The sequence below is a fragment of the Paenirhodobacter sp. CAU 1674 genome (assembly GCF_029222945.1).
In the GTDB taxonomy this organism is placed as follows: domain Bacteria; phylum Pseudomonadota; class Alphaproteobacteria; order Rhodobacterales; family Rhodobacteraceae; genus Rhodobacter.
Window position 1 is genome coordinate 1 of record NZ_JARHUH010000010.1, and the last position, 112,210, is coordinate 112,210.

Consider the following 112,210-nt stretch of genomic DNA (forward strand, 5'->3'; position numbering starts at 1 on the left):
TGCAAGCCCGCACCCTCTGGGTGATCCATGAAACGCGCCCCTCGCAGCCTTCAACACCATGTTTTATATAGGAAATATAATGGTCAGGACAGCGAAATCAGCGCCTTACTTGGGAAATGTGGGATTACACCCGCCGAACGTCCGAAGGCGGGCTTGTGATGTTCCGCGTGGACATCACCGATCTGCGGCATCATCAACAGCGGCTGGAAGCCTCGAACGCGGAACTGCGTGCGGCCCTGACCGAGCGCGATGCAGCCGAAAGCCGGTTCCGCAATGTCGCCGATATCAGTTCGGAATGGTTCTGGGAGCAGGACGAAAACATGCACCTGACCTATTTTTCCGAAGGGTTCGCGCGCATCATGGGGCGCGATCCTGCCGATTTCATCGGGCGGCTGTCCCCCGATCTGATGCTCCCCGACAGTTCCGATCCGCATTCCAGAAAAGGAACCAGCCTGCATGCGAAGATGCAGGCCCACGAGCCGTTCTCGAATGTCATCTACAACTACAAGTTCCACGACGACAAGGAGAGCTGGATCCGCACCAACGGCAAGCCGGTCTTCGACAAGGACGGCACCTTCCGCGGCTATATCGGCACGGCCGAGGATGTCACGCTGTTCTACGCGGCCCTGCGCGAGGCCGAACAGGCCGACGAGGCCAAGACCCAGTTCCTGAACGTCATCAGTCACGAGTTGCGCACGCCGCTGACGTCGGTCCTTGGGTTCAACAGCTTTGTCGCCAATGCCGTGAAGTTGCCCTCCTACGCGGCGCTGCGTCAGGCGCTGGTCGCCGGGGAAACCACCGAAATCACCCGGTGTTTCGAGGCTTTCCTGGCCGACATCACCGGCTTTGCGAACCGGATTCGCAGTGCCGGGGTTCAGTTGCAGTCGCTGATCGACGACATGCTCGATCTGGCGCGGATCGAGGCCAATACGATGCGACTCGACCTGACCCGTGTCGACAGCCAACGCGTCGTCACCTCGGTGGTCGAGCAGATGCAGGCGCTTGCCGCCGAGAAAGCGCTGGAACTGCGGATGAATGTGAGCGACCTGCCGGTGCTGGCCGATGAAATCAGGTTCCGGCAAATCCTGACCAACCTTCTGGGCAATGCGGTCAAATTCACCGATCAGGGCAGCATCACGATTGAAAACGAACGCCAGGGCGATCTGGTGGTGTTTCGCGTTCAGGACACCGGATCGGGCATCGCGCCCGACAGATTGCCGATCATCTTCGATCGTTTCGCGCAGGCCGAGACGGGCACCGGGACCACGCGCAAAAACCCGGGCGTCGGTCTGGGTCTGGCGATCTGCAAGGATCTGGTGCGGCTGCAGAACGGCTGGATCAAGGCGGAAAGCACGCTGGGCGAGGGGGCCACGCTGACTTTCGCACTGCCCGTCGCGCCTGACGCATGAGTGCGCTGCCTGCAAAGTGGACGTACAGACAGAGGCCCGGGGCAACCCCGGGCCTTTTTCATATTTTTGGCCAAGTTTGACCTTATTCAGGAACGAATTTTTAACCATACAATGCAATATGAAGTAACGGTATGATGCCAAGACCGCGCCGGACAACAAGTTCCGGGATGCGATTCTGGCTGATGCTTTTTGTTGGTGAGGTCTTGATCGCGATGGATCCGTTATCGTTTCTGACACTCGGTTTGGCTTTTGGGAGCGGATCTGTCATCGCAATGGCGTCGTTCTATGGGGTGAAACACCGGGGCTATGTGCGCTCTTGCCAAACCTCGGATACGCGGGTGTTTCCGGCGGATATGATAGGCCCGATTGGCGTGCCTCCGGTTCTGTCGGCCGGAAGCATGACGGGCCATGACGCCCGCAGTCAGATCGTGACCGCCGTTTTCGACCAGATTTCCGATGTGGTTTTCATGATCGAGGCCGATACCGGCAAGCTGTGCTACATGAATGAATACGCGTTGCGCATGCAGGGCTGGTCGCGGGCGGCGGTCGGGCACAAGACGCTGATGGACACCAGCTACAACCCCGAAAAATGTATGGTCGATGTGCTGCTGGACACCGTTCTGGCCGAGGGCAAGGCGTCTTTCACCCTGCATTCGGATGCCAGCGGCAAGACCTGCAATGCGCAGTGCTATGCGATCGCGTCGCCTGACGGGAAGCAGCGCGTGCTGCTGATCGTGCGCGATATCTCGCAGCAGACGGATGGCGAGCGTGCGCGCAAGGAGCTGCTGTCGGTAATCACGCACGAGCTGCGCACGCCGCTCACCAGCATCAAGGGCGCGCTGGAATTGCTGAAAGGCGGGGCGACGGGCGCCTTGTCGGATCAGGCCAGCTCTCTGGTGACGATTGCAACCGCGAACAGCGAACGGATGCTGGGTCTGATCCGGGACATCCTGGAAATGGAAGAGATCAATCAGGCCGGGTTCGAGATCACCCCCGAACACCTGAATCTGAGCGCGCTGGTGCAGTCGACGCTGGAGGCGCACAGCGGCTATGGCGCACATCTGGCTGTCAGTTTCGCGGATGCGGGCACCGAGCCCGACCTGTTCACGATGACCGACCCGCGGCGTGTGTCGCAAGTGCTGTCGAACCTGCTGTCGAATGCGGCAAAGGTCACCGAGCGCGGCGGCACGGTCGAGCTTTGGGCGCGCCGCGAAGGGGCCGAGGCCGCAATCTATGTGCGCGATTATGGCCCGGGTATTCCCGAAGCTCTGCGCGACAAGCTGTTCGAACGGTTCGCGAAATCGTCAGAACCCAACCGCTCTCAGGTGAGCGGGTCAGGCCTTGGCCTGAGCATCGTGAAAACCCTTGTGGCCAAGCTTGGCGGCACGATCAGTTTCACGACCGAAAGCGGCGTGGGCACGACGTTCCGCATCACCTTGCCGTTGTCCGCAGCCTGAGCACGGGCTTCCGGCGGCGCCCGGCCGGGATGGCTCACCCCGGCCTGTCTTCGGCCTTTCGTCCCCTCAAGAAAAGAGATCCGTGATGAGGCCGCCACCGGCAAGGCGACCGACCGGCAAGGCCACCGACGGGGCTTGTGCAGGAAATTTTCGTGACGGGAACGGTGCGGGCCGACAAGGCCGCCGCGCCTTCGGCGCCGCGGCTCCGGCCGGCAGGGTGCGAAAACACGGTGGGAATATTTTGATCTGTGGTGAAGCGTATCCCGGCCCGCGTCAGGCGAGGACGGCGTCTTCCATCTGATCCATCAGATCTTCCAGCGCTTCGGCCAGCCCGACCTGCAGGGCGCTGTTTTCAAGCTCCGACAGGATCGCGCGCAGTCGCAGGTCAAGGTCCGCAGCACATCTGCCAAGCTCGGCAAAGCCAACCGTCATGGCCAGCCCATGGAGTTTGTGGACAATGAACGACAGGCGCTCAAGCGCAGCAGGGGCCTTGAGCGGATCGCGGAGTTCGGATTGCAGGGCCTCGATTTCCAGGATCGAAGGGACAAGCCGCGACATGAACTGTTTCTTCACGTCGGCCAGGGCCTGCACCAAGGCCTCGGGCATCACCATGCGGGTGTCAATCTCGCCCATCACGCACTCCCTTTACCGTCACGCCACTTGTCTCAGCCGAAGGAGGAATGCAGCAGATCGACACCGTAACGCGACGTTTGCGTCGCGTTGGCCCGGTCGATCGCACGCGCGACCAGTTTCTTCGGATCGGTCTCGAACATCGAGCTTTGCACCAGCTCGCCGACCGACAGGCCCAGATTCATCGGCAGACCGCCTTCGACCGTCAAGCCGAAATCGGCCAGTGTCGCGCTCAGCGCGATTTCCAGGTCTTCCTGCGAAATGCGGCTGACCCGCGGCACGATCGCCACGAAGCTGCCGTTGCCGTAATAGGAAATCATCGCGTCATGCGACCGAAGGTTCTCGAAGATCGCTTCGGCGACATCGGTCAGGATGCTCTGGAATTCGGCGGGGGTGGAGCGCGCATAGAGGCTTTCGACCTTGCGGATCTGAAAGCCGATGGCGCCCAGCATGAAGCGCCGCCCGCGGCTCAGCCGGTGCAGGTAGTTCTCCATCGCCAGCGCATTGATGACGCGCGGCACGTCGTAGATCGTGATCGGGTCGCCCAGATCAAAGGCCGGAACCCGGCTCGCGGCGCTTGCATCCAGTTCGGTGCGCAGCACTTCGGCCAGATTGCGCGTCTCGTCCGCCAGTTTCTGCTCGTTGTAGAGCATTTGCGAAACGCGCAGCCGCGCGCCCAGTTCGATGACGTCGATCGGTTTGTTGATGTAATCGGTGGCGCCCGCAATGAAAGAGGCGTCGATCGAGGCCTTTTCCGTCACCGAGGTCAGCATCGTGATCGGCACGCGGCGGTATTGCGGAATCTCGCGGATATGGCGGCACAGTTCGATCCCGTCCATGCCGGGCATCAGGATGTCGAGATAGATGGTCGAGAAAGACAGATCCTTGCGTTCGATCAGCTGCATCGCCTCGTCGGCGTTCAGCGCGAAATGCACGTCGCTATAGCCCAGAGACGCAAGAACGCCTTCCATCAGGCGCAGGATGATCGGGTCATCGTCAACCACAAGAAGAGTCATCATCCATCTCCGGAATTCGCTAAACTCAAACGCTCGGGCGCCATCTCAATTCGGATGAGAGTGCCGTCCTACAACTCAACCTTAGGGTCACAATCGTTTGAGAATAGGGCGAATTTAAGGCGTGATTAGGGAAAGGTTAACCCTTGGGACGCATGTCGAGAGCATAGCCTGCCCGCCGCGTTGCCCGGCGGGCACAATCGCGATTATACGCCAAAATCGCAGAAAACAAATTGCGTTTTTGCGGTTTTTGTCGCCACATGCGTGCATGAAAGAACTCCATAGTATCGTGCATGTCGAAGACGACCCGGACATCCGGCAAATTGCCCGGATGTCGCTGGAACTTGTGGGTGGCTTCGAGGTCATGCAATTCGAAAGCGGTCCCAAGGTCATCGAGCAGGCGCCTACGCTAAAGCCCGACATGGTGTTGCTGGATGTGATGATGCCGGGGATGGATGGCGAGGAAACCTATGCCCGCCTGCGTCAGATCGACAGTTTCGCGACCGTCCCGATCATCTTCCTGACCGCAAAGGCCTCGCGCGCCGATTTCGACCGGTTGCGGGAACTGGGTGCGGCCGAGGTCATCTTGAAACCCTTCGACCCGATGGCGCTGCCCGAGCAGGTCAAAGAGATCTGGGCGCGCGTCGCGGTGTGATCCGCGCGCATGACTGCGCCCGGTTGACCTTTGCGCGCGGCCCCGCTAGCGGAAGGCATGGCACGCGCACCCCTTCTTCAGCTTTCCGACATCTCCCTCACCTTCGGGGGCACGCCCCTGTTCGACGGGCTCGACCTGAACGTTCAGCCGGGCGACCGGGTGGCGCTGGTCGGGCGCAATGGTTCGGGCAAATCCACCCTGATGAAGGTGATGGCCGGGCTGATCGAGCCCGACCGCGGCACCCGCATCGTGCCGAGCGGCACGCGCGTGGGCTATATGGAGCAGGAACCCGATCTGTCGGCCTTTGAAACGCTGGGCGATTTTGCCGCCTCGGCCCTGGCCGAGGATGAGAAATACCGCGTCGAGATGGTGGCCGAGGGCCTCAAGTTCCGCCCCGATGCGCCGGTGGCCACCGCCTCGGGCGGCGAGCGGCGGCGCGCGGCGCTGGCGAAACTGCTGGCAGAGGCGCCCGAACTGATGCTGCTGGACGAGCCGACCAACCATCTGGACATTCAGGCCATCGGCTGGCTAGAACAGGAACTGCGGGACACCCGCACCGCCTATGTGCTGATCTCGCATGACCGCGCGTTTTTGCGGCATCTGACCCGCGCGACGCTCTGGATCGACCGCGGCCAGGTGCGGCGGCTGGAGCGCGGGTTCGAGGGATTCGAGGACTGGCGCGAACAGGTCTGGGCCGAGGAAGACGAGGCTCGCCACAAGCTCGACCGCAAGATCAAGGCCGAGGCGAAATGGGCGGTCGAGGGGATCTCGGCGCGGCGCAAGCGTAACCAGGGCCGGGTGCGCGCGCTGCAGGCGCTGCGCGCCGAACGTGCCGGCCAGATCCGCCGGCAGGGCACCGCCGCGATGGAACTGGACAGCGGCACCACCTCGGGCAAGCGGGTGATCGAGGCCACCGGGCTGGAAAAACGCTTTGGCGACAAGGTGATCGTGTCGAATTTCGATCTGCGCGTGCTGCGCGGCGACCGGGTGGCCTTTGTCGGCCCCAATGGCGTGGGCAAGACCACGCTGCTGAAAATGCTGACCGGCGAGATCGCCCCCGATGCGGGCACGGTCAAGCTCGGCACCAATCTGGAAATGGCGGTCTTCGATCAGGCCCGCGCCACGCTCGATTTCAACATGACGCTGTGGGACGGGCTGGTGAACGATCCCGACATGCGGGTCTCGGGGCGCTCCGATCAGGTGATGGTGCGCGGCACGCCCAAGCACGTTGTGGCCTATCTCAAGGATTTCCTGTTCGACGAGACGCAGGCCCGTGCGCCGATCGGCTCGCTCTCGGGCGGCGAGCGCGCGCGGCTCTTGCTGGCACGGATCATGGCCAAGCCCTCGAACCTGCTGATTCTGGACGAGCCGACCAACGATCTGGATGTCGAAACGCTGGATCTGCTGCAGGATATTCTGGGCGAGTATGACGGCACCGTTCTGCTGGTCAGCCACGATCGCGATTTCATCGACCGTGTGGCCACGACCACCATCGCGATGGAAGGCGACGGGCGCGCGACTGTCTATGCCGGCGGCTGGAGCGATTATCAGGCGCAGCGCGCGCTGAGTGCGGCCGAGGTTGCAAAACCCGCCGACAAACCCGCCCCGAAAAAGCCGGAGCCCGCGCCCGAACCCCCGAAAGAATCCCCGAAGAAATCGGGTCTCAGCTTCACCGAGAAGCACCGGCTCGACGCGCTGCCGGGGATCATCGAGAAGCTGGAATTCGAGATCGGTAAACTGACCGAACTTCTGGCCGACCCGGACCTGTTCACCCGCGAGCCAGTGAAATTCCAGAAAGCCACCGCCATGCTTGTCGAACGGCAGGACAGCCTCGCACGGGCCGAAGAGGAATGGCTGACGCTCGAAGAAAAGGCGGCGGGCTGAGCGCCTGCACCGGCCTGCGCCTCCGGCGGGAGTACTTTTGCCAAAAAGAAAGTGACGCTGCGTAACTGCCGCGTTGGCTTTACCCTTTCACCTGGGTCCAAATATCCTGCGGGGGTCCGGGGGCGCAAAGCCCCCGGCTATGGGAGGAATTCATGCATCAGCCGCAGGGCGGCCCGCTGAGCGGGCTGCGTATCGTCGAGATTTCGGGCCTTGGTCCCACACCGTTTACCGCGCAGCTGTTTGCCGACATGGGCGCGCAGGTGATCCGTATTGCACGGCCGGGGTCGGGTGGCGCGGAAAACCATGTGCTGGGGATGGCCAACGATCCGCTGGACCGGGGCCGCGACGTGCTGGAACTGGATCTGAAGGCGCCCGGCGATGTGGCGGTGCTGCGCGCGCTGGTGGCCCGCGCCGATGCGCTGATCGAGGGCATGCGCCCGGGCGTGATGGAACGGCTGGGCCTCGGTCCCGCCGATTTCCCGGAAAACCCCGCACTGGTCTATGGCCGGATGACTGGTTGGGGGCAGAGCGGCCCTTGGGCGCATACTGCGGGCCACGACATCAACTATATCGCGCTCTCAGGCGCGCTCGGCAGTATCGGGACGCCCGAGACACCGGTGATCCCGCTCAATCTGGTCGGCGATTTCGGTGGCGGGGCGATGTATCTGGCCTTCGGGATGATGGCGGCGCTGTTTCATGCGCGCGCGACCGGGCAGGGGCAGGTGGTGGACGCGGCGATTGCCGACGGCGTGGCGCATCTGATGGGGATGATCCAGGGCATGGCCGAGCAGGGGCTGTGGTCCGCCCCGCGCGGCGGCAATCTGATCGACGGCGGCGTGCCGTGGTATGGCACCTATGCCTGCGCTTGTGGCGGTCATATGGCGATCGGTCCTCTCGAGCCGAAATTCTGGGCCGAGTTTCAGCGCCTGATGGGGTTTGCCCCCGGCACCTTGCCCGACCGCGCGGACCGCGCCAACTGGCCCGCGCTGCGCGCCACCCTGGCCGCGCGGTTCGCCGAAAAGACCCGTGACGACTGGGCCGCCATCTTCGACGGCACCGACGCCTGCGCGACCCCGGTGCTGAGCATGGCCGAGGCCGCAGCGCATCCGCATAACGTCGCGCGTGGCACCCATCTGCGCCACGAAGGCATGATGCAGCCTGCGCCCGCGCCGAAACTCTCGGCCACGCCGGGGGCGATCGGGGCAGGATCGACCCTGACCCGGATCACCCCGGCCGAGGCGCTGGCACGGTGGGGCGCCTGAACGGCGCCCCTGTGCATGCGGGATTTCAGCGGTTGTCGGGTTGCGCCCGCACCGCCATCCGCCCCCGATATGAGATCGTGTAGGGCGCGCCCGCGCGGCTTTCGATGAAGCCGCGGGTTCGCAATCGGCGGAACAGGCGCAGGGTGCAATCGCTCAGGATCATGCCGTCACGGGTGACGCAGATCACGTCGGTGATCTTGCCATCCTGCCGGAAATGGCGAATCCGCCCACCTTGCGCCAGCGCGTGCAGCACGCGCTGTTCGTGTTTCGAGATATTCATGGGGTAGCTCTTGATATGGAATCGACACATGGCCCCACGCCGCGTTTGCGGTGGGGCGAAGGTGTCCGGGGTCATCCCGGCTCACCGCGTGCAGACAAGCTCCAGCATCAAGGCTCCGTTTCAGGCCGGGCAGGGGCCCGGGCTTGTGTGCAATCTAGGCAGGCAAGCTCATATGTGCAAGATCTGGCGCAGATGTGCTGCCGTGCCGCTGCAAGATGCTTGACACGCAGGCGCCAATCCCCGATAAGCCGCGAACTTGGCGGGGAGTCTCACTTCCGGCCAAGGTATTTTTGCAATCTCGCCCCGCACGGGGCGCGCTGTCCGAGGCGGGGAAACCCGGCAACCCAGATGGGGCCACAGGGCGCGGCTGACACGAAGGAAAGACGCATGTTCGCGGTCCTCAAAACGGGCGGCAAGCAATACAAGGTTCAGGCGGGCGATGTGCTGCGCGTCGAACTGATTGCTGCTGTTGCTGGCGACAAAGTCCAGTTCAATGAAATTCTGATGGTTGGCGGCGACAAGCTCACCGTCGGCGCGCCGCTGGTTGAAGGCGCCGCCGTGGTGGCCGAGGTCATCGACAACATCAAGGCCGACAAGGTCATCACCTATCACAAACGTCGCCGGAAACATTCGTCGCAGCGGACCCGTGGCCACCGTCAAAAACTGACGCTGGTGCGCGTGACCGAGGTTCTCGCCTCGGGCGCGGCCGCTTCGGGCGTCAAGGAAGCCGTTGGCACCGCCTCGGCGCGTCGCGTGGCTCACAACGCCACCGCAGCTCAGGAGTAATCCCTCATGGCACACAAAAAAGCAGGCGGTTCTTCGCGTAACGGCCGCGACTCGGCTGGTCGTCGTCTTGGCGTGAAACTCTATGGCGGTCAGGCTGCGGCCCCCGGCAATATCATCGTGCGTCAGCGCGGGACCACCTGGTACCCGGGCGAAGGCGTGATGATGGGCCGTGACCACACCATCTTCGCCGTCGTCGATGGCAAGGTTACCTTCAAGAAGGGCCTCAAGGGGCGCACCTTCATTTCGGTCCTCCCGGTTGCGGAGGCGGCCGAATAAGCCGGACCAGACCCGAATGACATATGGGGGGATCGGCGACACCGCCGGTCCCCCTTCTCTTTTCGGGCCCGCGGGGAGGCGGACCGTCACAGAGACAACGATTTTTCAAGGGGTCAGGGTTAAAGCAGTCATCAGCCTGCCCTAATTTACAGGTATGGCCGGAAGGCCAGCGTTTCGAGGAGGAGCGCCATGCTTCAGGAATTCATCGCCACCCAACCCGTCATCGCAGCGGACCGTTTCATTCTGCGCCCGCTGCGCAAATCCGATGCCGGGCTGATCGCCATGTATACCGGCGACAAGCGGGTGGCGACCGGCACCCGTGCGATCCCGCATCCGCTGCCCCCGGGCGCGGCCGAGGCATATGTCGCCCGTGCGATGGCCGAAAACCGCAGTGAAGATGTCTGGGCGCTCGATGGGTCGGATCATGGCCTGGCAGAAGTTCTGGGCGTGGTCTCGCTGACCCGGATCGAACCCGATCAGTCCGAGGTTGGCTTCTGGGTCGGCCCGGGTTTCTGGAACACCGGCTTCGCCTCCGAGGCGGTCGCGGCCCTTGTCGCGGCCAATCCGCATAAATCGCGCACCCTCTTTGCCGAGGTCTTCCAGGACAGCCAGGGCTCGGCCCGGGTGCTGACCAATGCGGGTTTCGAATATCTGGGCGATGCCGAAAGCTGGTCGGTCGCGCGCGGGGCGCGGGTGCCGACCTGGACCTATCTGAAGAAGATGGTGTAACCCGATGACCGGCCGCGCCTTTCTTGAAACGGCGCGGCTGGTGCTGCGGCCGCTGGCGGAAGCGGATCGTGCGGCCTGTGTTGCCGCGATGAACGATCTGGCGATCACGCGCTGGCTGCCTGCCGTCCCCTATCCCTACAGCCCGGCCGATTTCGACGGCTTCCTGCCGTTGCACGCCCCCGGGCGCCGCTGGGCGATCACGCGGGACGGCACCTTTGTCGGGATGATCGCGCTCGATCCGCATTTCGGTTATTGGCTGGTGCCTGACGCACAGGGGCAGGGCGTGGCGACCGAGGCTGCGCGTGCGGTTCTGGCCGCGCATTTTGCAGACCCGCAGGCGGGGGATGTGATCTCGGGCTATCTGACGGGGAATGCAGCCTCGGCCAATGTGCTGGGCAAGCTGGGCTTCGTGCCGGTCGGGCAGGGGCGGGTGGTGTCCCGCGCGCTGGGGGCCGAGGTGGAGCATGTCGACATGGCGCTGACCCGCGCCGCCTGGGCCATGGCCAATCCGCTCGTGATCGACACCCCGCGCCTGCGCCTTGATCCGCTGACGCCCGCCGATGCCGAACCCTTCCGCGCGCTTGTCACCACGCCGGACATCGGCCGGATGCTGTTCATCTTTCCGCCCGATTACAGCCTGAGCGACGCGCAGGCGATGATGGCGCAGAACCGCTGGGCGGGCACCCGCCCGCTGCGGCTGGCGATCCGGCAGGGCGGGCGGATGATCGGCACCATCGGGCTGGGTGCAGGCGATCTGCCCGATATCTATTATTTCCTTGCGCCCGACTGCGCGGGGCAGGGCCTGATGCGCGAGGCGATCACCGCCTTTTGTCCCGCAGTGCGCCGTCACTTCGGTCTGTCCGGGCTCGGCGCCAAGGTCTTTACCGACAACCCCGCTTCGGCGCATCTGCTGGAAAGCTGCGGCTTCGTGCGCAGCGGCGTGGACCGCGTGCACTCGGCCCAACGCGCCTCGCCGCACCCGGTCTGGCTCTACCGGCAGGGCTGATCTGTCGTTTCCTTCTTTCTGGTCCAAATATCCCGGGGGTGTGGGGGCGGCGCCCCCACGCAAGCCTTGAACAAACCCCCGCCGCAGCGTATGTCGGCGCCTTGTGAATAAGGACGCTTCCGATGAAATTTCTCGATCTCGCCAAAGTCTATATCCGCTCGGGTTCGGGCGGGGGCGGCTGCGTGTCGTTCCGGCGCGAGAAATTCATCGAATTCGGCGGCCCGGATGGCGGCGACGGCGGCAAGGGCGGCTCGGTCTGGGCCGAGGCGGTCGAGGGGCTGAACACCCTGATCGACTTCCGCTATCAGCAGCACTTCTTTGCCAAGAACGGCCAGCACGGCATGGGCAGCCAGTGCACCGGCAAGGATGGCGACGACATCGTGCTGAAAGTGCCGGTCGGCACCGAGATCATCGACGAGGATGAGGAAACCATCATCGCCGACCTGACCGAGGTCGGCCAGCGCGTGCTGCTGGCCAAGGGCGGCAATGGCGGATGGGGCAACCTGCGCTTCAAGACCGCGACGAACCGCGCCCCCTCGCGCGCGAATTCCGGGCAGGACGGGGTCGAGCGCACGCTTTGGCTGCGGCTGAAACTGATCGCGGATGCCGGGCTTCTGGGCCTGCCCAACGCGGGCAAATCGACCTTCCTGGCCGCGGTGTCGAACGCGCGCCCGAAGATCGCCGATTATCCCTTCACCACGCTGGTGCCGAACCTCGGTGTCGTGGGCGTGGACGGCAAGGAATTCGTGATGGCGGACATTCCCGGCCTGATCGAGGGCGCCTCCGAAGGGCGCGGCCTGGGCGATCAGTTCCTGGGCCATGTCGAACGCTGCTCGGTCCTGCTGCATCTGGTCGATGGTACCTCGTCCACCATCACCAAGGATTACCGCACCATCATCGCCGAGCTAGAGGCCTATTCCGAGGCGCTGTATGAAAAGCCGCGGATCACCGTTCTGAACAAGATCGACGCGCTCGATCCCAAGACCCTGTCCACGCGCAAGCGCGCGCTGGAAAAGGCCACGGGCGGGCCGGTGTTCCTGATGTCCGGTGTCTCGAAACAGGGTGTGACCGAGGTCTTGCGCGCGATCTGGGCCGAGATCGAGGAGGGCCGCCGCGAAACCGAAGAGGTGGCGCCTTGGCAGCCCTGACCTCTGCGCCCGTATCTGTCGCGAAACCCGATGTGCACAGCGCGCAGCGGCTGGTCGTCAAGATCGGCTCGGCGCTGCTGGTCGGGGCCGAGGGGCTCAAGACCGGCTGGCTGAAGGCGCTGGCCGAAGATGTCGCCGCCGCGCGCGCGCGCGGGGCCGATGTGGTGCTGGTGTCCTCGGGCTCGATTGCGCTCGGGCGCCGGGTGCTGGGCCTGCCTGGCGGTCCGCTGCCGCTGGAACAATCGCAGGCCGCCGCTGCCGTGGGCCAGATCCGGCTCGCGCGCGCCTATGAAGAGGTGCTGGCACCGCATGGCGTAACCACCGCGCAGGTGCTGGTGACGCTGGAAGATACTGACGACCGCCGCCGCTATCTGAATTCGCGCGCGACGATGGAAACCCTGCTGGGCCTGGGCGTGGTGCCGATCGTGAACGAAAACGACACCGTCGCCACCGACGAAATCCGCTTTGGCGACAACGACCGTCTGGCCGCGCAGATCGCGGTGACGGTGGGCGCCGATCAGCTGGTGCTGCTGTCCGATGTCGACGGCTTCTATTCGGCCAATCCGAAGGAAGATCCCGATGCGATCCGCTTCGAGATCGTCGATCACATCACCCCCGAGATCGAGGCGATGGCCGGCGATCCGATTTCCGGCCTGTCGAAAGGCGGCATGAAGACCAAGCTTTTGGCCGCGAAAACCGCCGTGGCGGGCGGCTGCGCGATGGCGATCATGGAAGGCTCGGTCGACCGGCCGCTTGCGGCGCTGGCCACGGGGGCAAACTGCACCTGGTTCCTGCCCGAAGGCGACCCGCAGACGGCGCGCAAACGCTGGATCGCGGCGATGAAGCCGCGCGGCGAGGTGGTGGTCGATGCCGGGGCCGTGGGGGCGCTGGCACGCGGCAAATCGCTGCTGCCCGCGGGCGTCGTCAAGGTCACCGGCCGCTTCGGTCGTGGCGATCCGGTGACGATCGCGGGCCCGGACGGTGCGGCATTGGGCAAGGGCCTGATGCGCTACACCGCCGACGAGGCGCGCCAGATCGCCGGTCACCGCTCGGGCGAGATCGAAGAGATCCTGGGCTACCCCGGACGCGCCGCACTGATCCACCGCGACGACATGGTGGTCAGCTGAGGCAGGGGCACCGCCCGCGCTTGGCTGCGCCAAGTCACCCCAGGCTCGTTCGGGCAGGAAGAAGACGCGCTGTTCACTTTGGCATAAATATCCCGCGGGGGTCCGGGGGCGCGAAGCCCCCGGCGCGGCTCACTTCGCGATGCGGTCCAGAATCCGCGCCCAGCTGCGAATACCCTTGTGGAAGCTTTCCACGTCGTATTTCTCGTTCGGCGAATGGATCTGGTCGTCATCGCGGCCAAAGCCCACAAGCATCGCGTCCATTCCCAGGATATCCTTGAAATAGCCCGCGATCGGGATCGACCCGCCACAGCCGACAAAGGCTGCGGGACGGGCCCATTCCGCGCTCAGCGCGCCGCGGGCGGCTTCGAAGGCGGGGTCGGTGATTTCCATCACCGAGGCCGGGCTGCCCTCGGGTTCGTGCCATTCCAGCGTGCAGTCGGGCGGCAGCTGCGCCTCGATCCAGGCGCGGAACGCGGGCAGGATTTTGGCCGGGTCCTGCCGCGACACCAGCCGGAAGCTGACCTTGGCATGGGCTTCGGCGGGCAGCACGGTCTTGAACCCGGCCCCGGTATAGCCGCCCCAGATGCCGTTGATCTCGGCCGTCGGGCGCGACCAGATCATTTCAAGCGGCGTGCGGCCGGCCTCGCCCGCCGGGGTGGTCAGGCCGACGGCGCCCAGAAAGGCCGCGTGGTCGAAGGCGAGGCTTTGCCATTGCGCGCGCACGGCTTCGGGCAATTCGTCGACATCGTCGTAGAAGCCGGGCACCGCGACCCGGCCCTGATCGTCGTGCAGCCCACCCAGGATCCGGGTCAGCACCCGGATCGGGTTGATCGCGGCGCCACCGAACATGCCCGAATGCAGATCCTTGTTGGCCGCATGAATGGTGAATTCGACCTTCGCCAGCCCGCGCAGCATGGTCACGATCGCAGGCACGGTATCGGCAAATAGCCCGGTGTCGCAGATCAGGGCCAGATCGGCGCTGAGTTCGCCGGCATTCTGTTTCATGAAGGGGATCAGCGAGGGAGAGCCCGATTCCTCTTCCCCCTCGAAGAAAATCGTCAGGTTGCCTGGCAGGGTGCCGGTCACATCCTTGTAGGCACGGCAGGCTTCGACAAAGGTCATCAACTGGCCCTTGTCATCGCTGGCGCCGCGCGCGCGGATCACGCGGCCTTTCGGCGTGTCCTGGATTTCGGGATCGAAGGGATCGCGTTCCCACAGCGACAGGGGATCGACCGGCTGCACGTCGTAATGGCCGTAAAACAGGATGTGGCGGCCGGGGCCTTCGTGACGCGCCACCACCATCGGGTGCCCGGGCGTGGGGCGGACCTCGGCCTTGAAACCAAGGGAATTCAGTTCCTTGACCAGCCAGTCGGCGGCGTCAGCGCAGGCCGGCTTGAATGCCGGATCGGTCGAGATCGAGGGGATGCGCAGCAGATCGCTCAGCCGGTCCAGAGCCTCGGGCAGGGTGTCGTCGATACGGGTGAGAACGGCGTCTAGGGTCATTGGGGTCTCCTGTTTCGGGGGGAGCCTAGCACCCCGCGCGGTGCTGTCCAGCATCTGCCGGACAGGGCCGGTTTGCACCGACATATTCGGATTTCTGCAATTGATTCATCTGTGCGACAAATTTACGCTCCCCAAACCCGACTTTGACCTTTATCAATGCCGGGCGCAAACAGGGCCGCTAAGGCTCACCCCAGCGAACCAAGGCGAGGGAAACGACATGGACTACAATCACGCTCTTGATCAGGCGATTCAACGGCTGCACGACGAGGGCCGCTATCGCGTCTTTATCGACATCGAGCGTGAAAAGGGCGCGTTCCCGAAAGCGGTGTGGACCCGCCCGGATGGCCGCAAGCAGGACATCACCATCTGGTGCGGCAACGACTATCTGGGCATGGGCCAGCATCCGGCCGTTCTGGCGGCGATGCACGAGGCGCTGGACGCCACCGGCGCAGGGTCGGGCGGCACGCGCAACATCTCGGGCACCACAGTCTATCACAAGCGGCTGGAGGCCGAGCTGGCCGACCTGCACGGCAAGGAAAGCGCGCTGGTCTTCTCGTCGGCCTATATCGCCAATGACGCGACGCTGAGCACGCTGCACAAGCTGTTCCCCGGGCTGATCATCTATTCGGACGAGCTGAACCACGCCTCGATGATCGAAGGCATCAAGCGCAACGGCGGCGCCAAGCGGATCTTCCGGCACAACGATGTCGCGCATCTGCGCGAGCTGCTGGCTGCTGACGACCCGGCTGCGCCCAAGCTGATCGCCTTCGAATCGGTCTATTCGATGGACGGCGATTTCGGCCCGATCACGGCGATCTGCGATCTGGCCCAGGAATTCAATGCGCTGACCTACCTGGACGAAGTCCATGCCGTCGGCATGTATGGTCCGCGCGGCGCCGGTATTGCCGAACAATTGGGCGAAATGGGTCGGATCGACATTTTCAACGGCACGCTGGGCAAGGCCTTCGGCGTGTTCGGCGGCTATATCGCGGCGTCTGAAAAGATGGTCGATGCGATCCGCTCTTATGCGCCGGGCTTCATTTTCACCACCTCGCTGCCGCCGGTGGTCGCGGCGGGGGCTGCGGCCTCGATCGCCTTCCTGAAGTCGGCCGGGGGGCAGAAGCTGCGCGATGCCCAGCAACTGCACGCCAAGGTCTTGAAAATGCGCCTGAAAGCGCTGGGTATGCCGATCATCGACCATGGCAGCCACATCGTGCCGGTCGTCATCGGCGATCCCAAGCACACCAAGGCGCTGTCGGATATGCTGCTGGACGAATTCGGCGTCTATGTGCAGCCGATCAACTTCCCGACGGTGCCGCGTGGCACGGAACGGCTGCGCTTCACGCCTTCGCCGGTGCATGATCTGGGGCAGATCGACCATTTGGTGCGCGCGATGGATGCGCTGTGGTCGCGCTGTGCGCTGAATCGCGCCGAGGCTTCGGCCTGACCGCGTTCTGCGGATGCACTGCTCTCTGACCTGTGATAATAATTGCCTAAGGATTCGGACGACAGGTGGACCGAATCCACAATCTTTAGCGGTTGAGGCAGGGACAGGCACATGATCGGGCGGAGGGGCAAACCTTCGACGCAGACCGAGGACAAGCCGAAAGGCTTTGACGCCTTCGAGTTGCGGCTGGGCGATGTGATGCGCGGTGAGCGCGCAACGCTGGCGAAATCATTGCTTGATGTGCAGCGCGAGTTGCGCATCAAGGCGGCCTATATCGCCGCCATCGAAAGCTGCGATGTCGCGGCCTTCGAAACGCCGTCTTTCATCGCAGGCTATGTGCGTTCTTACGCGCGCTATCTCGGGCTTGACCCGGACTGGGCATTCCAGCGGTTCTGCGCCGAAGCCGATTTCATGCCCACGCATGGCATGGCCGCCGCCGCCTCGGGCCCGAAACCGCAGCGTCGCCCGACCGAAGTGGCCGAGGCGCTGGCCAACCCGAACGCGACTTTCGTGCCCCGCACCCAGGCTTTCTGGACCAAGATCGAACCCCGGGCCGTGGGCTCTGTCCTGGCGCTGGCCTTGCTGGTCGGCGGTCTGGGCTATGGCGGCTGGTCTGTCCTGCAAGAGGTGCAGCGCGTGCAGCTCTCGCCGGTGGATCAGGCGCCGGATGTGGTGGCCGAACTCGACCCTCTGCAATCGACGCAACCGCTGCAGATCGCCAGTGACGATGCGCTGCCGCAATTGCCCACCCCCGAGGCACTGGACCGCATCTATCGTCCCGCCACGCTCGACGTGCCGGTGCTGATCGCCCGCGACGGGCCGATCGCGGCGATCGACCCGAAACAGACCGGCGTTCTGGCCGGGATGCCCGGCGAGATGACCGCACCGCAGCAGATCGCCGCGGCAGAGCCCGAACCGGCCCAGCCCGGCGTAGTGCGCACCAGCGCCGCCGATGCGCCTGCGGTTGAAATTCTGGCCGTGCGTCCCTCGTGGGTGCGGGTGCAGGCCAAGGATGGTTCGGTCATCTTCGAAAAGGTGATGGATGCGGGCGAACGCTTCGCGCTGCCCAAGCTCGAGGAGCCGCCGCTGATGCGCACGGGGGAATCCGGGGCGATCTATTTTGCGGTGAACGGCGTGGCCCATGGCCCGGCGGGCGCGCGCGGCGAGGTCACCAAGAACATCGAACTGTCGCCCGAGTCGCTGGCCGCGAAATATGCCACGGCCAATATCGACGCCGACGGCGATCTGGCCAAGATGGTCGCGGTCGCCGACGCGGCGGGCCTTGCGCCGGTCGAACCTGTCGCGGGCGAGTAAGCGCCGCAAACCTTGCCGGTTTCGGAACAGCCGTTGCCCTCGGGCGGCGGCTGTCCTATCTCTGGGGCCAGCAACCGGAGGCCGCTCATGTCGCACAATCCCATCCGTCCGTGGCGTGATATTTCCCGCCGCAAATCGCGTCAGATCATGGTGGGGCGTGTGCCCGTGGGCGGCGATGCGCCGATTTCGGTGCAGACGATGACCAATACCGATACCTCGGATGTGAAGGCGACGCTGGCGCAGGTGATCCGGGCGGCCGAGGTGGGCGCCGACATCGTCCGCGTCTCGACTCCGGACGAGGCCAGCACCCGCGCCCTGCGCGAGATTTGCCGCGAAAGCCCGGTGCCGATCGTGGCCGACATCCATTTCCACTACAAGCGCGCGATCGAGGCCGCCGAGGCGGGCGCGGCCTGCCTGCGCATCAACCCCGGCAACATCGGCGATGCCGCCCGGGTGCGCGAGGTGGTGAAAGCCGCCAAGGACCACGGCTGTTCGATCCGCATCGGCGTGAACGCGGGCAGTCTGGAAAAACACCTGCTGGACAAATACGGCGAACCTTGCCCGGATGCCATGGTCGAAAGCGGTCTCGACCACATCAAGCTGTTGCAGGACAACGACTTTCACGAATTCAAGATCTCGGTCAAGGCGTCCGATGTGTTCCTTGCGGCCGCCGCCTATCAGCAACTGGCCGATGCCACCGACGCGCCGATCCACCTGGGCATCACCGAAGCGGGCGGCCTGATGGCGGGCACCGTCAAATCGGCGGTGGGCTTGGGTAACCTGCTGTGGTCGGGGATCGGCGACACGATCCGCGTCAGCCTGTCCGCCGATCCGGTCGAAGAGGTCAAGGTCGGGTTCGAGATCCTGAAAAGCCTCGGCCTGCGCACCCGCGGCGTGCAGATCATTAGCTGCCCCAGCTGCGCGCGGCAGGGGTTCGACGTGATCAAGACCGTCGAGGCGCTGGAAAAACGGCTTGAACATATCAAGACGCCGATGAGCCTGAGCATCATCGGCTGCGTGGTCAACGGCCCCGGTGAGGCGCTGATGACCGATATCGGCTTCACCGGCGGCGGTGCCGGTTCGGGGATGGTCTATCTGGCGGGCAAGCAAAGCCACAAGCTGAGCAACGATCAGATGATCGACCATATCGTCGAGCTGGTGGAGAAACGCGCCGCCGATCTGGAGGCCGCAGAGGCCGCCGCCGAATAAGGCGGTCGCGCGGGATCGGGCCGGGCAGGGGGCGCCGCCCCCTCCTGGCTGCGCCAATTCACCCCCGCGGTATTTGAGGCAAGGTGAAAAGGCGTTTCTGTCTCTCTCTGGCAAAATATCCCGGGGGGAGCCCGGCAGGGCGGGGGGCAGCGCCCCCCTGCGCAGTTATCAGCTGCGCTGGCCCTTGATGATTTCCGCCATCACATTCGCGGGGGCATAGCCGCGCAGCAGCTCGCCACCGATCACGAAGGCGGGGGTGCCCGAAATCCGCATCCGTTCGGCCAGCTGGTGATTGGCGCGCAGCACCGCGCTCACCTCTTCCTCGTTCATCCGTTTCAGGATCGGGGCCGGGTCCTGACCCAGATCAGTTGCCAGGCGGCTCAGACTGTCGAGCGTGATGGCCCCACGGAACGCGATCAACTGATCGTGGGCTTTCTCGTAGACCTCGGCGCCGGCCAGCTGCAACAGTGCCACGGCAAAGCGCGCGGACAGTTCCGATTCCTGTCCGAGGATCGGGAATTCCTTGACCACGAAGCGGATGTTGCCGTCCTTTTCCAGCAGCTTGTCGACCTCGTCATAGGCCTTGCGGCAGTAGGTGCAGCGATAGTCCATGAATTCGACGACGGTCACATCGCCCTCGGGATTGCCGCCGACCCAGGAATAGCCGTCCTCGAAAATATCCTTGGCATTGGTCTGCACCAGGACCTTGTCGTTCTCGGCCTCGGCGGCTTGCTGACGCTCTTCCAGAACGCCGATCGCCTCGACCAGAACCTGCGGGTTTTCCATCAGATAGGCTTTCACCGCCTCGCCGAAGGCGGCCTTTTCGGCATCGCTCATCGCCGCAAGATCAAGCGCCTGTGCGGGCGCGGTGGCGAGGGTGGTCGAAAGTGCCAAAGCGGCAAGAAGCGTGCGGGTCATCGGGTCATCCTGTCTGGGCCCAGCGGGCGTTTGCGCCAAACTGGCCATGTTATGGCTCCGGCGCAAGGGGGCATGGCTGCGACCCGGTGACAGGGCCGCCCGCCTTGACCCCGCCGCCGCAGCGGCCTATCGCGCAGGTCAGGCACAGGATGGAGGCAGAACATGCGTTTCTCAACCCGCGGTCAGGTCGATCCCTTCATTGTGATGGATGTGATGGAGGCCGCGCGCGCGATGGAAGCCGCCGGTCGGCCGGTCATCCATATGGAGGTGGGCCAGCCCTCGACGCCGGCGCCGGCGCGCGCCCGCGCCGCACTGGCCGCCGCGCTGGAGGGCGAGCCCTTGGGCTATACCGTGGCGCTCGGGCTGCCCGCGCTGCGCCGGGGCATCGCGGATCTTTACGCGCGCTGGTATGGTGTCGATCTGGACCCGGCGCGCGTGGTGGTCACGCCGGGGTCGTCGGGGGCGTTCGCGCTGGCGTTTTCGGCCCTGTTCGATGCGGGCGACCGGGTGGCCCTGGGCGAGCCCGGCTATCCCAGCTATCGCCAGATCCTGCGTGCGATGTCGGTCGAGCCGGTGGGCATTCCCACGCGCGCCGAGAACCGCTATCAGCCGGTGCCCGGGGAAATTCCCGCCGATGTGCAGGGGCTGATCGTGGCCTCGCCGGGCAACCCCTCGGGCACGATGCTGGGCAAGCCGGAACTGGCGGCGCTGATGGGCGAGGCTGCGGCCCGCGACATCGCCTTCATCTCGGACGAGATCTATCACGGGCTGCATTACGAGGCCCGCGCGGTCACCGCGCTGGAAGTGTCGGACGAGGCCTTCGTGATCAACTCCTTCTCGAAATATTTCTCGATGACGGGCTGGCGCGTCGGCTGGATGGTGGTGCCGCAAACCCATATCCGCACGGTCGAGCGGCTGGCGCAAAACATGTTCATCTGCCCGCCGCACGCCAGCCAGATCGCGGCGCTGGCCGCGCTTGAGTGTATCGACGAGCTGGAGGCGAACCGCGCGGTCTATGCGCAAAATCGCCAGCTGATGCTGGAGGGGCTGCCGAAAGCCGGGTTCACCAAAATCGCGCCGCCCGACGGGGCCTTCTATATCTACGCCGATGTGTCCGACCTGACGACCGACAGCCGCGCGCTGGCCGCCGAGATCCTGGAACAGGCCGGGGTGGCGGTGACGCCGGGGCTCGATTTCGACCCGGTGCGGGGCGGGCAGACCTTGCGCTTCTCCTACGCCCGCCAAACGGCGGATATTGCCGAGGGGCTGGCGCGGTTGCAGGCCTTCATGGCAGCACGGGGTTGACGGTTTCGCGCCCGCCGGTCGCGCGCTATACTGCGCGAAAACGGAGCAGGCATGACACGGTTCTTCCTTACGATGGTGCTGGCGCTTTGGGCGCTGGCGGGGTTTGCGCAGGCGCCTGAAATGTCCGCGCTGGCGCGGCTCGATCCGTCCCGCTCGGTGGTTCAGGCCAGGCAGGACGGGTTGGTTCTGGAACTGGGACTGAGCCAGCCGGTGCCCTATCGCGCCTATCTGCTGGATGCGCCACCGCGGCTGGTTATGGATTTCCGTGAACTGGATTTCGGCGCGATCGCCCCGGCGGATTTGCGCGGGGCCGATCTGCTGGGCGATCTGCGTTGGGGCCGGTTTCGGCCGGGCTGGACCCGGCTGGTCGCCGAACTGCCCGGGCCGATGGCGCTGAGCGAGGCGGTCGAGGACACCGCAGGGGATGCGCAGATCCGGGTGCGGCTCGATCCGGTCCCGGCCAGCCAGTTCCCCGCCCGCAGCGGCGCGCCGGAATCGGCGCTTTGGGATCTGCCGCAGCCTGCGGTGACCGACCCGCCGCACCGCCGCCAGGATGGCGCCACGCCGCTGCGCGTCATTCTGGACCCGGGCCATGGCGGCATCGACCCCGGCGCCGAGGCCGATGGCCATTCCGAAGCGGTGCTGGTGCTGACCTTCGCACGCGATCTGAAAGAGGCGATGACGCGGGCGGGGATGGAGGTGCTGCTGACCCGGGAAGAGGATGTCTTCGTGCCGCTCGAAACCCGGATCACGGTGGCGCGCGCCGCGGGCGCCGATCTGTTCCTGTCGCTGCACGCCGATGCACTGGCCGAGGGCGAGGCGACGGGCGCCACGGTCTATCTGCTTGACGCCGCGGCACAGGACGAAGCCTCGCAGAAGCTGGCCGAACGGCATGATCGCGCGGATCTGCTGGCCGGGGTCGATCTTGAAGGGCATGACGATGCGGTGGCGGGGGTGCTGATGGATCTGGCGCGCGCCGAGACCCAGCCGCGCAGCCTGCGGCTGGCACAGGTGCTGGCGGGCGCGATCAAATCCGAGGGGCTGAAAATGCACCGCCATCCGGTGCAGGGCGCGGATTTTTCCGTGCTGAAATCGCCCGACATCCCCTCGATCCTGCTGGAGCTGGGGTTCATGTCTTCGGAGGCCGATCGCGCGCGCCTGCTGAGCGCCGAGTGGCGCGGGCGGATGGCGGCGGCGCTGGTCGCGGGCATCCAGCGGTGGGCACAGGCTGATGCGGCCGAAGCCCGGCTGTTGCGCCAGTAGGCGGGCGGGCAGGGGAGGCGCTGCCCCCGTCCGTGCCGGACTCCCCCGGGATATTTATGCCAAAGTGAAAGAGCGCTTTCTTTCTGGTCGAAATATCCCGGGGGTGAATGGCCGCAGGCCAGAGGGGGCAGCGCCCCCTGCGCCGCCGCGGCCGCGCGGCTTCCCGCCCGGCTGACACCAAGTTGTTTTGACCCGCCCCCGCTGCCGCGTTATATGGGCGCCATCGGGGGCGGTTGGCCCCATGGGGGTGGCTTTTGATCCGTTTTATCCTGTCTTCGCTCGGCGGTCTGTTTTCGTGGATCGTGACCGCGCTGTTTTTCGGCGCGCTGACTGTCGGTGCGATTTTCTGGATGTATTCCCGCAACCTGCCCAGCCACGAACAGTTGGCGCAATACACCCCCAAGACGATCTCGCGGATCTATTCGGGCGAGGGCCGCCTGATCGACGAGTTCGCCGAAGAGCGCCGTATCTTCGTGCCGATTCAGGACATTCCCGATCTGGTGAAGAACGCCTTCATCTCGGCCGAGGACAAGAATTTCTACATCCACAAGGGCTATGACGCGCGCGGCATGCTGGCGGCGCTGGTGCAGGCGGTGAAATCGGGCGGCAAGGATGTGCGCGGCGCCTCGACGATCACCCAGCAGGTGATGAAGAACTTCCTGCTGTCTTCCGACCGTTCGATGGAGCGCAAGATCAAGGAGTTGATCCTGGCCAGCCGCGTCGAGGAGGCGCTGTCGAAGGATCGGATTCTCGAACTCTACATGAACGAGATTTTCCTCGGGCAGAACTCTTACGGTGTGGCTGCGGCGGCGCAGACCTATTTCAACAAGACGCTGAGCGAGCTTGCCCCGCATGAGGCGGCGATGCTGGCCGCGATGCCGGCGGCGCCGTCGAGTTTCCATCCGGTGCGCAACATGGAAAAGCTGCAGGGGCGGCGTAACTATGTGCTGCGCGAGATGGCGCAGAACGGTTACATCAGCGAGGAAACCTATCAGTCCGAGCGGCTGATGCCGGTGAAATCGGTGCAGAACGGTGATTTTCCGCCCTTCCGTGACCAGTTGCCGCCGCGCGACTATTTCACCGATGAAATTCGCCGCCAGCTGTCCAAGACCTTCGGGCAGGATGAATTCTTCGGCGGCGGCCTGACCATCCGGGCGACGGTCAATCCCGACATGCAGGCGGTGGCGGCGCGCGCGCTGCAGAACGCGCTGGAAAAATACGACCGCGGTCTGGGCATCTGGCGGGGCACCGGTGTGAAGATCGAGGCCGACAAGCTCGGTTCCGAGGCCGACTGGCGCGCGGCGCTGGCCGCTGTTCCGACCGACAAGGCCCCGCGCGACGTTGCGGGCTGGCATGCGGCCGTGGTTCTGGAACTGGGCGAGCAGGATGCGCGCATCGGCATCGAAGGCATCGAGGAAGACGCCGACGGGCACTGGATTCCGGCCGAGGATGTGACCTGGGCGCGCAAGCGGCTGGAGGGCGGCAAGCTGGCCGCGCGGGCCAAGCGGGCCTCGGATCTGCTGGAGGTGGGCGACGTCGTGCTGGTGCGCGCGATGACCAAGGATGCCGATGGCAGTTTCATCCGCTGGACGCTGCGGCAGGTGCCGCTGGTCGAGGGCGGCTTCATGGCGATGGACGTGAACACCGGCCGCGTCATCGCGATGCAGGGCGGGTTCAGCTACCAGTCCTCGGTGTTCAACCGCGCGACGCAGGCGATGCGTCAGCCCGGGTCCAACTTCAAGCCCTTTGTCTATGCCGCGGCGCTTGATAGCGGCTTCACGCCTGAAACCATCGTCGTCGACGCCCCGATCGAGGTGAACACGCCGCAGGGTCTGTGGCGGCCCAAGAACGCATCGAACAAGTTCTATGGCCCCACGCCGATGCGCACCGGGCTGGAGCAGTCGCGAAACCTGATGACCGTGCGGATCGCGCAGGAAATCGGGATGGAGACGGTGGCGCAATACGCCGAGAAATTCGGCGTCTACAACCCGATGCAACCGTTTCTGGCCAATGCGCTCGGGGCGCAGGAAACCACGATGTATCAGCTGATCTCGGCCTATGCGATGTTCGCCAATGGCGGCGAGCGGGTCGAGCCGACGCTGGTCGACCGGGTGCAGGACCGCTGGGGCCGCACCATCTATCGCCACGATCAGCGGATCTGCGAGGACTGCCAGAAGGAAATCCTGACCGCGGGGCAGGGGCCGCGTGTCACCTCGTCGCGCGAACGGGTGATCGACCCGGTTACCGCCTATCAGATGATCTCGATGATGGAAGGTGTGGTCGCGCGTGGATCGGGTTCGGGGGTCAATCTGCCGGTGCCCGTGGCGGGCAAGACCGGGACCACGAACGATGCCAAGGATGTGTGGTTCACCGGCTTCACCTCGAATATCGTGGCCAGTTGCTACATGGGTTATGACCAGCCGCGCGGGCTTGGGCGGGGCGCCTATGGCGGCACGCTTTGCGTTCCGGTGTTCAACGAATTCATGCGCGAGGCGGTCAAGGTCTATGGCGGCACCCGGTTCAAGGTTCCGCCGGGGGGCTATTGGGCCAAGTTCAACCGCTTTACCGGCGAACGTCTGCCCGACGACGCCACCGGCGATTTCGTGCAGGCCGAGTATCTGCGCGAGGGCCAGGAGGGTATGCTGGGTCTGGGGCTGATCGTCGACGGCGGCTTTGCGATGGGGGCCAACCTGCCGCTGTTCGCGCAGGGCGAAACCGACGAGGGCGGCACGGCGGTCACCACCTCGACCGGGCAGACCAAGGTCATCCCGAAAAAGGCCGATTTCGGCACGCTGACGTCGGGCGGGCTCTATTGAGGGACGGTTAACCGTCTCGGGGCCGATGCACGCAGACCTGCTATCGGCCCCCTCTGCGGGTAAGGAAGGTGTCGCGGTCTTTGGCGGATCTGGCGCCGGCGGCGAGTCTCCCGCCAAGCCCGCCCACCCCTTGCCCCAACCGACACGGGGTTGTAGAACCGCCCCGAATGACTGGAAGGACCCAAGACCCATGCGCGCCGAGATGCAGAACATTGTGGAATCGATCCGCAAATCGCTGAAGCTGTTGGCGCAGCGGATGGATTGGGAAACCGCCCCGCATCGCCTGGAGGAATTCAACGCGATGATCGAGGACGGCGATCTGTGGTCGGATCCCGCGCGCGCGCAAAAGCTGATGCGCGAACGGCAGATGCTGATGGACAAGGTCGAGACCTATCAGAAGATCGACCGTGAGTTGACCGACAACGTCGAGCTGATCGAACTGGGCGAGATGGAAGACGATCCCGAGATCGTTGCCGAGGCCGAGAAATCGCTGCGCGAGCTGAAAGTCCTGGCCGATGCCAAGGAACTGGAGGCCCTGCTGGATGGCGAGGCCGACGGCAATGACACCTTCCTGGAAATCAACGCGGGCGCAGGCGGCACCGAAAGCTGCGACTGGGCCAGCATTCTGGCGCGCATGTATGTCCGCTGGGCCGAGAAGAAGGGCTACAAGGTCGAATTGCAGTCGGAATCGGCGGGCGACGAGGCGGGGATCAAATCCGCCGCCTACAAGATTTCCGGCCCGAATGCCTATGGCTGGCTGAAATCGGAATCGGGCGTGCACCGGCTGGTGCGGATTTCGCCTTACGATTCGGCGGCGCGGCGGCACACGTCGTTCTGTTCGGTCTGGGTCTATCCAGTGGTCGACGACAATATCGAGATCGACATTCCCGACCGCGACATCCGCATCGACACCTATCGGTCTTCGGGTGCGGGCGGTCAGCACGTCAACACCACCGACTCGGCCGTGCGGATCACCCACTTGCCCACGAATATCGTGGTGACCAGTTCGATGAAATCGCAGCACCAGAACCGCGAGATCGCGATGAACGCGCTGCGCTCGCGGCTGTATCAGCTGGAACTGGACAAGCGGAATGCGGCGATCAACGCGGCGCATGAAAGCAAGGGCGACGCGGGCTGGGGCAACCAGATCCGTTCTTATGTGCTGCAGCCCTATCAGATGGTGAAGGATCTGCGCACCGGATACGAAACTTCGGACACGCAGGGTGTTCTGGACGGTGATCTGGACGGGCTGATGGCGGCGACTTTGGCGATGGGTGTCGAGGGGAAATCCCGGGCCGACGCCCAGGCAGAGGACTGAGCGATGGCGGCGCGGGTTTATATCACCGGCGCCGCAGGATCGGGAACCTCGTCCCTCGGACGGGCATTGGCCCTGCGTGCGGGCGTGCCGCATCTGGATACCGATGATTTCTATTGGGCGCCGACCGATCCGCCCTTCACCAGCAAGCGCCCGGTCGAGGAACGTCTGGCACTGATCGCCGCCGCGCAGCTTGCACAGGGGCCGCAGGGCGGCTGGGTGCTGTCCGGTTCGGCCGACGGCTGGGGCGAGGTGGCAATCGAGGGCGCCGGGCTGATCCTGTTTCTGCAGACGCCGACGCCGGTGCGGCTGATGCGGATACGCAAGCGCGAGGCCGCGAAATTCGGCGACCGGGTCAAGCCGGGCGGCGACATGTATCACAATCACGCGGAATTCCTGAAATGGGCCGCCGGGTATGACGAGCCCTATTTCGGCGGCCGTTCGCTGCAGCGCCATCGCGACTGGCTGGCCGGTCGGCCCGAACCGGTGCTTGAACTTTCGGGTGCCAAGCCGGTCGAGGATCTGCTGGCCGCTACCTGGTGGCGGATGCAAGAGCTGGGCCTGGTCTGAGCCCGCACGGGCCTATCCCGCCATCACGATGGGTTTCTGGTTCTTGGCGTGGCGCGCGCTCAGCTTGCGCCCGATGCGCCCGGTGGTCAGCGGGCGGGCCGCCTGCGGCGGGGTGGCGTTGTCGCGCAATTCGGGGAACAGGGTGAAGATCTCGGCCCGGGCCTCGCGCGTCAGGGCCCGCAGCGCCTGCGTCCCGGTATAGAGCGATTCCGCCTCGGCGCCATTGGCGAAGACCACCTCGTGACGATCGAACAGCAGGTGCAGGTAACTGACCGGGGCAGGGATGGTCATTTCGGAAATCCCGGGCAAGCCGACCAGATGTTTGGCCGCGATCAGCACCTCGCGCGCGCCGCTCACCCGTTCGGCGATACTTGATCGCATCAGGATGCGGTGCTGGGGCGAGACCAGCAGATCGTGCTGCGGCAGACCGCGCCCGAGCGCATCGGCGGAAATGCGGATCGGCCGTAGATTGGGTGCCACCTGCAAGGCCAGTGCGTTCAGATCGCGCTGCCCGATCCAGCGCAGCGGCTGAAACCCGTGATCGAGGGTGCGCACCATATCGCCCGCCGCCAGTGACTCGATCGGGCGGGGGCCCTGATCGGTGTCGATCATCGTGCCTGCACAAAAGCAGATCGCGCTGTAGGTATCGGTAAAATCCAGCTGGCCGTCGTTGTCGCCCGCATTCGGATCGCCGTTTTCGTCGGTGGCGTAATAGACCAGCGTCGTTGCCTGCGTCGGCAGCCCGCCGTTCAGATCCAGCAGCAGATAGCCCTTGTTGCCCTCGAAGACGATATAATCGTCGCCCGCCCCAAGGCCAGCCACCAGATCGTTCTTGGGTGTCAGCTTGTTGTAGCCATTGACCGTGGTCCAACCCGCGCCGCCCGTCGTCGGATCGCCATCGTTGTCCTTGCTGGGGTCATAGACATCGAGCTGCCAGAACTGGCCATTGCTGAATTCGGTCGCGGTGGAGTTCTTGTTGCCGGTCCATTGCAGCCGGTACAGCGTGTCAGACCCGCTGAGCGCTTTGACATTCGGCAGCACGATGCCGAAATTCGCGTCGCCCGGGTTGCCGCTGTTCGTCGGCTGCCCCGAAAGCGCGGCCACCATATCGCCGGACAGATAGATCGGATCGGTATAGGTGTTGTCGGCCATGATTTCGGGCCCGCGATTGGCAAGGATCGTCCGCCGTGGCGCATGCAACGCGGCGCACGACTGGAAATGTCCTCATGGTCCCGCGCGGGCGGGGTTTGTGGTGACGGTGCGTCTTGACTGCTCGGGCGGCCGCTGAGCGGCTCGTGGTTACTCTTGATTAACCAATTGTGCCCTAGGCTGCGGAAAAATCAAGAAAATTCGAATCACCTTGGATTTGCGGCCCCTGATTGCGCTGCAGCGTGACAATTTTCATTTGCCGCATCGCGGGGCGCGCGCTTAGCCTTTTTGCATCAGGGAGGACAAAATGACGCACACAGACCGGATCGGCGGCGATGACGCCCGCCCCCACGCCCGCCCCAGTGATGGTGGCCCTTCGCCCTTGCCCGAGATCCACGAGGTGCCCACCACCGCGATTGCCGAGGTGCTGCGCGCGGGCTGGCGGGATTTCCTGCGCGCCCCCGCCTTCGGGCTGTTCTTCTCGGCGGTCTATGTGGCGGGGGGGATCGTGCTGTATCTGGTCTTCGCCGCCAATGGCAAGGAATGGTGGCTGATGCCCTTCATCCTCGGCTTCCCGTTGCTGGCACCTTTCGCCGCGATCGGCCTTTACGAGGTCAGCCGCCGGATCGAGGCGGGCGAGCCGCTTCTGTGGCCCGAGGTGCTGGGCGTGGTCTTCGCGCAAAAGGACCGCCAGTTGCCCTCGATGGCAATGGTGATCCTGCTGATGTTCATGTTCTGGGTCTTTGTCGCGCACACGACATTCGCGATGTTCATGGGGATGTCCGCGCTGACCAATGTCACCAGCGATCCGTTCGGGGTGGTTTTTTCGGGCAATGGTCCGATGATGTTGCTGGTGGGGGGCACGATCGGCGCGATCTTTGCGCTGGTGCTGTTTTCCTTCACCGTGGTCGGCCTGCCGCTGCTGATGGAACGCGAGGTGGATTTCATCACCGCGATCATCACCTCGGTGCGGGCGGTGACGGGCAATCCGGTGGCGATGCTCAGCTGGGGGGCGGTGATTGCGGGCTGCCTGTTCGTCGGCATGCTGCCGGTGTTTCTGGGCCTGTTCATCGCGTTGCCGGTGTTGGGACACGCCAGCTGGCACATGTATCGCCGGATCACCGGCTGAGGGCAGCGGCCTTTTGTGCCGCGCCATGCAAAAGGGCAGCCGCAAGGCTGCCCTTTTCGATTGTGCAAATGCGCCCGGGCTTACTCGGTCGGCGGGGCCAGTTTCGGCGTGCCCTGACCGTTCGACAGCGGGTCGTCCTGACGCTGGACCGAGCCCTCGAAATGGGCGCCCGATTCGATGGCGATGGTCTTGTGAATGATGTCGCCTTCGACGCGTGCGGTCGAGGTCAGGCGCACCTTCAGGCCGCGCACACGGCCCACGACACGGCCGTTGACGACCACATCATCCGCGACGATCTCGCCCTTGATCGTGGCGCTTTCGCCGACGGTCAGCAGATGGGCGCGGATGTCACCTTCGACCACGCCTTCGACCTGGATGTCGCCGGTGGTCTTGATGTTGCCGACGACGGTCAGGTCGGAGGACAGCACAGAAGCGGCCGGTTTGGCACGCGGCGCAGTGGGAACAAAATCGCCCAGCGGTCGCGCAGGGGCCGTGGTGTCCGGCGCCTTGGATTTGTCGGTTTCCGGGGCCGCTTTGGGGCCCGGCTCGTGGATTTTGCTCTTAGAAAACATCTTTGGCAGCCTTGATGAATGTCATCGGGTTGATGGGTGAACCGCCCACCCGGATTTCATAGTGCAGATGCGGTCCTGTGGACCGTCCGGTATTGCCTGTATCACCGATCAGATCGCCGCGCGACACTTTTTGCCCGACGCTCACGCGGATTTTGGACAGATGGCCGTAAACCGTGGACACGCCGAAGTCGTGGCGGATCTTGATTACGTTGCCATAACCGTTTTCCCATTCGGCCGCGGTGACCACGCCATCGGCGGGCGCGCGCACCTTCATGCCGACGGGGCCGGCCAGGTCGATTCCGGCATGCAGCCGCCCCCAGCGATAGCCGTAGGGCGAGGTGAAGCGGTAGCCGCCGTTCAGCGGGATCGCGAAGGGCAGCTTGTCCACCGCGATGCGATACATGTTCATTTCGTCGAGCTTTTGCAGAATGCCGTCGGCACGCGCCGCATCGCCGCCCAGATCAATCGCCCCTTTCGAGGACAGCGAAATGGCCGACAGCGGCCCGCCGGTGCCCGAATAGCCGCGGCGGATCTGGTTCATGATCGTGTCGGGGTTCATGCCTGCCGCCTTGAACATCTGATCGAGCGGCTTCATCGACACCTGCACCGCACCTTCGAGCGTGGTGAAGATCTCGTCGTTGCGTTCTTCGAGCAGGCGTTTTTCCAGCGCGATCTCTTCGGCTTCGGCGCGGGCGGCTTCGGCATCGCGGGCGGCGGCATCGCGTTGGGCGGCGGTTTCGCCCAGCACCGAGGCCAGTATGTCGACCGTCTGTTCCATGTCCTGCGCGCGGGCGACCGGCGAGGCGCCGCTTTTCGGTGCGGCCTTGCTCAGCGCGACTTGCAGCGCATCGCGCGCGTCGTCGCGTTCGGTCATCGTGCGGCGCAGCGTCGACTGGATCACGTTGATCCCGGTCTCCAGCTCGCGGCGGCGCTCTTCCGAGGACAGCAGCGCCGATTGCATCTGTGACACCTGCGTCAGCGCGGTTTGGAAGCGGTTCTGCGCGGCCAGCGCCTCGGCCGCGCGGCTGTCGCGTTCGCGGGCCAGGCTGTCCAGGCGGCGTTCGAAGGCGGCCTGCGAAATCGCCGCCTGATCGGTGTCTGACCCCGAAGAGATGCCGTCGATGAACAGCAGGGACGTCGCGATCACCGACCAGCCGAACAGCAGTGCCACCGTGCCGAGCGCTGCGGCCTGGGTCAGCGGGCGCATCCGCACGAAACGGGTGGCGCTGTCGGATTTCAGAAACAGGCGCTGCTCGGGCAGCACATGTTCAAGGCTCGAATTCACGCGGTCGAGGATGCGTTTTGGCAAACCGTTTATCCTGTGGTCGTCTGAGGGATCGGATGCCTCCTGCATCCTTGCCCCCGCAGGCCCAAGAGCCAGCCGGAACTGCACCGGGCTTAGCAAGCCGGGACGGCGGCGCGCAACCGGTTTTGGCCCGGTTGCGACCTTTCGGCCCGTGCCGCGCCGCGGCTGGGCAGGAATCTGCCGATTTTCAAGGTGCTGGCGCGGCCGTGCGGGACGGTTTCGCCCCGGGGTTGTGGCAGGCCCGCTCAGGCCAGCCCGCGCACCGCCTCCAGAACCTCTGCGGCATGGCCGGCGACCTTGACCTTCGGCCAGACCTGGCGGACCACACCGGCCGCGTCGATCAGCACCGTGCTGCGGGCGATGCCCATCGAGGTCTTGCCATACATCGATTTTTCGACCCAGGTGCCATAGCGCTCGCAGGTGTCGCTGCCCTCGTCCGAAACCAGCACGACGCCAAGCCCGTGCTTGGCGCAGAACTTCTCGTGCTTGGCGGGGCTGTCCTTCGATATCCCCACGACCACGGCGCCCGCCGCGGCAAATTCCGCCCCGAGCCGGGTGAAATCCAGCGCTTCAGTCGTGCAGCCGGGCGTGTCGTCGCGCGGGTAGAAATACAAGACTACCGTCTGCCCGCGCAGCGCTGACAGGGTCAATTCCGCCTCGCCGCTGCCGTTGTCGGTGCGCGGTAGGGTGAAATCAGGCGCGTTTTCGCCGATCTGGATCATGGCATACTCCGCTTGTGATGGATCATCGGTTGAATTCCCTGCGCGGTTCCGGTCAGGAATGCTAAGGTCTAGTGCGGCGCGGAGATTTGTAAACCGCCCGACCGTGGCAAAGACTGCGGCATGCAACAATGGCCCATGGGCCACGAGGTAGGATGAAGGACGAGCCGACGCGCCCGCCCGAGCCGGGCAGCCCCGAGGGCACCCCCGCCGATGCGGGGTCTCTGGCCTTGGCGCGGAGCCGTGCGCGCTTCGGGATCTGGCTGCTGTTGAGCCTGCCGCTGCTTGTCGCGGCCGGGGTGTTTGCCTTTCTTGTGCTTACCCATCGTGCGGTGCCCGCGCCCGAATGGCTGGTCGCGCGGATCGAGGCGCGCGCCAATACCGCGCTCGCGGGGCGGTTGCAGGTGCAGATCGGCGGCATCGACGTGATCGTCGACGAGGGGTTTGTGCCACGGGTCCGGATGAAGGTGGTGCAGGTCGCGCGTGCCTCCGGCCTGCCGCTGGCCGTCTTGCCGGAACTGCGCACCACCTTGCGTGCCCAGCCGCTGTTGCGCGGCAAGGTCGAGTTGCGGGCCTTTCGCATCCGCGGCGCGAGCCTTGCCCTGCGGCGGCTGGAAGATGGGCGCATCGACCTGGATCTGGGCGGGGCGGGGGGCGATCTGGGCTTTCGCTTCGACAGCCCGCGCGCTGCGGTCGAGGCCTTCGAGGCCGCTTTCGAAACCCCTGTCCTGTCCCGGCTGGAGGAAATCGTGGCCGAAGGCGTGCAGTTGCGGCTGACCGACGAGCGGCTGGACCGGGTCTGGCAAGTGTCGTCGGGGCGGTTTCGCCTGTCGCAGACCGATGACCAGATCGCGGTGACGCTGAGCCTCGAAGTCGGGGCGCAGAATGCCGCGCCCGCGCAGATCGCGCTGACCGCCATCACCCGCAAGGACAGCCCGGCGGCCAGTTTCGGCGTGGCGGTGACCGATATGCCCGCCGCCGATCTGGCGGTGCAATCGCCCGCGCTGGCGATGCTGGGGCTGCTGGACGCGCCGATCTCAGGGGCGCTGCGCTCGGGTCTGGACGACAACGGCGAATTGCAGGCCATGGCCGGGGTTCTGGAGGTCGGCGCGGGCGCGATCAGCCCGGCGGAAGGCGCGCCGCCGGTGCCCTTCGAGGGCGCCAAGGTCCGTCTGGCCTATGATCGCGCAACGCAGCAGGTCAGTTTCAGCGACCTGAGCTTCAGCAGCCGTGCCCTGCGGTTTCAGGCTGACGGCCAGACCCTGCTGCGCGATTTCCGCCGTGGCCTGCCGGGCGCGGCGGTGACCCAGATCGCGATCCGCAATCTGCAACTGGACCCCGAGGGCGTGTTCGAGAAACCCGCGCAGATCTCGCAGGGGCTGGCGGATCTGCGGATTCAGTTCAAACCCTTCCGTATCGAGTTGGGGCAGCTGCAACTGATCGAGGGCGAGCGGCGGATTTCCGGGCGTGGCGCGGTTTCGGCCGATGCGGCCGGCTGGCATGTGGCCTTCGACGCCGCGATCAACCGGATCAGCCAGCCCGATCTGCTGGCGCTCTGGCCGCCCGCGCTTGTGCCGCCGACGCGCAAATGGGTCGCCGATAACGTCGTTACCGGCGAATTGCACAACATGCGCGTCGCGCTGCGGCTGGAGCCGGGCACCGAGCCGCGGCTGGCGCTGGGGTATGAATTCCGCGGTGCCGAAGTGACGGTGATCCGGTCGCTGCCGCCCGTGCGCGAGGGGCGCGGCTTTGCCACGATCCACGAGAACCGCCATGCGCTGATGGTCGAGGAAGGCCATGTGATCCCGCCCGAAGGCGGCCAGATCGAGGTCGCCGACACAACCCTGGTGGTGCCCGACATCCGGGTGAAATTCGCACCCATGGTGGTGCGTCTGCTGACCCGCTCGCCGATCCGGGCGGCGCTGTCGCTGCTGGATCAGCCGCCTTTTGAATTTCTGAAGAAGGCCGGCAAAACTGCGGATATCGCGACCGGCTGGGCCGAGGCGCAGACCGTGCTGAACATGCGCCTCAAGCCGAAACTGACGCCCGAGGATGTCGATTTTGACGTGGTTGCGCGGCTGACCGATGTGCGCTCGGATAAGGTCGTGCCCGGGCATGTGCTGGCGGCCGACCGGCTGATGCTGAATGCCGATCGCACGGGGCTGGTGCTGTCGGGCAAGGGCGATCTGTCGGGCGTGACCTTCGATGCGCGCTGGTCGCAGCGCTTCGGCCCCGAACACAAGGGGATTTCCGCGGTCAACGGCTATGTCGAGATCACGCCCGACGCGTTGGAGACCTTCAACATCGCCCTGCCGAAGGGGGCGGTCTCGGGCACGGGCTGGGGCCATCTGGTGCTGGACCTGCACGAGGGCACGCCGCCCGGCTATTTCCTTGAAACCGACCTCAGGGGGCTGGCGTTGAAGATCCCGGAAATCGGCTGGTCGAAGGCGGCGGCCAGCAAGGGCAACCTGCAGGTCGCCGGGGCCCTGGGCGCGCCGGTGCGGGTGGATCGCATTGCGTTGCGCGCGCCGGGGCTTGCGGCCGAGGGCAAGCTGAGCCTGCAGGCCGGTGGCGGGTTCGAACGCGCATCGCTCGGTTCGGTCCAGATCGGCGACTGGTTTTCCGGCGCTGTCGATCTGGTCGGGCGGGGGGCGAACCGGGCACCGGATATCGAGGTTTCGGGCGGCTGGCTCGATTTGCGCCGTGCGGATCTGGGCAAGGGCGCGGGGGGCGGCGGGGCCGGTGGCGGCAAGATCCACGCGGCACTGGATCGGGTGACCGTCAGCGACGGCATCGCACTGACCGGGATGCGTGGAAATTTCGGAACCCGCGGCGGTTTCAACGGCACCTTCACGGCACGGGTCAACGGCACCGCCCCGATCAGCGGCGCGGTCGGCCCGGCCGATAACGGGCGCACCGCCGTGCGGATCAATGCCGAGGATGCCGGCGCGGTGCTGGCCGCTACGGGCATCTTCAGCAAGGCGCGGGGCGGGGCGTTCGACCTGACGCTCTCGCCGGTGGGGGACCAAAGCTACGAGGGCCGCGCGCGCACCACGAACTTGCGGGTCAAGGATGCGCCGGTGCTGGCCTCGATGTTGTCGGCGGCGTCGATCATCGGATTGCTGGAGCAACTGAACGGCGAGGGCATCCTGTTCACCGAGGCCGAGGCCCAGTTTCGCCTGACCCCCGAAGGTGTCAGCCTGACCCGGGGACAGGCGATCGGCGCGTCGATGGGGGTGACGATGACGGGCAATTACCTGCCGGGCATGGGCACCCTGGACATGGAGGGGGTGATTTCACCCTTCTATCTGATAAACGGCATCGGACAGATCTTTGCACGCCGGGGCGAGGGCTTGTTCGGCTTCACCTACACGCTGCGGGGCGCGGTGGCCTCGCCAAAAGTGGTGATCAATCCGCTTTCGATCTTTACGCCGGGCATGTTCCGCGAGATTTTCCGCCGCAACCCGCCGAAACTGGTCACCGAATGAAACTTTCCGATTTTGACTTCCATTTGCCCGAGGGGCTGATTGCAACGCGCCCGGCGCGGCCACGCACCGCTGCGCGCCTGCTGCTGGCTGAAGGCGACACGATCACCGATCTGCATGTCGCAGATCTGGTCGATCTGTTCCGCCCGGGCGATCGTTTGGTGTTGAACAATACCAAGGTGATCCCGGCGCGCCTGGCTGGCACGCGCCATCGCGACAGCGCGCAGGGACCAGTGGCCGCGAAGATCGAGGTCACCTTGCTGGAGCCCGCGCCGCAGGGCGAATGGGTGGCGCTTGCCAAACCGCTGCGCAAGCTGCGCGCAGGCGAGGAGATCGTGTTCTCGCCGGATCTGTCGGCCCGCGTGGTGGCGATCGAGGCCGGGCAGATGCGCATCGCCTTCAACCTGACCGGGCCGGATTTCGACGCGGCGCTGGCGGCGGCGGGGGCGATGCCGCTGCCGCCCTATATCGCTGCGCTGCGCGCCCCGGACGAGGCCGACAAGACCGATTATCAGACTGTTTTTGCACGCCATTCCGGTGCGGTCGCGGCGCCCACCGCCAGCCTGCATTTCACCCGCGAGCTGCTGGAAGCGCTGGCCGCAAAGGGGGTCGATTTCACCGAGGTCACGCTGCATGTGGGCGCGGGCACCTTCCTGCCCGTCAAGGTCGAGGATGTGACGACGCACAAGATGCACGCCGAATGGGGCGAGGTCAGCGCCCAGGCCGCGGCCGAGATCGCCGCGACGCAGGCGGCGGGCGGGCGGATCATTCCGGTCGGCACCACCGCGCTGCGGCTGATCGAAAGCGCGGCCGAGGGCGGCGAGATTGCGCCTTTCCGCGGCACCACCGAGATCTTCATCTATCCGGGCTATCAGTTCCGCGTGACCGACGCGCTGATGACGAATTTCCATCTGCCAAAATCGACGCTGCTGATGCTGGTTTCGGCGCTGATGGGCAAGGATCGCATGGCGCGGATCTACAAGCATGCGGTGGACAAAGGCTATCGCTTCTTTTCTTATGGCGATGCGTCGCTTCTGATCCCTGAAAGTCGCAAACAGCCCTGACCGGGCGATCGCGCCGCATTAGATACGGCGTTCCGCATAGAAGAGGTGCGCCATGCTGTCCGTCCTGCGTCATTCCTGGGCCCTGCTGCTGGGTATCATGCTGCTGATGGTCGGCAACGGGATGCAGGGCACGCTTCTGGGCATTCGCGGCCAGATCGAGGGAATCTCGACCTTCCAGATGTCGGTGGTGATGGCGGCCTATTTCGCGGGTTTCCTGTTCGGCTCGCGCACCGTGCCCAATCTGATCCGCAGCGTCGGCCATGTCCGCGTGTTCGCAGCCCTTGGCAGCCTGATCTCGGCGGTTCTGATCCTTTATGCCACCGCGCCGCACTGGATCGCCTGGGCCTTCATGCGGGTTCTGATCGGGTTTTCCTTTTCCGGCGTCTATATCACCGCCGAAAGCTGGCTGAATGCGGCCTCGACCAACGAAAACCGCGGCCAAGCGCTGTCGGCCTACATGATCGTGCAGATGATCGGCATCATCGGCGCGCAGCTGCTGATGAACGTGGGCGACCCGGCGGGGTATTTCCTGTTCGTCATTCCCTCGGTGCTGGTGTCGCTGGCCTTCACGCCGATCCTGTTGTCGGCGGCCCCCGCGCCCGCCTTCGCGACGATCAAGCGGATGAGCTTTGCTCAGCTTTGGCAGGCATCGCCGCTGGGCTGTGTCGGGATTTTCCTGCTGGGCGGTGTGTTTTCGGCACTGTTCGGTATGGCCTCGGTCTGGGGGACCGGCGCCGGACTGTCGGTGAAACAGATCTCGGCCTTCGTGGCGGCGATCTATGTGGGCGGGCTGTTCGCGCAATATCCGATCGGCTGGATGTCGGACCGGATGGACCGGCGCGTGCTGATCGCGACGCTTGGCGCACTGGGGGCGGTGGCGATGCTGGGGGTCTTTGTGACCGACCCTCCCTATGTGGTGCTGTTGTTGGGGGCGGCGATCATCGGCGGGGTGGCCAATCCGCTTTATTCGCTGCTGCTGGCCTATACCAACGATTTTCTGGACAGTTCCGACATGGCCTCGGCCTCGGCGGGGCTGTTGTTCATCAACGGGGTGGGGGCGATCAGCGGTCCGATCATTACCGGCTGGCTGATGGGGCTGGTCGGCCCTGGTGGGTTTTTCCTGTATCTGGCGGTTCTCAACGCCGGGGTCGCGGCCTACGCGGTCTGGCGGATGACCCGTCGCCCGGCCCCGGCCATCGAGTCGACCGGTGCCTTTGCGGTGCTGTCGCCGACCGCGACGGCCTTCGCGGTAGATGTGGCGCTGGAAACTGCACAGGAAGACAGCAACGAATCGCCTTCCGAATCGGCGGATTGAATTTCTCTGCGCATAGTTTGTGCATTGTAAAGAGTTTTGTTGATTTTTCCGATTTTCCTGTCACCGTGACGCCACAGCACTAATATTGGAAGGCGGAGAGTCATGGAACGGATCACCGAGGTGATCGCGTTCTGGCGTGACGAAGTCGGGCCGGAACGCTGGTATCAATCGAATGAGGAACTGGATCGCACGATCCGAGAGCGGTTCGAGGCGTTGTGGCAGGCTGCGCATGACGGAGAGCTGGACGACTGGGCCGATACGCCGCGGGGTGCGCTGGCGCTGGTGATCCTGTGCGATCAGCTGCCGCGCAACATGTTCCGCGGACACCCCAAAAGCTTTGCCACCGACCGCCGTGCGCGCGAAACGGCCGACCGGGCGATTGCCGAAGGGTATGACATGGCCATCGACGATCCGCTGCGGCAGTTCTTCTATGTGCCCTTCCTGCATTCCGAAAGCCTGCTCGATCAGGAGCGTGGGGTGGAGCTGTATGAGGATCGCATGCCGGACGAGCACCTGCGCCATGCCCGCGCCCATCGCGCGGTGATCGCGCGCTTCGGGCGCTTCCCTTGGCGCAACCCCTGGATCGGGCGTGCCACCAGCGACGAAGAGGCGGCATTCCTTTGGGCGGGCGGCTATGACTGGGCGGTGCGCGCCGAGAGGAAGAATAAGGTCGCCTGACGGTCGGGAACAGGGCCATTGATGCCGTCTGGAAATTAGTTTAATATCAAACTAGTTTTCAGACGGAGGAAGATCCATGGCCGCTAAAGGCTTCGACATGATCGTGATCGGTGCGGGTCCGGGCGGCTATGTTGCTGCGATCCGGGGCGCACAGTTGGGGCTGAACGTCGCCATCGTCGAGCGCGAGCATCTGGGCGGGATCTGCCTGAACTGGGGCTGCATCCCGACCAAGGCGCTGCTGCGCTCGGCCGAGGTGTTCCACCTGATGCATCGTGCCAAGGAATTCGGCCTGTCCGCCGACAAGATCGGCTTCGATCTGGATGCTGTCGTCGCGCGCTCTCGCGGGGTTGCCAAGCAGCTGTCGGGCGGCATCGGCCATCTGATGAAGAAGAACAAGGTCACCGTCTTCATGGGCGAGGCGACGCTGCCCAAGCCGGGCGTCGTTTCGGTCAAGACGGACAAGGGCACCGAGGAGCTGACCGCGAAATCCATCGTTTTGGCCACCGGCGCGCGGGCGCGCACCTTGCCGGGGCTGGAGGCCGACGGCGATCTGGTCTGGAGCTACAAGCACGCGCTGGTGCCCAAGCGCATGCCGAAAAAGCTGCTGGTGATCGGCTCGGGCGCGATCGGCATCGAATTCGCCAGCTTCTTCAATACGCTGGGCGCCGATACCACGGTGGTCGAGGTGATGGACCGTGTGCTGCCGGTCGAGGATGCGGAAATCAGCGCCTTCGCGAAGAAGCAATTCGTCAAGCAGGGCATGACGATCCTTGAGAAGACGACGGTCAAGAAACTGGACCGTGGCACCGGCAAGGTCGTGGCGCATCTGGAAGATGCCAAGGGTACCACCACAGCGGAATTCGACACGGTGATTTCGGCCGTCGGCATCGTCGGCAATGTCGAGAATCTGGGGCTCGAGGCGTTGGGGGTCAAGATCGACCGCACCCATGTGGTGACCGATGAATACTGCCGCACGGGCGTGGCGGGGCTTTATGCCATCGGCGACATCGCGGGTGCGCCCTGGCTGGCGCACAAGGCCAGCCATGAAGGCGTGATGGTGGCCGAACTGATCGCGGGCCAGCACCCGCATCCGATCAAGCCGGGCTCGATTGCCGGCTGCACCTATTGCCACCCGCAGGTCGCCAGTGTCGGCATGACCGAGGCCAAGGCGAAAGAGGCGGGGCATGAGGTGCGCGTGGGCCGCTTCCCCTTCGTGGGCAACGGCAAGGCGATTGCCCTGGGCGAGCCCGAGGGGCTGGTGAAAACCGTGTTCGATGCCAAGACCGGCGAGCTTTTGGGCGCGCATATGGTCGGCGCCGAGGTGACCGAGATGATCCAGGGCTATGTGATCGGCCGGACGCTGGAAACCACCGAGGCCGAGCTGATGGAAACCGTCTTCCCGCATCCGACGCTGAGCGAGATGATGCACGAGGCGGTTCTGGATGCCTACGGGCGCGCCCTGCATTTCTGACTTTTCGGTCAGAAATTTCTTGACCTCGCGCCGCGCCGCGGCACATTCCGCAAAGGGCCCGGGTGTCGGGCCCTTTGCCATTTTCAAAGGATGATCCGATGCAGACGCGCTGGGGGGCGGTTTTCGCACTGTGGTTTGCCGGGCTTTGTGCGGCGGGGCAGTTTTCCAAGATCGGCGTGATCTTTCCCGAACTTGCCACGCTCTGGCCTGGGGCCGGGGCGCGGCTGGGCCTGGTGGTCTCGGTCGTGGGCGTGGTGGGGGTGATCTTCGGCACCACCGCCGGGCTCTTGGTGGTGCGGCTGGGCGCGCGGCGGCTGATTATCGGTGCGCTGATCGCCGGGGCGGTGATTTCGGCGCTGCAATGCCTGCAGCTGCCGCTGGGCGTGATGATTGCCAGTCGCGTGCTCGAAGGTTTTGCCCATCTGGCAATCGTGGTGGCGGGGCCGGTGCTGATCGCCGGGGCGGCCGCGCCGCGCGATCAGGCCGCTGCAATGACCCTGTGGTCGACCTTCTTCGGGCTGGCCTTCACCGTCACAGCGCTTTTCGGCCTGCCTTTGGCGCAAAGCCATGGTGCCGCTGCGCTCTGGGCCATTCACGCGGTGCTGATGGTTCTGGCCGCGGCGCTGCTGGTCCGGGTGCTGCCGCCTGAGGCGCGCCAGCCTGCGCAGGTGCCGCTGCGGCTGCCTGCGCTGCTGAGCGATACGCGGGCGATCTATGCCAGCCCGAGCGTCGCCGCGCCTGCCATGGGGTTTGTCTTCTACACGCTGATCTTCGTGGCTGCGCTGACGCTGGTGCCGGGGCTTGTCGCGCCGCAGTTCCGCGCGCTGACCGCCACCGTGATGCCGCTTGTCTCGATCGCCAGCTCGCTGGGCGTCGGGGTCGCGCTGACCCGGCGCCTGGGCGCGGTGCGGGTGGTGCAGATCGGTTTCGCCGGGGGCGCGCTGGCGGCATTGCTGTGGCTGCTGGCTTCGGGGCTGGGGCAGGTCGGCGCGGCGCTGCTGATTTCGGCCAGCCTTGGGCTGGTGCAGGGCGCCAGCTTCGCGGCCATCCCCGAACTGAACCCGACACCCGAAGCGCGCGCCCGGGCGGCGGGGGCCATTGCGCAGCTGGGAAATGTCGGCACCACGCTGGGCACGCCCGTGCTGCTGGCGCTGGCTGCGCAGCTGGGGCCCGCCGCGCTGACGCTGTTTACGCTGCCGCTCTGTCTGGGCGGGATTGCGGTGCATGTTTGGCTGCGCCGCCGCCGCACCCGCTTCTGACCGGCGGGCGAGGCCCTTTTTTCAGCTTGCGAAAATATCTCGCAAGGGTCTGGGGGCGGGCAGCCCCCGGCGTCCGCTGTTACCGCTCGATTGCGCCGCCGGCCGCGTGCCAGTCATAAAGCCCGCCGAGGTTGTAAACCGTCTTGTAGCCCATTTGCAGCAGCATCTGCCCCGCGCCCTGGCTGCGCGCCCCCGAAGCGCAATAGACCGCCACCGGCTTGTCCAGCGAAAGGTCTTTCAGGCATTCCGGGCTGGCCGGATCGCATTTCATCTTCAGCGCCATCAGCGGCACATGCAGCGCCCCTGCGGCCTTGCCGCTCGCGCGCAGTTCCATCCCGTCACGCACGTCGATCAGCGTGATCTCGCCCGCAGCCACCTTGGCCACCGCGTCTTTGGGATTGATCCGCTCCACACGCGCGCCGCCGGGGGCCGAGGGACGAAGGAAGTTGAACATCGCGTTACCTTTCGCTGAGGGGTCCAGGGCCCCGTTTGCCCTGATGTGGTCAGATGGGGGGCGCAAATCAAGAGGAAATGCTGCATCGCAGCTAAATTTGTATTCACAAAACGGAATGAGTGATGCCGGGGGCCGTCTGTTGGCCGGGGCGCTGAAATCGCGGGCGCAGGACGAAGCGGCGCGAAACGCAGCAAGCCCGTGTTTCCCGCCAAAAGTTCCCCCTTCGTTCGCATATTTGGGTTGGAGACTCGCCCGCGCTCGCCTATCTAGGGAGGGTGGAAACGGGGGCAGTCATGGCCGAGCAGAAGTTCATCGAGGTGCGCGGCGCGCGCGAGCACAACCTCAAGGGCGTTGATCTGGATATTCCGCGCGATCAGTTCGTGGTTATCACCGGCCTCTCGGGCTCCGGCAAGTCCAGCCTTGCCTTCGACACGATCTATGCCGAAGGCCAGCGCCGCTATGTCGAAAGTCTGTCGGCCTATGCCCGGCAGTTCCTCGACATGATGGGCAAGCCCGATGTCGACCATATCTCGGGGCTGAGCCCGGCGATTTCCATCGAGCAGAAGACCACCTCGAAGAACCCGCGCTCGACCGTCGGCACCGTGACCGAGATCTACGACTACATGCGCCTGCTGTTCGCGCGCGCCGGCACCCCCTACAGCCCCGCGACCGGCCTGCCGATCGAGGCACAGCAGGTGCAGGACATGGTCGACCGGATCATGGCGCTGCCCGAGGGTACGCGCGGCTATCTGCTTGCGCCCATCGTGCGCGACCGCAAGGGCGAATACCGCAAGGAATTCATAGAACTGCACAAGCAGGGCTTTCAGCGCGTCAAGGTCAACGGCGCGTTCTACGAGCTTGAGGAACCGCCCGTTCTGGACAAGAAGTTCCGCCACAATATCGACGTGGTGGTGGACCGGATCGTGGTACGCGAAGGCCTGGAAACGCGGCTGGCCGACAGTCTGCGCACCGCGCTGAATCTGGCTGACGGGATCACGCTGTTCGAAGAAGCGCTGAGCGCCGAGCAGTTGGAGGCGGGGCAGGAGCCGCTGAAACTGACCTTCAGCGAGAAATTCGCCTGTCCGGTGTCGGGCTTCACCATCCCGGAAATCGAGCCGCGGCTGTTTTCCTTCAACGCGCCCTTCGGGGCCTGCCCGGTCTGCGACGGGCTTGGGGTCGAGCTGTTCTTCGACGAACGCTTGGTGGTGCCCGATGTCACGCTGACCCTGGCGCAGGGGGCGCTGGCACCTTGGGCCAAGTCGAAAAGCCCCTATTTCACCCAGACCATCGACGCGCTGGCGAAACATTACGGTTTCGATAAACGCAAGCAGTGGAAGGACTTGCCCGCCGAAGTTCAGATGCTTTTCCTGTATGGTTCGGGCGAGGACGAGATCCGGTTCCGCTTCGATGAAGGCGGTCGTGTCTATGAGGTCAGCCGCACCTTCGAAGGCATCGTCCCGAACATGGAGCGCCGCTATCGCGAGACCGACAGCGCCTGGTCGCGCGAGGAGATGGAGCGCTATCAGAACAATCGTCCCTGCGGCGCCTGCCATGGTTACCGGCTGAAGCCGGAGGCGCTGGCGGTGAAGATCGGCGGTCTGCATATCGGTCAGGTGGTCGAGATGTCGATTAAGGAGGCCTTCGCCTGGATCGCGACCGTGCCCGCCTCGCTGAGCAAACAGAAGAATGAAATCGCCCATGCGATCCTCAAGGAAATCCGCGAACGCCTTGGATTTCTTGTGAATGTCGGGCTCGATTACCTGACGCTTTCGCGTGCGGCGGGCACCTTGTCGGGCGGCGAAAGTCAGCGGATCCGGCTGGCCAGCCAGATCGGATCGGGGTTGACCGGGGTGCTTTATGTTCTCGACGAACCCTCGATCGGGCTGCATCAGCGCGACAATGACCGGCTTCTGGGTACGCTCAAGAACCTGCGCGATCAGGGAAATTCGGTGCTGGTGGTCGAACATGACGAAGACGCGATCCGCCACGCCGATTACGTTTTCGACATCGGCCCGGGTGCCGGTGTGCATGGCGGGCGGGTGGTGGCGCAGGGCACGCCCGCTGAAATCGCCGCCGATCCGGCCAGTCTGACGGGGCAATATCTGTCGGGCACACGGCGCATCGAAGTACCCGCCGAGCGGCGCAAGGGAAACAAGAAAAAACTAACAGTTGTAAAGGCTTGCGGGAACAACTTGAAAGATGTGACGGTCGATTTTCCGCTTGGAAAATTCGTCTGCGTCACGGGGGTGTCGGGCGGCGGCAAGTCCACGCTGACCATCGAGACCCTGTTCAAGACCGCCAGCATGCGGCTCAACGGCGCGCGCCAGACGCCCGCGCCCTGCGACACGGTCAAGGGGCTTGAACATCTGGATAAGGTGATCGACATCGACCAGCGTCCGATCGGCCGCACGCCGCGCTCGAACCCGGCCACCTATACCGGCGCCTTCACCCCGATCCGCGACTGGTTCGCAGGCCTGCCCGAGGCCAAGGCGCGCGGCTACAAGCCGGGGCGGTTCAGCTTCAACGTCAAGGGTGGCCGTTGCGAGGCCTGCCAGGGCGACGGGGTGATCAAGATCGAGATGCACTTCCTGCCCGATGTCTATGTCGAATGCGAAACCTGCAAGGGCCATCGCTACAACCGCGAAACGCTGGAAGTTACCTTCAAGAACAAGAGCATCGCCGACGTTCTTGATATGACGGTCGAAGACGCGCAGGAGTTTTTCAAGGCCGTGCCCTCGATCCGCGAAAAGATGGATGCGCTGGTCGAGGTGGGGCTGGGCTATATCAAGGTCGGCCAGCAGGCGACCACTCTGTCGGGGGGCGAGGCACAGCGCGTCAAGCTGTCGAAAGAACTCAGCCGCCGCGCGACGGGGCGCACGCTTTATATCCTTGATGAACCGACGACGGGCCTGCATTTCGAGGATGTACGCAAACTGCTGGAGGTGCTGCACAGTCTGGTCGATCAGGGCAATACCGTGGTGGTGATCGAACATAACCTCGATGTCATCAAGACGGCCGACTGGATCATCGACATTGGCCCCGAGGGGGGCGACGGCGGCGGCGAGGTGGTGGCCGAGGGCACCCCTGAAGAGGTTGCCCTGAACCCGCGCAGTCATACGGGGCGCTATCTTGCCCCGATGCTGGGGATCAAGGCTGCGGCGGAATAGGGGGCGCTGCCGCCTCGGGCTAGGGTCGCTTACCCCCGAGGTATCTTGGGAAAGATGAAAGGGCCGTTTCTTCTGGCCTGAATATTCGCATGAGGCGAAGCCCGGGGGGCTACGCCTTCTTCCATCGCTCAGCGGCGGGCGCGGCCGACGACTTCCAGAACCGTCGCGGTGGCCGCGGATACCTTGTAGATCGTGCCGTTGACCAGATAATACCGCCATGGCCCGTCGACGGGGGGCAGACCATGGCGTTTCAGATCCATCAGCATGGAATGCTCGTAAACGGGGAAGGCATCGCCGGGGGCATAGTCCGGCGCTGTGGCATTGGACAACACCCAGCGTGTGCCCTGCTTGCAAAACCGGTCGCCGGTCGCGGACAGAACCCTGCATTCGGGGGCGGTCCCGGTCGTGGGCACTTCTTGCGCCCCGGCCGGCGCCGAGAGCGCAAGAAGTGCCGCTAGTCTGGGAATATGACGGGCCAGAGCCATCAATTGACCAGTGCAGAAATCGCTCCGATCAGCGCCAGAACCTTCCCGGTTTCGCGGTCCACCCGATAGATGTAGTCGCCGCTTTGCCAATAGGTCTGGCGCGGGTCGAGGCGATAGCGCGTGGGGTCGCGGATCACGATGTAATCCGACTCGATGCGTTCTCCCCGTTGCCAGATGCGTTTCGCATGGCCGGGGGGCAGGCAGCCGTTGTTCTTTTTGGCCAGCCCGGGCGGGCAGCCCTGCGCGACCTGCACGAAACCATGGTCGTGACCATGCTTGTTGGGTTTGTCGGCCAAGGCGGCCGCCGGGGCGAGGGCGAGCGACGCCCCGATCAGGATATGGGCAAGGTGGGTCATGATGTCGGTCTGCCTTGTTCTGCTGCGATTATCTGGCCCACAGATAAAGTTTCAATCCACGGGCGCCAATTCAACGCCTGGTGATTGCGCAAGGTTCCGCGCACCATGCCTTTTCGCCCCCGCCCGGCCCGTTGCGGTCGGGCGGGGGCAAGGGCTTATTTCTTCATCGGGCAGGTGTTCAGTCCGAAGATCGAATAAAGCGGGCAGGTGCCCAGCAGGCCGGTGGCCAGCGGCACGATGCCGATCAGATAGGCCCAGCGATAGGTCGCTTCGGCGTTGAGGAAAAAGCCCGCCAGCAGGGCGAGGCCGACAACGATGCGCAGGATGCGATCCATCCCGCCGACATTGCTTTTGAACATGTGTATCTCCAGTCTTGCGCGTTTCAGGCCGCTGGGGCACGCAGCCTTGTGTGCCCTCGGTCAGATGACCCTAGCACGGCTTGGGCATGGCGTCTGTGACATGATCACGCAGTCGGGCACGGTGCGGGCTGGCCAGTCGGGACCTCAGCCGCCTTCGCTCAGCGCCAATCGGCGCAAGGCGCCGGGGTCGGTCAGCACCACCGCGCCGCGTTCGGTCTGCACCCAGCCGCGGCGGGCAAAGGCATCGAGCCTGCGCGAGACGACCTCGCGGGCCGATCCGATCTGGGTGGCGATCTCGGCCTGGGTGGCCTGCACGCGGCCGCCCTCGGCCCGGGTGCAAAGCCAGTCGGCCAGACGGCATTCCACGGACTGGAAAGAGACCCGCTCCATCAGCTGGATCATCCCTCCCATCCGTTCCGCGAAAGCCGCAAAGACCAGTTGACGAAAGGCCGGGGCGCTGTCCATCAGCGCACGGAACAACGGGCGCGGGATCATCACCACTTCGGTTTCCTGTGCGGTGATCGCCTCGGTCGAATAGGGCGCCTCGCCCAAGAGCCCGAGCGTCGTCTGCACGCAGCTTTGGCCGGGCTCGACCGCATAAAGCAGCAATTCACGCCCGCCCGCGCCGGTCAGGAACACCTCGATCCGGCCCGACAGAACGATGGCGAAGCCCTCGACCGCATCGCCGGGGCGAAACAGCACGGTGCCGCGCGGCAAGGTCTGCTGCGGCAGCCCCGCAAGCCGGGCGCGCGAGGGCGCGTCAAGCGCATCGAGCGCGGGGGTGTGCGAAATCCAGTCGGTCATGCGCCGGTTGTAGCGCCTCGGCGGGCGGGCGCAAGCACCCGCACCGCCGCATCCGGTTCTCATTTCATCAAATCGCTCATCAGCCCCATCACCGCGATGACCTTCAGCGTATCACTGTCAACGCGCACGATGGTGCCGTCGAGCACCCGGTAATGCTGATGGGCGGGGGGCTTGGGCAGACGGCTGATCTTGGCCTGCTGAAAGATCGGCGCCCCCTTGGCCGAGGCGCCGATGCGCGGCATCACATGGGCCTGAACCTTGTTCTGCTGCCGGTTTTGTTGGCGCACCGTATTCTGGTCGCGGTTCTGAATTGCCGGGACCGCCTGTTTGCCGCTGGCGTTATTGCATTGCAACTTGCCATTGGGCAGCAGGACGCATCCGGGCGGGATTTGCTGGCCCTTCGGTTGTGCCTGTGCAAACGGGGCCGACAGCCCCAGTGCCAGAACCCCCGCCATGGAGGCCAGGGTCAGTTTCGTCATGATTCTCGTCATCTCTGCTCTCCTCGAAGACTGAGCTTCAAGATGAACGTCGGGGCGGGCGATTTCCGTCGCCCGCCCCGGTCATGTCCTGCGGTTCGCGCGGATCGTCGCTCAGCCTTGCCGGCCGCGCCCCTCGAACCGCGGCAGCATCGCCGAAAAATCCATGCCGCGGCCGTTCTCTGCCTCGACGAACTGGGTATAGAGTGCGGTGGCCAGTTGCCCCATCGGGGTGTCCGCATCGGCGCTGTCGGCGGCCTGCTGGCTCAGCCGCAGGTCTTTCAGCATCAGCTCGGCCGCGAAGCCGGGTTTGTAGCCGTTGTCTGCGGGCGTCGTCGGCCCCACGCCCGGGGCCGGGCAATAGGCGTTCATCGACCAGCTGTACCCCGACGAGGTCGAGACCACGTCGAACATCTTCTGCCGGTCAAGGCCCAGCTTGTCGGCCAGCGCGAAAGCCTCGCAGGTGGCGATCATCGTCACGCCCAGGATCATGTTGTTGCAGATCTTGGCGGATTGCCCGGCGCCCGCGGCCCCGCAGTGCACGGCCTTCTGACCCATGATGTCAAACAGCGGCTTGACCGTGGCGAAGGCCGCATCCGGGCCGCCGACCATGAAGGTCAGCGTGCCGTTGGTGGCGCCACCGACCCCGCCCGAAACGGGCGCGTCCAGCGCGCTCAGCCCCGCTGCGGCGGCCTCTTCGGCCACGGCGCGCGCGCTGTCCACATCGACGGTCGAGCAATCGCACAGCACCGCACCGGGCTTCATCGCCGGGATCACCTCGGCCGCCACGGCGCGCAGGATCGCGCCGTTGGGCAGCATGGTGATGACCACATCGGCGCCCTGTGCGGCCGCTGCGGCGCTTTCGGCGCGGGTCACGCCCTCGGGGCAGGGGGCGGTCAGGTCAAACCCCGTCACCGCATGGCCTGCCTTGACCAGATTGGCCGCCATCGGCCCACCCATGTTCCCAAGTCCGATAAATCCGACGTTCATACTATCCTCCCCAAAAGTCCGGCCGCCGCGTCAGGCGTCGGCAAAGTCGATCCGCCATTGCGCGGGCAGCGGCGCCAGAAGCGCCGCGACCACCGCGTCGGGCAGCGTGTCATGCGTGTATTTCCACTGCGGCTTGCGGTCTTTGTCGATGATCTGGGCGCGCACGCCTTCCAGAAATTCGGCATGTTCGACCGCGCGCAGGGTGAAGCGGAATTCATTCTCCAGCGCGGCGCGAATGGTGGGGTTCGCCCGCGTCATCCGCACCAGGGCCAGGGTCGCCGCCTCGGACAGGGCCGAGTTGCGCCGCAGGGTTTTCAACGCGGCCGCGGCGAATTCGGTGCCCGAAGCCTCCAACGCCGCAAGGATGGCATGCAGATCCGGCGCGCCGAAGGCCGCGTCGATTTCAACACGCTGTGCAGCGAGCTGGCCGGGCTGCGCGGGCTGCCCGCCCGGCGGCAGGATGCCCGGATCGCCGGTCGCGATCAGCTGCGCCTTCAGCGCCTCCCATTCCGCCTCGGGCACATAAAGATCGGCGAACCCCGCATAGATCGCATCGGCCGCGCCGATCCGCCCGCCGGTCAGGCCCAGATATTCGCCCACATGCCCCGGCGCCCGCGCCAGGATCAGCGTGCCGCCCACATCCGGGATCAGGCCGATGCCGGTCTCGGGCATGGCGATCTGGGTGCTGTCGCCGACGATGCGGTGGCTGGCGTGGCCGCCGACGCCCACGCCGCCGCCCATCACGAAGCCCTGCATGAAGGCCACGATCGGCTTGGGATATTCGGCGATCTTCGCGTTCATCCGGTATTCGTCGCGCCAGAAGCGCGGGCCGATCTCGAAATCGCCCTTGCGGCCCTCGTGATAGATCGCGGCGATATCGCCGCCCGCGCAAAACGCCCTGTCGCCTGCGGCGTCGATCAGGACGGCGGCGACCTCGGCATCGTCGCGCCAGCGGTCCAGCGCGTCTTCAATCACCACGGCCATCTCGTGATCCAGCGCATTGAGCGCCGCCGTGCGATTGAAGGTCAGCCGCCCGACGCGGCCTTCCTTGCGGGCGATCATCGTCGGAAGCTCTGTCATCAGCCGCGCTCCGCCAGCAATGCGCGGCCGACGATCAGCCGCATGATTTCATTGGTGCCTTCCAGAATCTGATGCACGCGCAAGTCGCGCACCAGCTTCTCGATCCCGTAATCGGCCAGATAGCCATAACCGCCATGCAGTTGCAGGCACTGGTTGGCCACGTCAAACGCCGCGTCCGTCACATAAAGCTTTGCCATCGCGCAGAACTTTGTGGCATCCGGGGCCTTGTTGTCCAGCTTCCACGCCGCTTGGCGCAGGAAGATCCGGGCCGATTGCAGCTTGACCTCCTGCTCGGCCAGACGGAATTGCAGCGCCTGGAACTGATCGAGCGATTTGCCGAAGGCCTTGCGCTCGCCCATGTAATTCAGCGTCGCGTTCAGCGCCGCCTGCGCGCCGCCAAGCGCCGAGGCCGCGATGTTGAGCCGCCCGCCATCCAGCCCGGCCATCGCGTAGACAAATCCCTTGCCCTCTTCGCCCAGCAGGTTTTCGGCAGGCACCGCACAATCGTCGAACTGCACCTGCGCGGTCGGCTGCGCACGCCAGCCCATCTTGTCTTCCAGCCCGCCAAAGCTCAGCCCGGGGGTGCCGTCCTCGACGATTACCGTCGAAATCCCCTTGGGGCCATCATCGCCGGTGCGCACCATGGTGACATAGACATCGGAATAGCCGCCGCCCGAGATGAAGGCTTTCGAGCCGTTCAGAACCCAGCCCGCATCGCCGCGCACGGCCCGGGTGCGCAGCGCCGCCGCGTCCGACCCCGAGCCCGGCTCGGTCAGGCAGTAGGAGAAGATCTTTTCCATCGAACACAGCTGCGGCAGCCAGCGCGCCTTGTCTTCGGGCGTGCCGAACTTGTCGATCATCCCGCCGCACATGTTGTGGATCGACAGGAAGCTGCCCACCGCCGGGCAGGCCATCGCCAGCGCTTCGAACACCAGCGTCGCATCAAGCCGCGTGAGCCCCGATCCGCCAAATTCTTCCGAGACATAGATCCCGCCAAGGCCCAGCTCGGCCACCTTGGACCACAGCTCTTTCGGGATCGTGCCGGCCGCTTCCCAGTCCCGCGCGAAGGGGGCGATATGCTCTTGCCCGAAGGCATAGGCCATATCGAAAATCGCCTGCTGTTCTTCGCTCAGCGCAAAATCCATGGTTTCCTCCCCGAAACTTTGGAAATGAACATCTGTTTAATTGGCAAACCTTGCACGAATTTTGCAAGGCGAAGGGCAGGGGCGCTGCCCCTCTTTTGCCTGCGGCAAAATTCACCCCGGGATATTTTGACCAAGATGAAAACGCAAAAGGGGCTGTTTCAGCTTGGTAAAAATATCCCCGCCGGAGGCAAGCCGCGCCCCGCAGGGCGCGGCCCGTCTGATCTTAGTCGAGCGCCTTGAAGTTCAGCGCCACGCCGTCCTTGATCCCCGAGAACCAGCGCGCGGTGACGGTCTTGGTTTTCGTGTAGAAGCGGAAGGCATCGGGGCCGTATTGGTTCAGGTCGCCGAAGGCCGATTTCTTCCAGCCGCCGAAGGTGTAGTAGCTCAGCGGCACCGGGATCGGGAAGTTGATGCCGACCATGCCGACATTGACGCGGCTGGCGTAATCGCGGGCAGTGTCGCCATCGGCGGTGAAGATCGAGGTGCCGTTGCCGAATTCGTTGTCCATCACCAGCTTGAGCGCGTCTTCATAGCTGTCCTGACGCACCATCGACAGCACCGGGCCAAAGATTTCCTGGGTATAGATGTCCATGTCGGGGGTGACGTTGTCGAACAGCGTCGGGCCGACGTAATAGCCGTTCTCATAGCCCTGGATGTTCAGGTTGCGGCCGTCGACGACCAGCGTCGCGCCGGCATCCACGCCCGAGCTGATCAGGCCTTCGATCCGGGCCTTGGCCTGGGCCGTGATGACGGGGCCGAAGTCCACATCGGCGCCGCCGGTATAGGGGCCGACTTTCAGCTTGTCGATCTTCGGCACCAGACGCTCGATCAGCGCTTCGGCGGTGCCTTCGCCCACCGGAACCGCGACCGAGATCGCCATGCAGCGTTCGCCCGCAGCGCCCATCGAGGCACCCACCAGCGCGTCGGCGGCCTTGTCCATGTCGGCGTCGGGCATGATGATCATGTGGTTCTTCGCGCCGCCGAAGCACTGCGCGCGCTTGCCGTTATTGGCCGCGCGGCCATAGATGTATTGCGCGATCGGGGTGGAGCCGACGAAGCCCACGGCCTGCACGGTTTCATTGTCGAGGATCGCGTCGACCACGTCCTTGTCGCCGTTCACCACCTGCAGCACGCCATCGGGCAGGCCCGCTTCCTGTGCCAGTTGCGCCAGACGGATCGAGGTCGAGGGGCAACGCTCGGACGGTTTCAGGATCATCGCGTTGCCCGCGCTCAGCGCCGGGCCCATTTTCCACAGCGGGATCATCGCCGGGAAGTTGAACGGCGTGATGCCGGCAACGACGCCCAGCGGCTGACGCATCGAATAGATGTCGATGCCCGGGCCGGCGCCATCGGTATATTCACCCTTCAGCAGCGCGGGCGCGCCCATACAGACCTCGATCACCTCGAGCCCGCGCTGCACGTCACCGCGCGCATCGGGCAGGGTCTTGCCGTGTTCGAGCGAGACCAGCTCGGCCAGCTCGTCCATGTGCTGATTGATCAGATCGGCGAATTTCATCATCACCCGCGCGCGGCGCTGCGGGTTGGTGGCGGCCCAGGCGACCTGCGCCTTTTCGGCATCCGCCACGGCGGCATCCAGTTCGGCGGGCGTGGCCAGCGCAACTTTTGCCTGCTGTTCCCCGGTGGCCGGGTTGAACACATCGGCGAAACGTCCCGAGGTGCCCGCAACCAGCTTGCCGTTAATCCAGTGACCGATCTCTTTCATGCTATCCTCCCAAGGATTGTCTGGCGGAAGTTTATTCTTGCGAAAATGCCAAATAAAGGGGAAGTCTGGCAAAGGTGTTTTGCATTATTGCAAAACTTTCAAAGGGGGGATGCCGCATGGATTGGGATGACCTGCGCATTTTTCTGGCTGTTGCACGGGCCGAGAGCCTGTCCGGCGCGGGGCGGGTGCTGAAATGCGACGCGGCCACGGTGGGGCGGCGGATCGCGCGGCTGGAAGACGGGATCGGCGCGAAACTGTTCCTGAAATCGCCGCAGGGCTATGCGCTGACCGAAGCCGGGTCGCGGCTGCTGCCGCATGCCGAACGCGCCGAGGCGGCGCTTGCCGGGGCGGCAGAGGAGCTGGGCGGCAATGCCGGGCGGCTGACCGGCCAGTTGCGGATCGGGGCGCCGGATGGTTGCGCGAACTACCTGCTGCCGCAGGTCTGCGCGGCGATCTGCGACGCCAACCCGGGGCTGGAGATCCAGATCGTGGCCTTGCCGCGGGTGTTCAACCTGTCCAAGCGCGAGGCCGACATGGCGATCGCGGTCTCGCCGCCCTCGGCCGGGCGGCTGACGGTGCAGCGGCTGACGGATTATCAACTGCATCTGGCCGCGCATCGCGATTATCTGGACCGTTCCCACCCCATCGCCGGCAAGGCCGATCTGCGCGGGCACCGGATGATCGGCTATATCCCCGACATGATCTTTGACAAGGAACTGGATTACTTTGCCGAAACCGGCTGCGAGACGGTCGGGCTGGCCTCCAATTCGGTCTCGGTGCAGATGCAGATGGTGCGCGCGGGCGCGGGGCTGGCGATCGTGCATGATTTCGCGATTCCCTTCACGCCGGGGGTGGTGCGGGTGCTGCCCGATCAGATTGCGCTGACCCGCGCGTTCTGGCTGATCCGCCATGCCGACGACCGCCGCTCGGAACGGTTGACGCGGCTGGCCGAGGCCTTGGGGCAGGGGCTGCGCGCCGAGGTCGCCCGGCTGGAAGCGCTTGCAGCCACAAGTTGCGTTAACGCTATCACTGCCGCTTGACAGATTGTCGCACTCCGGTGACGCTGGGATAGAAGCGAAGCAAAGGGGAGGTTGCGATGCAGGTTTTGCAGATTCTGAAATCCAAGGGCGACGATGGCGTGGTCACGGTCGTTCCGGGCACCAGCGTGGGCGCGGTGGCTGAAATCCTGTCGCAACGCAAGATCGGCGCGCTGATCATCTCGCGCGATGGCAAACATGTGGACGGGATCGTGTCGGAACGCGACGTGGTGCGCGAACTGGGGCGGCGCGGGGCTGCGGTGCTGACGATTCCGGTCGATGAGATTATGACAAAAAACGCGATCGGCTGCGCGCGCACCGATACCACCGCCCGTGTCACCGAGGTGATGAGCAGCGGCGGTTTCCGCCATATGCCGGTGATGGAAGGCGATGAAATGGTCGGCCTGATCTCGATTCGGGACGTCATCGCGGCCCGCCTGCAAGAGTTGCACATGGAAAAAGAGGCCCTCACGGGCATGATTATGGGCAACTGACGCCGCGCTGCGGCAAGAGGGTGCTTGCATTCGGGCGCGCAATATTGTTGCGTGCCCTCACCATGTCGTGATTGGCACCCAAGGAGCACCGCGATGCGCATTGGCCTCTACCCTGGCACTTTTGACCCGGTAACCCTGGGACATATCGACATTATCCAACGCGCGCTGGCGCTGGTGGATCGTCTGGTGATCGGGGTTGCGATCAACCGCGACAAGGGGCCGCTGTTCAACCTGGAAGAGCGCGTGTCGATGATCGAGGCGGAATGCGCCGAGATCACCGCGCGCTGTGGCGGGGAAATCGTCGTGCATCCGTTTGAAAACCTGCTGATCCATTGCGCCCGCGACGTCGGCGCCAATGTCATCATCCGTGGCCTGCGCGCGGTGGCCGATTTCGAATATGAATTCCAGATGGTCGGCATGAACCGCGCGCTGGATGCCAGCGTCGAGACGGTGTTCCTGATGGCCGACGCCCGGCGTCAGGCGATTGCCTCGAAACTGGTGAAGGAAATCGCCCGGCTGGATGGCGATGTGTCGCGCTTCGTCACGCCTGCGGTCAAGGACGCGCTGATGGCGCGTTTCGGCAAGGTCTGAGCCTACATCCCGAGTCCGGGCAGCGCGCCGATCGTCACGAAGGCGCGCAGCACCGCATCCACGGCTACGGCGGCCAGGATCATGCCCATCACGCGGCTGATGACGGCCGCGCCGGTGGTGCCGATCACCCGGTGCAGCGGTTCGGCCAGCAGCATGATCGCCAGCGTCACCAGCAGCACCAACCCCATCATCGCCGTCGTCAGCGCCTGATGCGCCACTGAGAAACGATCATTGTCAGTCAGGATCACCACCGCCAGCATCGCCCCGGGCGAGGCGATCGACGGAATGGCCACCGGAAACACCGAGGTCTGGCGCACCCGCTCGGCGGCGGCGATTTCATCCTCGGGCTTGGAGTGGCCGAAAATCATTGTCAGCGCGAAGAGGAACAGCACGATCCCGCCCGCGATCTGAAAGGCGGGCAGGGCCAACCCCAACGCGTCCAGAACGATCTGACCCAGAACGATGAAGGCGGTCAGCACCCCGAAGGAAACGACAATCGCCCGCAGCGCGACCGACCGGCGATGCGCGGCGCTCATTCCCTGGGTGACGGCCAGAAACACCGGCAATGTGCCGATCGGGTCGATCACGACCCAGAGGGTGATGAATTCCTGCAAAAGCTGGGCGGGGGAAAGCAACAGACGGTCCTTTCAGGGAGATGCCGTGTTGTACCGAGCGGGCGGTGAAAAACAAAGGGGCTGGCGCTCACATTCGCGCCAGCCCTTTGATGTATCTTGGAATTTCCGAGAGTCGGCCTCAGATCAGCTTGCCCATCGCCACGGCGGTGTCGCTCATCCGGTTGGAGAAGCCCCATTCGTTGTCATACCAGGTCAGGATGCGGCACATCCGGCCATCCATCACATGCGTCTGATCCAGCGCGAAGGTCGAGCTGTGCGGGTCGTGGTTGAAGTCGATCGAGACATTCGGCCGCGCGGTGTAGTTCAGGATGCCCTTCAGCGGCCCGGCCCCAGCGGCAGCGATGATCGCCTCGTTGATTTCCTCGACCGTGGTGTCGCGCGCGGCTTCGAAGGTCAGATCGACGACCGAGACGTTCGGCGTCGGCACGCGGATCGCCACACCGTCAAGCTTGCCCTTCAGCGCGGGCAGCACCAGCCCCACGGCCTTGGCGGCCCCTGTGGTGGTGGGGATCATGCTCATCGCGGCGGCGCGGGCGCGATAGAGGTCGGAATGCATCGTGTCCAGCGTCGGCTGATCGCCGGTGTAGCTGTGGATCGTGGTCATAAAACCTTTGACGATGCCGATCTTGTCGTGCAGCACCTTGGCCACCGGCGCCAGACAGTTCGTTGTGCAGCTGGCATTCGAGACGATCAGCTGATCGGCGGTCAGCGTGTCGTGGTTCACGCCGTAGACGATGGTGTTGTCGGCCCCTTTCGACGGCGCCGAAACCAGCACCCGGCTAGCGCCGTTTTCCAGATAGACCGCGGCCTTTTCCCGGTCGCGGAAGATGCCGGTGCATTCCATGACGATATCGACATGCGCCCAGGGCAGTTCGGCGGGGTTGCGGATCGCGGTGACCTCGATCGGGCCGCGGCCCACGTCGATCGTGCCGGCGGTGGATTTCACCTCGACCGGAAAGCGACCATGGACAGAATCGAACTGCAGCAGATGGGCGTTGGTCGCGACCGGCCCCAGATCGTTGATCGCCACCACCTCGATATCGGTGCGGCCCGATTCGATGATGGCACGCAGCACGTTACGCCCGATCCGCCCAAATCCGTTGATCGCTACCTTGACCGTCATCTCAGTCTCCTCTGGCTCTGCGCTGCAGCACAATCTGCGCTTAGCGCTAACATCGCCTTTCCGCGCAAAAGGTCAATTGAAAGCTAGGGCTCTCAGCGCCAGAAGGCGACATAATCCAGAAGATCGACGATTTTTCGGGCCAGAAAAACAGAAGCGCTCCAGTCGTTGGCAAAACCGTCGACCAGAGCGCAAATAATGACCAAGGCTGCGAGCCCGATGGCGATGGGAGTGTTCATTCCGTCCCTCTGTCACCGGGCCTATGCGCCCGGATTTATTGCAAAAGCCGCCCCATGGCGCCGGCCACATCGGCCATCCGGCACGAGAAGCCCCATTCGTTGTCATACCAGGCCAGAACCCGCACCAGCTTGCCGCCGGTGACCTTGGTCTGGTCGGGGGCGAAGATAGACGAATAGGGCGTGTGGTTGAAGTCGATCGAGACTTTCGGCTCGGGGTCATAGGCCAGGACCATGCCCATGTAGCCCTGCGCGGCCTCGCGCACGATTTCGTTGACCTCATCCTTGGTCACCGATTTGCCGGCGACAAAGGTCAGATCGACCGCCGAGACGTTGGGCGTGGGCACGCGCAGCGCGGTGCCGTCGAGCTTGCCGGCCAGTTCCGGCAGCACTTCGCCGATCGCCTTGGCGGCGCCGGTCGAGGTCGGGATCATCGCCATCGCCGCGGCGCGGGCGCGATACAGGTCCTTGTGGCGGCGGTCCAGCGTCGGCTGATCGCCGGTGTAGCTGTGCACCGTGGTCATGATGCCGGATTCGATGCCGATCGTGTCGTTCAGCACCTTGGCCAGCGGCGCCAGGCAGTTCGTGGTGCACGACCCGTTCGACACGACCAGATGATCGGCCTTCAGCGCGCGGTGGTTCACACCATACACCACGGTCAGGTCGGCATTGGTGGCCGGGGCCGAGACCAGCACGCGTTTCGCGCCGCGGGTCAGGTGAACGGCGGCCTTGTCACGGGCGTTGAATTTGCCGGTGCATTCCAGCACGACGTCGACGCCATCCCAGTTCAGCTCGTCGGGGTTGTAGGTCGACATCACCTCGATCGGGCCCTGACCCAGATCAAGCGTCTTGCCCGAGATCTTGACCGGGCCGCCGAACCGGCCATGCACCGAGTCGTATTTCAGCAGATGGGCGTTGGTTTCGATCGGGCCGGTGGCGTTGATCTTGACAACCTGCACGTCATTGCGCGCGGCTTCGGCGATATGGGCAAGCGTGCAGCGGCCGATGCGGCCGAAGCCGTTGATCCCGATGGTGACGGTCATATGCGCTCTCCTGACTGGGCGATGCGGGGTCGCTCGCGGGTCCATGCGAATTCTGGCATGGCGATACCACGCTCTGCCCTTTCGGAAAACCCGCCGTTTCAAGGTGATAGCGGAAACATCGGGTGTTGGCGGTAACGTTAGCGGCAAAGCGGCGCATCCTTGTGCACCGCCTGTGGCCCGGCGGGGGCGCCCACAGGCGCGAAGAAGACGACAGAATCGCCCTTGTCGCAAGGTGAGTCGAACCCGGCCGCAGGCTGTATGGCGGGCGCACACAGCGCAGCTATGGCAGGCCGGTCCTGGCCGTGCGTCACTCCTCGTCCTCGGCCACCAGAAAAATTTCCCCCGCAGCCTCCATCTCGCGGATCGCGTTCACCACCAGACCCATCGCCTCTTCGGCATCCTTGTCCTTGACCTTGCCAAGCGCCGCCATTTCGTCGCGCAGGCTTGCGGCCATCCGTTGCGACATGTTGGCCAGGATGAATTCGACCGCCTTCTCGTCCGCCCCTTTCGCCCCCGCCAGTGCCACGATCAGCTTGGCCTGATCCACCGCACGCAGGATTTTGGGAATATCGCGCGGCTCGATCCGGGCCGGAATGTTGGTGAAGGTGAAAATCGCCTTCTTGACCTGATCGGCAAAGACCTGATCCTCTTCCTCCAGCCCCTTGAGCACGCAATCGCGTGTCGCCGCCGCCGAATAGTTCAGGATCGCCCCGACCCGCTCCACCGGCCCCACGTCAAAGGCCTTGGGCGGTGCCGCATCCAGCTGTTGCGCCAGCGCCTGACCGATCCGATGCACGGTATCGGGGGCGACATTGCCGGTCAGCGACACCGCATAGGCCACCCGGCGCGCCTTGTCGCCCGGCAGCTTGCCCAGCAGCTCCGCCGCCTTGGCCACCGACAGTTTCGACAGCATCACCGCGCCCACCTCGGTGCTTTCCTCCTGCAGGACGGGCAGCAGCACATCGGCCGACAGACCTGCCAGCCGTTCCCAAGGGTCAGCCCGCGAACTGCCCGAGGCCAGCCGCCGCAGCCGGTTCGCCGCCGAGGCCGACAGCTGCCCGTCCAGCAGCGACAGCGCCCCGTCCAGCCCCCCGGGAAAGGCCAGGCCGACCGCCTCCAGCTCTTCGCAGAATTCCGCAACCACATCCTGCAATGTGCCCTTGTCGATCAGCTTCATCGCCGCGATCTGTTCGGTCAGCGCGGTTTGCTGATCTTCGCTCAGATCCGACAGCGGCAGCTTCGCCCCTTCCGAGGACAGCAGCCGCACGATGATCGCGGCCTTCTGCTTCTTGCTCAGCCCCGGGCGCGCGGAACCCATCCCGGCGATCTGGCCAAGCGGTGTCATCTGGGCAATCGCGTTCACCGGGTCCTCCTGGTCTGCCTGTTGACGCAGCCTTGCATAGGCCGCGTTAAGACCGGGTTACCCTGCATCGGGAAATTCGGGCGCGCAGCGAAAAGGGGGCGGAAATCCCGCCCCCTCTTTGCCGGTCATGTCAGCCGTCTCAGGCGCCGAAGACGCGCTTGAAAATCGTGTCGACGTGTTTGGTGTGATAACCGAGGTCGAATTTTTCCTCGATCTCGGCCGGGCTCAGCGCCGCCGTCACTTCCGGGTCGGCCAGCAGTTCGGTCTTGAAATCCGCGCCCTGTTCCCAGACTTTCATCGCGTTGCGCTGCACCAGACGATAGGCGTCCTCGCGCGACACACCCGCCTGCGTCAGCGCCAGCAGCACCCGCTGGCTCATCACCAGGCCGCGGAACTTGTTCATGTTTTTCAGCATGTTGTCGGGGTAGATCACGAGGTTCTCGATCACGCCCGCCAGACGGTTCAGCGCGAAATCAAGGGTGATCGTCGCATCCGGGCCGATCCCGCGCTCGACCGAGCTGTGGCTGATGTCACGCTCGTGCCACAGCGCCACATTCTCCAGCGCGGGGACCACGCACATGCGCACCAGACGCGACAGGCCGGTCAGGTTTTCGGTCAGCACCGGGTTGCGCTTGTGCGGCATCGCCGAGCTGCCCTTCTGGCCCTTGGAGAAGAACTCTTCGGCTTCCAGCACCTCGGTGCGCTGCATGTGGCGGATCTCGATCGCGACGTTCTCGATCGAGCTGGCGATCACGCCCAGCGTCGCAAAGAACATCGCGTGACGGTCGCGCGGGATGACCTGCGTGCTGATCGGTTCCGGGCGCAGGCCCAGTTTCGCACAGACATGTTCCTCGACCGCCGGGTCGATATTGGCAAAGGTGCCGACCGCGCCCGAGATCGCGCCGGTGGCGACTTCTTCACGGGCATTTTGCAGGCGGGCCTTGTTGCGGTCCATCTCGGCATAAAAGCGCGCAAAGGTCAGCCCCATCGTGGTGGGTTCGGCATGGATGCCGTGGCTGCGCCCTATGCGCACCGTGTCCTTGTGTTCATAGGCGCGTTTCTTCAGCGCGGCCAGAACCCGGTCCATGTCGGCCAGCAGGATGTCGGCGGCGCGCACCAGCTGCACGTTCAGCGTGGTATCCAGCACATCCGACGAGGTCATGCCCTGATGCACGAACCGCGCCTCGGTCGAGCCGATATGCTCGGCCAGATGGGTCAGGAAGGCGATCACGTCATGTTTGGTCACGGCCTCGATCTCGTCGATCCGCGCCACGTCGAATTCCACGTCCTTCGCGGTCCAGACCGCCTCGGCGCTGGCGCGCGGGATCACGCCCAGATCGGCCTGCGCGTCGCAGGCATGGGCCTCGATCTCATACCAGATCTTGAACTTCGTGGCGGGTTCCCAGATGTCGACCATCTCTTTGCGGGAATAACGCGGGATCATTGGCGGCCTCTTCATTGTAACGGGGTTGCCGGGCTTCTAGACTGCGCAGGGCTTTGGGGCAAGGCAGAGGCGGGACGATGGGGCCGAAACTGACGGATTTTCTGGGCGATTGGGACCTTCTGCGCCAGATCGTGCAGGGCGATGGCACCACGGCCCGGTTTGTCGGGCAGGCCCGTTTCCATCCTCAAGATGGCGCGCTGCACTATCGCGAGGCGGGCCATCTGCACCTGCCGGGATTGTCCGCCATGCAGGCCGAGCGGTGCTATCTGTGGCGCGAGGCAGCCGGGCGGATCTGCGTCGATCATGCCGATGGCCGCCCGTTCCACGATTTCGACCCCGCAAATCCGCAGGCTTCGCATTGGTGCGACCCGGACGATTACCGGGTCACCTATGATTTCGGCGATTGGCCCCGTTGGCAGGCGCGCTGGCGGGTGCGTGGCCCGCGCAAGGATTACACGATGGTTTCGCACTATCACCCGGCACAGGGGGCGCTGCCCCCCGCCCTGACGGGCGTCCCCCGGGATATTTGAACCAGAAAGAAAGACCGGGGTATCTGTGTTCTTTCTGGTCGAAATATCCCGGGGGTGAATGGGTGCTTGCACCCAGAGGGGGCAGAGCCCCTTGTCTTTGCCCGCGCCCGGATGCAGCCTGCCCGCATGAGTCTGATCCGCCAGAAAACACTGCCCTTCGCCCCCTGGGCCGACCCGCGCACCCGGCGCCTGCCCGGGATCGTGCCGATCGAGATGGCCGACTGGCTGGAGGTGGACGATGCCTATGCCGCGCAGATGGCCGAGCGTGACCGGCTGATCGCGGAAGTCCCCGACAAGGTGCTGGCGCTGATGCCCCGTGCGCAGGCAGCGGCGAACGAGTTGCTGACGCTGGTGCTGGGGCAATTGCCGGCGTTGGGGTTCGACTGCGCGCCGGACCGGGTGCGCCGCCCCGATGGCATCGAGGTCGCCCTTGACCCCGCGCAGCCGATGGCCACGCTCGGGCGGCTGGTGCAGGAGGATCTGTGCCTGATGCAGCCGGGCCCCGATGTCAGCGGCGCGCCGGGCCATGTGCTGACCGGCGCGGCGCTGTGTTTCCCGGCGGGCTGGACCCTGGCGGAAAAGCTGGGCCGGGCGATGATGGGCATTCATGTGCCGGTCGCGAAATATACCGAAGATCTGGGCGCGCGGGTGCAGCGCCTGCTGGACGGGGTGCAGCCCGGGCGCGTTCTGATGCGCGGCACGGCGCATCATTCGAACGCCGCCCTGCACAACCCGCGACTGGAGGCGCAGGGGCGTGCCCCCGAGGGCGACTTGCCCTATATTCGCGTGGAACGTCAGGGGCTTGTGCGGTTGCCCGAAAGCGGCGCCGTGGCGTTTTCGATCCACACCTATGTGGTCGATCCCGCCGATCTGAGCCCCGAACAGGCGGCCGCGCTGGTGGAGTTTCCGATCCGCGAGGCGGCGTGAACCCGGTTTTGCTGGCCCTGGGCTGAAGGCCCGGCGCCTGGCCTCAGCCCTGTTTCTTGGCCTCGGCGGCGGCTTTCATCCGGGCCAGAAGTTCGGCTTTCTTGGTTTGGGCGCCGAACGGATTCTTGGTGCTGCCCTTGGCGTTATGTTCGCTGTGGCGCGGGGCGTTCTTGCCGGGGCGCGCGCCGCCTGACTTGCTGTAATCCATGGTGTTGCCCTCGCGTTGCTATGGGTGGGGTTGCTCTTGCCCGAAACCGGGGGCCGGTGCAAGCGGGGTGCGCGGCACAGCCGGCGCGGGCTTTACCAGCCGCCTGAGAGCCGCCAGCGCAATTCGGCGCGGTCGGCGGCGATCATGCCGGGGATCAACAGCGCGTCGATCAGCCACCACAGCCCGACGAAGGCCAGCGGGATATAGCCGATCAGGATGAAGGCCAGCGCCGAACCGATGCCGAACAGCGCCAGCATCAGCAGCCCCGACATCCAGCGCCCCAGATAGAACCGGTGCGCGCCGAACATGCCGAGGAAGAACCACAGCAGATAGGCCACGAACGGCGAGGCCGTTTCATTGGCGATGCGTTGCTCGATATAGAGCGCGCGGGTGTCGGTCATGTGAACCTCCTTAACATGACCCGGATATGGGGTGGGCGCGCGGAGGCTGCAAGGGGGCGACGCTAAAACAGCCGCCCCGCCAGCCGCAGCCGGATCAAGGCCAGCGTCAGCAGCACAGATCCGGTGACAGCGATCAGATAGACCTCGGCGCGCGGCAGGGGGTAAAACCGCGTCAGCGCGATCACGAAGCCTATGTGCAGGAAATAGATCCCCGCCGACACTGTGCCCAGGGGCCATGCCGACAGCCAGGCGGGCAGGGGCGGCGCGCGCACGGCGGCCACCACCAGCGCCGGGCAGGCAATCAGCGCGGCGATCAGCGTCTCGGGCGCCAGCGGATGCGCCGGGTCGGCCACATGGCGCAGCGCCATGGTTTCGGCCACGCTCAGCCCCAGCCCGGCGATCCCCAGCGTGAGGGCGGGGGCAAAACCGATCCGCCGGTCAATCCCCGCGCGCCGCAGCAGATGCCCCAGCAGAAAGAACGGCAGGCCCAGCAGCACCCCGTTGCGCACCAGCAGCGGCCACCAGCTGCGCGGCACCCAATGCTCCATCCGTGCGATCTGCAACAGATAGCCCAGCGTGAACAACCCCAGTGCCAGCACGAGCAGCGCGCCGATCCGCCAGCGCCACACCAGCGCCGCGCCCGCAAGCGCCATCGCCAGCCCGGTCAGGAACCACAGCTGCCACCAGCCAAAGACCCAGAGTTTCAGATATTGCATCACCCCGCCCGAGGCGACCGAGGGCCACCAGAACGGCAGATAAAGCGTCAGCCACAACAGGTGCAGCCACAGGTAGCGCAGGACCAACCGGCGCGACCGGCCCGGCACCTCGGGGCGGAACATGTACCCCGCCACGCAGAAGAACCCCGGCACCGCAATGCGCGCCACCCCATTGCCCAAAAGCCAGGTGGCCTCGGCCGAGATCTCCTTGAGCGGGTTGGCATGGATCGTGACGACCAGCAGCGCCAAAAACAGTTTCAGCAGGTCAAGCCCGACAAGACGGGCAGAGGGTGGGGCGGTCACGGATCACCTGCACGGGGAATCGGGGATGGCCCCCATCGGGCCTTTCTACGCGATCGCGGCCTTTTCTGGAAATGGTGCTGTCCTTGCCCAACGAAAAAGGCCCCGCAACCGCGGGGCCTTTTGCAATCTTTCGGCCGTGTCTTACGACTTGGCCAGGTTGCGCAGCACATAGTGCAGCACGCCGCCGTTTTCGAGGTATTCGATCTCGACCGCGGTATCGATGCGCGACTTCAGCTGGATCGTCTTCACCGTGCCGTCCTTGTAGGTGATGGTGCAGGGCACCAGCGACAGCGGCTTGATCTCGCCTTCCAGCCCTTCGATGGTCACCACCTCGTCACCGGTCAGGCCCAGCGTCTTGCGGTTGTCGCCGCCGGTGAACTCGAACGGGATGACGCCCATGCCGATCAGGTTCGAACGGTGGATCCGCTCGAAGCTTTCGGCGATCACGCCCTTGACGCCCAGCAGGTTGGTGCCCTTGGCCGCCCAGTCACGCGACGAGCCCGCGCCGTATTCGATACCACCGAAGATCACCAGCGGGATGCCGGCCTCCTGGTATTCCATCGAGGCGTCGTAGATCGAGGTCTGTTCGCCGTTCGGGCCCTTGGTGTAGCCGCCCTCGACGCCGTCCAGCATCTCGTTCTTGATGCGGATGTTGGCGAAGGTGCCGCGCATCATGACTTCGTGGTTGCCGCGGCGCGAGCCATAGCTGTTGAAGTCCTTCGGCGCGACCTGGCGCTCGGTCAGGTATTTGCCGGCCGGGGTGGTCGGCTTGAACGAGCCCGCGGGGCTGATGTGGTCGGTGGTGATCATGTCGCCCAGCACCGCCAGCACCCGCGCGTTGCGGATGTTCGAAATCGCACCGGCTTCTTTCGACATGCCGCGGAAGTAGGGCGGGTTCTGGATGTAGGTCGAGCTGGCCGGCCAGTCGTAGGTTTCCCCTTCCGAGGTCTCCACCGCCTGCCATTTCGCGTCGCCTTTGAACACGTCGGCGTATTTCGACAGGAAGGCCTCGCGGGTCACGCATTTCTCGACCAGTTCGGCGATCTCGGCGTCGGTCGGCCAGATGTCCTTCAGGAACACGGGCTTGCCGTCTTTCGAGGTGCCGATCGGTTCGCTCGACAGGTCGATGTTCATGTCGCCCGCGATCGCATAGGCGACGACCAGCGGCGGCGAGGCCAGGAAGTTGGCGCGCACGTCCGGGCTGATCCGGCCTTCGAAGTTGCGGTTGCCCGACAGCACGGCGGCGGCGACCAGATCGTTGTCGTTGATCGCTTTCGAGATCGCCGGATCGCCCAGCGGCCCCGAGTTGCCGATGCAGGTGGTGCAGCCGAAGCCGACGATGTTGAAGCCAAGCGCGTCGAGGTCTTCCTGCAGGTTCGCGGCCTTCAGGTATTCTTCGACGACCTGCGAGCCAGGCGCCAGCGAGGTCTTGACCCAGGGCTTCGCGCTCAGGCCAAGGGCACGCGCTTTACGCGCCACCAGACCGGCCCCGATCAGAACATAGGGGTTCGAGGTGTTGGTGCAGGACGTGATCGAGGCGATCACGACCGAACCGTCGCCGACCTGATAGTCCTTGCCCTCGACCGGCACCGATTTGCACACGCTGATCGGCTTGGTCGCGACCGGGCCTTCATCGGCCATGTCCTTGGCGTCTTCGGAAATGTCGAGACCGCGATATTCGGCCACGACCTTGGCGAAGGTCGATTTCGCGTCGGTCAGCGGCAGGTAATCCTGCGGGCGTTTCGGGCCCGAGATCGCCGGCACGATGGTGCCCATGTCGAGTTCCAGATGCGACGAGTAGATCGGCGCATAGTCCGGGCCACGCCAGAAGCCGTTTTCCTTGGCATAGGCTTCGACCAGCGCGATGCGGTCTTCGTCACGGCCGGTCTGGCGCAGATAGCGCAGGGTTTCGGCGTCGATCGGGAAGAAGCCGCAGGTGGCGCCGTATTCGGGGGCCATGTTGGCGATGGTCGAGCGCTGCGCCAGCGGCAGCTTGTCGAGGCCTTCACCGTAGAATTCGACGAATTTGCCGACCACGCCGTGTTTGCGCAGCATCTGCACGACCTTCAGCACCAGGTCGGTGCCGGTGGTGCCTTCGACCATCTCGCCGGTCAGCTTGAAGCCCACGACTTCGGGGATCAGCATCGAGATCGGCTGGCCCAGCATCGCGGCCTCGGCCTCGATCCCGCCCACGCCCCAGCCCAGAACCGCCAGGCCGTTGACCATGGTGGTGTGGCTGTCGGTGCCGACGAGCGTGTCCGGGTAGGCGACGGTTTCACCGTTCTGGTCGGTGTCGGTCCAGACGGTTTGGGCCAGATATTCGACGTTCACCTGGTGGCAGATGCCGGTGCCCGGGGGAACGACGCGGAAGTTGTCGAACGCGCCCTGGCCCCATTTCAGGAACTGGTAACGCTCCATGTTGCGCTCGTATTCCAGATCGACGTTCTTCTGGAAGGCGCGCGGCGTGCCGAATTCGTCGATCATCACCGAGTGGTCGATGACCAGATCGACGGGCACCAGCGGGTTGATCTTTTTCGCGTCACCGCCAAGGGCCTTGATGCCGTCGCGCATCGCGGCCAGGTCGACCACGGCCGGAACGCCGGTGAAGTCCTGCATCAGCACGCGCGCCGGGCGATAGGCGATCTCGCGCGGGTTCTTGCCGCCCAGCGTGGCCCATTCGGCAAAGGCCTTGATGTCGTCGACCGAAACGGTGAAACCGCCGTCTTCGAAGCGCAGCATGTTTTCCAGCACGACTTTCAGCGAAGCCGGCAGCTTCGAGAAATCGCCCAGGCCAGCTTCTTGCGCGGCGGGAATGGAGAAATAGGAAACGGTCTTGCCGCCGGCCGTGAGCTTGCGGCGGGTCTTGGCGGTGTCCTGTCCGGTGACGATGGGCATCTGATGGCCTCCCTTGGCATGAATAGGGTGTCGCTGAAGGGTGTTTGCCCGATTGGACAGAGTCGATCAAGGGGGGGCAGTGTTTTTTGTATACCATTGCACACAGAATTTTCACCCCAACCGCCGGAACCGCCGCCAATCCCCAGAAGAGGCCGGTCATACTGGCGCAAACCACAGGGTTTCGTCACGGAAATCGCAAAACCTTGATTGGCAAAGGGGCAGGGTGCGGCTTAGGAAGGAGTGGAACGAAAAGAGGCACTATGACACGCGCGCACGGCAGCTTGGCAATCGGTTCCTGGCGGACTTTGGCTGCGGCCGGGGTTCTGGCTGGCATGATGACCGGGACGGCGCTGGCGCAAGGTGTTCCCTCCGGGCCTGCGCAGGGGGCTGCGCCCTCATCTGCGCAGCCGGGCAGCAGTGGCAGCAGTGGCAGCCTGGGGGCCGCGGTGCAAGGGGCCGGCGAGCTGGCGGGGGCTGTGGCCGAAACGATCGGCGCTGCCGTCAGCGAGGGCGGGGCTGCGCTCGCCGAAGGTGTGGCCGCCGGGATTGGTGCCGTTGATCCGACCGCTTCCGCCGCCGCCCCGGCGCTTGTGCGCAGCCCGGTTGTCGTCGAACTCTTTACATCTCAGGGGTGCTCTGCCTGTCCGCCCGCCGACGAACTGCTGGCCGCGATCGCGCCGCGCCCCGATGTGATCGCGCTGGCGCTGCATGTCGACTACTGGGATTATCTGGGCTGGGAAGACCCCTTCGCGCAGCCCGCCTTCACCGCCCGGCAAAAGGCCTATGCCCGGTCCAAGGGCGAGCGCACGATCTACACGCCGCAGATGATCGTCGACGGCGATCAGGCGCTGGTCGGCCCCTCGGCGCAGGCGCTGGATGCGCTGATTGCCGAGAATGCCGCGCCCGGGCCGGTGCAGATCACGATTTCCGGTGGCAAGGGGCAGTATCAGATCGAGCTTTCGGCCAATCCGCCGCTCGATCAGGGGACGGTGGTCCAGATCGTGCGCTATGCCCCGCAGGCGCGCGTGGAAATCCTGCGCGGTGAAAATGCCGGATTGCAGCTGGATTACGCCAATGTCGTGACCGCCTGGCACGCGGTGGCCGAATGGGACGGGCGCACCCCGACCCGGCTGAATGCCAAGATCGAGGGCGAAGAGCCCGCCGTGGTCATCGTGCAAGCCGCGCGCCCGGGCAAATCGGCACCGCTGCCGGGGCGGATTCTGGCGGCCGGGCGGCTGGAGTGAACCGCCCGCAGTTTTACCCCTGCCGCGCCGCCTGCCGTTCGCGCGCCCAGACATAAAGCCCCGCCGCCACGATCACCGCAGCCCCCAGCACCGTCCAGCCGTCGGGCAACTGGTTGAAGAAGACAAATCCCCAGACGCTTGAAAAGATCAGGCCGGTATAGCCGAAAGGCGCCAGCGTGCCTGCCTCGGCCTCGGAAAAGGCCAGGATCAGCAGGCCCTGACCGGCGGTGCCCAGAATGCCCAGGGCCAGAAAGATCCACAGATCGCCCATCGCGACCGGCTGCCAGAAGAACGGCACGGCCAGCGAGCTGAGGGTGGTGCCGACCAGCGCCGACCACAGCATCGACGTGGCAAGACCATCGCCGCGCACGACCCGCGTCAGCAGGGCGCCCGCCGTGTAGGAAAATGCCGCCGCAAGTGCCAGCAGGGCGGCGGGATGCATCACCCCCACGCCCGGGCGCAGAATGATCATCGCCCCCGCGAAGGCCACGCCAATGCCGATCAGGCGGCGAGGGCCCAGCTTCTCGCCCAGAAACAGTGCTGCGCCCAGTGTAATCAGCACCGGGTTCAGGTCGGTCAGGGCCGCGGCCTCGGCCAGCCCGATATAGCGGATCGCCCCGAAGAACAGCACCACCGTTGCCAGCTGCGCCAGCGCGCGGAGCACCTGCGTGCCCGGCTGTCGGCTGCGGATCAGGCGCGGAATGCGCGGCCCGAAGATCGCCAGCAGGATCAGGCTGTTCACCGCAAACCGCGCCCAGACCACCTGCGCCGGATGATAACGCGTGCCCAGATGCTTGGCCGCGGCATCCATCAGCGTGAACAACACCAGCGCCGCCAACAGCAGCGCGATGCCCCGCCCTGGACGGGGGGCCGCAACGACAGAGGGGGCCGCAACCGGCCCCCCCTCGATAATCTGGCTGGTCCTTGCGCTCACAGCAGTGCCTTGACCTTGGCCGCGACCGCCTCGGGGGTGATTCCGAATTCGGCATAAAGCCGGTCGGCCGGGGCCGAGGCACCGAAGCTCGACATGCCGACGAAATCGGCCTTCTTCTCGGTCCCGCGTTCGCCCAGCAGCCAGCGATCCCAGGGCTGGCGCACGGCGGCCTCGACGGCCACGCGCACCGCGCCGGGCGGCAGGATCTTGCGACGATAGGATTCGTCCTGTGCCGCGAACAGCTCCATGCAGGGCATCGACACGACCCGGGTGCCGATCGCCTCGGCCTGCAGCAGGTCGCGCGCCTTCAGCGCGATTTCCACTTCCGAGCCGCTGGCCATGATGATCGCCTGACGCTTGCCCGCCGCTTCCTCGATCACATAGGCGCCCTTGGCGACCATGTTCTGGTTGGTGTGGGCCTTGCGCAGCGTGGGCAGGTTCTGACGCGACAGCGCCAGCACCGAAGGCGTCGTCTCGGCCGAGATCGCCAGTTCCCAGGCTTCGGCCGTCTCGATCACATCGGCGGGACGGAAGGTCCAGGTGTTCGGCGTCGCGCGGCAGATCGCCAGATGCTCGACCGGCTGGTGGGTCGGGCCATCCTCGCCCAGACCGATGCTGTCATGGGTCATGACGTAAACCGCCGGAACCCCCATCAGCGCCGACAGACGCATCGCGCCGCGGGCGTAATCGGTGAAGCAGAAGAAGGTGCCGCCATAGGGCCGCACGCCGCCATGCAGATACAGACCGTTCATCGCCGCCGACATGCCGTGTTCGCGGATGCCGTAGCGCAGATACCGGCCCTTGCGGTTGTCGGGCATGAAGTCCGAGATGTCCGAGGTCTTGGTCAGGTTCGAGCCGGTCAGGTCGGCCGAACCGCCCATGGTTTCGGGCACCACCGGGTTGATCGCCGCCAGCACCATTTCGCTGGCCTTGCGGGTCGCGACCTTCGGCGCAGCTTCGGAATTGGCCTTCTTGAAGGCGCGGATCGCGCCGGCCAGCTTTTTCGGCACGCCATGGCTCATCTGCCGCTCGAACTCGGCCTTCTTCGCGCCGCTCAGCGCGTCCAGACGGGCCGCCCATTCGGCATGCGCCGCCGCACCCTTGGCGCCGATGGCTTCCCACTCGGCCTTGATCTCGGCCGGGATCTCGAACGGGCCGTAGCCCCAGCCATAGACTTCGCGGGTCAGCGCGATTTCGGCATCGCCCAGCGGCGCGCCGTGGACCGAATAGCTGTCGGCCTTGTTGGGGCTGCCGAAGCCGATGATCGTCTTGCAATCCACCAGAACCGGGCCCTTGGCCTTCTTCGCCTCGGTCAGCGCGCGGTCGATATCGGCCGGGTCATGGCCGTCGCAGGCCAGCACCGTCCAGCCCGAGGCGGCAAAGCGCGCATGCTGATCGGTGATGTCCGACACGGTCACGCGCCCGTCGATGGTGATGTTGTTGTTGTCCCACAGCACGATCAGGTTATCGAGTTCCTGCTTGCCGGCCAGACCGATCGCCTCCTGGCTGATGCCCTCCATCAGGCAGCCGTCGCCCGCGATGACCCAGATCTTGTGATCGACGATCTTGGCGCCGAAGCGCGCCTTCATCGACTTTTCGGCAATCGCCATGCCGACGGCGGTCGAGATCCCCTGACCCAGCGGGCCGGTCGTCGTTTCAACGCCTTCCAGATGGCCGTATTCCGGGTGCCCCGCCATCCGCGAGCCCCACTGGCGGAAGTTCTTGATCTCTTCCAGGGTCGATTGCTCGTAACCGGTCAGGTGCAGCAGCGCATAAAGCAGCATCGAGCCATGACCCGCCGACAGGATGAAGCGGTCGCGATCCGCCCAGTTCGGCGCCTTGGCGTCGAATTTCAGGTGGTTGCGATACAGCACCGTCGCCACATCGGCCATGCCCATCGGCATGCCGGGATGGCCGGAATTGGCGGCCTGCACGGCATCCATCGCCAGCGCACGGATCGCCGTCGCAAGTTTCCAGTGATCGGGGTGGGTGGCGCGGAGCGTGGCGATGTCCAAGGGGCTATCCTCTTTCGCAGCAGTGTTGGCGGTAACTTTGCCCCCTGATAGCAGGGATCGGGGCAAGATCAAGCGCGCCAATCGCCCCGTGCAGCCAAGTCATTGATGCAAAAGGGTGGGCTTGCCCCCGGCTTGTTGGTTAAACTGACACATAGCAGGGGCGTGCGCGATTCGCGCCGCCTGCAGGCTTGCGCAGGGCCGGTGACAGGGCCGCGCATGAAGGAAGGAAGCGGGCGGATGACAGAGATTGCCGAATTTGAGCGCCGGATCAGCTATGCGCTGGAGCGCGCGATGCGTGGGGTCGAGACGCTGAGCCTGCGCAAGGCCGAGGCCGAGGCCGCCCTGGCCGAAGCTTTGGAGGCCGCCGCCGCGCCCGCGCCCCAACCCGAGCCGGAAGCCCCCTCCGAACCGCCCGAAGCCGAAACCGCAGGGGACGACATTCCCGAAGCGCTGCGCAATGCGGCTGCGGCCCAGGCCAGCGCCGCACACGAGGCCGAACTGGCCCGGCTGCGCGAGGCGCTCGAAGCCGAGCGCATGGCCAATGCGCAGCTGTCCGAACGGGTGCGCGCGATCCGTGAAAAGCAGGAAACCACCCTGTCCACGCTGGAAAAGCGTCTGGCGCAAACGACCCGCAGCTTCGATGCCGCGCAGGCCGAACTGGCGCGGCTGAAACGCGCCAACACCGATCTGGCCGAAGCCAACCGCGCCTTGCTTGAGGCGGGCGCCGATCTGGCGCCGCATCTGCTCAACCGCGCGATGCAGGCCGAACTGGAGGCGCTGCGCGCCGCGCGCGCCGCCGAGGTCAAGGAACTGAACGATATTCTGGGCAGTATCGAACCGATCCTGGCCGCGCAGGACGCAATGGGGGGCAATTGACATGCCGGAACTGAGAATCATCGTCGGTGGACGCGAGTTCGATGTGGCCTGCCAGGATGGCGAAGAACATTTCCTGCGCACCGCCGCTGCGATGCTGGATGGCGAGGCCAGTGTCCTGCTCAGCCAGATCGGCCGGATGCCCGATGCGCGGATGCTGCTGATGTCGGGGCTGATGCTGGCCGACAAGACGGCGGGCATGGAAGACCAGCTGCGTGCGGCCCAGACCCGGATCGCCGAGATCGAGGCGGAACTGGAAGCCCTGCGCGCCGATCCGCCCAAGGTCGAGGTGCCGGTGATCCCGGCCACCGTCACCGATACGCTGGCCGAAATCGCCGCGCGCGCCGAGGCGCTGGCCAACAAGGTCGAGGAAGAGGCCTGAGCGGGCAGCGCACCTCATCCGGGCGGCGCCTGTGGGCGCGGCGTTTGAGTATTTTTGCCAAGAAGAAGCCGCAGCGGATCGTGAAGCCCTGCGGCTGATTTCTTCTTGGCCCAAATACTCAAAACCCGCTGCGTTCCAGATGAAGGCGGCGGGGCAGGGGGCGCGCCGAAGTAAGGCGCGCCAAGGGGCGGCCGGGACTTACTCCGCCGCTTTCATCTCGAAACCATGCGCGATCTTGTCCGAGGGCGCGATCGGGTATTCGCCCGAGAAACAGGCATCGCAATATTGCGGGCAGGCGGCGTTGCGGCCCTGCGCCTCGCCCGCGGCCCGATAAAGCCCGTCGAGCGAGATGAATTTCAGGCTGTTCACGCCGATCCAGTCGCGCATCTCGTCTTCGCTCATCCGCGCGGCCAGCAGTTTCTCGCGGTCGGGCGTATCGACACCGTAGAAGCAGGGCCAGGCGGTCGGCGGCGAGGCAATGCGGAAATGCACCTCGGCGGCGCCCGCATCCAGGATCATTTCCTTGATCTTGCGCGAGGTGGTGCCGCGCACGACCGAGTCGTCGACCAGAATGACGCGCTTGCCCTTGATCAGGCTCTTGTTGACGTTGAGCTTGAGGCGCACACCCATGTTGCGGATCTGCTCGGTCGGTTCGATGAAGGTGCGGCCCATATACTGGTTGCGGGTGATGCCGAGCGCGAAGGGAATGCCCGAGGCATGGCTGAAACCGATCGCCGCAGGCGTGCCCGAATCCGGCACCGGGCAGACCAGATCCGCCTCGACCGGGGCTTCGGCGGCCAGTTCCACGCCGATCTGGAAGCGCGTTTCATAGACGGACCGCCCGCCGATGATGCTGTCGGGGCGCGAGAAATAGACGTGTTCGAAGATGCAAAACCGGCCTTTCGAGGGGCCGAAGGGCCGCGAGCTTTCGATCTTGCCGTCCTGGATGACGACCATCTCGCCCGGCTCGATCTCGCGCACGAATTCCGCACCGATGATATCGAGCGCGCAGGTTTCCGAGCTGAGCACATAGCCGTTGTCGCCCAGACGGCCCAGCACCAGCGGGCGCACGCCCAGCGGATCGCGCACGCCGATCAGCTTGGTGCGTGTCATCGCCACCACCGAGAACGCGCCCTCGACCCGGCGCAGCGCATCGGCGATCCGGTCGGCGTGGTGCTTCTGGATCGAGCGGGCCATCAGGTGGATGATGCATTCCGAATCCGAACTGGACTGGAAGATCGCGCCGCGTTCGATCAGCTCGTGGCGCAGCGCCTCGGCATTGGTCAGGTTACCGTTGTGGGCAATCGCCGCGCCGCCCATCGAGAATTCGCCGAAGAAGGGCTGCACATCGCGGATCACCGCGGCTTTCGACCCGGCGGTGGAATAGCGCACATGCCCGATGGCCAGCGGCCCGGGCAGGGTTTCCATCAGGCTGGCCTTGGTGAAATTGTCGCGCACATAGCCGAAGCGATGCGCCGAGTTGAAGCCCTTGACCGCATCATGGGCAACGATGCCGCCCGCCTCTTGCCCGCGGTGTTGCAGCGCATGCAGCCCGAGTGCCACGAAATTCGCGGCATCTGCCACGCCGATCACGCCAAAGACGCCGCATTCTTCCTTGAGTTTGTCATCGTCGAAGGGATGCGACAGGAACGGGCTGGCCGAGCGGGTCACCGATTGGGTCATGGAAGGTGTCCTTGATGCAGGGGGCTTGCCCGGCCCGTTTAATGCGAAACGGGAGGGGTGTTAAGCCCTCCCGCAGAGAATTCCGTCATCGCACCGTCACTATTTCCGGCGCGTTGCCCATGCGTCAGTTCGAGGCCGGGGTGACCGGGGCCACCGGCGTTTCCGGGGCTGCGCATTTCTCGACCAGCTTTTCATAACGCCCGACGATCCAGCCGGGGGCATCTTCGGGCATGGTTTCGTCCATCTGGCCGCTCAATTGCGAAAACACCTTGGCCGAGCGCGAGCCGTCGACAACCGGGATCGCCTCGTTCACCACCAGACGGTCATAGACGACAAAGGCCACGGCGACCAGGATCACCCCGCGCAGCACGCCGAACAGGAAGCCCAGACCCTGATCGAGCCCGCCAAGCGCCGAGCGCTGCACCGCGCTGGCAAACAGCGGCGTCAGGATCGAGAAGACGACAAGCGCCAGCGCGAAGACCGCGGCAAAGCCGCCGATCGTCGCCAGCTCGCAGCTGTCGCCCAGGAATTTGTTCAGCCCCGGCAGTTGCGCGATCAGCGGGCGGGCCGCGTCGGCAAACACATAGGCCAGCACCGCAGCGGCAACCCAGCCGACGATCGCCAGCCCCTCGCGCACGAAGCCGCGGCTATAGGCCAGAATGGCCGACAGAATGATGATGACCGCCACGATGGCGTCAACGATGGTAAACCCGTCCATGCGTCCCCGCGTTTTTCGGTGGCGCTAACCTGCGCCGAACATATCCCCAACGAATGTCACGAGATCGGGCAACTTGCGCAGCCGCATCCCGGCGCCACTCTCGACCTTGGTCCCTTGTGGCGCAATCGCCTGTGAAAAACCAAGTTTTTCCGCCTCTTTCAACCTGTTTTCGGCCTGGCCCACCGGACGCAGGGCCGCCGACAGGCTGATTTCACCGAAAATCACCATATCAGGCGGCAAGGCAACATCCTCGCGCGCGCTCAGCAGTGCCGCCGCCAGCGCCAGATCGGCGGCCGGTTCCAGCACCTTCATCCCGCCCGCGACGTTCAGAAACACGTCGAGTCCGGCGAAGGGAATGCCGCAGCGGCTTTCGAGCACCGCCAGAATCGTCGACACGCGGCCCGAATCCAGCCCCACCACCGTGCGCCGCGGACTGGCCAGCGGCGAGGGCGCGATTAGCGCCTGAATTTCGGTCAGCACCGGGCGGGTGCCCTCGATGCCCGCAAACACCGCCGATCCCGGCACCGCGGTGCCACGCTCGGACAGGAACAGTGCCGAAGGGTTGGCCACCTCGGCCAGTCCGCCGCCCGTCATCTCGAAAACGCCGATCTCGGCGGCGGGGCCGAAGCGGTTCTTGACCGCGCGCAGGATGCGGAACTGATGGCCGCGCTCGCCCTCGAAATACAGCACGGTGTCGACCATGTGCTCGACCACGCGCGGGCCCGCGATCTGGCCTTCCTTGGTGACATGGCCCACCAGAATGACCGAGGTGCCGCGCTTCTTGGCGAAGGTCACCAGCTCGTGACAGGCCGCGCGCACCTGACTGACCGAGCCCGGCGCGCTGTCGACATGATCGGCCCACATCGTCTGGATCGAATCGATCACCACCAGATCGGGGCGCTCGGCCTCCAGCGTGGTCAGGATGTCGCGCAGATTGGTTTCCGCGCCCAGTTGCACCGGCGCCTCGGCCAGCCCAAGCCGCTGTGCGCGCATGCGCACCTGGGCCGAGGCTTCCTCGCCAGAGATATACAGACATTTCAGGCCCTTGAGGGCAAAACTTGCCACGGCCTGCAGCAGCAGCGTGGATTTGCCGATGCCCGGATCGCCGCCAACCAGAATCGCCGATGCCGGGACCAGCCCGCCGCCCAGCACCCGGTCGAACTCGGCCAGCCCCGAACAGGTGCGCGGCGGCGGCGCCTCTTCGGTGGCCAGCGAGGTCAGAGCGATCACGCGGCCCTTCGTGGCGCCAAGGGTTTTCGAGGCCGGGCCGCTGCTCAGGGGCGCTTCCTCGACGATCGTGTTCCACTGTCCGCAGGCATCGCATTTGCCGTTCCACTTCTTGTGGACGGCGCCGCAGGCGGTGCAGGTGAACTGGGCGGGTGCTTTGGCCATGGGCCTTTGTGTCAGAGGGGCGCGCGCAGGGCAAGGGCAGCGGGGGCCAGCGCCCCGGCCTGCGGCCTCCCCCCGGGATATTTCCTCCAGAAAGAAAACCGGACCCTGCCTTCTTTCTGGTTCAAATATCCCGGGGGTCAGGGGGCAGCGCCCCCTGCGCGCGGGATCTGCGCTGCGCCAGATGGGACAGCGCCAGCGAGGCCAGCACGCAAAAGCTGAACAGGTAAAGCCCCCAGCCGGTCTCGATCCGGCCCACGCCCACGCCCTTTGCCAGCACGATATACAGCGCGATCAGGAAGATGTCGGCCATCGCCAGCCGCCCCAGGGCCTGAACCGGCGGCAAGAGGCGGGGGGAAGCCAGGTCGAACTGCACCAGGGCCACGCCCGCGACCTTGGCCATTGGCGCGATCAGGGCGAAGACCGTGACCAGCAGCGCAAGGAAGATGTCCTTGGCCCAGAGCGCCTGCAGCCCGGTCACCACCGAGATCGCGTCGAGATCGAAGAACGGCAGCAGGCCCGCGCGCAAGAGCGGCGCAAACCATGCCACCGGGAACAGCACCAGCAGGCTCAGATTGGCATATTTCAGCATCGCGCCTCCGGGGGCTAGCGCAGGGCGGCAATCGGCCCTTCGGCCCGGCCGTGGATGAACTGTTGCACATAAGGGTCTGGCGTTTCGTCCATTTCCGCAATCGTGCCGGTCCATTGCACGCGCCCGTCATGCAGCATCGCGACCCGGTCGGCAATCGCGCGCACCGAGGTCATGTCATGGGTGATCGTCATCGCGGTCGCCCCCATCTCGACCACGATTTCGCGGATCAGGTCGTTGATCACGCCCGCCATGATCGGGTCGAGCCCGGTCGTCGGTTCGTCGAAGAAGATGATCTCGGGCTCGGCTGCGATGGCGCGCGCCAGGCCTACGCGCTTTTGCATGCCGCCCGACAGCTCGGCCGGGAACAGATCGGCCACATCGGGGCCAAGGCCGACACGGCGCAGTTTCGCGATGGCGATGGCCCGGGCTTCTTCCTGCGGGCGCTTGAGCGAGCCACGCAGCAGCCGGAACGCCACGTTTTGCCAGACCGGCAGGCTGTCGAACAGCGCGCCGCCCTGAAACAGCATCCCGAACCGCGCCAGAAACGCGTCGCGCGGGGCCTGCGCCACATCCTGGCCGTCAAGCGAGATCAGCCCGCCGTCGGGCTGGATCAGCCCAAGGATGCATTTCAACAGAACCGATTTTCCGGTGCCCGACCCGCCGATGATGACCATGCTTTCGCCGCGCGGAACGGTCAGATCCACGCTGCGCAGAACCACTTTGGGCCCAAAGGATTTCTGAACGCCCTGCATCTCGATCATGCCGCGAAAAACACCTCCGTCAGCAGGTAGTTGGCCGCCAGGATCGCGATCGAGGCCGCGACCACCGCCGATTTCGTGGCCCGCCCCACGCCCTGCGCGCCGCGCCCCGAGTTCATGCCGTAATAGCAGCCGGTCAGCGCCACGATGAAGCCGAAGGCCGCGCCCTTTACGAGGCCCGAGCCCACGTCCCAGAACTCCAGATATTCCCAGGTGTTCTTCATGTAGGTGGCCGAATTGAACCCCAGCCGCCCGGTGCCCACCATCCAGCCGCCCATGATGCCGATCACGTCGCCGATGCCGACCAGAACCGGCACGCACAGCGTTGCGGCCAGCATCCGCGGCACCGTCAGGTATTTCATCGGATGGGTGGACAGGGTGACCAGCGCGTCGATCTGTTCGGTCACCTTCATTGTGCCGATTTCCGCAGCGATCGAACTGGCCACGCGCGCGGCCACCATCAGCCCGCCCAGCACCGGGCCCAGTTCGCGCACCATGCCGATGGCGGTAATCGAGGGCACGACGGATTCCGCCGAAAACCGGGCAGAGCCTGCGTAGATTTGCAGCGCCAGCGCCGCGCCCGTGAACAGGGCCGTCAACCCCACCACCGGCAGCGAGAGCCAGCCGATCTGGATGCACGACAGCCAGAATTCGCGCGCGTAAAAGGGCGGACGCAGCAGGTGGCTCAGCGCCGATCCGGCGAAGATCCCGCCGCGGCCAAGCGCGGCCAGCGTGCCGAGCGCCGGGCGCCCAAGCGCCGCCAGCGCGCGCGCGATCACGCCGTTCCCTCGACATACTGGCGCTGATAGCGCGCGCCCAGAGATGTCAGGATTTCATAGCCGATGGTTCCGGCGACATCGGCCAGATCGTCGGGGCCCTGATGCGGCCCGAGGATGTCGAGTGTCTTGGGCGCCTCGGGCAGATGCGAGACATCGACGGTGATCAGATCCATCGAGATGCGGCCGACAACGGGGCAGGGGATATCACCCGCCCACAGCGTTGCGCGCCCGCCCAGCGTGCGGTGCAGCCCGTCGGCATAGCCCGCAGAAACGGTCGCGATACGGCAATCGGTTTCGGCCTCGAAAGCGTTGGAATAGCCCACGGTTTCGCCCGCCGGAACCTCGCGGATCTGCACGACCGGCAGCGACAGCTGCACCACCGGCCGCGCGCGTTCGAAGGGCAGGCCGCCATACAGGCCGATGCCCGGGCGGGTCACGTCGAAATGATACTCGGGGCCCAGCAGCAGCCCCCCCGTCGCCGAAAGCGAACGCGGCACATCGAGCCCGTCGGTCATATAGCGGAACTCGGCCAGCTGGCGCGCGTTCATCGGATGCTCGGGGTCGTCCGAGCAAGCCAGATGCGACATGATGAGCCTGGGCTCCGATCCCAGGACGATCGGTGCCACCGCCTGCCATTCCGCCGATTCCATGCCCAGCCGGTTCATGCCGGTATCAAGCTGCACACCGAAGGGACAGCCCGGCAGCGCCTCGAAATGGCGCGTGACCTGATCGAGCGAATTGAGCATCGGCGTCAGCCCCAGATCGCCGATCATTTCCGTGTCGCCCGCCATATGGCCGGAGAAGACGAAGATTTCCGGGCCTTCGCCCAAGGCCTGACGCAGTGCCGCGCCTTCCTCGGCCGAGGCCACGAAGAACTTGCGCGCGCCGGCCCGGGCCAGAGCCCGCCCGATCCGGGCAGCCCCCAGACCGTAGCTGTTGGCCTTGACCACGGCCCCGGTTTCAGTGGCCGTCCCGGAAAGCGCGTCCAGCGCCCGCCAGTTGGCGAGAATTGCGTCGATGTCGATGCGAAGAGATGCTTGTGCCATGCCACTTTCTTCTTGCGCGGCGCGCCCGAGGTCAAGCGGAAAGGCTGGCCACGGGGCGCGCGTTCACGCGAGTGTGGCGGGTGGGCAGGGGGCTGCGCGCGGAGATGGCGGGTTTGAAGGGGGCGGGGCTCAGAAGCCCTCGCCGCCGTCGCCCTGCCAGGGTTTCGCCAGATCCGAGAACCGGGTGAAGCGGCCCTCGAAGGCCAGCTCGACCGAGCCGATCGGCCCGTGACGCTGCTTGCCGATGATGACCTCGGCCTTGCCATGGACCTGTTCCATGATCTGCTGCCAGGCGGCCATCTTTTCCAGCTCGTGATCGCCGGGCTTCTCGCGTTCCTTATAATATTCGTCGCGATAGACGAACATCACCACGTCGGCATCCTGTTCGATCGAGCCCGATTCGCGCAAATCGCTCAGCTGCGGGCGCTTGTCGTCGCGGCTTTCCACCGTCCGGCTCAGCTGGGACAGCGCGACCACCGGCACCGACAGCTCCTTGGCGATCGCTTTCAGACCCATCGAGATTTCGCCGATTTCCTGCACCCGGTTGTCGCCCTTGCCGGTGCCGCGCAGCAGTTGCAGGTAGTCGACCATCACCACATCCAGCCCATGCGTCCGCTTCAGCCGCCGGCAGCGCGCGGCAACCTGGCTGATCGGCAGGGCGGGGGTGTCGTCGATGTAAAGCGGGCAGGTTTCCAGCGCCTTGGCGGCCTCGACGAAGCGGCGGAATTCGGCCTCGGACATATCGCCACGGCGGATCTGTTCCGAGGGCACTTCGGAGGCCTCGGACAGCACCCGCGCGGCCAGCTGTTCGGCCGACATCTCCAGGCTGAAGAAGCCCACGACCCCGCCCTGCACCGCGCCTTCGGAGCCGTCGGGACGGATGCCGCGCTTGTAGGCCTTGGCGATGTTGAAGGCGATGTTGGTCGCCAGCGAGGTTTTGCCCATCGACGGACGCCCGGCCAGGATCAGCAAGTCGGACGGGTGCAGCCCGCCCAGCTTCTTGTCCAGATCGCGCAGCCCGGTCGACACGCCCGACAGCCCGCCCTCGCGCTGATAGGCGGCGTTGGCGGATTGCACGGCCTCGGTCACCGCTTTGAGGAAACTCACGAAGCCCTTCTCGGATGCCCCGGTTTCCGCCAGCTTGTAAAGCGCGCCCTCGGTCTCCACGATCAGCTTCTCGGGCTCGACCCCGACCTCCAGCTTGCTGGCCGAGGCCGACAATTCCCGTCCGACCTTGATAAGCTCGCGCCGCAGCGCAAGGTCATGGATCATCTGCGCATAGTCGCGCGCCGCATAGGACGAGATCGCCGCCCCCGCCAGCCGCGCCAGATAGGCGGGCCCGCCGAGTTCCTTCAGCCCGGCGTCCTCTTCCAGATAGCCCTTGATCGTGACGGGCGAGGCCAGCGCGTTCTTCTGGATCTTGGCAACGGCGGTTTCAAAGATCGTGCGATGCACGGGCTCGTAGAAATGCTCGGCCTTCACGATCGCGGCGATCCGGTCGTAAATGTCATTGTTGGTCAGGATCGCGCCCAGCAACTGCTGTTCGGCCTCGATGTTGTGCGGCGCGACCGTGTCTTCGGCGGCCTCCGGGGCGGCGGCGGTGGTCTGGAGTGCGGCGGCGGTGTTCATCTCGGCCTCGATACCCTGCAAGCGGCTCTCTTAACGGAGCGCGGTTTCATTCCAAAATGGGGGCAACCTTGTGGATAACCAAGCTGCCAAAGACCGTCTTAGCCGGTCTTTGGGGGAAACGGTCTGGGCCCCCCGCCAGATATGGTAGGGGGACAGACCCATAACCGAGTCGCCGTGAATTATCCACAATTCATGCACAGGAGGTTCCACAAAACGGCCCCCTGAAAAATCAGATCCGGCGGGATCAGCCCTTCTTGCGGGCTTCCTGCCAGGGGCGCGGATTGGTCAGGAAGGCCTCGACCTCGTTCAGGGTCGCCTCGCTGAAGCTGCCCTGCGCGCGCGCCTCGGCCAGAACGTCCCACCAGGTGCACAGATAGTGCAGCTGCACGCCATGCGCTTCCAGCGTCGGCACGGTTTCGGGGAAGATGCCGTAGTAGAAGATCACCGCCGTATGCGCACAGCTCGCGCCGGTTTCGCGGATCGCATCGACGAAGCTCAGCTTGCTGCCGCCATCGGTGGTCAGATCCTCGACCAGCAGCACGCGCTGCCCTTCGCTCATCGCGCCTTCGATCCGGGCGTTGCGCCCGTAGCCCTTGGGCTTTTTGCGCACATAGGTCATCGGCAGCGCCAGCCGCTCGGCCACCATCGCGGCAAAGGGAATGCCTGCGGTCTCGCCGCCGGCGATATTGTCAAACGCCTCGAAGCCTGCGTCGCGCATCACCGTGACGGCCATGAAATCCATCAGGGTTGACCGGATCCGCGGATAGGAGATCAGCTTGCGGCAGTCGATATAGGTCGGCGAGGGCAGGCCCGAGGCCAGCGTGAAAGGCTCGTCCGCATTGAAATGCACGGCCTTGATTTCCAGAAGCATCCGCGCGGTCAGGCGCGCGATCTCTTCTTTCGCGGGGAAGGAGCTGGGGATCATCGTCACTATCCTTTCAGGGCGTTTTCTCTTTGGCTCAAATATCCCGGGGGTCCGGGGGCGGCGCCCCCGGGCGGGCCGCAGATGCCTCCGGCGGGAGTATTTGAGCCAGGAGAAATCAGTCTTTCACATGCCAATAAACCGGGAAGCCCGGGTTGAAAACCGTCACCGGACCCGCGCCGGTGATGATCTTTTCGGGCCATTCGGCGGGTTGATCGGTCTTTTCCAGAACCATCGTCGCGGTATTCACCGGCAGACGATAGAAGGCCGGGCCGTTTTGCGCGGCAAAGGCGGCCAGCCGGTCCAGCGCGCCCTCTTCCTCGAACACATGCGCCAGCAGTTGCATCGTGTTGGTCGCGGTAAAGCACCCGGCGCAGCCGCAGGCGTTTTCCTTCAGGTGGTCGGCATGGGGCGCCGAGTCGGTGCCCAGGAAGAACCGTGCCTCGCCCGAGGTCGCCGCGGCGCGCAGCGCCAGACGATGTTCCTCGCGCTTGGCCACCGGCAGGCAGTAGTAATGCGGCTTGATCCCGCCCACCAGGATGTGGTTGCGGTTGATGATCAGGTGATGGGTGGTGATCGTCGCGCCCAGATCGTCGCCCTGCGCGCGGACATAGTCCACGCCATCCTTGGTGGTGATGTGTTCCATCACCACGCGCAGGCCCGGGGTTGCGCGGCGGATCGGGTCCAGCACGGTGTCGATGAACACGGCCTCGCGGTCGAAGATGTCAACCTCGGGCGTCGTGACCTCGCCATGCACGCACAGCGGCAGGCCGATCTCGGCCATCTTTTCCAGAACGCCACGCACCTTGTCGAAATCGCGCACGCCGGAATTCGAATTGGTCGTGGCCCCCGCCGGATAGAGCTTGACCGCGCGTACCAGCCCCGAAGCCGCCGCAGCCGCCACATCGGCCGGATCGGTGGTTTCGGTCAGGTACAGCGTCATCAGCGGCTCGAACGCGGCCCCTTCGGGCAGGGCGGCCAGAATCCGGTCGCGATAGGCGGCGGCCTGTGCGGCAGTGACCACCGGCGGCACCAGATTGGGCATGATGATCGCGCGCGCGAAATGGCGCGTGGTTTCGGGCAGGATACCTTGCAGCATGGCGCCGTCGCGCAGATGCAGGTGCCAATCGTCGGGGCGGGGAAGCGTGATCTGGGTCATGGTTTTGCCCTACACCGGGACCGCGGCCAAATCCAGTGGGATCAGCGCCGCAGAGCCTCGGCGCAATCGCGCCGATGTGTTTGCATGCGGCTTGCCGCGGGGCGCGGGCGCGGGCAGCATGAAGTCTCCCGTCAAGAGGAGAGCAGCAATGAAATCCCCGATCCTGATTGCCACGGTGCTGGCGCTGGCCGGCTGTGACGACCCCGGCTTTCGCGGCGTGCCCGAGGTGCGCACCGCCACGGCCGCCGAAGTCGGTTCGTGCCGCCTGATCAGCCATATTTCGATGACGCCCGCGGTCTATGGCCCGGTGCTGGCCGAGCAGGGGGTGCGCTACGCCCGCAACAAGGTGATGGAGAGCGCCCGGGCAGATGGCGCCAACACGGTCGTCTTCGAACAGGTCGAGCCGGGCGCCGATGTCTATGTGGTGCGCGCGCAGGCCTATTCCTGCTGAACCATCCGGGGTCATGCCCGGCCGCACATGCATGGCCGGGTTGCGACAAACTGTCTGCCTGGGACAGGATTGCTGACGTATTCTGCGCTTGGGGAGGAAGCAACCTGACATCTTTCAGGAGGTTTCCAATGGTCATTTCCACGACATCCATGCCGCAGGGCCACGCCCTGTCCAGGGCTGCGCAGCGCATGCTGGCCCCCCTGTCCGCCGGTTTTGTGCGTTTCATGGAACAGCAGTCGCGCAGCGCTGAAATCGCGCGACTGCGTGCGCTTGACGATGCCGATCTGGCCGCGCAGGGGATCTCGCGCGATCGCATCGTCTATCATGTTTTCCGTGACCGGTTCTGGGTCTGACAGGGGCCGGGAAGGCGTCGCGGCCCGGGCCTGTGTGAGGGCGAACTCCGGCACAGGGCACGCAGGTGCGGGACGCCGGGGCGTTCCGTTCCGGCCGGTTTGGGCTTGCCCTGCACGGCGCGGCGCCCGATACTGCACCTGCAATGCGCCCGTCCGGGTTTCGTGTCCGGTTCGTGAGCGCGATCAGGAGGCCCCATGTCGAAAACCCAGAACCAGTCCCCGAACGCGGATGCCGCCACCGATATGGGCGCGCAGCTGATCGAGGTCAGCGGCGATCTGGTGCTGGCGGCACTGTGCATCGGACAATTCCGCGCGCCCTGTCAGCTCGAAAATGACCGTCTGGTGGTGCGCGCCGACGAGGTGCTGATGCAGGCGCTGTCCGCCTTGGGGCTGAGCCTGACGCCGGCGAGCATTGAGGTTTTCACCCCCGCGCCCATGTTCGCGCCCGAAACCGCAGGGCGCGCGCCGCGCCATGTGCATACTCATGTCTCGCATCTGGCAGAGGATGAAGAGGCCCCCGAAGATCAGGGCCATCCCCGCTCCAACGCCTAGATACCCCGGGGCTGGCTTCGGGCAGCCGGGGCTGCCGCGAGGGCCCCGATGCGGTTCAGGCCGGGATCGGCAGCGCCTCGGGCAGGATGATGCCTTGCGCGTGCAACTGGTCTTCCAGCGTGGTCAGTCGCGACCGGAAACGCGGCCCGTTCAACCGACGCGCCACATTGCGGCACAGCAACGCCTCCAGATAGGGGCGTTCGTGGCTTTCCAGCCGGTTTGCCACCGCGCGCAGATAGCGGGGCAAGTTGCGTCGCGCCCGATAAAGCCGCCAGAAGGCCGCAGCATCGAACCGCCCCGCGCAGGCCAACGCCAGCATCGGTTCCAGCGCGTCCATCTCGTTCAGCATCCGTTCGATGTTCAGGCCCAGATTGGGGCAAGGCAGCAATGTGACATGGGCGCGTGAGAACAGCGCCGCATGCATCGCATCAAGCGTCACCCGCGGGTCGAAGATCACATAGCCCGCATCTGCGCCCTCGACCATGTCCGGTGCAAAGCCGTAGCGATCCGAGAACGAGGTCCGGCGCATGTCGGTGAAACGGTCATCCCAGCCGCTGAGCCGCGGGTCCAGCGTGGCCTGGGGCTGAATGGCGATCACCGTGGCGCCCGGTGCGGTGACGGAAAACGTGGCCGCGGCATAGCCCGCAGGCCCGGTGCCGTAGAACACCACGCGGTCGAAATCCTCGAAGAACCCCTCGTCCACCAGCCGGTCGAAATAGGCATAGACGGCCGGATCGCGGAACCAGGTGTCATGGCTGCAGATCAGCGTCAGGCTGGTCCAGCCGCCTGCCTGCGCGACGGTATAGCCCAGCGGCATCTGTGCGTCCGAGCGCGCGCGAATCCCGCCGCGCGCCTCGAAACTGACAAGCAGCACCGGCCCATCCTCGGCCAGAAGCGCACTGTGCGATTTGCCCAAGCGTTCGAAATAGCCGACCTCGTCGCCCAAGGCTTCGAGCTTTTGTTGCCATTCGCTGTCGCTCAACTCGCGCATCTCTTTACCAACTTCCCCAAAGACAGTCATGCCAGCCTCCCGCGATCTGCTGCGGAGGCTGTGTGATAATGGTTAATCTACCATTTCCAAACTTGGGCATAAATGCGGAAGAAGTCAGAAAATATGCTGTATTGTCCGCAGTTTGGTGGCAATGCACGATACTGTGTCAGCTTGTTTCTCGCTGCTCCACAATCGCCTGTGCCTGTCGGGCCAAGGCCACCATTCTTTGCGCCGCGGCGGGGGCGAGCGGGCGCGAGGCGGGGGTCAGCATCAGCCGTCCGAACAGGGCGCGGTAGTCTTCGTGCAGCATCAGCTCGGCGATCCGGGTATGACGCCAGCGCACCGCCGCGTCATGCAGATCGGCCAGCACCGGATCGGCCATCAGCGCGGCGCGCAGATCCGCGCTGCGCGCCGCATAGCGCGTGATCGAGCGGTCCTCTTCGGTGTCGAAATTCCGCTCGACCCAATAGGACAGATCGAAAACGCCGGTGTCGCGGTTGGCCCGCCCGCGGTCGCATTTCAGAACATAACTTTGCATCGCGCCAAGCGCATAATGGTTCAACTGCACCAGCCCATAACTATCTTGTCCCAGCAGCGAAAAGATCCGCTGCCGGTGAAAGAGCGCGGGCAGCCGCCGCCCCGATCCGTCAAACCAGCGCTGCGCCGCCATACGGCCCGGGTCAGGCTGGCGCGGGCGATGCACGCCCAGCTTGCCATAGCTGCCATCGTTGCGAAACAGCGTCTTGAACAGATAGGCGCGCCAGGGCCACAGCATCGTTGCAGGCGCCGCGCGGGTGAATTGCGCGGTCACCGGCGCGTCGGTGTAATCGACCACGCCCGCATTGCCGAACATCCGCCAGGTCAGCGGGATCGCGGTGGCCTCGGGCAGCGCGGCGCGCAGCGCGTCCAGTGTGCCGTCGCCCACATGGATATTCACGAATTCGTCGATATCGGCAAACAGCACCCAATCCGCACCCGCTTTCAGCGGGTGCCGGTCGGCGGCTTTCAGCGCGGCCCATTGCGGCCCCTGCGGCCAGGGCCCCGGATTGCGCAGATGCGTCAGCCACCCCAACGCCTCCAGCCGGTCCAGCATAGCGTCGGTGCCGTCGTCGCAATCGTTGGAAAACACCAGAAAATCGGTGAACCCCACCGCGCGGTGATGGGCCAGCCATTCCAGCAGGAAGGCCGCTTCGTTCTTGACGGTCAGGATCAGCAGGCTGCGCATGGACCTAGCCTTGCCCGGTTTGCCGCACATTTGCAAATGCCGCACCGCCCGTGTCGCCCATCGGCGCCCGCATCGCATATGGCCCCGTGAAAGATGAGTATTTTTGCCAAGAAGAAGCGCAGGGATTTCTTCTTGGTCCAAATACTCCCGCCGGAGGCATCCGCCGCAGACAGGCCGCGCGCGGGCGGGCAGGGGCGCTCAATGCTCGGCCTCGCCCACATGCGCGACGGTAAAGAAATAATCGGGTGGCAAATCACGCCTGTGCAGATCCTCGGGGATCACGCCGGGGCCTGCGTTGAACACGTTCGAGCCGAAGACATGCAGCATGCGCGACAGCCGCTCGAACCGCTCTGAACACAGCTCGCCATAGAAATTCTCGTAATTCTCGGTCGCGCGCAGTTCGGCGATCTTGGCGCGGTGGCAGGCGACCGAGTGATCGTGCGCGGCGCGGATCTCGGGGTCGGCCATCAGCCGGTCGTATTCGGCCTGCAGCCGCGGGATCATCCGCTGGATTGACCGTTCCTCGACCGCGTTATGGTTCATGCGGAACCAATAGTTCAGCCCCTGGTCGCGGTCGACATGGTTCACCCTTCCGCGGTCGCGTTTCACCAGAAAGCTTTCGGCCGAGCGCACGGCGTAATGGTTCAGCTGCACCCAGTCATAGCCGAAGGTTTCGAGTGTGGAGCGCCAGCCGTTGCGGAACATCTCGCGCGGCATCGGGCGGCCCGAGCCGTTGAGCCAGTGCACCCGGTCCCACAGATCGGGCACCAGCCCCTTGGGTCGATGCACGCCGATCTTCTTGTAGATGTCGATATTGCGAAACAGCGTCTTGAAGCCCCAGGCCTGATGCGGCTTGCGCACGATTTCCGGGGCGCAGGTCACGAACTGGTCCAGCAGAAAGCGGTCCTCGTACTCATGCACATCGCAATTGCCAAACAGCCGCCAGGTCAGCGAGATCATGTTCGCCTCGCCCATCGCGGTATAAAGCGCATTGAGCGTGCCGTCGCCGATCTTGATGTCGATGAATTCATCCACATCCATGCAGATCGCCCAGCCACAATTCTGCACGATCGGTTCGGATTCACTGGCCTGCAGCGCGGCGTGCTGGGGTTTCAACTCGCCCCCCGGAACCCAGGGGTTCACCCGATGCTGCAAGATCCCCTTGCGCTGCAGCATCTCGAGCATGGTGTCGGTGCCGTCGGTGCAGTCGTTGGTGTAGACCAGAAAATCCTCGACCCCGATCGCGCGGTGATAGGCGATCCATTCCAAAATGAAGGGGCCTTCGTTCTTCATCGTGGTGACGATGCAGGTGCGCCCGGCCTCCGCGGCCCGTTTCGGTGCGGGTTTCGGTTTCGAGACCGGCGGGCGGATCGGTTTGTGCCCCCAGATTTCAGTGGCGATCTGCAAAAGCTGCGCATCTTCCACCAACGAGGTCTTGGGCGCCAGTTCCGCCGCCGCGCGCCCCGGCACCCGCAGCGCCATCGCGCGCCAGAACGGGAAGACCGTGCCCGGGTCGGGCTTGGCATAGGCCACGCGGATATGCCGCCAGGTCGCGTTCAGCCCGGCCTTTTGTGGCGCGACGCCCCAGCGTGCGATGCCGCGCCGCGCGTCGAACTGGCGGCAGATGTGATCGGCGAAACGCTCGGGCTGGCCGGGGCGCACCCGCCAGGGATAGATCCGCCGCCCGACCAGCAGAACGACGCCAGATCCAGACGCGATGCAGGCGTCGAACGCGCCGGGTGCGCCATCCGTGCGCGGGGCCAGATAGTCGGTCACATCCAGCGTCAGCACCGCGCGCGCCTGCCCCAGAAACCGCCATTTCGCGATTTCGAACACCAGCGACTGCCCGAGCGGCGCACGCCACGGGTCGGGCGCGGGCACCTCCATGCGGTCCTTGCCGGGCGCGTCGGGGGCCAGGAAAGGGTGGCTTTCGGGGCCCATCCCTGGCTTGCCCAGGGGCACCGGGCTTTCCAGGATCGCCACCGTCATCGGCAGCTCGCGCGCCTCCATCCCGGCGTGCAGGGCGGTCGCGAAATCGGCATCGCTGCCTGCGGCACTGTCGGGCGGGCAGCGGTTCAGGATCACCGCGGCCTCGGCGCCGTGCAGATCGTGGTGCCAGCTCAGCCAGTCGAGCACGGCATCGGCGCTTTGCTCCAGCCGTTCCCCAAAAAGACAGTTCTTGCCTGCAAACGCCGCCCAGTCGGGCGTCGCAGGGGAAAAGGCGCGCAGCTCCGGTTGGGCCCGGGGGATGCCGTCCTGCGGCGGTTCGGGCAGGACCGCCAGATGCCATGGGCCTGTGCCCTGCGCGCGCGCGATCACCATCACCCCGCCTGCCACATCGCGCCGCTCCAGCACCTCGATGGCGGCGGGCTGATCGGCGGGCACCTGATCGGGCTTGCAGGGATTGGCCAGAAACAGCCGCAATTCGGTGCGGCCTTCGGCGCCCCAGCCCACAGCGTCAAGCCAGCCCGCAGGCCCCGCCGTCGCCTGCAACTGCCGCCGGATCACCAAAGCCTCACCCATCTGCCCACACCCTTCCACGCTTTGGCCTGTCCTAACACGATTGCCTCGGCCCGCAAATCCGTGCGCGCCCGCGCGCCCCGCTTTGTCATTGGAAAATCAATGCATCTCGGGCAGGATGCGGCAAAACGAGTGAGGGCAGAGCATGGGACGAGTGCGCGAGGTTGGCACGCTGTGGATTGGCGGCGCGCTAAGCTGGATGGAGCAGCTTTGCCTGAAAAGCTTCGTCGATGCGGGGCAGAAAATCACGCTGTTTTCCTACGAGGACATCCCGAATGTCCCCGAGGGCGTGATCCGGCGCGACGGGCGTGAGGTTCTGGATACCGACGATTTCATCAAATACGAGAAGAAGGACAGTTTCGCGCTGTTCGCCGATTACTTCCGCATCCACATGATCGCGCAGAACCCGGGGATGATCTGGGTCGATACCGATGTCTATTGCCACCGGCCGATGGACTATGACAGCGACTATGTGATGGGGTTCGAGCTGCCCAATTCGACCCGGGTGAACAACGCGGTGCTGGGCCTGCCCGCCGACAGCGCGATCGTGGCCGATCTGCTGGCGTTCATGGAAGACCGCTACGCCATCCCCAGCTTCATCAAGCCCAAACTGCAAGAGGAATATCGCGCCGCCGCCGCAGCAGGCACGCCCGTGCACGTCAGCGCGCAGCCCTGGGGCGTCTGGGGGCCGATGATGATCACCCATTTCGTCGCCAAACACGGGCTGCTGGATCAGGTGCAGCCGATGGATGCCTTCTATCCCGTGCCGTTCCCCGAGCGCACCAAGATGATCCGCGATGCCGCCCGGGTCGAGGCGGCGCTGACCGGGCAGACCACCGCGTTGCATCTGTGGGCCTCGAACAAGCGCGAGCTGGGGCTGCGCTTCAATGGCATTCCGCGCGACGGCAGTTTCCTTGACAAGCTGTTGAAAAAGCATGGTGTCCGGCCCGAGTTTGCCCCGATCAAAGGGCGCGCGAAGTTGGTTTTCGACACGCCTGCGGCGGATGGCAGCCTGCTGGAGAAACTGGGCCTGTCGGCGGTGTCCAGTGTCGCGGATCTGGGCGGCACCGCGCCCGCGCAGGTGCTGGCGGCGCATGACAAATGGGATTGCGACATCACGCTGATCGACCTTTTGCCCAATGGCAAATGGCCTGACGCGCCGTCGGACTGGGTGGCGGGGTATCGCGCCTATCTGGAGGGCCGCGGTGTCGATCCGGCGCGCATCCATCATGTCGCCCGCGCCGCCGATCTGAAGCCGGTGGACCTGTTGTTCAACATCGCGGGCTTTGGCGATGTGAACAAGGTCAAGCACTTGCAACCCGTTCTTGATGCGGGCCTGCACGCCGACAGCCGGATGGTGCTGGACATCCGCAAGGGTTCGGGCGCCTATCCGTTCCTCAAGCCCCAGGGCACGACCGAGACGCTGAGCGACTGGGCCGATGGTGGCGGCGGCAAGACCACGCGGGTGCTGTTCACCCCCAACCCGCCCGCGCCCGAAACCGATGCCGGCTGGGCCGAAATCGCGCGCGGACTGGCGGGGCCCGACGGGTTTTATACCGACAACGGCAGCCATTCGTTCCTGTATATTCCGCGCGGGCGCACGCTCGTGGTGACCTTCGACAACCTCGACATCGCGATGAACAAGCGCGACACCCGCCGCCCCTGGGGGTTTGAATTCATCGAAAAACAGGGCTGGTCGATGCTGGGCGTGATGGCGGGCGGCTGGACCTGGTATCGCGACCCCTGGGTCAGCGACGAATTCGACCGGCTGGCGACAGAGGGCTTCTTCAACCAGTTCGAGCGCGTGGTGTTCTACGGCGCCTCGATGGGGGGCTATGCGGCCTGCGCCTTCTGCGCGGCCCATCCCGGTGCCGATGTGGTGGTGATCTCGCCACAGTCCACGCTCGACAAGACGCTGGTGCCGTGGGAGACGCGCTATAAAACCGCCTGGGGCGCGGATTTTTCCGGAAAATACGGCGATGCGGCGCAGGCCTCGCGCACGGCGCGGCGCGTGTCGATCCTGTATGATCCCTATGAACCCCTGGACGCGGGCCATGTGGCGCGGTTCGAGGGCGAAAACGTGATGCGCCTGCGCGCGCCGCTGATGGGGCACCGGCTGGGCTCGTCGCTGCATCAGATGGGCATTCTGTCGCCGATCATTCTGGGGGCGCTGGACGGCACGCTGACCGAGGCGGGGTTCTATCGCCGCCTGCGGGCGCGGCGCGATTTCCCGCGCTATCAGCGCGAGCTGTTCAACCGTGCCGTGGCGCGCGGTCACACGGCGCTGGCGCGGCGACTCGGGGCCTGGGCGCTGCGCCGCGGCGACAATCGCGCGATCCGTCTGGCCATGGCCGATCTGTAAGACGGGGTCTGGATAAAATGTCGCAGCCCGCGCCCCGGCGAATTTGACCTAAGTCAAAGTTTGCACCTGCAGCGCGGGATACGAGTTGGGCATCGGGTTTGCGATCTCCCTGAAATGCGGCGCAAGCCGCCGAAAACCCGATCCGAGGATCACCGGCATTCTCCCTTGCCAGATCCCCAAAATGCGCTGCGGGCCTCCCTCCCGCAGCGCTTTTATTTTCAGCCCCTGAAATCCTGTTTCGATTGCCTGCATCTGCCGCAAATCCGAACATGCCGCGGTGCGGCGTTGATTTCCTTTTGAAATCAACAATTAATGCAATAATGTGAATGTCATGTTTTAAGAGGAGGGGCGTATGTCCGTATCTTGGAAGCTGGGAGGGCTGATGCTCGGTCTGGTGTTTTTCGCCGCAATGCTGCTGGTGAAGCCGATCGGGATGTCGACCGAATTTGTGGTTTTCGACGGGGTGATCTGGGACATGATCAACCCCGATATCGTGGTCGAGGGGCCGGACGGGCCGACCTCGTCCAATGCCTATCTGAACGGGGTGGCCAAATCGGTGGCCAATCCGCTGAACTATGGCGTGGTCTTCGTGCTGGCGACGATGCTGGGCGCGGGCGTGTCGGCGGCGCTGCGTGGGGCCTATGGCGGCGGGGGTGTTGTGCCGTCGCTTTGGGCGGCAAACTTCGGTGCATCGGCGGCGAAACGTTTCGCCGGGGCGTTCCTGGGCGGGTTCATCGTGCTGTATGGTGCGCGACTCGCTGGGGGCTGCACCTCGGGGCACATGATGTCGGGGATGAGCCAGACCTCGGTTTCCGGCTTCATCTTCGCGGCGGGCGCCTTCCTGGTGGCGATTCCGACCGCGATGATTCTGTTCAAGCAGGAGGGCTGAGCGATGCAACTGTTCATTGCACTTGTGGTGGGCGCGGCCTTCGGCGCGGTTCTTGACCGGATCGGCGCGACCAACCCGTCGGTTCTGGGGCGGATGCTGGCGCTGCGCGCCTTGGGCCTGATGAAGGCGATCATTCTGGCGATCGGCGTGGCGCTTCTGCTGACCTTCGCGGGGCAGATGACGGGGATCGTCGATGTCGGGCACATGTCGGTGAAAACCGCCTATGTCGGCGTGTTCCTGGGCGGCATGCTGCTGGGCTTCGGCTGGGCGCTGTCGGGCTATTGCCCGGGCACGGGGCTGTGCGCGCTGGCCTCGGGGCGGCGTGATGCGCTGTTCTTCGTGGCGGGCGGCCTGCTGGGCGCCTTCGCCTATATCCAAAGCTATGACGCGGTCAAATCCACCGGCCTGCTGGAGCCGATCCTGGGCGGCAAGGTCACCATCGGGGCGGTGCCGGGATCGAAATTCGAGGGCCTCTTCCCGGGGCTGCCGGGTGACATCGTGGGGATCGTGCTGGGGCTGGTGTTCATCGCAGTGGCCTTCGTGCTGCCCGAAGGGCGCGCGGGCGACCGGGCCTTGACGGTCCCGGCCGAATAAGGCCACAGACCCGGCAAACGCGAAAGGGGGCCGCAGGGCCCCCTTTTTCAGATGATCCGCACCTGCGTGCCGACCGGGCACAGCTCGAACAGTTCGGCGATCATCTCGTTATAAAGCCCGATGCATCCGTCCGAGGATTTGCGCCCGATCTTGCGGGTGTCATGCGTGCCGTGGATGATATAGGCGGGCCAGCCCAGATACATCGCATGGGTGCCCAGCGGGTTGTCGGGGCCGGGCGGCATGTAATGCAGCGCCGGGTTGCGTTCGATCATAGAACGCGTGGGCGTCCAGTCCGGCCCCACCTTCTTGCGCACGATCTTGGTATAGCCGCGCTTGGTCAGTTCCTCGGTCAGCGGCACCGAGGTCGGGTAAAGCCGATAATCCGCCCCGTCTTTCGCCCAGTAATGCAGCGCTTTCGAGCGGGTATCGGCCACCAGCGTCACCCGGTCGAGCGCATCGAAATGGTCGCGCCAGTCGATCTGCCGGAAGGCCGAGATATTGGCGCGCTGCGGCGGGGCCACCAGTGCCGGTCGCTCGGCCATCGGCTGATCGGTGATCTCGACCTGTTGCGCGCGCAGCAGGCCGGGCGCGGTCAACAGCGCGGCACTGCCGCAGGTCAATGCCATGCGGCGGGTCAGGGGGCGGGTCATCGTCGGGGCTCCTGCTCTTGCTTTGCGCCACCCTCTCATTGCCGGGCGGGCAGATCAAATCACGCCCCCTCACGGCTGCGCGAGTTCATGGCAAAAGGCCCCGCCGCGGGGCAGGGCCTTTGGAAATTGGGGGCTGACGGGCCGGTTATTTCGGCGCGATCATCATCACCATCTGGCGGCCTTCAAGCTTCGGCATCGCCTCGATCTTGCCTGCATCGCCCACGTCTTCCTTGACGCGGTTGAGCAGTTCCAGACCCAGTTGCTGGTGCGCCATCTCGCGGCCACGGAAGCGCAGCGTGATCTTGACCTTGTCGCCTTCCTCCAGGAATTTCATCACCGAGCGCATCTTGACCTCGTAGTCATGCGTGTCGGTGCCCGGGCGGAACTTGATTTCCTTGATCTCGATGATCTTCTGCTTCTTGCGCGCCTCGGCTTCGCGCTTCTGCTGTTCGTATTTGAACTTGCCGTAGTCCATGATCTTGCAGACCGGCGGAACCGCCGTCGGCGAGATCTCGACCAGATCGAGCCCGGCCTCTTCGGCCATCTGCATGGCGCGGGCGGGGGATACGACGCCCACGTTTTCGCCATCCGCGCCGATCAGGCGGATTTCAGGCGCGCGGATGCGGTCATTGACGCGGGGTCCGGTGTCGCGCTGGGGCGGGGCATTGTGCGGTCTGCGGGCTATGGCTGTGTTCCTTCTGTGGCCATGTGCGGAATGGCGCGCAAAATAGAGCCGGGATCGGCGGCTTTCAACCACAATCGCGTTTTGGCGCCGAGAGAATGGGTCTTGGCGGCGGAAAGGGGGAAAATCCGGGCGATGAACTCCTTTTCATTCACGATTCAGGGGGCCATATACCAGTCGGAAACGTTTTTTCCCGAACACCGAGGGAGTGGAAAGATGAATAAAGTTCTTGGTCTTGTCGTTGTGATCGCCGCAATTGCCGCGGGTGCATGGTATTTCACGCAAACCCGCGTGGGGCAGGAAGCTGCGTCGGACGTAGCCGAGACGACCGGTGATGCCGCCACGGCCACGACCGAAGCCGTGACCGAGGCTGCCGACAGCGCGGCGCAGACCGCGACCGAGGCGGCGACGGCTGCCACCGAAGCGGCCGCCGATGCCGCCAGCGCCGCAACCGAAGCCGCCGGCGCTGCGGTCGACGCCGCGGCCGAGACCGCGAACGAGGCCGCCACCGCCGCCGCGGATGCCGCGACCGATGCCGCCGCTGCTGCGACCGAAGCGGCCGGCGCCGCCACCGATGCCGCTGCCGCGGCTGTGACCGAGGCCACCGACAGCGCCGCTGCCGTGGCGGCCGATGCGGCGAGTGCCGCGGCCGACGCCGCGAATGCGGCTGCCGAAGCCGCGACCGACGCAGCCGGTGCTGCCGACAATGCGGTTGCCGCGGCTGCCGGGCTCGACACCGACATGCTGACCGCCGCGCAGGCGCTCAGCGTCGACACCTTCGATGCCGCCAAGGTGACCGAGATCATCGACGCCTCGGCGCTGGATGACACGGTCAAGGTCTCGCTGAAAGCCGCCGTGGACAGCGCGGCCGCCAACCCCGAACTGGTTTCGGGTGTGGTTGATCAGGTGAAGGCCGCTCTGGGTCTCTGATCCTTTCTGCCGCGCAAGCGTCTGACATTTTCCGCCCCCCGGTGCCGCCGGGGGGCGGTTTGCATTTCGGGGGGCTTGTCTCTGGCACTGTGCGTGGCATGAAAAAACCGCGCCCGGTGCGGGGCGCGGTTCGGATAGGGCCGGGCTTGGGCAGGTTCAGATGCCGTCGCCGACGAAGGCCTTTTCGACCACATATTCGCGGGGTTCGGAATTGGCGCCCTCGCGCAGGCCAAAGCCTTCGAGCACGGCCATCACATCCTTGTTGAATGCCAGGCTGCCGCAGACCATCGCGCGGTCATGTTCGGCATCCATCGGTGCGATGCCGAGGTCGGAAAACACCTTGCCCGAGGCGAGGTTGTCGGTGATCCGGCCCATGAACGGGCTCTCTTCGCGCGTCGTGGTCGGGTAGTATTTCAGCTTGCCCTCGACCATCTCGCCGATCAGCTCGTCGTTTTTCAGCCCTTCCACCAGTTCGCGGCCGTATTCCAGTTCGGCGGCCGTGCGGCAGGTGTGCATCATCACGACTTCGTCAAACTTTTCATAAACTTCCGGGTCGCGCATCAGGCTGGCGAAAGGCGCAATCCCGGTGCCGGTGGCCAGGAACCACACGCGCTTGCCCGGCAGCAGCGCGTCGATCACCAGCGTGCCCACGGGTTTCGGGCGCAGGATGATTTCATCGCCCACCGCGATATGTTGCAGCTTCGAGGTCAGCGGCCCGTCCGGCACCTTGATCGAATAGAATTCCAGCTCTTCGTCCCAAGAGGGCGAGGCGATCGAATAGGCGCGCAAGAGCGGTTTGTCGTTGTCGCCCATCAGCCCGATCATCACGAACTCGCCCGAGCGGAAACGCAGCGTTTGCGGCCGTGTCACGCGGAAGGAAAACAGCCGGTCGGTCCAGTGTTTGACCTCGGTCACGGTCTGGGCGTCGGGCAGGTGCTTGACGGGCGGAATGGTCGCGGTTTCGGTCACGTCGGTCTCATTTTTCTGGGGCCCCAAAAAACGGGGGCGGGCAAACATATGCCGCAGATACCTCTAAGCTGCGAGGCCCTGCCTTGATTTGGCTCAAGTCGGCGCTCCGCAGTCTTGTACGGCGGAATGGTTAAGGCGGGAATAGCAAACTCAGCCTTTCATGCGGGCGCGATAGTCGCCTGCGGCCCAGTCGGCGCGGGCGGCCCATTGCGCGGCGGGCTGGCGCGCGGCCAGATCGGCGCTGATTTCCACCTCGTCAAAGCCCGAGCGCCGCGCCATCGCGTATTGATCGGCGATCACATGACCTGCGGCACGCAGCCGTCCGGCATAGCCCAGATCGCGCAGCCGGCGCGCCAGCGTAAAGCCGCGCCCGTCCGAAAACGCCGGGAAGGCGATGCGCACCAGATCCGCACCCGAGGTCAGCTGCGCCAGCTGATCGGGGGCGGTGTCGGGGGCCAGATCGACCGGGGTGCCGGTGAAATCCTCGGCGTGGAAGCCGTCGTCGCGCACGATCACGCTCATGCCACTTTCTCCGTGTTTGCGGTGTCTTGGGCGGGCGCGTCCGCAGGCGCGGTCTGCCCGCGCACGGCCTTGCCGCCGATGAAATGGATGCCGCATTCGGTTTTCGCCGAATTGCGCCAGCGGCCCGCGCGCGGGTCTTCGCCGGGTTTCACCGGGCTGGTGCAGGGCGCGCAGCCGATCGAAGGGTAGCCCTTGGCCACCAGCGGATGCCGGGGCAGGCGGTTCTGGACCATGTATTCTTCCAGATCCTCGCGGCCCCAATGCGCCAGCGGGTTGATCTTCATGCGCCTGTCCGTCTCGACCTCGAAGAAGTCGATGGTCTGGCGCGTGGCCCCCTGATAGCGCTTGCGCCCGGTGATCCAGGCGTCAAAGCCCGACAGCGCCTGTTCCAGCGGCACCGTCTTGCGCAGGGTGCAGCAGGCGTCGGTATTGAACTGATGCAGCGTGCCGTCGGGATCGTCGAGCTTCAGCGCGGCCTCGGTGGCGGTGATGACGCGCACATCCGTCAGCCCCAGTTTCGCGGCCACATCGCGCTGATATTGCAGGGTTTCCTCGAACAGCATCAGCGTGTCGATGAACAGCACCGGCGTGCCCGGCGCGATCACCGACACCATATGCAGCAGCACGACCGATTCCGCCCCGAACGAGCTGACCAGCGCCACCTCGCCGGTGTCGGGGTCTTTCAGCGCCTTTTCCATGACCGACACCGCCGCATGATGGCGGTAGCGGTCATTGAGCGCGGCAACGCGGGGTCCGATGTCAGGCAGCATCACGCGCCCCTTCGCCATAAAGTGCGGTCTTGAACGGTTGCGCGCCAAGGCGGCGATAGGCCTGCAGGAAGGTCTCTTGCCGGTCGGCGCGCAGGTCCAGATAGGCGCGCAGGATGCGTTCGATCGCGGGCACGACCTCGTCATAGGCAAAACCCGGGCCTGCCCGCTCGCCGATGGCGGCGGTTTCGCTGCCGTCACCGCCCAGCGTGATCTGATAGTTTTCCACGCCTGCGCGATCCAGCCCCAGAATCCCGATATGGCCGACATGATGATGCCCGCAGGCATTGATGCAGCCTGAAATCTTGATCTTCAGCGCACCGATTTCCTGTTCCAGCCCGAGCGCCTGAAAATGCGTCGCCAGCTCCTGCGCGACGGGGATCGAGCGGGCCGTGGCCAGCGCGCAATAATCCATTCCGGGGCAGGCGATGATATCCGACAGCAGGCCGACATTGGCCGTGGCCAGCCCCGCGCGCAGCAGTTCGGCATGCACGGCGGGCAGATCGGCGCGCGCGACATGCGGCAAGATCACGTTCTGCTCGTGGCTGATACGCAGCTCTCCATAGCCATAACGCTCGGCCAGATCGGCCATCAGCCGCATCTGATCGGCCGAGGCATCGCCCGGCGTCTGGCCATGCGCCTTGATCGAGATGGTCACGATGGCATGGTCGGCGCGTTTGTGCGCGGTCAGGTTCTGCCCGGCCCAGGCGGCGAACAGGGGGTCGACCGCCAGTGATTTCTCATAGAAATCAACCGGCTTTGCCACGAAAGCGGGCGGCGCGAACTGCGCTTCGATCCCCGCCAGCAGGGCCTGATCGACGCCGGTGAACTGCGGGCGGATGCGGGCGAATTCCTCTTCGGTGGCGGCGCGGAAGGCCTCGATCCCGTTTTCGAAGACGGTGATCTTGATGCGCGCCTTGTATTTGTTGTCGCGCCGTCCCAACAGGTTGTAGGTGGAAACCACCGCCTCCAGATAGGGCAGCAGATCGGCCTGCGGCAGGAAGTCCCGGATCACCTGACCCAGCATCGGCGTGCGGCCAAGACCGCCGCCGACCAGCACCCTGAAGCCGATCTCGCCGCCCTGACGCACGATCTGCAGCCCGATGTCATGGGCGCGGATCACCGCCCGGTCGGCCGCAGCCCCGGTGATCGCGATCTTGAACTTGCGCGGCAGGAACTGGAATTCGGCATGATCGCTCGACCATTGCCGGATCAGCTCGGCCACGGGGCGGGGATCGGCCACCTCATCGGCGGCGGCGCCCGCGAAATGATCGGCGGTCACGTTGCGGATGCAGTTGCCCGAGGTCTGGATCGCATGCATCTGCACATCGGCCAGCGCGTCGATGATATCGGGCACATCGGTCAGTTTGGGCCAGTTGAACTGGATGTTCTGGCGGGTGGTGAAATGGCCATAGCCCTTGTCCCACCGCTCGGCGATCATCGCCAGCTGGCGCATCTGATCGGCGCGCAGCGTGCCATAGGGGATCGCCACGCGCAGCATATAGGCGTGCAGCTGCAGATAGAGCCCGTTCATCAGCCGCAGCGGACGGAATTCATCTTCCGTCAGGCTGCCATCCAGCCGCCGTTCGACCTGCGCGCGGAACTGCGCGGCGCGGGCGCGCACGAAGGCCTCGTCGAAATCGCTGTAGTTATACATGGGCGACCTCCTGCTTGCCGTGGGCATAGTTCGACGGGCCGCGGGTGCGGAACGCCTCGCGGAAATGAACGGGTTCGGGGCCGTTCGGACCGGCCTTGGCCTCGGCCAGATAGGGGCCGACGACGCGGTCGCCCTGACCCATTGCCGACAGCAGGCGCAACTCGGCGATCGCCTCGTCTTCCAGCAATTCGGCCTCGGAATGGCTGCGCGACCAGTGGCCCGCAGCGGTCAGATAGATCACGTCGCCCGCGCGCAGATCGTTCGCGGTCACGACTTTCGGGGTGAATTTGCGGCTCATGAGCGGGCCTCCAGGGGCAAAGACAGGGGCAGGCGGGCGGTCTGGCGCGGGGTCAGACCCAGCAGGATGACGGCGGGGCCGGACAGACAGGCGGCGGTCTGCGGCAGGGTGGCCAGCGTGCCGGCATGGATCGCCTGATCGGCGCGGCTGGCGTTTTCGACCAGCGTCACGGGGGTGTCGGCGGCGGCGCCATGCATCATCAGCCGGCCCTGCACGAAACGCGCCGCGCGCTTGCCCATATAGATCGCGGCAACCGCGCCGGGGCGGGCCAGCGCCTGCCAGTCGGCCTCGGCAAAGCCCGCGACGTCATGGCCGGTCAGGATGCGCAGTTCGGAATTGCGCCCGCGCGCAGTCAGGCTCTGCCCAAGTGCGGTGGCGGCGGCCGAGGCGGCGGTGATCCCGGGCAGCACAGTGAAACCGATCCCCGCGGCATCCAGCGCGTCCAGCTCCTCGTCCAGCCGCCCGAAGATCGCCGCATCGCCCGACTTGAGCCGCAACACGGCGCGGCCTGCGCGCGCGAAGGCCACCATCAGCGCCGAGATGTCCTTTTGTGCGATGCCCGGGCCGAAGCCCGCCTTGCCGGTCTCGATCACCAGCGCGTCGGGGCTGGCCAGGGCCAGAACTTCGGCGCTGACCAGACGGTCGTGCAGGATCACATCGGCCTCGGCCAGCGCCCGCGCCACCGCCAGGGTCAGCAGGTCGGGGTCGCCGGGACCCGCGCCCGCAAGGGTCACATGGCCGGTCTGAGAGGTCGGAAAGGAAATCGAACGGGACATCGCACACCTGTTTTTCTGTGCCCAATATAGGAAATTTTCCCACCATATCGCCATTCCCCCTTGCGAATAAGGAACAATGTTTCATATTGGGCTGGTCTTGACGCATGTTTCCCGGAAAACGAAGGAAAACCGAATGGCTGTCCGGCTTGATGATATGGATCGCAAAATCCTCTCCCAGCTGCAGGAGGACGCCAGCCAGTCGCTCGACGAGATCGCGCGCAAGGTCGGCAGCTCGAAAACCCCGGTCTGGAACCGAATCCGTAAGATGAAGGATCTGGGTGTGATCGGGCGACAGACCGTTCTGCTGGATGCCGAGGCGCTGGGGCTCGAGGCCTGCTTCTTCGTGCTGATCCGCACGTCCGAGCATGAATCCGACTGGCAGCGCCGGTTTCTGGAGACCCTGCGTGCCCGCCCCGAGGTGCTGGAGGCGCACCGGCTGGCGGGCGACATCGACTATATCCTGAAGGTGCGGGTGAAGAACGCGCGCGCCTATGACCAGTTCTATCAGGCGCTGATTTCAGAGGTGAAGATCCACAACGTGACCGCGCTGCTGAGTATGGAGGAAATCAAATCCACCACTCTGCTGCCCTTGTAAGCGCCAAAGGGGGCGCCGCCCCCCGGCCTGTGGCCTCCCCCCGGGATATTTGTGCCAACGTGAAAGAGCGCTTTCATCTTGGAAAAAATATCCCGGGGGTGAATTGGCGCAGCCAAGAGGGGGCAGCGCCCCCTTAGTAGGTCACCATCAGCCGTTCCAACCCGTGGAAGTGATAGAGGTTGGCATAGCGGGGCGTTTCGGTCAGCCGCAGATCGGGTAGCCGTTTGAACAGCACCGGCAGCGCGGTGGTCAGTTCCAGCCGGGCCAGCGGCGCGCCGATGCAGAAATGCGCGCCTGCGCCGAAGGCGAAATTGGTCTGCACCGGGCGGCCGGGCCGGAACGCGGCGGGGTCTTCCCAGGGGCCCGGGTCGCGGTTGGCGCCCGCCAGCAACAAGCCGATCCGATCGCCCCGCCGGAAGCTGTGTCCGGCCAGCTCGATCTCTTCATAGACCCAGCGTGTGAACAGATGCAGTGGCGGGTCGGCGCGCAGGATTTCCTCGACCGTGCCCTCGATGCGCGCGGGGGTCAGCCAATCGCCGCCGGTCCCGGTTTCCAGCAGCGTCTTCACGCCATTGCCGATGGTGTGGACGGTGGCCTCGTGCCCGGCATTGAGCAGCAGGATGCAGGTGGCGATCAGCTCGTCGGGGCTCAGATGGGTGCCCGCCTCTTCGGCGGCGATCAGATGCGAGATCAGGTCGTCGGCCGGCGCGCGGCGTTTGCGGACGACATGATCGTGCAGGAAGGCCACGAAGGCCTCGGTGGCGCGCACGGCGGCCGCCTCGGTTTCAGGGCTGCGTCCCGCCTGATACATTCCGACCATGGCGTTCGACCAGGCCAGCAGATCGGGCGCGGCCGCTTCGGGCACGCCCAGAAGGCGCGCGATGAGGATGACGGGCAGGGGGCGCGCGAAGGCATCGAGCAGATCGTCGCCGCCGGGCGGCATCCGGTCGATCATCTGATGCGCCAGCGCCTCGATCTCCGGGGTGAGCCGCGCGATCCGGCCCGTTGTGAAGGCGTGCAGCACCAGCCGGCGCAGGCGGGCGTGGCGCGGGCCGTCCAGCTCCAGCATCGAATGCGCCTCGACGGCATAGAAGGGCGCCAGATGCGGCGGGATCGGTGGCGCGCATTCGGGCGGGGCCTCGCGCCCCAGCCGCCGGTCGCGCAGGGCTGCACCGACCACGGTTGCGCGTGCGGTAACGGGCAGGTCGTAGTCCGCCCAATGCACGAACGCGCCTGCTGCCCGCACCCTGTCGTAGAACGGATAGGGGTTTTGCACGAAGGCGGGGTCAAGGGGGGATTGGCTCAGGCTGATCATTCTGGCTCCGTAAACTGTGCCAAGATGCGCGGATCGGGCAGGGAATGACAAGGCGGACGCTTGATTTCGTGCACGCGCCGGGCGACCAAGGAAGAAAAGGAGATATCATGACCCAGCCTGCCGATCTGAGCATCACCCCCGTCAATGCCGATCAGCGTGCCGAATGGGCCGCGCTGTTTGCAGGCTATGCCGCGTTCTACAAGGTCGATCCCGCCCCCGCCGAGGCGCAGGTCTGGGATTGGATCTGCGACCCGGATGAACCGTTTCATGCGGAAATCGCCCGCGATGGCGCGGGGCGGGCGCTGGGGCTGGTGCAGTATCAGCTGATGCATCGTTCGCTGTCGGGGGGGATGGTGGTCTATCTGTCCGACCTGTTCACCCTGCCCGAGGCCCGGGGCATGGGGGTCGGGCGCGCGCTGATCGACCGGGTGCGGGCCTTTGCACGAGACGGGGGCTATCCGTCGGTGCGCTGGCTGACGCATGAAGGCAATGCCGCCGCGCGCGGGCTTTATGACAGTTACGCGCCGGCTTCGGGGTTCATCCTTTATGCCGTTGCGCCCTGAGCCCGCCTTTCGCCGCCCCGAGCCGATCATCCGGCGGCTGATGGTGCTGGCGCTGGCGCTGGGGGCGGTCGTCTGGGTGTCGGTGCTGGTCTGGCAGGTCTCGGCGCGGTCGGGTCTGGCGCAGTTGCAGACCCGGGCCGAGGCCGACCTGCGGCTGGCCGCCGACCGGCTGACCTCGGCCGTGGTGCAGTTCCGCGAGGTGGCCGTTCTGGCGGCAGAACATCCCTATGTGATGGATCTGGCCCGCGGCGAGGGCACCAAGACGCCCGGGGCCGTGGCCGCGGTTCTGCAGCGCATGGCCGACCGGGCCGGGGCGCAGGATCTGATGCTGCTCAGCCCCGGCGGGCGCGTTCTGGCCGGTCCCGAGGGGGCGCCTGCCTTTCTGCCTGCCGCCCCCGATCTGGTGCGCGCGGCACAGGGGGCGACGGGCGCGCATCACGGCGTCAACCCGGTCACGGGGCGGCGGTTCTATCGCTATGCCGCGCCGGTTTTTTCCAGCGGCGGCCCGGTCGCGGGGATCGTCGTGCTGAGTTTCGATGTCGATCGGGTCGAGGCCCCGGGGCGCGGCGATCCGGTGCCGGTCTGGTTCACCGATGCCGGAGGGGTGCAGTTCATCGCCAACCGCTCCGAGATGGTGTTGCAGGTCAGCCCCGGCGGCCGCCCCGATCCGGGCAGTTATCCGGCGGGTCATCTGACGCCCGCGCCTGCGCCGCGCCAGACCGTGCTGGCGGGGCAGGCGCTGATGGCGGGCGGCGGCTATCTGCCCGATCTGGCGCTGGAGGTGACCAAGGATCTGCCGGTGATCGGATTGACCGGCCACGCGCTGGGGGATGCGGGGGCGGTGTTGCGCACGGCGCGGGCGCAGGCGCTGTCGGTGGCGCTGGCGCTGCTGGGGTTCGGTGCGGTGATCCTTGCGCTGGCCGAACGCCGCCGGGCGCTGGCCGACCAACTGGCCGCCGAGGCACGCGCCAATGCCGCGCTGGAGGTGCGGGTGGCCGAACGGACCGCCGAACTGCAAGCGGCCAACGATCAGTTGACGCGCACCCAGGCTGAACTGGTGCAGGCGGGCAAGCTGTCGGCGCTGGGGCAGATGTCGGCGGGCATCAGCCACGAACTGAACCAGCCACTTATGGCGATACGGTCCTTTGCCGAGAATGCCGAACTGCTGCTGGAACGCGGTCAGGTGCAGGCGGCGGGTCAGACGCTGGCGCGGATTTCCGACATGGCGCGGCGGATGGGGCGGATCATCAAGAACCTGCGCGCCTTTGCCCGTTCGGAAAGCGAGCCGGCAACGCGCGTGGGTCTGGCTGCGGTGGTGGAAGGTGCGCTGGAACTGATGGCGGGGCGGATGGCGCGCGCGGGCGTGCATGTCGACTGGCAACGCCCCACCGCGCCCGCCATCGTAATGGGCGGCGAGGTGCGGCTCAGCCAGGTCACCGTCAACCTGCTGTCGAACGCGATCGAGGCGATGGAAGACTTGCCCGCGGGCGCGCCGCGCCGCATCACCATCCGCATCGCGCCCGGCGCCCCGGGCCATACCCGGCTGAGCATTCGCGATACCGGGCCGGGCATCGCCGATCCCTCGCGCATCTTCGACCCGTTCTATTCGACAAAGGAAGTCGGTAGCGAAGAGGGGCTTGGATTGGGCCTGTCGATTTCCTATGGGCTGGTGCAGGGGTTCGGCGGCACGCTGAGCGGGGCCAACGCCCCGGATGGCGGCGCGATCTTCACCGTGGATCTGCGCGCCGCACCGGAACCCGCGCGGGTCAAGGAGGGCGCATGACAACCAAGGTCTTGCTGGTGGATGACGACCGCGCGGTGCGCGAGGCCCTGGGCCAGACGCTCGATCTGGCGGGGCTGACGCCGGTGCTGGCGGGCAGCTATATCGAGGCCAAGGATCACATCGGCCCCGAGTTTGCCGGGATTGTGCTGAGCGACATTCGGATGCCCGGCAAGGACGGGTTTGCGCTGCTGGATCTGGTGCAGAAACGCGATGCGGAATTGCCGGTGATCCTGCTGACCGGTGAGGGTGATGTGCCGACGGCCGTGCGGGGGATGGCGGCAGGGGCCTTCGATTTTCTGGAAAAACCCTGCGCGCCCAAGGATTTGCTGGCCGTTGTCGAAAAGGCCCTGAAAACCCGCGCGCTGGTGATGGAGAACCGCGCGCTGAAGCGCGAACTCAAGCGCGGCGATGCGGCGGCGCGCATGCTGGTGGGGGCAAGCGCGGTGGCCGAGGGGCTGCGCGAGGCGGCACGCGCCGCTGCCCGCTCGGGCGCCGAGGTGCTGATTACCGGCGCGCCGGGCGCGGGCAATTCCAAGGTGGCCGAGGTGATCCACCTGCTGTCCGCCGCCGCCCCGCGCGCCTTTGTCAAACTGCCCGCCGCCCATCTGGCGCCCGAGGCGCTGGAGGCGGGGTTTGCCCGGGCCGAGGGCGGCACGCTCTATTTGGACGAGGTGGCCGACCTGCCGCAGCCCGCGCAATTCGCGCTGATCGAATTGCTGGAAACCCGGCTTGGCACCCGGCTGATCGCGGGCACCTATCGCGATCTGGCGGGCGAGGCCCGCGCCGGGCGCTTTCACCCCGATCTTTACTGGAAGCTCGACGGGGTGAAGCTGCGCATCCCTTCGCTGTCGGAACGCCCCGAGGATATTCCGATCCTGTTTCGCCATTATGTGCAGATGGCTTGCGAACAGTCGAACCTGGCGATGCCCGCGATCCCGCCTGAACTGAGCGCGCGGCTGATGGCGCGCGACTGGCCCGGCAATGCCCGTGCCCTGATGTCCGAGGCGATGCGCTTTGCGATGGGGCTGGGCGCCGAGGAGGCGCCGGAAACCCTGGGCCTGGCCGAGCGGATGGCGCAGGTCGAACGGATGCTGCTGGCCGAGGCCCTGACCCGCGCGGGCGGCAATGCGACCGAGGCGGCGGCGGCCCTGAAACTGCCGCGCAAGACGTTCTATGACAAGCTGGCGCGCCACGCCCTGCGCCCCGAGGATTTTCGCGGCGCCTGACGCGTGACCCGGGTCAGTCGTGCCTGAAAACCGTGCGACAATTCGCCCGGTTCGGCGAAAACATGTGCGGATTTTCGCACATTGCATCTGGTCCGTCCGCGCCGGAGTTTTTCTAACCTTCTGGAAACGGGCCAAAAACAGGCGTTACTCACGTCCTATCACGAAACTGTTGATCTGCCATGCACCAGGCGGTTGGCTTGGCGCAGGCGGAGCGGAGGGCTCTGCGACGATTTTGGCAGGTCTGGGAGGACACCATGAAAATCTTTACCGCCGCGATGACGGCCGTTGCCCTTGTCACCTCTGCGGGGGGCGCGTTCGCGCAATGCGACGACGGCGAAATGGTCATCAAATTCGCCCATGTCACCAATGCCGACAAACACCCCAAGGGTATCGCCGCCAGCCTGTTCGCCGAGCGCGTGAACACCGAGATGAACGGCAAGGTCTGTGTCGAGGTCTACCCGAACTCCACCCTTTACGATGACGATCAGGTGCTCGAGGCGATGCTGCAGGGCGACGTGCAGATGGCCGCGCCCAGCCTGTCGAAATTCGAAGCCTTCACCAAGGTCTTCAACCTGTTCGACCTGCCCTTCATGTTCAAGAACATGGAAGCCGTGGACGCGTTCCAGAATTCGGATATCGGCCAGCAGATGAAATCCTCGATGGAACGGCGCGGGCTGAAGGGGTTGGAATTCTGGCACTCGGGGCTGAAACAGTTCTCGGCCAACAAGCCGCTGTTGCTGCCGACCGATGCGAAGGGGCTGAAATTCCGCGTGCAGCCCTCGGATGTGCTGGTCGCGCAGATGAAGGCGCTGGATGCCAGCCCGCAGCCGATGGCCTTCTCTGAAGTCTATGGCGCGCTGCAGACCGGTGTTGTCGACGGGCAGGAAAACACCTGGTCCAACAGCTATGGCCAGAAATATTACGAAGTGCAGGACAGCATCACCGAAACCAACCACGGTCTGCTCGATTACCTCGTCGTCGTTTCGACCGACTGGTGGGATAGCCTGGACCCGGCCGTGGCCGAACAGCTCGGCACGATCCTGCACGAGGTCACGGTGGAGCGTAACGCGGCCGTGAACGAGGTCGAACTGGCGGCGCGTCAGTCGATTCTGGATGCGGGCGGCAAGATCAACGTGCTGACCCCTGAACAACGTCAGGCCTGGGTCGATGCGATGATGCCCGTGTGGGAGCAATTCGTCGATGGCGTGGGCCAGGACAACATTGATGCGGCGCAGGCGATCAACGCGCAGAACTGAGACGTCTGTCCGACAGGGGGCGCGCGGGAGGCTTCGGCCTTCCGCGCGGTTTCCCACTTAATTTCCGGGGGATACCATGAGCGCGAAATATGCGCCCAAATCGGCCTTGGGCCGGGCTGTTCACAGCTTCGAGGAAACCGCGATTGCGGTGATCCTGGGGCTGATGACGCTGATCACATTCGTCAATGTGGTGCTGCGCTATGTCTTCAGCCATTCGATGATCTGGGGGCTCGAAGCGACCTTGATCCTGTTCGCCTGGCTCGTGCTGTTTGGCATGTCCTACGCGGTCAAGGTGACCGCGCATCTGGGTGTCGATGCGGTGATGGGCATGGTCGGTCACGGCCCGCGCCGGGTGATGGCGTTGGCCTCGGCTGCGCTGTGCCTGATCTACGCTTTCCTGTTGATGAAAGGCGCGTGGGACTACTGGGCCCCCTTCGGCGGGTTTGACCAGACCGGCGGGCGCTGGTTCCCCGAAGGCTTCATCAAGACCCGCGATCAGGCCTGGTATGAGACCGAAACCATCCCGATGCCCGACTGGCTGCGCTTCATCGAAGGGCCGATGAACGCGGGCGAGCATTACGGCAAGCTGCCGCGTTTCATCCCCTATTTCATCCTGCCCTTCGGTGTGGCGCTGTTGTTCTTCCGGCTGGCGCAGGCCGCTTGGGATGTGCTGCGCGGGCGGCGCGAGGCGCTGATCGTCAGCCACGAAGCCGAAGATGCGGTGGCCGATGTGCGCCATCTGAACGCCGAGGAATAAGCCATGGATATCGCACTTCTTTTTGCCATGGTCATCGGTTTCATGCTGATCGGCGTGCCGATCGCGATCTCGCTGGGGCTCAGTTCGATCCTGTTCCTGCTGTGGTATTCCGACACCTCTCTCGCCTCGGTCGCGCAGGCGCTTTATCAGGCGATGGAGGGGCATGCGACGCTGCTGGCCATTCCCTTCTTCATCCTGGCCTCGTCCTTCATGTCGACGGGTGGCGTGGCCAAGCGGATCATCCGCTTTGCCATTGCCTGCGTGGGCCATCTGCCCGGCGGTCTGGCGATTGCGGGGGTGTTGGCCTGCATGCTGTTTGCCGCACTTTCGGGCTCCTCGCCCGCGACCGTGGTCGCCATCGGGTCCATCGTGATCGCGGCGATGCGGCAGGTCGGCTATTCCAAAGATTTCGCCGCCGGTGTGATCTGCAACGCGGGCACCCTGGGCATCCTGATCCCGCCCTCGATCGTGATGGTCGTCTATGCCTCGGCCACCGATGTGTCGGTCGGGCGGATGTTCCTGGCGGGCGTCATTCCGGGGCTTCTGGCGGGCGTGATGCTGATGGCCACGATCCTGAGCATCGCGATCTACAAGAAACTGCCCAAGGGCGAATGGCAAGGCTGGGGCGAGGTCTGGGACAGCTTCCGCGATGCCTTCTGGGGGCTGATGCTGATCGTCATCATCATGGTCGGGCTTTACGGCATTCCGGGCGTGATCAAGGGGATCTTCACCCCGACCGAGGCCGCCGCCGTCGCCGCCGTCTACGCCTTCTTCGTCGCGAATTTCATCTACCGCGACATGGGGCCGCTCGATGCGGGCGAACAGAAGATCCCGCTCTGGCGCAAGCCGCAGGCGCTGATCACCACCTTCATGCATCCCGCGACGCGCGCCACCCTGTTCGAGGCGGGCAAGCTGACAGTCACGCTGATGTTCATCATCGCCAACGCGCTGATCCTGAAACACGTCCTGACCGACGAACAGATCCCGCAAAAGATCACCGAGGCCCTGCTGGGTGCCGGTCTGGGCAAGATCATGTTCCTGATCATCGTCAACGTGATCCTGCTGATCGGCGGGCAGTTCATGGAACCCTCGGGGCTGATCCTGATCGTGGCGCCGCTGGTCTTCCCGATTGCGATCGAACTGGGCGTCGACCCGATCCATCTGGGCATCATCATGGTGGTGAACATGGAAATTGGCATGATCACGCCGCCGGTGGGGCTCAACCTCTTCGTCACCTCGGGCGTGGCAGGGATGCCGATCATGCGGGTCGTGCGCGCGGCCCTGCCGTTCCTGGCGGTGCTGTTCGTCTTCCTGATCCTGATCACCTATGTGCCGTTCCTCAGCACCTGGCTGCCGACCTCGGTCATGGGGCCCGAAACGATCGTGAAGTAAGGGGGCAGGGGGCTCTGCCCCCGCCCGTTCCGGGCCCCCCGGGATATTTGATCCAGAAAGAAACAGGAAAACGGGGGCAGGGATCAGATCCCTGCCCCTGCGTTTTAGGGCCGTGCTTTCACTTTGGCAGAAATATCCCGGGGGAGAGGCCGCAGGCCGAGGGGGCAGCGCCCCCCTGCGCCGCTCAGGCCGCGTCCAGCGCCGCGATGATCGCGCCGAAATCCGCGGCCTTCAGCGAGGCCCCGCCGACCAGCGCGCCATCCACATTCGAAGTCGCGAAGATTTCCGCGGCATTCGAGGGCTTGACCGATCCGCCATAGAGCACCCGCATCAACCCGCCCTCGGCCCCGAACCGGCCCGCCAGTTCCGAGCGGATGAAATCATGCACCTCGGCGATCTGCGCCAGCGTGGGCGTGCGTCCGGTTCCGATCGCCCAGATCGGTTCATAGGCAATCACGGTGTTGGCGCCGGTGGCGCCGTCCGGGGTCGAGGCGAACAGCTGTTGCCCGATCACATCCAGCGTCTCGCCCGCATCGCGCTGCGCTTCCGTCTCGCCCAGGCAGATCACCGCCACCAGCCCGGCCGCACGCGCGGCCTGCGCCTTGGCGCGCACCATCTCGTTCGTTTCGGCATGATCCGCGCGGCGTTCGGAATGGCCGACGATCACATGGCTCGCGCCGGCATCCTTCAGCATGGCCGCCGCAATGTCGCCGGTATGCGCGCCCGAGGCATTGGCGTGGCAATCCTGCCCGCCGACCGCGATCTTGCCTTGGGTCAGTGCGGCCATCGCCGCGACCAGTGTCGCGGGCGGGCACAAAAGCACCTCGCAGCCCGGTTCGGGATGCGCCGCCATCAGCGCGGAAACCTCGCTCAGGCTGGCGGTGGTGCCGTTCATCTTCCAATTGCCTGCGGCCAGTTTTCTGCGCATCTGCCCCTCCTGTCTGGTTTGCGCCAGATTAGGGCAGGGCGGGCGCGGGCGCAAAGGGCAAATCCGCGCGGGCGGGTGGCGGGGCTCAGCCCGCGTCGGTCATGTCGCGGAATTTCACCGACTCGCCGCAGCCGCAGCTTTCGGTGACGTTGGGGTTGCGGAACTTGAAGCCGGATTCAAGCAGGCCGACTTCGTAATCAATCTCGGTGCCCAGCAGGAACATCTGCGCCATCGGCGCGATCAGAACCCGCGCAGGACCGTCCTCGACCACGATATCCATCGGCCCGGCCTCGGCGGCGACTTCCATCGTGTATTCCATCCCCGCGCAGCCGCCCTTCTTGACGCCGATGCGAAACCCTGCCGCGCCTTCGCGCGCCATCAGCGCGGCGATCTGCGCGACTGCGGCGGGGGTCAGCGTGACGGGGGGCTTGCCGGGAATGGCGAACATGGGTCTCTCCTGAACTGTCAGGGTCATAGATAGGGGCGGCGCGGGCCCGGGGCAAGCGCCGCCCGCCCGTTACAGCGTCGGATAGTCGGTGTAGCCCTCGGCCCCGCCGCCATACAGCAGCGCAGCCCGCAGCGGGTTCAGCTCGGCCCCGGCTTCCAGCCGCGCAGGCAGGTCGGGGTTGGCGATGAAGGCGCGGCCAAAGGCCACCGCATCCGCCGTGCCATCCGCCACCGCCTGCAGCGCCATCTCGCGGGTGTAGCCGTTGTTGGCGATGTAGGGCGCCGCGATCTGATCGCGCAGGGCCTCGAGCGCGCCTTCGGGCCAGTCCCGCGGGCCGCCGGTGGCGCCCTCGACCATATGCACGAAGGCCAGCGGACGTTTGTTCAGCTCGGCAATCACCGCGCCGAACAGGGCGGGCGTGTCGCTGTCCAGCCCGACGTTGTTGGCGTTGGAATAGGGCGAGATCCGAATGCCCACACGCCCCGGCCCCCAGACGCCGATCACCGCATCGACAACCTCGGTCAGGAACCGCACGCGATTGGCAATCGTCCCGCCATAGGCATCGGTGCGTTTGTTCGAGGTGTCACGCAGGAACTGGTCGATCAGATAGCCGTTGGCGGCGTGAATCTCTACCCCGTCAAACCCCGCGTCCTTGGCATTTTGCGCGGCTTTCGCATAGTCCGCCAGAATGCCGGGGATTTCGTCGATCTCCAGCGCACGCGGCGTCGTGGTTTCGACAAAGCCGGTGCCGTCGAAGGTTTTCGACCCCGCCGAAATCGCCGAAGGGCCGACCGGATCGGCCCCGCCCAGCAGGCTCGGGTGCGAAATCCGTCCCACATGCCACAGCTGCGGCACGATCTTGCCGCCTGCGTCATGCACCGCGTCGACGATCTTGCGCCAGCCCGCGACCTGCTCGTCGCTATAGATCCCGGGCGTCCAGGCATAGCCCTGCGCCATCGGCGAGATTTGTGTGCCCTCGGTCACGATCAGCCCGGCACTGGCGCGCTGACGGTAATACTCGACCATCAGATCGGTGGGCCGCAGGTCGGGCGCGCGGTTGCGCGTCAGCGGCGCCATCACGGTGCGGTTGGCGATCTCGATCTGGCCAAGACGGGTGGGGGTGAACAGGGCTTCGGTCATCGGATGATCCTGAATCTGGGGCGCGAAGGGCGCGCAAAACTGAACATGTGCGTTCAAGCTGGGGCAGGGATCGCGGCCATCAAGGGCAGGGGGCGTGGCCAGCTGCACAGGAGCGCCCCAATCTGTGCGATCTTGTGCAAATGAAAACGGCGCGCACCTTTTGGGGTGCGCGCCGTTATTCCAAGACTTCAACAGGTTACATGAAGCCCAGTTCCAGCCGCGCCTCGTCGGACATCATGTCCATGCCCCATTGCGGATCGAAGGTCATCTCGACATCGACCGATTTCACACCGGCCACGCATTCCACCGCATCCTGCACCCATTGCGGCATCTCGCCCGCCACCGGGCAGCCCGGCGCGGTCAGGGTCATGATGATGCGCACGTCGTTTTCATCGCTGATCGTGATCGTGTAGATCAGCCCAAGGTCATAGATGTTGACCGGGATTTCCGGGTCGAACACCGTCCGGCAGGCCTCGACCACGCTGTCATGCAGCGGGTGCTCGGTGCTCGAGGGCTGGATCAGCGGGGTGCCTTCAAGCGGGGGCTGGGCGTCGGTGGTCATGGGAAGTCCCGATCCTGTGGATTGTCGAGCGAATATATAGGAAATTCCCCGGGGCAGGTAAAGGCCACCCCGGCGGGCAAATCGGCGCGGCCCGCTTTGACAGAACAGGGCGCAGGGGCGGGGCATCTGCGCCCGACGCTTGACCCGCGCGCCGATCCGCGCCACATCCCGGGCATGGTTCCGCTCGACAAACTCGCCCAGATCACGCAGCGCTTCGAATTTCTCGAGGCGCGGCTGAACGCACCCGCGACGCCCGCTGAAATCGCCGCCCTGTCGCGCGAATATTCCGGTCTGAAGCCGGTGGCCGATCAGGTTGCGGCCTATCGTACGGCGCTCGACGACGTGGCCGAGGCCGAGGGCTGGCTGGCCGACCCCGAGATGAAAGCCCTGGCCGAGGAAGAGCTGCCGCGCCTGCGTGCGCGCATCCCGGAAATGGAACAGGCGCTGCGGCTGGCGCTGCTGCCCAAGGACGCCGCTGATGCC

At 65.2% G+C, this 112,210-nt stretch carries 108 protein-coding genes (1 of these 108 cut by a window edge); 50 read left to right on the forward strand and 58 right to left on the reverse strand.

All coding sequences use genetic code 11. The annotated features are described in order from the left end of the window. The first annotated feature begins 158 nt into the window (after positions 1 to 158). Positions 159 to 1,409, forward strand: coding sequence for a PAS domain-containing sensor histidine kinase (locus tag P2G62_RS14180; protein ID WP_275735562.1), 1,251 nt, complete (start codon positions 159 to 161; stop codon positions 1,407 to 1,409). Positions 1,410 to 1,807: 398 nt separating this feature from the next. Beyond that, positions 1,808 to 2,866, forward strand: coding sequence for a PAS domain-containing sensor histidine kinase (locus tag P2G62_RS14185; RefSeq protein WP_275735563.1), 1,059 nt, complete (start codon positions 1,808 to 1,810; stop codon positions 2,864 to 2,866). A gap of 273 nt (positions 2,867 to 3,139) precedes the next feature. On the opposite strand, the gene P2G62_RS14190 is transcribed toward P2G62_RS14185, so the two are convergent. Together P2G62_RS14190 and P2G62_RS14195 are read right to left on the reverse strand one after the other, a co-directional pair. Further along, positions 3,140 to 3,499, reverse strand: a complete 360-nt coding sequence (locus P2G62_RS14190) for an Hpt domain-containing protein (RefSeq protein WP_275735564.1) — start codon at positions 3,497 to 3,499, stop codon at positions 3,140 to 3,142. Between the two features lie 32 nt (positions 3,500 to 3,531). Continuing rightward, positions 3,532 to 4,512 (reverse strand): response regulator, encoded by a 981-nt coding sequence (locus P2G62_RS14195; RefSeq protein WP_275735565.1) that lies wholly within the window; start codon positions 4,510 to 4,512, stop codon positions 3,532 to 3,534. Between the two features lie 265 nt (positions 4,513 to 4,777). Between P2G62_RS14195 and P2G62_RS14200 the strand changes: the two genes are divergently transcribed. The 3 genes from P2G62_RS14200 (at position 4,778) to P2G62_RS14210 (ending at position 8,310) form a co-directional block, all read left to right on the forward strand. Further along, entirely contained in the window at positions 4,778 to 5,164 is a 387-nt protein-coding gene (locus tag P2G62_RS14200) for a response regulator (RefSeq protein WP_275735566.1), read from the forward strand. Positions 5,165 to 5,221: 57 nt separating this feature from the next. Then, positions 5,222 to 7,048: an ATP-binding cassette domain-containing protein gene (locus tag P2G62_RS14205; RefSeq protein ID WP_275735567.1), complete on the forward strand. Its 1,827-nt coding sequence runs from the start codon at positions 5,222 to 5,224 to the stop codon at positions 7,046 to 7,048. A gap of 152 nt (positions 7,049 to 7,200) precedes the next feature. Then, positions 7,201 to 8,310 carry a CaiB/BaiF CoA-transferase family protein gene (locus P2G62_RS14210; RefSeq protein ID WP_275735568.1) on the forward strand — a complete coding sequence of 370 codons (1,110 nt, stop codon included), beginning with the start codon at positions 7,201 to 7,203 and terminating at the stop codon, positions 8,308 to 8,310. 25 nt (positions 8,311 to 8,335) lie between these two features. On the opposite strand, the gene P2G62_RS14215 is transcribed toward P2G62_RS14210, so the two are convergent. Continuing rightward, positions 8,336 to 8,590: a YjhX family toxin gene (locus P2G62_RS14215; protein WP_275735569.1), complete on the reverse strand. Its 255-nt coding sequence runs from the start codon at positions 8,588 to 8,590 to the stop codon at positions 8,336 to 8,338. 387 nt (positions 8,591 to 8,977) lie between these two features. On the opposite strand from P2G62_RS14215, the gene rplU reads away from it, so the two are divergent. The 6 genes from rplU (at position 8,978) to proB (ending at position 13,662) form a co-directional block, all read left to right on the forward strand. Next, entirely contained in the window at positions 8,978 to 9,376 is a 399-nt protein-coding gene (rplU, locus tag P2G62_RS14220) for a 50S ribosomal protein L21 (RefSeq protein WP_275735570.1), read from the forward strand. Between the two features lie 6 nt (positions 9,377 to 9,382). After that, positions 9,383 to 9,652 (forward strand): 50S ribosomal protein L27, encoded by a 270-nt coding sequence (rpmA, locus tag P2G62_RS14225; RefSeq protein ID WP_275735572.1) that lies wholly within the window; start codon positions 9,383 to 9,385, stop codon positions 9,650 to 9,652. A 189-nt stretch (positions 9,653 to 9,841) separates the two neighbouring features. Continuing rightward, entirely contained in the window at positions 9,842 to 10,381 is a 540-nt protein-coding gene (locus tag P2G62_RS14230; RefSeq protein ID WP_275735573.1) for a GNAT family N-acetyltransferase, read from the forward strand. Positions 10,382 to 10,385: 4 nt separating this feature from the next. Continuing rightward, positions 10,386 to 11,387: a GNAT family N-acetyltransferase gene (locus P2G62_RS14235; RefSeq protein WP_275735574.1), complete on the forward strand. Its 1,002-nt coding sequence runs from the start codon at positions 10,386 to 10,388 to the stop codon at positions 11,385 to 11,387. 122 nt (positions 11,388 to 11,509) lie between these two features. Continuing rightward, complete coding sequence (gene obgE / locus P2G62_RS14240) at positions 11,510 to 12,535, forward strand: GTPase ObgE (RefSeq protein WP_275735575.1); 1,026 nt, start codon at positions 11,510 to 11,512, stop codon at positions 12,533 to 12,535. Beyond that, on the forward strand, positions 12,532 to 13,662 hold the full coding sequence (gene proB, locus P2G62_RS14245) for a glutamate 5-kinase (RefSeq protein ID WP_275735722.1): 1,131 nt from the start codon (positions 12,532 to 12,534) through the stop codon (positions 13,660 to 13,662). Before obgE ends, proB begins: the two co-directional genes overlap by 4 nt. Positions 13,663 to 13,791: 129 nt before the next feature. On the opposite strand, the gene P2G62_RS14250 is transcribed toward proB, so the two are convergent. Then, positions 13,792 to 15,165 (reverse strand): M20/M25/M40 family metallo-hydrolase, encoded by a 1,374-nt coding sequence (locus tag P2G62_RS14250; RefSeq protein ID WP_275735576.1) that lies wholly within the window; start codon positions 15,163 to 15,165, stop codon positions 13,792 to 13,794. Positions 15,166 to 15,382: 217 nt separating this feature from the next. On the opposite strand from P2G62_RS14250, the gene hemA reads away from it, so the two are divergent. The 3 genes from hemA (at position 15,383) to ispG (ending at position 19,135) form a co-directional block, all read left to right on the forward strand. Further along, positions 15,383 to 16,612, forward strand: a complete 1,230-nt coding sequence (gene hemA / locus P2G62_RS14255; protein ID WP_275735577.1) for a 5-aminolevulinate synthase — start codon at positions 15,383 to 15,385, stop codon at positions 16,610 to 16,612. Positions 16,613 to 16,723: 111 nt separating this feature from the next. Next, the gene (locus P2G62_RS14260) at positions 16,724 to 17,926 is read left to right on the forward strand and encodes a helix-turn-helix domain-containing protein (RefSeq protein ID WP_275735578.1); all 1,203 of its coding nucleotides are present in this window, start codon (positions 16,724 to 16,726) and stop codon (positions 17,924 to 17,926) included. A gap of 87 nt (positions 17,927 to 18,013) precedes the next feature. Next, on the forward strand, positions 18,014 to 19,135 hold the full coding sequence (gene ispG / locus P2G62_RS14265) for a flavodoxin-dependent (E)-4-hydroxy-3-methylbut-2-enyl-diphosphate synthase (protein ID WP_275735579.1): 1,122 nt from the start codon (positions 18,014 to 18,016) through the stop codon (positions 19,133 to 19,135). A gap of 168 nt (positions 19,136 to 19,303) precedes the next feature. Here ispG and P2G62_RS14270 read toward each other — a convergent pair whose 3' ends face one another. Beyond that, on the reverse strand, positions 19,304 to 20,053 hold the full coding sequence (locus P2G62_RS14270) for a DsbA family protein (RefSeq protein ID WP_275735580.1): 750 nt from the start codon (positions 20,051 to 20,053) through the stop codon (positions 19,304 to 19,306). Positions 20,054 to 20,215: 162 nt separating this feature from the next. On the opposite strand from P2G62_RS14270, the gene P2G62_RS14275 reads away from it, so the two are divergent. The 5 genes from P2G62_RS14275 (at position 20,216) to P2G62_RS14295 (ending at position 27,322) form a co-directional block, all read left to right on the forward strand. Further along, entirely contained in the window at positions 20,216 to 21,358 is a 1,143-nt protein-coding gene (locus P2G62_RS14275) for an aminotransferase class I/II-fold pyridoxal phosphate-dependent enzyme (RefSeq protein WP_275735581.1), read from the forward strand. Positions 21,359 to 21,409: 51 nt separating this feature from the next. Then, positions 21,410 to 22,621: an N-acetylmuramoyl-L-alanine amidase gene (locus P2G62_RS14280; RefSeq protein WP_275735582.1), complete on the forward strand. Its 1,212-nt coding sequence runs from the start codon at positions 21,410 to 21,412 to the stop codon at positions 22,619 to 22,621. A gap of 254 nt (positions 22,622 to 22,875) precedes the next feature. Next, entirely contained in the window at positions 22,876 to 25,437 is a 2,562-nt protein-coding gene (locus P2G62_RS14285) for a PBP1A family penicillin-binding protein (RefSeq protein WP_275735583.1), read from the forward strand. Positions 25,438 to 25,627: 190 nt separating this feature from the next. Next, positions 25,628 to 26,755: a peptide chain release factor 2 gene (gene prfB, locus P2G62_RS14290; RefSeq protein WP_275735584.1), complete on the forward strand. Its 1,128-nt coding sequence runs from the start codon at positions 25,628 to 25,630 to the stop codon at positions 26,753 to 26,755. 3 nt (positions 26,756 to 26,758) lie between these two features. Beyond that, positions 26,759 to 27,322 carry an adenylate kinase gene (locus tag P2G62_RS14295; protein WP_275735585.1) on the forward strand — a complete coding sequence of 188 codons (564 nt, stop codon included), beginning with the start codon at positions 26,759 to 26,761 and terminating at the stop codon, positions 27,320 to 27,322. A gap of 12 nt (positions 27,323 to 27,334) precedes the next feature. Here the strand turns inward: P2G62_RS14295 and P2G62_RS14300 are convergent, their stop codons facing one another. Next, on the reverse strand, positions 27,335 to 28,474 hold the full coding sequence (locus tag P2G62_RS14300) for a Hint domain-containing protein (RefSeq protein ID WP_275735586.1): 1,140 nt from the start codon (positions 28,472 to 28,474) through the stop codon (positions 27,335 to 27,337). Between the two features lie 304 nt (positions 28,475 to 28,778). Here P2G62_RS14300 and P2G62_RS14305 point away from each other — a divergent pair, with 304 nt between their 5' ends. Beyond that, the gene (locus P2G62_RS14305; protein WP_275735587.1) at positions 28,779 to 29,600 is read left to right on the forward strand and encodes a DUF2189 domain-containing protein; all 822 of its coding nucleotides are present in this window, start codon (positions 28,779 to 28,781) and stop codon (positions 29,598 to 29,600) included. 80 nt (positions 29,601 to 29,680) lie between these two features. On the opposite strand, the gene P2G62_RS14310 is transcribed toward P2G62_RS14305, so the two are convergent. From P2G62_RS14310 to P2G62_RS14320, 3 genes are all read right to left on the reverse strand, one after another. Next, the gene (locus tag P2G62_RS14310; protein WP_275735588.1) at positions 29,681 to 30,172 is read right to left on the reverse strand and encodes a polymer-forming cytoskeletal protein; all 492 of its coding nucleotides are present in this window, start codon (positions 30,170 to 30,172) and stop codon (positions 29,681 to 29,683) included. Further along, on the reverse strand, positions 30,162 to 31,481 hold the full coding sequence (locus P2G62_RS14315) for a M23 family metallopeptidase (protein ID WP_275735589.1): 1,320 nt from the start codon (positions 31,479 to 31,481) through the stop codon (positions 30,162 to 30,164). Before P2G62_RS14315 ends, P2G62_RS14310 begins: the two co-directional genes overlap by 11 nt. Before the next feature lie 242 nt (positions 31,482 to 31,723). Further along, positions 31,724 to 32,200: a peroxiredoxin gene (locus P2G62_RS14320; protein ID WP_275735590.1), complete on the reverse strand. Its 477-nt coding sequence runs from the start codon at positions 32,198 to 32,200 to the stop codon at positions 31,724 to 31,726. A gap of 152 nt (positions 32,201 to 32,352) precedes the next feature. On the opposite strand from P2G62_RS14320, the gene P2G62_RS14325 reads away from it, so the two are divergent. The 6 genes from P2G62_RS14325 (at position 32,353) to P2G62_RS14350 (ending at position 41,469) form a co-directional block, all read left to right on the forward strand. Beyond that, positions 32,353 to 35,685: a hypothetical protein gene (locus tag P2G62_RS14325; protein ID WP_275735591.1), complete on the forward strand. Its 3,333-nt coding sequence runs from the start codon at positions 32,353 to 32,355 to the stop codon at positions 35,683 to 35,685. Next, the gene (queA, locus tag P2G62_RS14330) at positions 35,682 to 36,746 is read left to right on the forward strand and encodes a tRNA preQ1(34) S-adenosylmethionine ribosyltransferase-isomerase QueA (RefSeq protein WP_275735592.1); all 1,065 of its coding nucleotides are present in this window, start codon (positions 35,682 to 35,684) and stop codon (positions 36,744 to 36,746) included. Before P2G62_RS14325 ends, queA begins: the two co-directional genes overlap by 4 nt. Positions 36,747 to 36,798: 52 nt before the next feature. Beyond that, positions 36,799 to 38,061, forward strand: coding sequence for an MFS transporter (locus P2G62_RS14335; RefSeq protein ID WP_275735593.1), 1,263 nt, complete (start codon positions 36,799 to 36,801; stop codon positions 38,059 to 38,061). Between the two features lie 102 nt (positions 38,062 to 38,163). After that, complete coding sequence (locus P2G62_RS14340; RefSeq protein ID WP_275735594.1) at positions 38,164 to 38,739, forward strand: DUF924 family protein; 576 nt, start codon at positions 38,164 to 38,166, stop codon at positions 38,737 to 38,739. Between the two features lie 76 nt (positions 38,740 to 38,815). Then, a complete protein-coding gene (gene lpdA, locus P2G62_RS14345) occupies positions 38,816 to 40,210 on the forward strand; it encodes a dihydrolipoyl dehydrogenase (RefSeq protein WP_275735595.1) in 1,395 nt (464 codons plus the stop codon). A 98-nt stretch (positions 40,211 to 40,308) separates the two neighbouring features. After that, the gene (locus P2G62_RS14350; RefSeq protein ID WP_275735596.1) at positions 40,309 to 41,469 is read left to right on the forward strand and encodes an MFS transporter; all 1,161 of its coding nucleotides are present in this window, start codon (positions 40,309 to 40,311) and stop codon (positions 41,467 to 41,469) included. 79 nt (positions 41,470 to 41,548) lie between these two features. Here P2G62_RS14350 and P2G62_RS14355 read toward each other — a convergent pair whose 3' ends face one another. Next, on the reverse strand, positions 41,549 to 41,923 hold the full coding sequence (locus P2G62_RS14355) for a rhodanese-like domain-containing protein (RefSeq protein WP_275735597.1): 375 nt from the start codon (positions 41,921 to 41,923) through the stop codon (positions 41,549 to 41,551). 293 nt (positions 41,924 to 42,216) lie between these two features. On the opposite strand from P2G62_RS14355, the gene uvrA reads away from it, so the two are divergent. After that, positions 42,217 to 45,090: an excinuclease ABC subunit UvrA gene (gene uvrA / locus P2G62_RS14360; protein WP_275735598.1), complete on the forward strand. Its 2,874-nt coding sequence runs from the start codon at positions 42,217 to 42,219 to the stop codon at positions 45,088 to 45,090. A gap of 128 nt (positions 45,091 to 45,218) precedes the next feature. Here uvrA and P2G62_RS14365 read toward each other — a convergent pair whose 3' ends face one another. From P2G62_RS14365 to P2G62_RS14405, 9 genes are all read right to left on the reverse strand, one after another. Further along, entirely contained in the window at positions 45,219 to 45,503 is a 285-nt protein-coding gene (locus P2G62_RS14365) for a hypothetical protein (protein ID WP_275735599.1), read from the reverse strand. Positions 45,504 to 45,574: 71 nt separating this feature from the next. Beyond that, positions 45,575 to 45,931 carry an excinuclease ABC subunit A gene (locus P2G62_RS14370; RefSeq protein ID WP_275735600.1) on the reverse strand — a complete coding sequence of 119 codons (357 nt, stop codon included), beginning with the start codon at positions 45,929 to 45,931 and terminating at the stop codon, positions 45,575 to 45,577. A 155-nt stretch (positions 45,932 to 46,086) separates the two neighbouring features. Further along, positions 46,087 to 46,290, reverse strand: a complete 204-nt coding sequence (locus P2G62_RS14375) for a DUF2892 domain-containing protein (RefSeq protein ID WP_275735601.1) — start codon at positions 46,288 to 46,290, stop codon at positions 46,087 to 46,089. Positions 46,291 to 46,434: 144 nt separating this feature from the next. Beyond that, complete coding sequence (locus P2G62_RS14380; RefSeq protein ID WP_275735602.1) at positions 46,435 to 47,094, reverse strand: Crp/Fnr family transcriptional regulator; 660 nt, start codon at positions 47,092 to 47,094, stop codon at positions 46,435 to 46,437. 59 nt (positions 47,095 to 47,153) lie between these two features. Next, positions 47,154 to 47,585, reverse strand: a complete 432-nt coding sequence (locus P2G62_RS14385) for a hypothetical protein (protein WP_275735603.1) — start codon at positions 47,583 to 47,585, stop codon at positions 47,154 to 47,156. A gap of 99 nt (positions 47,586 to 47,684) precedes the next feature. After that, positions 47,685 to 48,560: a 3-hydroxyisobutyrate dehydrogenase gene (gene mmsB / locus P2G62_RS14390; RefSeq protein WP_275735604.1), complete on the reverse strand. Its 876-nt coding sequence runs from the start codon at positions 48,558 to 48,560 to the stop codon at positions 47,685 to 47,687. 30 nt (positions 48,561 to 48,590) lie between these two features. Then, the gene (locus P2G62_RS14395) at positions 48,591 to 49,640 is read right to left on the reverse strand and encodes an enoyl-CoA hydratase/isomerase family protein (RefSeq protein ID WP_275735605.1); all 1,050 of its coding nucleotides are present in this window, start codon (positions 49,638 to 49,640) and stop codon (positions 48,591 to 48,593) included. Further along, positions 49,640 to 50,785: an acyl-CoA dehydrogenase family protein gene (locus P2G62_RS14400; protein WP_275735606.1), complete on the reverse strand. Its 1,146-nt coding sequence runs from the start codon at positions 50,783 to 50,785 to the stop codon at positions 49,640 to 49,642. Before P2G62_RS14400 ends, P2G62_RS14395 begins: the two co-directional genes overlap by 1 nt. Positions 50,786 to 51,008: 223 nt before the next feature. Next, on the reverse strand, positions 51,009 to 52,508 hold the full coding sequence (locus P2G62_RS14405; protein WP_275735607.1) for a CoA-acylating methylmalonate-semialdehyde dehydrogenase: 1,500 nt from the start codon (positions 52,506 to 52,508) through the stop codon (positions 51,009 to 51,011). A 116-nt stretch (positions 52,509 to 52,624) separates the two neighbouring features. Here P2G62_RS14405 and P2G62_RS14410 point away from each other — a divergent pair, with 116 nt between their 5' ends. The 3 genes from P2G62_RS14410 (at position 52,625) to coaD (ending at position 54,630) form a co-directional block, all read left to right on the forward strand. Continuing rightward, entirely contained in the window at positions 52,625 to 53,548 is a 924-nt protein-coding gene (locus P2G62_RS14410; protein WP_275735608.1) for a LysR family transcriptional regulator, read from the forward strand. 56 nt (positions 53,549 to 53,604) lie between these two features. Next, a complete protein-coding gene (locus tag P2G62_RS14415; protein ID WP_275735609.1) occupies positions 53,605 to 54,039 on the forward strand; it encodes a CBS domain-containing protein in 435 nt (144 codons plus the stop codon). Between the two features lie 93 nt (positions 54,040 to 54,132). Then, the gene (gene coaD, locus P2G62_RS14420) at positions 54,133 to 54,630 is read left to right on the forward strand and encodes a pantetheine-phosphate adenylyltransferase (protein ID WP_275735610.1); all 498 of its coding nucleotides are present in this window, start codon (positions 54,133 to 54,135) and stop codon (positions 54,628 to 54,630) included. Positions 54,631 to 54,632: 2 nt separating this feature from the next. Here the strand turns inward: coaD and P2G62_RS14425 are convergent, their stop codons facing one another. The 6 genes from P2G62_RS14425 to purB form a co-directional block, all read right to left on the reverse strand. Then, a complete protein-coding gene (locus tag P2G62_RS14425) occupies positions 54,633 to 55,265 on the reverse strand; it encodes a MarC family protein (protein ID WP_275735611.1) in 633 nt (210 codons plus the stop codon). A 118-nt stretch (positions 55,266 to 55,383) separates the two neighbouring features. Beyond that, entirely contained in the window at positions 55,384 to 56,388 is a 1,005-nt protein-coding gene (gap, locus tag P2G62_RS14430; protein WP_275735612.1) for a type I glyceraldehyde-3-phosphate dehydrogenase, read from the reverse strand. Between the two features lie 92 nt (positions 56,389 to 56,480). Beyond that, positions 56,481 to 56,624 (reverse strand): hypothetical protein, encoded by a 144-nt coding sequence (locus P2G62_RS14435; protein ID WP_275735613.1) that lies wholly within the window; start codon positions 56,622 to 56,624, stop codon positions 56,481 to 56,483. 35 nt (positions 56,625 to 56,659) lie between these two features. Continuing rightward, the gene (gene gap, locus P2G62_RS14440) at positions 56,660 to 57,664 is read right to left on the reverse strand and encodes a type I glyceraldehyde-3-phosphate dehydrogenase (RefSeq protein ID WP_275735614.1); all 1,005 of its coding nucleotides are present in this window, start codon (positions 57,662 to 57,664) and stop codon (positions 56,660 to 56,662) included. A 307-nt stretch (positions 57,665 to 57,971) separates the two neighbouring features. After that, positions 57,972 to 59,009, reverse strand: a complete 1,038-nt coding sequence (locus P2G62_RS14445) for a FliG C-terminal domain-containing protein (protein WP_275735723.1) — start codon at positions 59,007 to 59,009, stop codon at positions 57,972 to 57,974. Between the two features lie 157 nt (positions 59,010 to 59,166). Further along, entirely contained in the window at positions 59,167 to 60,471 is a 1,305-nt protein-coding gene (gene purB, locus P2G62_RS14450) for an adenylosuccinate lyase (protein ID WP_275735615.1), read from the reverse strand. 77 nt (positions 60,472 to 60,548) lie between these two features. Between purB and P2G62_RS14455 the strand changes: the two genes are divergently transcribed. Continuing rightward, on the forward strand, positions 60,549 to 61,001 hold the full coding sequence (locus P2G62_RS14455; RefSeq protein WP_275735616.1) for a DUF6314 family protein: 453 nt from the start codon (positions 60,549 to 60,551) through the stop codon (positions 60,999 to 61,001). Between the two features lie 126 nt (positions 61,002 to 61,127). Next, complete coding sequence (locus P2G62_RS14460) at positions 61,128 to 61,928, forward strand: DUF3445 domain-containing protein (protein ID WP_275735617.1); 801 nt, start codon at positions 61,128 to 61,130, stop codon at positions 61,926 to 61,928. A 43-nt stretch (positions 61,929 to 61,971) separates the two neighbouring features. Here the strand turns inward: P2G62_RS14460 and P2G62_RS14465 are convergent, their stop codons facing one another. The 4 genes from P2G62_RS14465 to acnA form a co-directional block, all read right to left on the reverse strand. Beyond that, entirely contained in the window at positions 61,972 to 62,136 is a 165-nt protein-coding gene (locus tag P2G62_RS14465) for a hypothetical protein (protein WP_275735618.1), read from the reverse strand. Positions 62,137 to 62,228: 92 nt separating this feature from the next. Further along, on the reverse strand, positions 62,229 to 62,537 hold the full coding sequence (locus P2G62_RS14470) for a TM2 domain-containing protein (protein WP_275735619.1): 309 nt from the start codon (positions 62,535 to 62,537) through the stop codon (positions 62,229 to 62,231). A gap of 62 nt (positions 62,538 to 62,599) precedes the next feature. Next, positions 62,600 to 63,556: an acyltransferase family protein gene (locus P2G62_RS14475; protein ID WP_275735620.1), complete on the reverse strand. Its 957-nt coding sequence runs from the start codon at positions 63,554 to 63,556 to the stop codon at positions 62,600 to 62,602. A 141-nt stretch (positions 63,557 to 63,697) separates the two neighbouring features. Further along, the gene (gene acnA, locus P2G62_RS14480; RefSeq protein ID WP_275735621.1) at positions 63,698 to 66,451 is read right to left on the reverse strand and encodes an aconitate hydratase AcnA; all 2,754 of its coding nucleotides are present in this window, start codon (positions 66,449 to 66,451) and stop codon (positions 63,698 to 63,700) included. A 260-nt stretch (positions 66,452 to 66,711) separates the two neighbouring features. On the opposite strand from acnA, the gene P2G62_RS14485 reads away from it, so the two are divergent. After that, entirely contained in the window at positions 66,712 to 67,695 is a 984-nt protein-coding gene (locus tag P2G62_RS14485; protein WP_275735622.1) for a DUF1223 domain-containing protein, read from the forward strand. Positions 67,696 to 67,708: 13 nt separating this feature from the next. On the opposite strand, the gene P2G62_RS14490 is transcribed toward P2G62_RS14485, so the two are convergent. Further along, on the reverse strand, positions 67,709 to 68,629 hold the full coding sequence (locus tag P2G62_RS14490) for a DMT family transporter (protein ID WP_275735623.1): 921 nt from the start codon (positions 68,627 to 68,629) through the stop codon (positions 67,709 to 67,711). After that, the gene (gene tkt, locus P2G62_RS14495) at positions 68,626 to 70,644 is read right to left on the reverse strand and encodes a transketolase (protein WP_275735624.1); all 2,019 of its coding nucleotides are present in this window, start codon (positions 70,642 to 70,644) and stop codon (positions 68,626 to 68,628) included. Before tkt ends, P2G62_RS14490 begins: the two co-directional genes overlap by 4 nt. A gap of 237 nt (positions 70,645 to 70,881) precedes the next feature. Between tkt and P2G62_RS14500 the strand changes: the two genes are divergently transcribed. Then, the gene (locus P2G62_RS14500) at positions 70,882 to 71,520 is read left to right on the forward strand and encodes a hypothetical protein (RefSeq protein WP_275735625.1); all 639 of its coding nucleotides are present in this window, start codon (positions 70,882 to 70,884) and stop codon (positions 71,518 to 71,520) included. A gap of 1 nt (position 71,521) precedes the next feature. After that, positions 71,522 to 71,899, forward strand: coding sequence for a cell division protein ZapA (locus tag P2G62_RS14505; RefSeq protein WP_275735626.1), 378 nt, complete (start codon positions 71,522 to 71,524; stop codon positions 71,897 to 71,899). A 198-nt stretch (positions 71,900 to 72,097) separates the two neighbouring features. Here the strand turns inward: P2G62_RS14505 and purF are convergent, their stop codons facing one another. The 10 genes from purF to pyrC all read right to left on the reverse strand — a co-directional run bounded on the left by purF (position 72,098) and on the right by pyrC (position 82,574). Next, the gene (gene purF / locus P2G62_RS14510) at positions 72,098 to 73,582 is read right to left on the reverse strand and encodes an amidophosphoribosyltransferase (protein WP_275735627.1); all 1,485 of its coding nucleotides are present in this window, start codon (positions 73,580 to 73,582) and stop codon (positions 72,098 to 72,100) included. A gap of 124 nt (positions 73,583 to 73,706) precedes the next feature. Continuing rightward, positions 73,707 to 74,300 carry a CvpA family protein gene (locus tag P2G62_RS14515; protein WP_275735628.1) on the reverse strand — a complete coding sequence of 198 codons (594 nt, stop codon included), beginning with the start codon at positions 74,298 to 74,300 and terminating at the stop codon, positions 73,707 to 73,709. A gap of 24 nt (positions 74,301 to 74,324) precedes the next feature. Continuing rightward, positions 74,325 to 75,692, reverse strand: a complete 1,368-nt coding sequence (gene radA / locus P2G62_RS14520; protein WP_275735629.1) for a DNA repair protein RadA — start codon at positions 75,690 to 75,692, stop codon at positions 74,325 to 74,327. 121 nt (positions 75,693 to 75,813) lie between these two features. Next, complete coding sequence (locus tag P2G62_RS14525; protein WP_275735630.1) at positions 75,814 to 76,281, reverse strand: paraquat-inducible protein A; 468 nt, start codon at positions 76,279 to 76,281, stop codon at positions 75,814 to 75,816. Positions 76,282 to 76,295: 14 nt separating this feature from the next. Beyond that, the gene (locus P2G62_RS14530) at positions 76,296 to 77,042 is read right to left on the reverse strand and encodes an ATP-binding cassette domain-containing protein (RefSeq protein WP_275735631.1); all 747 of its coding nucleotides are present in this window, start codon (positions 77,040 to 77,042) and stop codon (positions 76,296 to 76,298) included. After that, positions 77,039 to 77,815 carry an ABC transporter permease gene (locus P2G62_RS14535; protein ID WP_275735724.1) on the reverse strand — a complete coding sequence of 259 codons (777 nt, stop codon included), beginning with the start codon at positions 77,813 to 77,815 and terminating at the stop codon, positions 77,039 to 77,041. The genes P2G62_RS14530 and P2G62_RS14535 overlap by 4 nt, the downstream gene beginning before the upstream one ends. Further along, complete coding sequence (gene alr, locus P2G62_RS14540) at positions 77,815 to 78,864, reverse strand: alanine racemase (RefSeq protein ID WP_275735632.1); 1,050 nt, start codon at positions 78,862 to 78,864, stop codon at positions 77,815 to 77,817. Before alr ends, P2G62_RS14535 begins: the two co-directional genes overlap by 1 nt. A gap of 129 nt (positions 78,865 to 78,993) precedes the next feature. Further along, positions 78,994 to 80,493, reverse strand: coding sequence for a replicative DNA helicase (locus tag P2G62_RS14545; protein ID WP_275735725.1), 1,500 nt, complete (start codon positions 80,491 to 80,493; stop codon positions 78,994 to 78,996). A gap of 244 nt (positions 80,494 to 80,737) precedes the next feature. Beyond that, a complete protein-coding gene (locus P2G62_RS14550) occupies positions 80,738 to 81,418 on the reverse strand; it encodes an orotate phosphoribosyltransferase (RefSeq protein WP_275735633.1) in 681 nt (226 codons plus the stop codon). A 115-nt stretch (positions 81,419 to 81,533) separates the two neighbouring features. Continuing rightward, positions 81,534 to 82,574: a dihydroorotase gene (gene pyrC, locus P2G62_RS14555; RefSeq protein WP_275735634.1), complete on the reverse strand. Its 1,041-nt coding sequence runs from the start codon at positions 82,572 to 82,574 to the stop codon at positions 81,534 to 81,536. Between the two features lie 148 nt (positions 82,575 to 82,722). On the opposite strand from pyrC, the gene P2G62_RS14560 reads away from it, so the two are divergent. From P2G62_RS14560 to P2G62_RS14570, 3 genes are all read left to right on the forward strand, one after another. Then, entirely contained in the window at positions 82,723 to 83,025 is a 303-nt protein-coding gene (locus P2G62_RS14560; RefSeq protein ID WP_275735635.1) for a hypothetical protein, read from the forward strand. Positions 83,026 to 83,153: 128 nt separating this feature from the next. After that, the gene (locus P2G62_RS14565) at positions 83,154 to 83,378 is read left to right on the forward strand and encodes a hypothetical protein (RefSeq protein WP_275735636.1); all 225 of its coding nucleotides are present in this window, start codon (positions 83,154 to 83,156) and stop codon (positions 83,376 to 83,378) included. A gap of 195 nt (positions 83,379 to 83,573) precedes the next feature. Beyond that, a complete protein-coding gene (locus tag P2G62_RS14570; protein WP_275735637.1) occupies positions 83,574 to 83,930 on the forward strand; it encodes a hypothetical protein in 357 nt (118 codons plus the stop codon). A gap of 55 nt (positions 83,931 to 83,985) precedes the next feature. Here the strand turns inward: P2G62_RS14570 and P2G62_RS14575 are convergent, their stop codons facing one another. From P2G62_RS14575 to P2G62_RS14585, 3 genes are all read right to left on the reverse strand, one after another. Then, on the reverse strand, positions 83,986 to 84,951 hold the full coding sequence (locus P2G62_RS14575; RefSeq protein ID WP_275735638.1) for a phosphoadenosine phosphosulfate reductase: 966 nt from the start codon (positions 84,949 to 84,951) through the stop codon (positions 83,986 to 83,988). A 136-nt stretch (positions 84,952 to 85,087) separates the two neighbouring features. Further along, entirely contained in the window at positions 85,088 to 86,146 is a 1,059-nt protein-coding gene (locus P2G62_RS14580; RefSeq protein ID WP_275735639.1) for a glycosyltransferase family 2 protein, read from the reverse strand. A gap of 198 nt (positions 86,147 to 86,344) precedes the next feature. Beyond that, entirely contained in the window at positions 86,345 to 88,669 is a 2,325-nt protein-coding gene (locus P2G62_RS14585; protein WP_275735640.1) for a glycosyltransferase family 2 protein, read from the reverse strand. 142 nt (positions 88,670 to 88,811) lie between these two features. On the opposite strand from P2G62_RS14585, the gene P2G62_RS14590 reads away from it, so the two are divergent. Then, the gene (locus P2G62_RS14590) at positions 88,812 to 91,028 is read left to right on the forward strand and encodes a hypothetical protein (RefSeq protein WP_275735641.1); all 2,217 of its coding nucleotides are present in this window, start codon (positions 88,812 to 88,814) and stop codon (positions 91,026 to 91,028) included. Between the two features lie 48 nt (positions 91,029 to 91,076). On the opposite strand, the gene P2G62_RS14595 is transcribed toward P2G62_RS14590, so the two are convergent. Beyond that, the gene (locus tag P2G62_RS14595) at positions 91,077 to 91,280 is read right to left on the reverse strand and encodes a hypothetical protein (RefSeq protein ID WP_275735642.1); all 204 of its coding nucleotides are present in this window, start codon (positions 91,278 to 91,280) and stop codon (positions 91,077 to 91,079) included. A gap of 100 nt (positions 91,281 to 91,380) precedes the next feature. Between P2G62_RS14595 and P2G62_RS14600 the strand changes: the two genes are divergently transcribed. Both P2G62_RS14600 and P2G62_RS14605 read left to right on the forward strand, forming a co-directional pair. Then, on the forward strand, positions 91,381 to 91,917 hold the full coding sequence (locus P2G62_RS14600; RefSeq protein WP_275735643.1) for a YeeE/YedE thiosulfate transporter family protein: 537 nt from the start codon (positions 91,381 to 91,383) through the stop codon (positions 91,915 to 91,917). Between the two features lie 3 nt (positions 91,918 to 91,920). Next, positions 91,921 to 92,511: a DUF6691 family protein gene (locus P2G62_RS14605; RefSeq protein WP_275735644.1), complete on the forward strand. Its 591-nt coding sequence runs from the start codon at positions 91,921 to 91,923 to the stop codon at positions 92,509 to 92,511. A 47-nt stretch (positions 92,512 to 92,558) separates the two neighbouring features. Here P2G62_RS14605 and P2G62_RS14610 read toward each other — a convergent pair whose 3' ends face one another. Together P2G62_RS14610 and infC are read right to left on the reverse strand one after the other, a co-directional pair. Next, positions 92,559 to 93,161 (reverse strand): L,D-transpeptidase, encoded by a 603-nt coding sequence (locus P2G62_RS14610; protein WP_275735645.1) that lies wholly within the window; start codon positions 93,159 to 93,161, stop codon positions 92,559 to 92,561. A 145-nt stretch (positions 93,162 to 93,306) separates the two neighbouring features. Next, positions 93,307 to 93,846: a translation initiation factor IF-3 gene (infC, locus tag P2G62_RS14615; protein WP_275735726.1), complete on the reverse strand. Its 540-nt coding sequence runs from the start codon at positions 93,844 to 93,846 to the stop codon at positions 93,307 to 93,309. Between the two features lie 213 nt (positions 93,847 to 94,059). Here infC and P2G62_RS14620 point away from each other — a divergent pair, with 213 nt between their 5' ends. After that, a complete protein-coding gene (locus tag P2G62_RS14620; RefSeq protein WP_275735646.1) occupies positions 94,060 to 94,773 on the forward strand; it encodes a translation initiation factor 3 in 714 nt (237 codons plus the stop codon). A 156-nt stretch (positions 94,774 to 94,929) separates the two neighbouring features. Here the strand turns inward: P2G62_RS14620 and P2G62_RS14625 are convergent, their stop codons facing one another. The 6 genes from P2G62_RS14625 to cobA form a co-directional block, all read right to left on the reverse strand. Beyond that, a complete protein-coding gene (locus tag P2G62_RS14625) occupies positions 94,930 to 95,742 on the reverse strand; it encodes a ferredoxin--NADP reductase (protein WP_345799276.1) in 813 nt (270 codons plus the stop codon). A gap of 150 nt (positions 95,743 to 95,892) precedes the next feature. Beyond that, positions 95,893 to 96,264 (reverse strand): DUF934 domain-containing protein, encoded by a 372-nt coding sequence (locus tag P2G62_RS14630; RefSeq protein WP_275735648.1) that lies wholly within the window; start codon positions 96,262 to 96,264, stop codon positions 95,893 to 95,895. Beyond that, positions 96,261 to 97,034 carry a phosphoadenylyl-sulfate reductase gene (locus P2G62_RS14635; RefSeq protein WP_275735649.1) on the reverse strand — a complete coding sequence of 258 codons (774 nt, stop codon included), beginning with the start codon at positions 97,032 to 97,034 and terminating at the stop codon, positions 96,261 to 96,263. The genes P2G62_RS14630 and P2G62_RS14635 overlap by 4 nt, the downstream gene beginning before the upstream one ends. Further along, positions 97,024 to 98,688, reverse strand: coding sequence for a nitrite/sulfite reductase (locus tag P2G62_RS14640; protein ID WP_275735650.1), 1,665 nt, complete (start codon positions 98,686 to 98,688; stop codon positions 97,024 to 97,026). The genes P2G62_RS14635 and P2G62_RS14640 overlap by 11 nt, the downstream gene beginning before the upstream one ends. After that, positions 98,681 to 98,986 (reverse strand): DUF2849 domain-containing protein, encoded by a 306-nt coding sequence (locus P2G62_RS14645; RefSeq protein ID WP_275735651.1) that lies wholly within the window; start codon positions 98,984 to 98,986, stop codon positions 98,681 to 98,683. Before P2G62_RS14645 ends, P2G62_RS14640 begins: the two co-directional genes overlap by 8 nt. Then, on the reverse strand, positions 98,983 to 99,762 hold the full coding sequence (gene cobA, locus P2G62_RS14650; RefSeq protein WP_275735652.1) for a uroporphyrinogen-III C-methyltransferase: 780 nt from the start codon (positions 99,760 to 99,762) through the stop codon (positions 98,983 to 98,985). The genes P2G62_RS14645 and cobA overlap by 4 nt, the downstream gene beginning before the upstream one ends. A gap of 133 nt (positions 99,763 to 99,895) precedes the next feature. Here cobA and P2G62_RS14655 point away from each other — a divergent pair, with 133 nt between their 5' ends. Further along, positions 99,896 to 100,357, forward strand: coding sequence for an Lrp/AsnC family transcriptional regulator (locus P2G62_RS14655; RefSeq protein WP_275735653.1), 462 nt, complete (start codon positions 99,896 to 99,898; stop codon positions 100,355 to 100,357). 133 nt (positions 100,358 to 100,490) lie between these two features. Here P2G62_RS14655 and P2G62_RS14660 read toward each other — a convergent pair whose 3' ends face one another. Then, positions 100,491 to 101,672 carry a cytochrome P450 gene (locus P2G62_RS14660; protein ID WP_275735654.1) on the reverse strand — a complete coding sequence of 394 codons (1,182 nt, stop codon included), beginning with the start codon at positions 101,670 to 101,672 and terminating at the stop codon, positions 100,491 to 100,493. Between the two features lie 107 nt (positions 101,673 to 101,779). Between P2G62_RS14660 and P2G62_RS14665 the strand changes: the two genes are divergently transcribed. The 6 genes from P2G62_RS14665 to P2G62_RS14690 all read left to right on the forward strand — a co-directional run bounded on the left by P2G62_RS14665 (position 101,780) and on the right by P2G62_RS14690 (position 108,649). Then, positions 101,780 to 102,235: a GNAT family N-acetyltransferase gene (locus P2G62_RS14665; RefSeq protein WP_275735655.1), complete on the forward strand. Its 456-nt coding sequence runs from the start codon at positions 101,780 to 101,782 to the stop codon at positions 102,233 to 102,235. Then, a complete protein-coding gene (locus P2G62_RS14670; protein WP_275735656.1) occupies positions 102,219 to 104,018 on the forward strand; it encodes an ATP-binding protein in 1,800 nt (599 codons plus the stop codon). The genes P2G62_RS14665 and P2G62_RS14670 overlap by 17 nt, the downstream gene beginning before the upstream one ends. Then, on the forward strand, positions 104,015 to 105,244 hold the full coding sequence (locus tag P2G62_RS14675) for a sigma-54 dependent transcriptional regulator (RefSeq protein WP_275735657.1): 1,230 nt from the start codon (positions 104,015 to 104,017) through the stop codon (positions 105,242 to 105,244). Before P2G62_RS14670 ends, P2G62_RS14675 begins: the two co-directional genes overlap by 4 nt. 254 nt (positions 105,245 to 105,498) lie before the next feature. Next, the gene (locus tag P2G62_RS14680; RefSeq protein ID WP_275735658.1) at positions 105,499 to 106,500 is read left to right on the forward strand and encodes a TRAP transporter substrate-binding protein; all 1,002 of its coding nucleotides are present in this window, start codon (positions 105,499 to 105,501) and stop codon (positions 106,498 to 106,500) included. A gap of 76 nt (positions 106,501 to 106,576) precedes the next feature. Continuing rightward, positions 106,577 to 107,257, forward strand: coding sequence for a TRAP transporter small permease (locus P2G62_RS14685; RefSeq protein ID WP_275735659.1), 681 nt, complete (start codon positions 106,577 to 106,579; stop codon positions 107,255 to 107,257). 3 nt (positions 107,258 to 107,260) lie between these two features. Continuing rightward, positions 107,261 to 108,649, forward strand: coding sequence for a TRAP transporter large permease subunit (locus tag P2G62_RS14690; RefSeq protein WP_275735660.1), 1,389 nt, complete (start codon positions 107,261 to 107,263; stop codon positions 108,647 to 108,649). 184 nt (positions 108,650 to 108,833) lie between these two features. On the opposite strand, the gene tpiA is transcribed toward P2G62_RS14690, so the two are convergent. From tpiA to P2G62_RS14710, 4 genes are all read right to left on the reverse strand, one after another. Beyond that, positions 108,834 to 109,577, reverse strand: coding sequence for a triose-phosphate isomerase (gene tpiA, locus P2G62_RS14695; protein ID WP_275735661.1), 744 nt, complete (start codon positions 109,575 to 109,577; stop codon positions 108,834 to 108,836). 85 nt (positions 109,578 to 109,662) lie between these two features. Then, positions 109,663 to 110,025, reverse strand: coding sequence for an iron-sulfur cluster assembly accessory protein (locus P2G62_RS14700; RefSeq protein WP_275735662.1), 363 nt, complete (start codon positions 110,023 to 110,025; stop codon positions 109,663 to 109,665). A gap of 69 nt (positions 110,026 to 110,094) precedes the next feature. Next, positions 110,095 to 111,165 carry an alkene reductase gene (locus P2G62_RS14705; RefSeq protein WP_275735663.1) on the reverse strand — a complete coding sequence of 357 codons (1,071 nt, stop codon included), beginning with the start codon at positions 111,163 to 111,165 and terminating at the stop codon, positions 110,095 to 110,097. Between the two features lie 196 nt (positions 111,166 to 111,361). Further along, a complete protein-coding gene (locus P2G62_RS14710; RefSeq protein WP_275735664.1) occupies positions 111,362 to 111,727 on the reverse strand; it encodes an SUF system Fe-S cluster assembly protein in 366 nt (121 codons plus the stop codon). A gap of 174 nt (positions 111,728 to 111,901) precedes the next feature. Here P2G62_RS14710 and prfA point away from each other — a divergent pair, with 174 nt between their 5' ends. After that, positions 111,902 to 112,210, forward strand: the start of a protein-coding gene (gene prfA, locus P2G62_RS14715) for a peptide chain release factor 1 (RefSeq protein ID WP_275735727.1). Its footprint extends 747 nt past the window's final position; the window shows 309 of its 1,056 coding nt (coding positions 1-309); its start codon is at positions 111,902 to 111,904; the stop codon falls past the right edge of the window.

Bases quoted from the DNA above. Each gene is read 5' to 3' on its own strand.
- P2G62_RS14565 (WP_275735636.1), top strand. From the start codon at position 83,154: ATGGTCATTTCCACGACATCCATGCCGCAGGGCCACGCCCTGTCCAGG.
- P2G62_RS14590 (WP_275735641.1), top strand. From the start codon at position 88,812: ATGGGACGAGTGCGCGAGGTTGGCACGCTGTGGATTGGCGGCGCGCTA.
- purB (WP_275735615.1), bottom strand. From the start codon at position 60,471: ATGATCCCGCGTTATTCCCGCAAAGAGATGGTCGACATCTGGGAACCC.
- P2G62_RS14195 (WP_275735565.1), bottom strand. From the start codon at position 4,512: ATGACTCTTCTTGTGGTTGACGATGACCCGATCATCCTGCGCCTGATG.
- P2G62_RS14375 (WP_275735601.1), bottom strand. From the start codon at position 46,290: ATGTTCAAAAGCAATGTCGGCGGGATGGATCGCATCCTGCGCATCGTT.
- P2G62_RS14645 (WP_275735651.1), bottom strand. From the start codon at position 98,986: ATGAGCCGCAAATTCACCCCGAAAGTCGTGACCGCGAACGATCTGCGC.
- P2G62_RS14380 (WP_275735602.1), bottom strand. From the start codon at position 47,094: ATGACCGACTGGATTTCGCACACCCCCGCGCTCGATGCGCTTGACGCG.
- P2G62_RS14205 (WP_275735567.1), top strand. From the start codon at position 5,222: ATGGCACGCGCACCCCTTCTTCAGCTTTCCGACATCTCCCTCACCTTC.
- P2G62_RS14710 (WP_275735664.1), bottom strand. From the start codon at position 111,727: ATGACCACCGACGCCCAGCCCCCGCTTGAAGGCACCCCGCTGATCCAG.
- P2G62_RS14500 (WP_275735625.1), top strand. From the start codon at position 70,882: ATGACAGAGATTGCCGAATTTGAGCGCCGGATCAGCTATGCGCTGGAG.
- P2G62_RS14340 (WP_275735594.1), top strand. From the start codon at position 38,164: ATGGAACGGATCACCGAGGTGATCGCGTTCTGGCGTGACGAAGTCGGG.
- P2G62_RS14670 (WP_275735656.1), top strand. From the start codon at position 102,219: ATGCCGTTGCGCCCTGAGCCCGCCTTTCGCCGCCCCGAGCCGATCATC.
- P2G62_RS14325 (WP_275735591.1), top strand. From the start codon at position 32,353: ATGAAGGACGAGCCGACGCGCCCGCCCGAGCCGGGCAGCCCCGAGGGC.
- P2G62_RS14470 (WP_275735619.1), bottom strand. From the start codon at position 62,537: ATGACCGACACCCGCGCGCTCTATATCGAGCAACGCATCGCCAATGAA.
- ispG (WP_275735579.1), top strand. From the start codon at position 18,014: ATGTCGCACAATCCCATCCGTCCGTGGCGTGATATTTCCCGCCGCAAA.
- gap (WP_275735612.1), bottom strand. From the start codon at position 56,388: ATGACGGTCAAGGTAGCGATCAACGGATTTGGGCGGATCGGGCGTAAC.
- P2G62_RS14350 (WP_275735596.1), top strand. From the start codon at position 40,309: ATGCAGACGCGCTGGGGGGCGGTTTTCGCACTGTGGTTTGCCGGGCTT.
- alr (WP_275735632.1), bottom strand. From the start codon at position 78,864: ATGGCACAAGCATCTCTTCGCATCGACATCGACGCAATTCTCGCCAAC.
- P2G62_RS14605 (WP_275735644.1), top strand. From the start codon at position 91,921: ATGCAACTGTTCATTGCACTTGTGGTGGGCGCGGCCTTCGGCGCGGTT.
- P2G62_RS14185 (WP_275735563.1), top strand. From the start codon at position 1,808: ATGACGGGCCATGACGCCCGCAGTCAGATCGTGACCGCCGTTTTCGAC.
- P2G62_RS14405 (WP_275735607.1), bottom strand. From the start codon at position 52,508: ATGAAAGAGATCGGTCACTGGATTAACGGCAAGCTGGTTGCGGGCACC.
- P2G62_RS14435 (WP_275735613.1), bottom strand. From the start codon at position 56,624: ATGAACACTCCCATCGCCATCGGGCTCGCAGCCTTGGTCATTATTTGC.
- P2G62_RS14300 (WP_275735586.1), bottom strand. From the start codon at position 28,474: ATGGCCGACAACACCTATACCGATCCGATCTATCTGTCCGGCGATATG.
- prfB (WP_275735584.1), top strand. From the start codon at position 25,628: ATGCGCGCCGAGATGCAGAACATTGTGGAATCGATCCGCAAATCGCTG.
- P2G62_RS14575 (WP_275735638.1), bottom strand. From the start codon at position 84,951: ATGACTGTCTTTGGGGAAGTTGGTAAAGAGATGCGCGAGTTGAGCGAC.
- P2G62_RS14485 (WP_275735622.1), top strand. From the start codon at position 66,712: ATGACACGCGCGCACGGCAGCTTGGCAATCGGTTCCTGGCGGACTTTG.
- obgE (WP_275735575.1), top strand. From the start codon at position 11,510: ATGAAATTTCTCGATCTCGCCAAAGTCTATATCCGCTCGGGTTCGGGC.
- cobA (WP_275735652.1), bottom strand. From the start codon at position 99,762: ATGTCCCGTTCGATTTCCTTTCCGACCTCTCAGACCGGCCATGTGACC.
- P2G62_RS14460 (WP_275735617.1), top strand. From the start codon at position 61,128: ATGAGTCTGATCCGCCAGAAAACACTGCCCTTCGCCCCCTGGGCCGAC.
- P2G62_RS14250 (WP_275735576.1), bottom strand. From the start codon at position 15,165: ATGACCCTAGACGCCGTTCTCACCCGTATCGACGACACCCTGCCCGAG.
- radA (WP_275735629.1), bottom strand. From the start codon at position 75,692: ATGGCCAAAGCACCCGCCCAGTTCACCTGCACCGCCTGCGGCGCCGTC.
- lpdA (WP_275735595.1), top strand. From the start codon at position 38,816: ATGGCCGCTAAAGGCTTCGACATGATCGTGATCGGTGCGGGTCCGGGC.
- P2G62_RS14200 (WP_275735566.1), top strand. From the start codon at position 4,778: ATGAAAGAACTCCATAGTATCGTGCATGTCGAAGACGACCCGGACATC.
- P2G62_RS14445 (WP_275735723.1), bottom strand. From the start codon at position 59,009: ATGACACCGCTTGGCCAGATCGCCGGGATGGGTTCCGCGCGCCCGGGG.
- P2G62_RS14415 (WP_275735609.1), top strand. From the start codon at position 53,605: ATGCAGGTTTTGCAGATTCTGAAATCCAAGGGCGACGATGGCGTGGTC.
- rpmA (WP_275735572.1), top strand. From the start codon at position 9,383: ATGGCACACAAAAAAGCAGGCGGTTCTTCGCGTAACGGCCGCGACTCG.
- mmsB (WP_275735604.1), bottom strand. From the start codon at position 48,560: ATGAACGTCGGATTTATCGGACTTGGGAACATGGGTGGGCCGATGGCG.
- P2G62_RS14305 (WP_275735587.1), top strand. From the start codon at position 28,779: ATGACGCACACAGACCGGATCGGCGGCGATGACGCCCGCCCCCACGCC.
- P2G62_RS14465 (WP_275735618.1), bottom strand. From the start codon at position 62,136: ATGGATTACAGCAAGTCAGGCGGCGCGCGCCCCGGCAAGAACGCCCCG.
- P2G62_RS14230 (WP_275735573.1), top strand. From the start codon at position 9,842: ATGCTTCAGGAATTCATCGCCACCCAACCCGTCATCGCAGCGGACCGT.
- P2G62_RS14690 (WP_275735660.1), top strand. From the start codon at position 107,261: ATGGATATCGCACTTCTTTTTGCCATGGTCATCGGTTTCATGCTGATC.
- P2G62_RS14665 (WP_275735655.1), top strand. From the start codon at position 101,780: ATGACCCAGCCTGCCGATCTGAGCATCACCCCCGTCAATGCCGATCAG.
- P2G62_RS14335 (WP_275735593.1), top strand. From the start codon at position 36,799: ATGCTGTCCGTCCTGCGTCATTCCTGGGCCCTGCTGCTGGGTATCATG.
- P2G62_RS14585 (WP_275735640.1), bottom strand. From the start codon at position 88,669: ATGGGTGAGGCTTTGGTGATCCGGCGGCAGTTGCAGGCGACGGCGGGG.
- P2G62_RS14270 (WP_275735580.1), bottom strand. From the start codon at position 20,053: ATGACCCGCACGCTTCTTGCCGCTTTGGCACTTTCGACCACCCTCGCC.
- uvrA (WP_275735598.1), top strand. From the start codon at position 42,217: ATGGCCGAGCAGAAGTTCATCGAGGTGCGCGGCGCGCGCGAGCACAAC.
- P2G62_RS14180 (WP_275735562.1), top strand. From the start codon at position 159: ATGTTCCGCGTGGACATCACCGATCTGCGGCATCATCAACAGCGGCTG.
- P2G62_RS14400 (WP_275735606.1), bottom strand. From the start codon at position 50,785: ATGGATTTTGCGCTGAGCGAAGAACAGCAGGCGATTTTCGATATGGCC.
- P2G62_RS14660 (WP_275735654.1), bottom strand. From the start codon at position 101,672: ATGATCAGCCTGAGCCAATCCCCCCTTGACCCCGCCTTCGTGCAAAAC.
- P2G62_RS14655 (WP_275735653.1), top strand. From the start codon at position 99,896: ATGGCTGTCCGGCTTGATGATATGGATCGCAAAATCCTCTCCCAGCTG.
- P2G62_RS14620 (WP_275735646.1), top strand. From the start codon at position 94,060: ATGAATAAAGTTCTTGGTCTTGTCGTTGTGATCGCCGCAATTGCCGCG.
- tpiA (WP_275735661.1), bottom strand. From the start codon at position 109,577: ATGCGCAGAAAACTGGCCGCAGGCAATTGGAAGATGAACGGCACCACC.
- P2G62_RS14525 (WP_275735630.1), bottom strand. From the start codon at position 76,281: ATGCTGAAATATGCCAATCTGAGCCTGCTGGTGCTGTTCCCGGTGGCA.
- P2G62_RS14705 (WP_275735663.1), bottom strand. From the start codon at position 111,165: ATGACCGAAGCCCTGTTCACCCCCACCCGTCTTGGCCAGATCGAGATC.
- P2G62_RS14610 (WP_275735645.1), bottom strand. From the start codon at position 93,161: ATGACCCGCCCCCTGACCCGCCGCATGGCATTGACCTGCGGCAGTGCC.
- P2G62_RS14545 (WP_275735725.1), bottom strand. From the start codon at position 80,493: ATGAACACCGCCGCCGCACTCCAGACCACCGCCGCCGCCCCGGAGGCC.
- P2G62_RS14320 (WP_275735590.1), bottom strand. From the start codon at position 32,200: ATGATCCAGATCGGCGAAAACGCGCCTGATTTCACCCTACCGCGCACC.
- P2G62_RS14595 (WP_275735642.1), bottom strand. From the start codon at position 91,280: ATGCAGGCAATCGAAACAGGATTTCAGGGGCTGAAAATAAAAGCGCTG.
- P2G62_RS14190 (WP_275735564.1), bottom strand. From the start codon at position 3,499: ATGGGCGAGATTGACACCCGCATGGTGATGCCCGAGGCCTTGGTGCAG.
- P2G62_RS14550 (WP_275735633.1), bottom strand. From the start codon at position 81,418: ATGATCCCCAGCTCCTTCCCCGCGAAAGAAGAGATCGCGCGCCTGACC.
- P2G62_RS14675 (WP_275735657.1), top strand. From the start codon at position 104,015: ATGACAACCAAGGTCTTGCTGGTGGATGACGACCGCGCGGTGCGCGAG.
- P2G62_RS14630 (WP_275735648.1), bottom strand. From the start codon at position 96,264: ATGAGCGTGATCGTGCGCGACGACGGCTTCCACGCCGAGGATTTCACC.
- P2G62_RS14600 (WP_275735643.1), top strand. From the start codon at position 91,381: ATGTCCGTATCTTGGAAGCTGGGAGGGCTGATGCTCGGTCTGGTGTTT.
- hemA (WP_275735577.1), top strand. From the start codon at position 15,383: ATGGACTACAATCACGCTCTTGATCAGGCGATTCAACGGCTGCACGAC.
- P2G62_RS14640 (WP_275735650.1), bottom strand. From the start codon at position 98,688: ATGTATAACTACAGCGATTTCGACGAGGCCTTCGTGCGCGCCCGCGCC.
- coaD (WP_275735610.1), top strand. From the start codon at position 54,133: ATGCGCATTGGCCTCTACCCTGGCACTTTTGACCCGGTAACCCTGGGA.
- P2G62_RS14515 (WP_275735628.1), bottom strand. From the start codon at position 74,300: ATGGACGGGTTTACCATCGTTGACGCCATCGTGGCGGTCATCATCATT.
- P2G62_RS14275 (WP_275735581.1), top strand. From the start codon at position 20,216: ATGCGTTTCTCAACCCGCGGTCAGGTCGATCCCTTCATTGTGATGGAT.
- P2G62_RS14310 (WP_275735588.1), bottom strand. From the start codon at position 30,172: ATGTTTTCTAAGAGCAAAATCCACGAGCCGGGCCCCAAAGCGGCCCCG.
- P2G62_RS14680 (WP_275735658.1), top strand. From the start codon at position 105,499: ATGAAAATCTTTACCGCCGCGATGACGGCCGTTGCCCTTGTCACCTCT.
- P2G62_RS14370 (WP_275735600.1), bottom strand. From the start codon at position 45,931: ATGACCCACCTTGCCCATATCCTGATCGGGGCGTCGCTCGCCCTCGCC.
- gap (WP_275735614.1), bottom strand. From the start codon at position 57,664: ATGACCGTCACCATCGGGATCAACGGCTTCGGCCGCATCGGCCGCTGC.
- P2G62_RS14530 (WP_275735631.1), bottom strand. From the start codon at position 77,042: ATGATCGAGATGCAGGGCGTTCAGAAATCCTTTGGGCCCAAAGTGGTT.
- P2G62_RS14295 (WP_275735585.1), top strand. From the start codon at position 26,759: ATGGCGGCGCGGGTTTATATCACCGGCGCCGCAGGATCGGGAACCTCG.
- P2G62_RS14635 (WP_275735649.1), bottom strand. From the start codon at position 97,034: ATGCTGCCTGACATCGGACCCCGCGTTGCCGCGCTCAATGACCGCTAC.
- P2G62_RS14280 (WP_275735582.1), top strand. From the start codon at position 21,410: ATGACACGGTTCTTCCTTACGATGGTGCTGGCGCTTTGGGCGCTGGCG.
- P2G62_RS14410 (WP_275735608.1), top strand. From the start codon at position 52,625: ATGGATTGGGATGACCTGCGCATTTTTCTGGCTGTTGCACGGGCCGAG.
- pyrC (WP_275735634.1), bottom strand. From the start codon at position 82,574: ATGACCCAGATCACGCTTCCCCGCCCCGACGATTGGCACCTGCATCTG.
- P2G62_RS14215 (WP_275735569.1), bottom strand. From the start codon at position 8,590: ATGAATATCTCGAAACACGAACAGCGCGTGCTGCACGCGCTGGCGCAA.
- purF (WP_275735627.1), bottom strand. From the start codon at position 73,582: ATGACCCAATCGGTGACCCGCTCGGCCAGCCCGTTCCTGTCGCATCCC.
- P2G62_RS14570 (WP_275735637.1), top strand. From the start codon at position 83,574: ATGTCGAAAACCCAGAACCAGTCCCCGAACGCGGATGCCGCCACCGAT.
- P2G62_RS14260 (WP_275735578.1), top strand. From the start codon at position 16,724: ATGATCGGGCGGAGGGGCAAACCTTCGACGCAGACCGAGGACAAGCCG.
- P2G62_RS14700 (WP_275735662.1), bottom strand. From the start codon at position 110,025: ATGTTCGCCATTCCCGGCAAGCCCCCCGTCACGCTGACCCCCGCCGCA.
- acnA (WP_275735621.1), bottom strand. From the start codon at position 66,451: ATGCCCATCGTCACCGGACAGGACACCGCCAAGACCCGCCGCAAGCTC.
- P2G62_RS14210 (WP_275735568.1), top strand. From the start codon at position 7,201: ATGCATCAGCCGCAGGGCGGCCCGCTGAGCGGGCTGCGTATCGTCGAG.
- P2G62_RS14455 (WP_275735616.1), top strand. From the start codon at position 60,549: ATGGGGCCGAAACTGACGGATTTTCTGGGCGATTGGGACCTTCTGCGC.
- P2G62_RS14355 (WP_275735597.1), bottom strand. From the start codon at position 41,923: ATGTTCAACTTCCTTCGTCCCTCGGCCCCCGGCGGCGCGCGTGTGGAG.
- P2G62_RS14235 (WP_275735574.1), top strand. From the start codon at position 10,386: ATGACCGGCCGCGCCTTTCTTGAAACGGCGCGGCTGGTGCTGCGGCCG.
- P2G62_RS14560 (WP_275735635.1), top strand. From the start codon at position 82,723: ATGAAATCCCCGATCCTGATTGCCACGGTGCTGGCGCTGGCCGGCTGT.
- P2G62_RS14395 (WP_275735605.1), bottom strand. From the start codon at position 49,640: ATGACAGAGCTTCCGACGATGATCGCCCGCAAGGAAGGCCGCGTCGGG.
- queA (WP_275735592.1), top strand. From the start codon at position 35,682: ATGAAACTTTCCGATTTTGACTTCCATTTGCCCGAGGGGCTGATTGCA.
- rplU (WP_275735570.1), top strand. From the start codon at position 8,978: ATGTTCGCGGTCCTCAAAACGGGCGGCAAGCAATACAAGGTTCAGGCG.
- P2G62_RS14580 (WP_275735639.1), bottom strand. From the start codon at position 86,146: ATGCGCAGCCTGCTGATCCTGACCGTCAAGAACGAAGCGGCCTTCCTG.
- P2G62_RS14385 (WP_275735603.1), bottom strand. From the start codon at position 47,585: ATGACGAGAATCATGACGAAACTGACCCTGGCCTCCATGGCGGGGGTT.
- P2G62_RS14505 (WP_275735626.1), top strand. From the start codon at position 71,522: ATGCCGGAACTGAGAATCATCGTCGGTGGACGCGAGTTCGATGTGGCC.
- P2G62_RS14685 (WP_275735659.1), top strand. From the start codon at position 106,577: ATGAGCGCGAAATATGCGCCCAAATCGGCCTTGGGCCGGGCTGTTCAC.